This is a genomic window from Desulfitobacterium hafniense DCB-2, from assembly GCF_000021925.1.
Classification (GTDB): domain Bacteria; phylum Bacillota; class Desulfitobacteriia; order Desulfitobacteriales; family Desulfitobacteriaceae; genus Desulfitobacterium; species Desulfitobacterium hafniense.
The window spans coordinates 272,501-387,843 of record NC_011830.1 but is presented as its reverse complement, the minus strand read 5'-3'; the positions used below and the strand labels follow the sequence as shown (position 1 = coordinate 387,843).

At 47.3% G+C, this 115,343-nt stretch carries 113 protein-coding genes (2 of these 113 running past the window's edge); 28 read left to right on the top strand and 85 right to left on the bottom strand.

The features are described 5' to 3' along the window. The 3 genes from DHAF_RS01830 to DHAF_RS01820 form a co-directional block, all read left to right on the top strand. Positions 1-1,602 carry the 3' portion of an anaerobic ribonucleoside triphosphate reductase gene (locus tag DHAF_RS01830; protein WP_015942712.1) on the top strand. It extends 768 nt beyond the left edge of the window, so the window shows 1,602 of its 2,370 coding nt (coding positions 769-2,370); the start codon falls outside the window, past its left edge; it ends in the stop codon at positions 1,600-1,602. Beyond that, on the top strand, positions 1,602-2,114 hold the full coding sequence (gene nrdG, locus DHAF_RS01825; RefSeq protein WP_005810328.1) for an anaerobic ribonucleoside-triphosphate reductase activating protein: 513 nt from the start codon (positions 1,602-1,604) through the stop codon (positions 2,112-2,114). Before DHAF_RS01830 ends, nrdG begins: the two co-directional genes overlap by 1 nt. A 101-nt stretch (positions 2,115-2,215) precedes the next feature. Then, entirely contained in the window at positions 2,216-2,413 is a 198-nt protein-coding gene (locus DHAF_RS01820) for a YjfB family protein (RefSeq protein ID WP_015942711.1), read from the top strand. 129 nt (positions 2,414-2,542) lie between these two features. On the opposite strand, the gene DHAF_RS01815 is transcribed toward DHAF_RS01820, so the two are convergent. From DHAF_RS01815 to DHAF_RS01735, 17 genes are all read right to left on the bottom strand, one after another. After that, positions 2,543-2,941: a nucleotidyltransferase substrate binding protein gene (locus tag DHAF_RS01815; RefSeq protein ID WP_005810333.1), complete on the bottom strand. Its 399-nt coding sequence runs from the start codon at positions 2,939-2,941 to the stop codon at positions 2,543-2,545. Next, on the bottom strand, positions 2,922-3,230 hold the full coding sequence (locus tag DHAF_RS01810; RefSeq protein ID WP_005810336.1) for a nucleotidyltransferase domain-containing protein: 309 nt from the start codon (positions 3,228-3,230) through the stop codon (positions 2,922-2,924). Before DHAF_RS01810 ends, DHAF_RS01815 begins: the two co-directional genes overlap by 20 nt. 272 nt (positions 3,231-3,502) lie before the next feature. Then, positions 3,503-4,027, bottom strand: a complete 525-nt coding sequence (locus DHAF_RS01805; RefSeq protein WP_005810340.1) for an FmdE family protein — start codon at positions 4,025-4,027, stop codon at positions 3,503-3,505. Positions 4,028-4,084: 57 nt separating this feature from the next. Continuing rightward, positions 4,085-4,864 (bottom strand): ABC transporter ATP-binding protein, encoded by a 780-nt coding sequence (locus DHAF_RS01800; protein ID WP_015942710.1) that lies wholly within the window; start codon positions 4,862-4,864, stop codon positions 4,085-4,087. A gap of 2 nt (positions 4,865-4,866) precedes the next feature. Beyond that, positions 4,867-5,943, bottom strand: coding sequence for a FecCD family ABC transporter permease (locus DHAF_RS01795; protein WP_018307197.1), 1,077 nt, complete (start codon positions 5,941-5,943; stop codon positions 4,867-4,869). Continuing rightward, positions 5,933-7,063, bottom strand: coding sequence for an iron ABC transporter substrate-binding protein (locus DHAF_RS01790; RefSeq protein ID WP_242659922.1), 1,131 nt, complete (start codon positions 7,061-7,063; stop codon positions 5,933-5,935). The genes DHAF_RS01795 and DHAF_RS01790 overlap by 11 nt, the downstream gene beginning before the upstream one ends. An 891-nt stretch (positions 7,064-7,954) precedes the next feature. Further along, entirely contained in the window at positions 7,955-8,713 is a 759-nt protein-coding gene (locus tag DHAF_RS01785) for a class I SAM-dependent methyltransferase (protein WP_015942707.1), read from the bottom strand. Between the two features lie 28 nt (positions 8,714-8,741). After that, the gene (locus tag DHAF_RS01780) at positions 8,742-10,520 is read right to left on the bottom strand and encodes an ABC transporter ATP-binding protein (protein ID WP_015942706.1); all 1,779 of its coding nucleotides are present in this window, start codon (positions 10,518-10,520) and stop codon (positions 8,742-8,744) included. Next, positions 10,513-12,255: an ABC transporter ATP-binding protein gene (locus DHAF_RS01775; protein WP_015942705.1), complete on the bottom strand. Its 1,743-nt coding sequence runs from the start codon at positions 12,253-12,255 to the stop codon at positions 10,513-10,515. The genes DHAF_RS01780 and DHAF_RS01775 overlap by 8 nt, the downstream gene beginning before the upstream one ends. Further along, a complete protein-coding gene (locus tag DHAF_RS01770) occupies positions 12,252-13,205 on the bottom strand; it encodes an ABC transporter ATP-binding protein (RefSeq protein ID WP_015942704.1) in 954 nt (317 codons plus the stop codon). Before DHAF_RS01770 ends, DHAF_RS01775 begins: the two co-directional genes overlap by 4 nt. After that, positions 13,195-14,136 (bottom strand): ABC transporter ATP-binding protein, encoded by a 942-nt coding sequence (locus DHAF_RS01765; RefSeq protein ID WP_015942703.1) that lies wholly within the window; start codon positions 14,134-14,136, stop codon positions 13,195-13,197. Before DHAF_RS01765 ends, DHAF_RS01770 begins: the two co-directional genes overlap by 11 nt. Positions 14,137-14,171: 35 nt before the next feature. Continuing rightward, complete coding sequence (locus DHAF_RS01760; protein ID WP_015942702.1) at positions 14,172-15,737, bottom strand: ABC transporter substrate-binding protein; 1,566 nt, start codon at positions 15,735-15,737, stop codon at positions 14,172-14,174. A 23-nt stretch (positions 15,738-15,760) separates the two neighbouring features. Further along, complete coding sequence (locus DHAF_RS01755; RefSeq protein ID WP_015942701.1) at positions 15,761-16,603, bottom strand: ABC transporter permease; 843 nt, start codon at positions 16,601-16,603, stop codon at positions 15,761-15,763. Continuing rightward, positions 16,603-17,562: an ABC transporter permease gene (locus DHAF_RS01750; RefSeq protein ID WP_015942700.1), complete on the bottom strand. Its 960-nt coding sequence runs from the start codon at positions 17,560-17,562 to the stop codon at positions 16,603-16,605. The genes DHAF_RS01755 and DHAF_RS01750 overlap by 1 nt, the downstream gene beginning before the upstream one ends. Before the next feature lie 65 nt (positions 17,563-17,627). Then, entirely contained in the window at positions 17,628-18,401 is a 774-nt protein-coding gene (locus DHAF_RS01745) for a class I SAM-dependent methyltransferase (RefSeq protein WP_015942699.1), read from the bottom strand. A 200-nt stretch (positions 18,402-18,601) separates the two neighbouring features. Further along, positions 18,602-18,895 (bottom strand): metal-sensing transcriptional repressor, encoded by a 294-nt coding sequence (locus tag DHAF_RS01740; protein ID WP_015942698.1) that lies wholly within the window; start codon positions 18,893-18,895, stop codon positions 18,602-18,604. A 190-nt stretch (positions 18,896-19,085) separates the two neighbouring features. Continuing rightward, positions 19,086-19,466 (bottom strand): CGGC domain-containing protein, encoded by a 381-nt coding sequence (locus DHAF_RS01735; protein ID WP_015942697.1) that lies wholly within the window; start codon positions 19,464-19,466, stop codon positions 19,086-19,088. Between the two features lie 358 nt (positions 19,467-19,824). Between DHAF_RS01735 and DHAF_RS01730 the strand changes: the two genes are divergently transcribed. From DHAF_RS01730 to DHAF_RS01715, 4 genes are read left to right on the top strand one after another with little or no spacing between them, the layout of a single operon-like run. Further along, on the top strand, positions 19,825-21,453 hold the full coding sequence (locus DHAF_RS01730) for an ABC transporter substrate-binding protein (protein WP_015942696.1): 1,629 nt from the start codon (positions 19,825-19,827) through the stop codon (positions 21,451-21,453). A gap of 48 nt (positions 21,454-21,501) precedes the next feature. Then, positions 21,502-22,485: an ABC transporter permease gene (locus tag DHAF_RS01725; RefSeq protein ID WP_015942695.1), complete on the top strand. Its 984-nt coding sequence runs from the start codon at positions 21,502-21,504 to the stop codon at positions 22,483-22,485. After that, positions 22,478-23,341, top strand: coding sequence for an ABC transporter permease (locus DHAF_RS01720; RefSeq protein ID WP_015942694.1), 864 nt, complete (start codon positions 22,478-22,480; stop codon positions 23,339-23,341). The genes DHAF_RS01725 and DHAF_RS01720 overlap by 8 nt, the downstream gene beginning before the upstream one ends. A gap of 20 nt (positions 23,342-23,361) precedes the next feature. Next, positions 23,362-23,976, top strand: coding sequence for an ABC transporter ATP-binding protein (locus DHAF_RS01715; RefSeq protein WP_015942693.1), 615 nt, complete (start codon positions 23,362-23,364; stop codon positions 23,974-23,976). Positions 23,977-24,168: 192 nt separating this feature from the next. Here DHAF_RS01715 and DHAF_RS01710 read toward each other — a convergent pair whose 3' ends face one another. Then, positions 24,169-25,008, bottom strand: coding sequence for a DUF3102 domain-containing protein (locus DHAF_RS01710; protein ID WP_015942692.1), 840 nt, complete (start codon positions 25,006-25,008; stop codon positions 24,169-24,171). A 218-nt stretch (positions 25,009-25,226) separates the two neighbouring features. On the opposite strand from DHAF_RS01710, the gene DHAF_RS01705 reads away from it, so the two are divergent. Further along, positions 25,227-25,460 (top strand): DUF1659 domain-containing protein, encoded by a 234-nt coding sequence (locus DHAF_RS01705; protein WP_005810364.1) that lies wholly within the window; start codon positions 25,227-25,229, stop codon positions 25,458-25,460. Between the two features lie 441 nt (positions 25,461-25,901). Here DHAF_RS01705 and DHAF_RS01700 read toward each other — a convergent pair whose 3' ends face one another. From DHAF_RS01700 to DHAF_RS01620, 17 genes are all read right to left on the bottom strand, one after another. Continuing rightward, complete coding sequence (locus DHAF_RS01700; protein WP_015942690.1) at positions 25,902-26,513, bottom strand: MarR family winged helix-turn-helix transcriptional regulator; 612 nt, start codon at positions 26,511-26,513, stop codon at positions 25,902-25,904. A gap of 128 nt (positions 26,514-26,641) precedes the next feature. Continuing rightward, positions 26,642-26,926 (bottom strand): type II toxin-antitoxin system RelE/ParE family toxin, encoded by a 285-nt coding sequence (locus DHAF_RS01695; RefSeq protein WP_005810370.1) that lies wholly within the window; start codon positions 26,924-26,926, stop codon positions 26,642-26,644. Continuing rightward, positions 26,916-27,227 (bottom strand): AbrB/MazE/SpoVT family DNA-binding domain-containing protein, encoded by a 312-nt coding sequence (locus DHAF_RS01690; RefSeq protein WP_015942689.1) that lies wholly within the window; start codon positions 27,225-27,227, stop codon positions 26,916-26,918. The genes DHAF_RS01695 and DHAF_RS01690 overlap by 11 nt, the downstream gene beginning before the upstream one ends. Positions 27,228-27,385: 158 nt before the next feature. After that, entirely contained in the window at positions 27,386-27,937 is a 552-nt protein-coding gene (locus tag DHAF_RS01685) for a cyclodeaminase/cyclohydrolase family protein (protein WP_274532760.1), read from the bottom strand. A gap of 214 nt (positions 27,938-28,151) precedes the next feature. After that, a complete protein-coding gene (locus tag DHAF_RS01680) occupies positions 28,152-29,561 on the bottom strand; it encodes an aminomethyltransferase family protein (protein ID WP_015942688.1) in 1,410 nt (469 codons plus the stop codon). Between the two features lie 142 nt (positions 29,562-29,703). After that, entirely contained in the window at positions 29,704-31,260 is a 1,557-nt protein-coding gene (locus tag DHAF_RS01675; protein ID WP_015942687.1) for a PucR family transcriptional regulator, read from the bottom strand. Positions 31,261-31,289: 29 nt separating this feature from the next. Further along, positions 31,290-31,814, bottom strand: coding sequence for a GNAT family N-acetyltransferase (locus tag DHAF_RS01670; protein WP_015942686.1), 525 nt, complete (start codon positions 31,812-31,814; stop codon positions 31,290-31,292). A 184-nt stretch (positions 31,815-31,998) separates the two neighbouring features. Beyond that, on the bottom strand, positions 31,999-32,439 hold the full coding sequence (locus DHAF_RS01665) for a MarR family winged helix-turn-helix transcriptional regulator (protein ID WP_015942685.1): 441 nt from the start codon (positions 32,437-32,439) through the stop codon (positions 31,999-32,001). Between the two features lie 350 nt (positions 32,440-32,789). After that, positions 32,790-33,428 carry a flavodoxin family protein gene (locus tag DHAF_RS01660; protein WP_015942684.1) on the bottom strand — a complete coding sequence of 213 codons (639 nt, stop codon included), beginning with the start codon at positions 33,426-33,428 and terminating at the stop codon, positions 32,790-32,792. Between the two features lie 30 nt (positions 33,429-33,458). Further along, complete coding sequence (locus DHAF_RS01655; protein WP_015942683.1) at positions 33,459-34,991, bottom strand: class I adenylate-forming enzyme family protein; 1,533 nt, start codon at positions 34,989-34,991, stop codon at positions 33,459-33,461. A gap of 25 nt (positions 34,992-35,016) precedes the next feature. After that, positions 35,017-35,313 (bottom strand): 4Fe-4S dicluster domain-containing protein, encoded by a 297-nt coding sequence (locus DHAF_RS01650; RefSeq protein ID WP_015942682.1) that lies wholly within the window; start codon positions 35,311-35,313, stop codon positions 35,017-35,019. Then, a complete protein-coding gene (locus DHAF_RS01645; RefSeq protein WP_015942681.1) occupies positions 35,310-36,602 on the bottom strand; it encodes an FAD-dependent oxidoreductase in 1,293 nt (430 codons plus the stop codon). The genes DHAF_RS01650 and DHAF_RS01645 overlap by 4 nt, the downstream gene beginning before the upstream one ends. 76 nt (positions 36,603-36,678) lie before the next feature. Continuing rightward, positions 36,679-37,572, bottom strand: a complete 894-nt coding sequence (locus DHAF_RS01640) for an FAD-binding protein (protein ID WP_015942680.1) — start codon at positions 37,570-37,572, stop codon at positions 36,679-36,681. Positions 37,573-37,590: 18 nt separating this feature from the next. Beyond that, on the bottom strand, positions 37,591-38,361 hold the full coding sequence (locus DHAF_RS01635; RefSeq protein WP_015942679.1) for an electron transfer flavoprotein: 771 nt from the start codon (positions 38,359-38,361) through the stop codon (positions 37,591-37,593). A 42-nt stretch (positions 38,362-38,403) separates the two neighbouring features. Then, on the bottom strand, positions 38,404-39,555 hold the full coding sequence (locus tag DHAF_RS01630; RefSeq protein WP_015942678.1) for an acyl-CoA dehydrogenase: 1,152 nt from the start codon (positions 39,553-39,555) through the stop codon (positions 38,404-38,406). A 95-nt stretch (positions 39,556-39,650) separates the two neighbouring features. Beyond that, positions 39,651-40,718: a CaiB/BaiF CoA transferase family protein gene (locus DHAF_RS01625; protein WP_015942677.1), complete on the bottom strand. Its 1,068-nt coding sequence runs from the start codon at positions 40,716-40,718 to the stop codon at positions 39,651-39,653. Positions 40,719-40,741: 23 nt separating this feature from the next. Beyond that, on the bottom strand, positions 40,742-42,022 hold the full coding sequence (locus tag DHAF_RS01620) for an MFS transporter (protein ID WP_015942676.1): 1,281 nt from the start codon (positions 42,020-42,022) through the stop codon (positions 40,742-40,744). 692 nt (positions 42,023-42,714) lie between these two features. Between DHAF_RS01620 and DHAF_RS01615 the strand changes: the two genes are divergently transcribed. Further along, positions 42,715-43,935, top strand: coding sequence for a CoA transferase (locus tag DHAF_RS01615; protein ID WP_015942675.1), 1,221 nt, complete (start codon positions 42,715-42,717; stop codon positions 43,933-43,935). 94 nt (positions 43,936-44,029) lie between these two features. Here DHAF_RS01615 and DHAF_RS01610 read toward each other — a convergent pair whose 3' ends face one another. Then, positions 44,030-46,003, bottom strand: a complete 1,974-nt coding sequence (locus DHAF_RS01610; RefSeq protein WP_015942674.1) for a sigma-54 interaction domain-containing protein — start codon at positions 46,001-46,003, stop codon at positions 44,030-44,032. A gap of 414 nt (positions 46,004-46,417) precedes the next feature. On the opposite strand from DHAF_RS01610, the gene DHAF_RS01605 reads away from it, so the two are divergent. The 4 genes from DHAF_RS01605 (at position 46,418) to DHAF_RS01590 (ending at position 50,901) form a co-directional block, all read left to right on the top strand. Then, the gene (locus tag DHAF_RS01605) at positions 46,418-47,686 is read left to right on the top strand and encodes an MFS transporter (RefSeq protein ID WP_015942673.1); all 1,269 of its coding nucleotides are present in this window, start codon (positions 46,418-46,420) and stop codon (positions 47,684-47,686) included. A 380-nt stretch (positions 47,687-48,066) separates the two neighbouring features. Beyond that, entirely contained in the window at positions 48,067-49,137 is a 1,071-nt protein-coding gene (locus DHAF_RS01600; RefSeq protein WP_015942672.1) for a nitrilase-related carbon-nitrogen hydrolase, read from the top strand. Positions 49,138-49,295: 158 nt separating this feature from the next. Further along, positions 49,296-49,982, top strand: coding sequence for a Crp/Fnr family transcriptional regulator (locus tag DHAF_RS01595; protein ID WP_015942671.1), 687 nt, complete (start codon positions 49,296-49,298; stop codon positions 49,980-49,982). 166 nt (positions 49,983-50,148) lie between these two features. After that, positions 50,149-50,901: a maleate cis-trans isomerase family protein gene (locus DHAF_RS01590; RefSeq protein ID WP_015942670.1), complete on the top strand. Its 753-nt coding sequence runs from the start codon at positions 50,149-50,151 to the stop codon at positions 50,899-50,901. Positions 50,902-51,015: 114 nt separating this feature from the next. On the opposite strand, the gene DHAF_RS01585 is transcribed toward DHAF_RS01590, so the two are convergent. The 8 genes from DHAF_RS01585 to DHAF_RS01550 form a co-directional block, all read right to left on the bottom strand. Next, the gene (locus tag DHAF_RS01585; RefSeq protein WP_015942669.1) at positions 51,016-51,813 is read right to left on the bottom strand and encodes a fumarylacetoacetate hydrolase family protein; all 798 of its coding nucleotides are present in this window, start codon (positions 51,811-51,813) and stop codon (positions 51,016-51,018) included. A 238-nt stretch (positions 51,814-52,051) separates the two neighbouring features. Continuing rightward, a complete protein-coding gene (locus DHAF_RS01580; RefSeq protein ID WP_015942668.1) occupies positions 52,052-52,798 on the bottom strand; it encodes an aspartate/glutamate racemase family protein in 747 nt (248 codons plus the stop codon). Between the two features lie 59 nt (positions 52,799-52,857). Further along, positions 52,858-54,186 carry an MFS transporter gene (locus tag DHAF_RS01575; RefSeq protein WP_015942667.1) on the bottom strand — a complete coding sequence of 443 codons (1,329 nt, stop codon included), beginning with the start codon at positions 54,184-54,186 and terminating at the stop codon, positions 52,858-52,860. 334 nt (positions 54,187-54,520) lie between these two features. Then, a complete protein-coding gene (locus DHAF_RS01570; RefSeq protein WP_015942666.1) occupies positions 54,521-54,742 on the bottom strand; it encodes a hypothetical protein in 222 nt (73 codons plus the stop codon). Positions 54,743-54,802: 60 nt separating this feature from the next. Beyond that, the gene (locus DHAF_RS01565; protein ID WP_005810396.1) at positions 54,803-55,465 is read right to left on the bottom strand and encodes a GntR family transcriptional regulator; all 663 of its coding nucleotides are present in this window, start codon (positions 55,463-55,465) and stop codon (positions 54,803-54,805) included. Between the two features lie 166 nt (positions 55,466-55,631). After that, entirely contained in the window at positions 55,632-56,903 is a 1,272-nt protein-coding gene (locus DHAF_RS01560) for a serpin family protein (protein ID WP_015942665.1), read from the bottom strand. 74 nt (positions 56,904-56,977) lie between these two features. Further along, positions 56,978-57,862, bottom strand: a complete 885-nt coding sequence (locus tag DHAF_RS01555; protein ID WP_242659921.1) for an MFS transporter — start codon at positions 57,860-57,862, stop codon at positions 56,978-56,980. A gap of 31 nt (positions 57,863-57,893) precedes the next feature. Next, positions 57,894-58,817 carry a ketopantoate reductase family protein gene (locus DHAF_RS01550; RefSeq protein ID WP_015942664.1) on the bottom strand — a complete coding sequence of 308 codons (924 nt, stop codon included), beginning with the start codon at positions 58,815-58,817 and terminating at the stop codon, positions 57,894-57,896. 209 nt (positions 58,818-59,026) lie between these two features. Here DHAF_RS01550 and DHAF_RS01545 point away from each other — a divergent pair, with 209 nt between their 5' ends. Then, entirely contained in the window at positions 59,027-59,488 is a 462-nt protein-coding gene (locus DHAF_RS01545) for a hypothetical protein (protein WP_015942663.1), read from the top strand. Positions 59,489-59,515: 27 nt separating this feature from the next. Here DHAF_RS01545 and DHAF_RS24860 read toward each other — a convergent pair whose 3' ends face one another. Next, positions 59,516-59,674: a FeoB-associated Cys-rich membrane protein gene (locus DHAF_RS24860; RefSeq protein ID WP_080518253.1), complete on the bottom strand. Its 159-nt coding sequence runs from the start codon at positions 59,672-59,674 to the stop codon at positions 59,516-59,518. A gap of 4 nt (positions 59,675-59,678) precedes the next feature. Next, the gene (gene feoB, locus DHAF_RS01540; RefSeq protein WP_015942662.1) at positions 59,679-62,033 is read right to left on the bottom strand and encodes a ferrous iron transport protein B; all 2,355 of its coding nucleotides are present in this window, start codon (positions 62,031-62,033) and stop codon (positions 59,679-59,681) included. Between the two features lie 685 nt (positions 62,034-62,718). Between feoB and DHAF_RS01535 the strand changes: the two genes are divergently transcribed. From DHAF_RS01535 to DHAF_RS01520, 4 genes are read left to right on the top strand one after another with little or no spacing between them, the layout of a single operon-like run. After that, positions 62,719-63,354 (top strand): TorD/DmsD family molecular chaperone, encoded by a 636-nt coding sequence (locus DHAF_RS01535; RefSeq protein ID WP_011459038.1) that lies wholly within the window; start codon positions 62,719-62,721, stop codon positions 63,352-63,354. 2 nt (positions 63,355-63,356) lie between these two features. Further along, on the top strand, positions 63,357-65,702 hold the full coding sequence (locus tag DHAF_RS01530) for a dimethyl sulfoxide reductase subunit A (protein ID WP_005810415.1): 2,346 nt from the start codon (positions 63,357-63,359) through the stop codon (positions 65,700-65,702). A 27-nt stretch (positions 65,703-65,729) separates the two neighbouring features. Beyond that, entirely contained in the window at positions 65,730-66,299 is a 570-nt protein-coding gene (locus DHAF_RS01525) for a DMSO/selenate family reductase complex B subunit (RefSeq protein WP_005810417.1), read from the top strand. Between the two features lie 25 nt (positions 66,300-66,324). Continuing rightward, entirely contained in the window at positions 66,325-67,122 is a 798-nt protein-coding gene (locus tag DHAF_RS01520; protein ID WP_011459035.1) for a dimethyl sulfoxide reductase anchor subunit family protein, read from the top strand. 121 nt (positions 67,123-67,243) lie between these two features. Here the strand turns inward: DHAF_RS01520 and DHAF_RS01515 are convergent, their stop codons facing one another. From DHAF_RS01515 to DHAF_RS01485, 8 genes are all read right to left on the bottom strand, one after another. Then, entirely contained in the window at positions 67,244-67,933 is a 690-nt protein-coding gene (locus DHAF_RS01515) for a response regulator transcription factor (protein ID WP_005810422.1), read from the bottom strand. Continuing rightward, positions 67,930-69,600 (bottom strand): ATP-binding protein, encoded by a 1,671-nt coding sequence (locus DHAF_RS01510; RefSeq protein WP_026184226.1) that lies wholly within the window; start codon positions 69,598-69,600, stop codon positions 67,930-67,932. Before DHAF_RS01510 ends, DHAF_RS01515 begins: the two co-directional genes overlap by 4 nt. A 149-nt stretch (positions 69,601-69,749) precedes the next feature. Then, positions 69,750-70,022 carry a CD3324 family protein gene (locus DHAF_RS01505; RefSeq protein ID WP_015942661.1) on the bottom strand — a complete coding sequence of 91 codons (273 nt, stop codon included), beginning with the start codon at positions 70,020-70,022 and terminating at the stop codon, positions 69,750-69,752. 237 nt (positions 70,023-70,259) lie between these two features. After that, positions 70,260-71,261, bottom strand: coding sequence for an acetylxylan esterase (locus DHAF_RS01500; RefSeq protein WP_005810426.1), 1,002 nt, complete (start codon positions 71,259-71,261; stop codon positions 70,260-70,262). 129 nt (positions 71,262-71,390) lie between these two features. Next, on the bottom strand, positions 71,391-73,022 hold the full coding sequence (locus DHAF_RS01495; RefSeq protein ID WP_011459032.1) for a methyl-accepting chemotaxis protein: 1,632 nt from the start codon (positions 73,020-73,022) through the stop codon (positions 71,391-71,393). Positions 73,023-73,241: 219 nt separating this feature from the next. After that, positions 73,242-74,333, bottom strand: a complete 1,092-nt coding sequence (locus DHAF_RS01490; RefSeq protein ID WP_015942659.1) for a serine hydrolase domain-containing protein — start codon at positions 74,331-74,333, stop codon at positions 73,242-73,244. 180 nt (positions 74,334-74,513) lie between these two features. Then, the gene (locus tag DHAF_RS24855; protein ID WP_011459031.1) at positions 74,514-74,813 is read right to left on the bottom strand and encodes a zinc-ribbon domain containing protein; all 300 of its coding nucleotides are present in this window, start codon (positions 74,811-74,813) and stop codon (positions 74,514-74,516) included. 164 nt (positions 74,814-74,977) lie between these two features. Further along, positions 74,978-75,277: a hypothetical protein gene (locus tag DHAF_RS01485; RefSeq protein WP_005810433.1), complete on the bottom strand. Its 300-nt coding sequence runs from the start codon at positions 75,275-75,277 to the stop codon at positions 74,978-74,980. 128 nt (positions 75,278-75,405) lie between these two features. On the opposite strand from DHAF_RS01485, the gene DHAF_RS01480 reads away from it, so the two are divergent. Together DHAF_RS01480 and DHAF_RS01475 are read left to right on the top strand one after the other, a co-directional pair. Then, complete coding sequence (locus DHAF_RS01480; RefSeq protein ID WP_015942657.1) at positions 75,406-76,314, top strand: putative RNA methyltransferase; 909 nt, start codon at positions 75,406-75,408, stop codon at positions 76,312-76,314. Beyond that, positions 76,311-76,553 carry a DUF2164 domain-containing protein gene (locus DHAF_RS01475; RefSeq protein ID WP_005810437.1) on the top strand — a complete coding sequence of 81 codons (243 nt, stop codon included), beginning with the start codon at positions 76,311-76,313 and terminating at the stop codon, positions 76,551-76,553. The genes DHAF_RS01480 and DHAF_RS01475 overlap by 4 nt, the downstream gene beginning before the upstream one ends. Positions 76,554-76,562: 9 nt before the next feature. Here DHAF_RS01475 and DHAF_RS01470 read toward each other — a convergent pair whose 3' ends face one another. The 4 genes from DHAF_RS01470 to DHAF_RS01455 are packed head-to-tail and all read right to left on the bottom strand — an operon-like array spanning position 76,563 to position 79,393. Then, positions 76,563-77,318 carry a hypothetical protein gene (locus DHAF_RS01470; RefSeq protein ID WP_015942656.1) on the bottom strand — a complete coding sequence of 252 codons (756 nt, stop codon included), beginning with the start codon at positions 77,316-77,318 and terminating at the stop codon, positions 76,563-76,565. Continuing rightward, positions 77,315-78,079, bottom strand: coding sequence for a hypothetical protein (locus DHAF_RS01465; protein WP_015942655.1), 765 nt, complete (start codon positions 78,077-78,079; stop codon positions 77,315-77,317). Before DHAF_RS01465 ends, DHAF_RS01470 begins: the two co-directional genes overlap by 4 nt. Next, entirely contained in the window at positions 78,057-78,971 is a 915-nt protein-coding gene (locus tag DHAF_RS01460; protein WP_015942654.1) for an ATP-binding cassette domain-containing protein, read from the bottom strand. The genes DHAF_RS01465 and DHAF_RS01460 overlap by 23 nt, the downstream gene beginning before the upstream one ends. Further along, entirely contained in the window at positions 78,968-79,393 is a 426-nt protein-coding gene (locus tag DHAF_RS01455; protein ID WP_015942653.1) for a GntR family transcriptional regulator, read from the bottom strand. Before DHAF_RS01455 ends, DHAF_RS01460 begins: the two co-directional genes overlap by 4 nt. Positions 79,394-79,594: 201 nt before the next feature. Between DHAF_RS01455 and DHAF_RS01450 the strand changes: the two genes are divergently transcribed. Beyond that, on the top strand, positions 79,595-80,500 hold the full coding sequence (locus DHAF_RS01450; RefSeq protein WP_015942652.1) for a hypothetical protein: 906 nt from the start codon (positions 79,595-79,597) through the stop codon (positions 80,498-80,500). 113 nt (positions 80,501-80,613) lie between these two features. On the opposite strand, the gene DHAF_RS01445 is transcribed toward DHAF_RS01450, so the two are convergent. Further along, the gene (locus tag DHAF_RS01445; RefSeq protein WP_049769590.1) at positions 80,614-81,519 is read right to left on the bottom strand and encodes an MraY family glycosyltransferase; all 906 of its coding nucleotides are present in this window, start codon (positions 81,517-81,519) and stop codon (positions 80,614-80,616) included. Between the two features lie 330 nt (positions 81,520-81,849). On the opposite strand from DHAF_RS01445, the gene DHAF_RS01440 reads away from it, so the two are divergent. The 3 genes from DHAF_RS01440 to DHAF_RS01430 all read left to right on the top strand — a co-directional run bounded on the left by DHAF_RS01440 (position 81,850) and on the right by DHAF_RS01430 (position 84,589). Next, positions 81,850-83,127 carry an alkyl/aryl-sulfatase gene (locus DHAF_RS01440; RefSeq protein WP_015942650.1) on the top strand — a complete coding sequence of 426 codons (1,278 nt, stop codon included), beginning with the start codon at positions 81,850-81,852 and terminating at the stop codon, positions 83,125-83,127. 118 nt (positions 83,128-83,245) lie between these two features. Then, complete coding sequence (locus tag DHAF_RS01435) at positions 83,246-84,127, top strand: DMT family transporter (RefSeq protein ID WP_015942649.1); 882 nt, start codon at positions 83,246-83,248, stop codon at positions 84,125-84,127. A 105-nt stretch (positions 84,128-84,232) separates the two neighbouring features. Beyond that, positions 84,233-84,589 (top strand): YopX family protein, encoded by a 357-nt coding sequence (locus DHAF_RS01430; protein WP_015942648.1) that lies wholly within the window; start codon positions 84,233-84,235, stop codon positions 84,587-84,589. Between the two features lie 82 nt (positions 84,590-84,671). On the opposite strand, the gene DHAF_RS01425 is transcribed toward DHAF_RS01430, so the two are convergent. From DHAF_RS01425 to nrdR, 3 genes are all read right to left on the bottom strand, one after another. Continuing rightward, positions 84,672-86,168 (bottom strand): L-lactate permease, encoded by a 1,497-nt coding sequence (locus tag DHAF_RS01425; protein ID WP_015942647.1) that lies wholly within the window; start codon positions 86,166-86,168, stop codon positions 84,672-84,674. 234 nt (positions 86,169-86,402) lie between these two features. Next, positions 86,403-89,864: a TSCPD domain-containing protein gene (locus DHAF_RS01420; protein ID WP_011459011.1), complete on the bottom strand. Its 3,462-nt coding sequence runs from the start codon at positions 89,862-89,864 to the stop codon at positions 86,403-86,405. Between the two features lie 144 nt (positions 89,865-90,008). Then, on the bottom strand, positions 90,009-90,473 hold the full coding sequence (gene nrdR / locus DHAF_RS01415) for a transcriptional regulator NrdR (protein WP_011459010.1): 465 nt from the start codon (positions 90,471-90,473) through the stop codon (positions 90,009-90,011). Between the two features lie 239 nt (positions 90,474-90,712). On the opposite strand from nrdR, the gene DHAF_RS25990 reads away from it, so the two are divergent. Beyond that, on the top strand, positions 90,713-90,856 hold the full coding sequence (locus DHAF_RS25990; protein WP_015942646.1) for a hypothetical protein: 144 nt from the start codon (positions 90,713-90,715) through the stop codon (positions 90,854-90,856). Between the two features lie 93 nt (positions 90,857-90,949). Here the strand turns inward: DHAF_RS25990 and DHAF_RS01410 are convergent, their stop codons facing one another. The 17 genes from DHAF_RS01410 to DHAF_RS01330 all read right to left on the bottom strand — a co-directional run bounded on the left by DHAF_RS01410 (position 90,950) and on the right by DHAF_RS01330 (position 107,889). After that, positions 90,950-91,819: a nitrilase family protein gene (locus DHAF_RS01410; protein ID WP_005810480.1), complete on the bottom strand. Its 870-nt coding sequence runs from the start codon at positions 91,817-91,819 to the stop codon at positions 90,950-90,952. 47 nt (positions 91,820-91,866) lie between these two features. Next, positions 91,867-92,871, bottom strand: a complete 1,005-nt coding sequence (locus tag DHAF_RS01405; RefSeq protein ID WP_005810482.1) for a LysR family transcriptional regulator — start codon at positions 92,869-92,871, stop codon at positions 91,867-91,869. A 162-nt stretch (positions 92,872-93,033) separates the two neighbouring features. Further along, a complete protein-coding gene (locus DHAF_RS01400; RefSeq protein WP_015942644.1) occupies positions 93,034-94,503 on the bottom strand; it encodes a cobyrinic acid a,c-diamide synthase CobB in 1,470 nt (489 codons plus the stop codon). Between the two features lie 139 nt (positions 94,504-94,642). Next, positions 94,643-94,960 carry a TusE/DsrC/DsvC family sulfur relay protein gene (locus tag DHAF_RS01395; RefSeq protein ID WP_005810486.1) on the bottom strand — a complete coding sequence of 106 codons (318 nt, stop codon included), beginning with the start codon at positions 94,958-94,960 and terminating at the stop codon, positions 94,643-94,645. A 46-nt stretch (positions 94,961-95,006) separates the two neighbouring features. Next, the gene (dsrP, locus tag DHAF_RS01390) at positions 95,007-96,158 is read right to left on the bottom strand and encodes a sulfate reduction electron transfer complex DsrMKJOP subunit DsrP (protein WP_005810488.1); all 1,152 of its coding nucleotides are present in this window, start codon (positions 96,156-96,158) and stop codon (positions 95,007-95,009) included. Next, complete coding sequence (gene dsrO / locus DHAF_RS01385; RefSeq protein WP_005810491.1) at positions 96,151-96,945, bottom strand: sulfate reduction electron transfer complex DsrMKJOP subunit DsrO; 795 nt, start codon at positions 96,943-96,945, stop codon at positions 96,151-96,153. The genes dsrP and dsrO overlap by 8 nt, the downstream gene beginning before the upstream one ends. Further along, positions 96,942-97,385, bottom strand: coding sequence for a sulfate reduction electron transfer complex DsrMKJOP subunit DsrJ (dsrJ, locus tag DHAF_RS01380; protein ID WP_005810493.1), 444 nt, complete (start codon positions 97,383-97,385; stop codon positions 96,942-96,944). Before dsrJ ends, dsrO begins: the two co-directional genes overlap by 4 nt. Beyond that, on the bottom strand, positions 97,378-99,006 hold the full coding sequence (gene dsrK / locus DHAF_RS01375; RefSeq protein ID WP_005810495.1) for a sulfate reduction electron transfer complex DsrMKJOP subunit DsrK: 1,629 nt from the start codon (positions 99,004-99,006) through the stop codon (positions 97,378-97,380). The genes dsrJ and dsrK overlap by 8 nt, the downstream gene beginning before the upstream one ends. 9 nt (positions 99,007-99,015) lie before the next feature. Next, positions 99,016-100,017 (bottom strand): sulfate reduction electron transfer complex DsrMKJOP subunit DsrM, encoded by a 1,002-nt coding sequence (gene dsrM, locus DHAF_RS01370; RefSeq protein ID WP_005810497.1) that lies wholly within the window; start codon positions 100,015-100,017, stop codon positions 99,016-99,018. Then, entirely contained in the window at positions 100,014-100,604 is a 591-nt protein-coding gene (locus DHAF_RS01365; RefSeq protein ID WP_015942643.1) for an RsbRD N-terminal domain-containing protein, read from the bottom strand. The genes dsrM and DHAF_RS01365 overlap by 4 nt, the downstream gene beginning before the upstream one ends. Before the next feature lie 101 nt (positions 100,605-100,705). Further along, complete coding sequence (locus DHAF_RS01360) at positions 100,706-100,927, bottom strand: hypothetical protein (RefSeq protein ID WP_015942642.1); 222 nt, start codon at positions 100,925-100,927, stop codon at positions 100,706-100,708. A gap of 43 nt (positions 100,928-100,970) precedes the next feature. Next, positions 100,971-102,029, bottom strand: coding sequence for a dissimilatory-type sulfite reductase subunit beta (gene dsrB, locus DHAF_RS01355; RefSeq protein WP_005810503.1), 1,059 nt, complete (start codon positions 102,027-102,029; stop codon positions 100,971-100,973). Between the two features lie 13 nt (positions 102,030-102,042). Beyond that, entirely contained in the window at positions 102,043-103,236 is a 1,194-nt protein-coding gene (dsrA, locus tag DHAF_RS01350; protein WP_005810505.1) for a dissimilatory-type sulfite reductase subunit alpha, read from the bottom strand. A gap of 39 nt (positions 103,237-103,275) precedes the next feature. Then, positions 103,276-103,464, bottom strand: a complete 189-nt coding sequence (locus DHAF_RS01345) for a 4Fe-4S binding protein (RefSeq protein WP_005810507.1) — start codon at positions 103,462-103,464, stop codon at positions 103,276-103,278. Positions 103,465-103,601: 137 nt separating this feature from the next. Beyond that, positions 103,602-105,296 carry an FAD-dependent oxidoreductase gene (locus DHAF_RS01340; RefSeq protein ID WP_005810509.1) on the bottom strand — a complete coding sequence of 565 codons (1,695 nt, stop codon included), beginning with the start codon at positions 105,294-105,296 and terminating at the stop codon, positions 103,602-103,604. 46 nt (positions 105,297-105,342) lie between these two features. After that, positions 105,343-106,956 carry a (Fe-S)-binding protein gene (locus tag DHAF_RS01335; RefSeq protein WP_005810511.1) on the bottom strand — a complete coding sequence of 538 codons (1,614 nt, stop codon included), beginning with the start codon at positions 106,954-106,956 and terminating at the stop codon, positions 105,343-105,345. Between the two features lie 33 nt (positions 106,957-106,989). After that, on the bottom strand, positions 106,990-107,889 hold the full coding sequence (locus DHAF_RS01330; RefSeq protein ID WP_011459003.1) for a respiratory nitrate reductase subunit gamma: 900 nt from the start codon (positions 107,887-107,889) through the stop codon (positions 106,990-106,992). A gap of 818 nt (positions 107,890-108,707) precedes the next feature. On the opposite strand from DHAF_RS01330, the gene DHAF_RS01325 reads away from it, so the two are divergent. Next, complete coding sequence (locus DHAF_RS01325) at positions 108,708-110,177, top strand: putative sulfate exporter family transporter (protein WP_011459002.1); 1,470 nt, start codon at positions 108,708-108,710, stop codon at positions 110,175-110,177. Between the two features lie 27 nt (positions 110,178-110,204). Continuing rightward, positions 110,205-110,360 (top strand): hypothetical protein, encoded by a 156-nt coding sequence (locus tag DHAF_RS25985; protein WP_005810521.1) that lies wholly within the window; start codon positions 110,205-110,207, stop codon positions 110,358-110,360. Between the two features lie 116 nt (positions 110,361-110,476). On the opposite strand, the gene DHAF_RS01320 is transcribed toward DHAF_RS25985, so the two are convergent. The 3 genes from DHAF_RS01320 to DHAF_RS01310 all read right to left on the bottom strand — a co-directional run bounded on the left by DHAF_RS01320 (position 110,477) and on the right by DHAF_RS01310 (position 112,574). Then, positions 110,477-110,926, bottom strand: coding sequence for a hypothetical protein (locus DHAF_RS01320; protein WP_005810523.1), 450 nt, complete (start codon positions 110,924-110,926; stop codon positions 110,477-110,479). A gap of 171 nt (positions 110,927-111,097) precedes the next feature. After that, positions 111,098-111,760 carry an HD-GYP domain-containing protein gene (locus DHAF_RS01315; protein ID WP_005810525.1) on the bottom strand — a complete coding sequence of 221 codons (663 nt, stop codon included), beginning with the start codon at positions 111,758-111,760 and terminating at the stop codon, positions 111,098-111,100. Between the two features lie 208 nt (positions 111,761-111,968). Beyond that, a complete protein-coding gene (locus DHAF_RS01310; protein ID WP_005810527.1) occupies positions 111,969-112,574 on the bottom strand; it encodes a hypothetical protein in 606 nt (201 codons plus the stop codon). 138 nt (positions 112,575-112,712) lie between these two features. Between DHAF_RS01310 and DHAF_RS01305 the strand changes: the two genes are divergently transcribed. Then, positions 112,713-113,165, top strand: a complete 453-nt coding sequence (locus tag DHAF_RS01305; RefSeq protein WP_005810530.1) for a helix-turn-helix transcriptional regulator — start codon at positions 112,713-112,715, stop codon at positions 113,163-113,165. A 100-nt stretch (positions 113,166-113,265) separates the two neighbouring features. On the opposite strand, the gene DHAF_RS01300 is transcribed toward DHAF_RS01305, so the two are convergent. The 3 genes from DHAF_RS01300 to yaaA all read right to left on the bottom strand — a co-directional run. Next, positions 113,266-113,589, bottom strand: coding sequence for a thioredoxin family protein (locus DHAF_RS01300; RefSeq protein ID WP_005810532.1), 324 nt, complete (start codon positions 113,587-113,589; stop codon positions 113,266-113,268). Between the two features lie 130 nt (positions 113,590-113,719). Continuing rightward, positions 113,720-114,619: a GNAT family N-acetyltransferase gene (locus tag DHAF_RS01295; RefSeq protein ID WP_005810534.1), complete on the bottom strand. Its 900-nt coding sequence runs from the start codon at positions 114,617-114,619 to the stop codon at positions 113,720-113,722. A 34-nt stretch (positions 114,620-114,653) separates the two neighbouring features. Next, on the bottom strand, positions 114,654-115,343 hold the 3' portion of the coding sequence (gene yaaA / locus DHAF_RS01290) for a peroxide stress protein YaaA (protein ID WP_011458998.1). It continues 66 nt past the right edge of the window; the window shows 690 of its 756 coding nt (coding positions 67-756); the start codon falls outside the window, past its right edge — the gene reads right to left on this strand; the stop codon is at positions 114,654-114,656.

Sequence of the window (115,343 nt, the reverse complement as noted above, 5' to 3'; positions counted from 1 at the left end):
CTTTTAATCCATCAGGATGTGGATCAGGAAGAGCTGGAAGCCCATCTCAAGGATGTATTCTCAGCCCTTGCCAACCAAGGGCATACACCTACCCTTTCCTCTGACCCGGATTATTTTGAGCAGGAAGCCGCACTGCTTCAAACCCTGCCTAATCTTAAGCTGGACATGCCTACCATCCGCAAAGCTCAGGAGTTTGCCGTCAAAAAAGCTCTTGCCGAGACGGATAAAAAAACCTATCAGGCTATGGAAGCTTTGGTCCATAACCTCAATACCATGCACAGCCGTGCCGGAGCCCAAATTCCCTTCAGCTCCCTCAATTACGGCACGGACACCACCCCGGAAGGCCGTATGGTGGTCAAAAACCTGCTCCTGGCCACCGAAGCAGGTCTGGGCAACGGCGAAACCCCCATCTTCCCTATCCATATCTTCAAAGTGAAAGAAGGGGTTAATTATAATCCCAGTGATCCTAACTACGATTTATTCCAGCTGGCTTGCCGGGTCAGTGCCAAAAGACTTTTCCCCAACTTCTCCTTTATTGATGCTCCCTTTAACCTGCAATACTATGTCCCCGGCAGGCCTGAGACGGAAATTGCCTACATGGGCTGCCGCACCAGGGTGATCGGCAATATTTACGACCCTTCCCGGGAAACCATCTTTGGACGGGGAAATCTCAGCTTCACCACCATTAACCTCCCCCGTCTTGCCATCAAAAGCCACCAAAGCCGCACCGAATTCTTCGCCATGCTGGATGAGAAAATCGACCTGGTTATCAATCAGCTCCTGGAACGTTTTGAAATTCAAGCCCGTAAAAAAGTCAAGAACTTCCCCTTCCTGATGGGACAGGGAATCTGGCTGGATTCCGACCAACTGGGCTGGGATGATGAAATTCGCGAAGTGCTGAAGCACGGCACCCTTTCCATGGGCTTTATCGGACTGGCTGAATGCCTTATGGTCTTAACCGGGCAGCATCACGGGGAATCGGAAGAGGCACGGGAGCTGGGACTGGAGATTGTTCAGCAACTGCGCCGGCGCATGGATGAAGCAGGACGGGAATACGGGCTGAATTTCTCTCTCTTGGCCACTCCTGCCGAGGGCCTCTCCGGCCGCTTCATCAAAATGGACCGGGAGCTTTTCGGCAGCATCCCCGGTATCACAGACAAAGAATACTACACCAACAGCTTCCATATCCCCGTCAGCTTCCCGATCAGCGCCTTTCACAAAATCACGATTGAAGCCCCCTACCATGAGCTGACCAACGCCGGCCATATCACTTATGTGGAGGTTGATGGCGATCCCACTCAAAACTTGGAGGCTTTTGAGAAAATTGTCCGTTGCATGAAAGAATCCGGCATCGGCTTCGGTGCTGTCAATCATCCTGTGGATCGGGATCCCGTCTGCGGATATACAGGAATCATCGGCAACGAATGCCCCCGCTGCGGCCGCGAAGAAAGCACTGCTCCCTTTGAGCGCATCCGCCGTATCACCGGCTATCTGGTGGGAACCTTGGATCGCTTTAACGACGCCAAAAAAGCCGAAGTCCGGGATCGGATTAAACACCTGAATTGCCTTGACTCCTCCATCGGTGAGAAAGGGACGCTTTAATGATGGACTCCTGCATCCGGATCGCAGGAATCATCGGGGAGTCCATTGTGGATGGCCCGGGCATACGCCTGGTGGTGTTCGCCCAGGGCTGTCCCCACCACTGTCCCGGCTGCCATAATCCTGAGACTCATGCTTACGAAGGAGGAAAAAGTGTTGCCATCGCGGAAATTCTTCAGCGTTTAGCCATGAACCCTCTTCTAGACGGCATCACCTTAAGCGGCGGGGAACCCTTTGCCCAGGCGGCCGGCTTTGCCTTGCTGGCACAGTCCGCCCGGCAGAGAGGCTTCCATGTCATGACTTACTCAGGATATACCTATGAAGAACTCACTGCCTCAAGTGAACAGAACCCCGCCTGGGCTCTCTTGCTGGAACAGACGGACCTCCTGGTGGACGGGCCTTTCCAATTGGCTGAAAGGAACCTTCTCTTACCCTTTAGGGGTTCGGAGAACCAGCGGGTTATCGATGTGCAGGAAAGTTTGAGACAGGGTAAGGTTGTTCTGGCCTCGGTTTAAATTCACAAAGAAACGCAAAGAAAAAGACCCTTGTGCTCATTGAAAAAGGTTTGGCTAAACCGCCAGGCTGTGCTATAGTAGATCCAGAGGAGGGATTGCCCATGGATATAGCCGCTTTATCCGTCGTTTCCAATCAGGTTCAGCTCAAACAGCAGGCGTCGCTATCGGTCATGAAGATGGTTATGAATGCTTCTCAGGAGCAGACGAATTCTCTCTTGGCTATGACAGCGGGGATGTCCGGTGAGATGGAGTCATCTGTTAATCCTCATCTTGGCAGTAAACTTGACGTATTAGTATAGGGATATCCTTATACCCCCACTTATCTATAAGCTAAAAAGACCCCTTGCCGGTGAACTCATTTTCCCTGGCAAGGGGCCTTTTCGTACTTACGAATGCTTATTCTATTTCATAGTATCACCGTGGACGAACTACTCACTTAACCGTTCTCGAATTCGTTCTACTAATTCACCAAAAGCAGGGACATATTTTCCCTTTATATCTTGACAAATCCTTACTGCAGTCATTTCGTTGTAAATATGAACAGTAGCATTCCTATCGTCCAGCATGGAAAGCCATAACTCCTCATTCCCAATGACTTCAGTGGCGAAGGCCTCTCGTAAGATTCTCTTTGGAGAATTTAGACCGATTAACCCTTCGTCCTCAAAGACGGCCTGCAAAGTTTTCCATGCTAACTCGAAAGTAAACTCAAAACGCTGTATTAATCCATCTCTCATTAAATCATCATTTCCGTCATACCGGTTACTTCCCTCTTTGAGTCGCGCATATGCTTTCTCAAAATTATCTAACTTAGTGTAGGGTTCGCTCATAGAGGGTAACACCTTCTTTCTTGATATTTTCCAGCAAACGTGAATCCATATGTTTATCGTGGAATAAGATATCTAATTTCAAAAGGGTTCTTAGGTCATCGAACTCACTAAGAAGGCTTCCTCGTTTATCGAATTCAGGCAGTGGAAAAATGACCAAATCAATATCACTAAGCCCTTTATTATCTCCTCTGGCACGGGAGCCGAAGAGAATAATTCTTTCAACTGCATATTTTTGCCCAATGTTTTGGATACTCTCCACTAGTCTTTTGTCTAAGTTCACGTTAACCATCCCCTACACATAATCCCCTAAAGGAGGGTCTCCCCCCTCCCCAATCCTTCAGGATTCGATACGTTCAAAACGCTCATACTAGTGTACACTTTTCCAGACAAACCCATTATACCATTTTCGCAAGTAAATTCTTAGCATAAAAATTCAAAGAAAAACCACCTTTTGTTTGGACAAATTGTTGGGCACAAGAAGCCCCGCAGCCAATACAACTACGGGGTTATCTAAAAAACAATTTACAATTTTCAAATGAACTCTGTCCCAAGGCTTGACTATCAATATCCTCTTGAATAATCCTCAAAGCAATCGAGACACACCTTTTTCCCCTCCTGGAGCCTCATTTTATGCTCAGGCGCGCCTTCTCCGCAGACTTCACAGATCACCGTCTTAAAGAGGCGGGCCTGCTTAGGCAAGGTAAAACCAGGCTTTTTAAACTCAAAGACATCATCCATAGGAGCAGTCAGGATATAGTTTTGACGTTCCTGACGATCCATTTCACTTGAAGAGGGCTTAAGAACGATGCGCATACTTTCTCCGGTGTTTCTGCTGAAGAAGCTGAAGGCCATTTTCCCGGTGCCGCGATAGATCAGATTACCTTTACCAAAGCTGCACCCCGTAATCACCTGCACGGCGTCTGCTCCGCAGGCATCATTTTCCGTTACACACACGACTTCCTCATCCTGAGAAAACTTAAGGCCCATTTTTTCCTGAACTGCTTCACATGCTCTGAAACCAATCGCTAACCCCGGACATTCATGACCATGAAAGGCCACCGCCTTTTCCCACAACTGCTTATCCATAATCACCTATTCCTTTCCTTAATTGATGCTTTATGATGATGCATTATGCTCTTTACATTATGCTTTATTCGCTTTAACACCTTGTTCAGGGAAGGGCACGACTATTTTGGCCCCATGGGCATATTCTATAGCCACCGGTATGCCGTACACTTCGCCGATAACCTTGGCATTCATAATTTCTTCGTCGCCATAGGCATAAATTCCTCCGTCTTTAATAAAGAGAAACCGGTCGCAATAGCGCAGGGCAAGATTCAGATCATGAATGACCATGAGGACACAGATGTTTTCCTCCTTGGCAATTTTCCCTACCAAGCCAAGCATATCATGCTGATTTTTCAAATCCAGATTGCTCGTCGGTTCATCCAGCAACAGCACTTTAGGCTGTTGGGTCAAAGCCCGGGCCAGCATGACTTTTTGCAGTTCCCCGCCGGAAAGCTCATCGATATAAGCCAACGACATCTGGCTTAATTCCAACTTTTCGATCATGCCATGAACGATCTCATAATCTGCTTCCGTAGGACTGAACCTGATATAGGGTTTGCGTCCCAGCATCACCGCATCATAAACCGTAAACCGTGCGGTTTCACTATGCTGGGCTACATAAGCCATCTCTTTCGCCACATTGGTGCGGGACATGCTGCACAAATCCCGTTCATCCAGAAGAACCTGGCCAGAGCGTGGGGACAGTATTCTATTGAGGCATTTGATCAAGGTGCTTTTTCCTGCGCCGTTATTGCCCAGAATGGCCACACAATGTCCGTAGGGAGCCTCGAAATGCATATCCTCCAGGACAAGGCGGGAGCCATATTGAAAGCTTAGCTCCTGAACTTTCAGCATATTTATTTTTTCGCCCCCTTGTAAATGAGATAGATGAACAGCGGTGCACCGAGAAATGAGGTTATGGCACCAATAGGCAGCACGATGGGGGCTATGATGGTTCGGGAACAAAGATCACTTAGCAGCAGGATGCAAGCCCCGGCCAGCATGGAAGCCGGCAGTAAAAACCGGTAATCGCTGCCCACAAACTTTCTGACCATATGGGGTGCCACCAACCCCACAAAATCAATAATGCCCACGAAAGATACCGCACTGGCCGCCAGCAGGGCAGCCAGCACCATACTGACTATAATCAGCTGATCCACATGGATCCCCAAACTCCGTGCCGTCTGCGATCCACTTTGTATCCCATTGTAACTCCAGCTGTTAAACATAAAATAGACAAAAGTCGGACCAAGAATGATAAGGATCAGCCCAATTTCATGCCAGCTGGTGCGTCCAAGATCGCCAAAAGTCCAATAGACTGCCGAAGCCAACGCCACATCGTCGGCAAAGTATTGAACCAAGGCAACCCCCCCGCGAAACAGAGAAGAAAGAGCGACGCCGGCTAAGACCATGGCGGCAGGGGTAACAGTTTTGATCCGGGACAAGACTAAAATAACGAATACGGAAATCATCCCCCCCATAAAAGCGCATGCTGTGACCAGATAGGGGTTGGTAATACTGATGGCTCCGCTTCCCGCAGCATTATGCTGAGAACCCGCGCTAAAATAAACGATAGCAATGGCAGCCCCGAAAGCAGCCCCATGAGAGATGCCTAAGGTTGATGACGAGGCCAGGGGATTGCGCAGCACACTTTGCATGACACAGCCTGCCAGAGCCAAGGCTCCCCCCACCACGATGGCGGTAAGGATGCGGGGCAGGCGTACATTCCAAACAATGGCCTGGGCCTGAGCCGTGCCTGTACCCATGAATGTCCTGAAGACCTCTCCCAGAGTCAGACCGGCAGAGCCGGCTGTAATCGAAAACAAAGCCACACCAAGCAGCAGGGCAATCAGTACCAGGATGACAAACCTTTTTCTGGCCATATACTTTCCGTAAGCTTCCCGGTAGTGAAGCTTACTCCCCTTATTGACCAAGTGTAATCTTTCCAAAGGATAATCCAGCCTCCTTCATATCGGCATAGATCCCCTTTCCTAAGAACTTTTTATAGATCTCATCCACTTTAGCCTCCATATCAATGTCGGCAAACTTCTCGGGGAACAGTACCTTACCCGCATAGTAGGCATCGGCAATTGCCGTTTCAATATTGGTCGTATAATTATTAAAGCTGATGATCGAGTAAACATTTTCTTCTGTCACCGCGCGCAGAGAATTGAAATAATCGGGCTTCTTTGCATATTCTTCATTGACCAGACTTATATTGCCGGGGTCAAGGAAGATAACATCAGGATCCCAGACCTGAATCTGTTCCCAATCCACTTCAAAGCCTTCTTTCTTTCCTACCTCATCCATGACACCACTGACATTAATCGCTTTAAGGGGGCCCAAGCCACCGTAGGTTCCGGCAAATCCCCGGCCCCCCTGATTGGATATAGCCCCGGCATACACCGTCGGTTTGTCTGCCTCCGGAATATCCTTAGTACGGTTATTGAGGTCGGCCTCATATTGGCCCAGATAAGCAATCACCTCAGCACAGCGTTCTTCTTTCCCCAATATTTCACCTATTAATTTCAGGGATTCAACGGTATTTTCTTCAAATAAATTGCCCTGAATAGCGGTAGATACTACAGGAATACCTGTCTTGGCGGCAAGCTGGTCAAGAGCGTCACTGGTATAACTACAGAAAATGACATCCGGCTGCAGGGCGATTATCTGCTCTTCATAGGCGGTATAGCCTCGGCCGCCGCCCTTGCCGATACTGGGGAGGTCTTTGAACTGATCATGATAAACATAGTTATAAGGCCGCCCTATCACTCCGCTCTTGTCGGTATCTTCAATGCCAATCACGAGATCCGTGGCCTGGGCATAAGCGATCAGCCGCAGAGCACCGGCACCGGTACAGATGATGGAGTTTATCTTTGTCGGCACCTCCACTTCTCTTCCCATCATATCGGCAATCACCTGTGTACTTTTCTCTGCACTATTCTCTTTACCGCCGTCTTCCTGACCGGGATTCTGAGATACCTGACTTGCGCATCCTGTCAGAATAAGAAGCGGAATCATCAAAAATAGCAACCATTTTTTCAAAACATTCATCTCCTCTTTTTACTTTTTTAAATATTCTTATATATGTTTTAGACAGCATTATGCTGAACTTTATTGTTTAAGAAAAAACTCATTTATTAATCTCTGACCCAAAAAGATCAATAATGAGCAAGGAAGAGAAGGTATATTGAACCCTGCCAAGGGAATCCAATATCAATATCAGTCAAACTGAAATCACCAAAAGAATCGGATTTCTCACTAAATATTACAAAAAGACCATGAAGTATCCTCCCTATATTAGGGAAAAAGACCTCCATGGTCTTCGTTACACTATGAAGATTTACCTACACTGAAATAATCTCGCTGAGAACTTTCAAAAAGCTATCTATAAATTAACAATTCTTCTCTTATCCTACAAGCCCCCCAGGGGTATTATTTTTCCAATATCCTTAATATTCTTATCGATAGCTTCATAGATAGAGCCGTCCCCGCCAGTGCTTTAATATAGCCCTTAAGCTTTTCTTCTTCCGGCAGGGTGATATCCCGATAGGTTTTAATTCTATTGATTGTATTACCAAGCTTCCCATCTATACACTCAAGCCTATTTTTTTAAAACAAGCCAGTTTAGAAAAGAAACCCATTTTATTGATCCCAGACCCAAATGGGACCAAAAAATGAGCAAGAAGAGAAGGTATATTGAATCCTGCCAAGGAAATCCAATATCAGGATTTGAGAACCTAACAACCTGATGAAAATCCAATGCAATGCCAAAAGACCATGGAGTGTCCGCCCTCTAGTTAGGGTAAACAGACCTCCATGGTCTTCGTTATACTATGATAGGGTGACAATTCCCATCCATCGTCAACTCCTGAATCTAAGCCTAGCTTAACAATTCTTTCCTTATCCTGCAAGCCCCTTGGGGGGATATTTTTTATAATTTTCTCAGCCTGTCTTCACCGCACAGAGCATGAATGTCGGAATTGCCTTATATAATTGCTCATAATATTCATCATACAATCCTTTGGGAAGGCTGAACTTCACAGCAATCTCTTCACAGCCCATATTGGCGAGGGTCATAAAATCCCACTGCGGCCGCCAGCAGCCGGAAAGGGGCAGCTCCCTGAAGATATTGTCCAGCTCCCCGCCATGATCACTTTCTTTGAGCTCAAAACCATGTTCAACCACAGCGGCCTGCCCTTCCTCAAAGTTACGTCTCGCTGTGTCGTCACGCAGATGCAGGAACCAGTTGGCGTCGAAGTTAATCAGCTTCCCGTGGGGCTTAAGAACACGGAGCCATTCACCATAAGCACGTTGCGGGTTCTCTAATACCCAAGTCATATTTCTGCTGATCACAATATCAAATACAGAATCCTGGAACGCCAGGTTCTGCGCGTCCATCTGCATCAGCTTGGTCAGCTCCGGTCTGCCCAGCTTCTCTATATTTTTACGAGCCTCTGCCAGCATTTTACCGTTAAAATCTACGGCAGTGACGTGGTGGCCCAGGCAGCTCAGAAAAATCTCAAAGAAACCGGCGCCACACCCTACATCCAAAATCTCCAGTTTTCGATCAGTCTGAACAAAGGGTTTCAGGATGCTTTTCCAGAGCGCGTTCTTCTCACTTGTTAATTCATCGACACTGATTTCTGTAAAGGCTTCCGCTTGGGTGCTCCAGTAATCATTGATGATAGCCAATTTGCTCACACCGCTTTTCTGATTAATTGAATTTTGATCACGACTTCAACAATCCGCTCTTATCAACCTGATTGGCAACCAGATCTTTGTAAAAGCCTTCCTGAGCGATCAATTCGCTGTGATGCCCAACCTGCACGACGCGGCCTTTGTCGAGCACCACCAGCTTGTCCGCAGCCATAATCGTGGACAGGCGATGGGCAACGACAACCGTGGTTCTGTCGCCTAATTTATCATGCAGCGCCTGCTGAATAAATTTCTCGTTCTCACTGTCCAGACTGGAAACGGCCTCGTCCAAGACAAGGATCGGCGGGTTTTTCAGTACGGCACGGGCAATAGCGATACGCTGCCGCTGTCCCCCGGAAAGACAAAAACCCCGTTCCCCGGCAATCGTATCGTACCCATTGGGCAGCTCCATAATGAAATCATGAGCATAGGCCGCTTTGGCCGCTTCTTCAATTTCCCCATCCGTCGCCTCCGGCCTGCCCAGCCTGATATTCTCCCTGATGGAAACATTAAAAAGAAAAACATCCTGCAGAACCGCCGCGGTTAAGTCACGCAGGTTATCCAGAGACATGTGGCGGATATCGACGCCGCCTATGCGTATGGAACCGCCTTCAGCATCCCAATAACGCAGCAGGAGGTTGATACATGTGCTTTTGCCGGCACCGGAGGGGCCGACCAGGGCAACAGTCTGGCCTGGCTCTATGGCAAAGCTCACATTGTCCAGGACCTTGTCCAGGTCATCATCATAGCGAAATGAAACATGCTCGAAGACGACCCTATGCTGAAGCGAGGAGCAATCCATATCCTTCCCATCGTCTTTTACGACAGGAGCGGTATCAAAAACCGTCTGAATGCGGTTGGCTGCGGCAAAAACATTGCCAAGATTTCTGGCGACGCCGCATACTTCAATGATCGGGCTGAACAGCAATGCGGAGAGCATGACGACCATGGGATAGACCTCAAAAGCCAAAACATTTTGAGATACGAATACGGCGGTCACAGCCATGACGACAACAGTAAAGACCCCCACAAAAATCTGCATCAGGGCACTCTCCGTCCCCGCCCGTTTACCGTATGTCAATTGCGCATCGTAGAGACTCTGCATGCTCTCCTTATTTCTCCCTTTGTAGCGCTCCAGATAATTCAGAGTCAGCAGCTCGCGCAATCCCTGAATGCCTTCGATGGTGACCGCATTGGCTTCGGCTGCTTTTTCACGGACTTGCCTGCCCTGCTCATCGGCCTTTTTCTGCAGCAGAAAGGGTGTCCATATGGTTAATATGGAAAATATCATCATGAGCAGAGAAAGCAGGATATGAATCTTGGCCAGCAGGACAAGCAGCACGATCGTAATTGCCACCGCGACCAGGAAGCTTCCGAAGGTATGGGCCAGAAACCACTCCAGAATTTCGACGTCACTCATCAGCGTGGCCCCGATCTGACCGGAACGCTTCTTTAAAACGAAGGCCGGCGAGATGGTTTCCATCTTGTCATACAGCTTGATCCTGAAATCTCTCAAGACCCGGTAAGCTACATCATGACCGAACCACATCTCTCCGTAATACATAACAGCCCTCAAAACAATACAAACACAAAGCCAGCTGAAGAGCACGCGGAATTCAGGCAAAAGTCTGCCTTCCATGGCCAAGGCCGCCATGTAGGCCACGATGCCGGCGGAGCCGATTGTCCCGATGTGCTTTAAAAAGGTGGTGACGATGGTGGCTATCATCTCCAAGGAATAGGGCTTCATGGAGGCGATAAGGCGGAGGGTATTTTTAATGCGCGTCGTTTCATGCTTGCTTTCCCCGTTAGGCATTGTTCTCATCCCCTCTCTGGGCACGAACGAGATCGGCATATATGCCGCCCTTCAGCAATAGCTCTTCGTGGGTGCCTGCCTCTGCCAGCTCACCATGATCCAAAACAACTATCTTGTCCGCATTCTGCACTGTGGAAAGCCGATGGGCAATGATGATGGTGGTGCGCCCCTTGGTGAGCGAATCCAGCGTATTCTGAATTAGGGCTTCATTCCTGGCATCCACACTTGAGGTCGCCTCATCCAGGATCAGCAGCGGCGCATCCTTCAGGATGGCACGGGCAATCGCCAGTCGTTGCCTCTCCCCTCCGGAAAGATTGACACCCCGCTCGCCAACGACAGTAGCATAGCCTTGGGGAAGCTCCATGATAAATTCATGGGCACCGGCCGCTTTGGCCGCGGCTATGACTTTGTCATCAGCAGCATCGGTGTGGGACATACGGATATTCTCAAACACGGTTCCGTAAAAAAGATAGGTATCCTGAAACACCACGGCGATCTTGCTTTGCAGATAACTGATGCCGTAATCCTTTATATTTATGCCGTTCATCAAGATGCTGCCCTGGGTCGGCTCATAAAAGCGGAAGAGCAGATTGACCATGGTTGATTTGCCTGATCCGGATTTGCCGACAACGGCAATGGTTTGACCGCCTTTGATCTCCAGATTGATTCCTGCAAGGGCCGGCTTCGCCTCTTCGTTATAAGCAAAGGTCACATCCTGAAACTGAACTGCCGGCAGGGGACCATCCAGCGAAACAGTATCGGCATGCTCTTTTTCCGTGATTTTCAGCTCTTCATCCACGATTTCAAAAAGCTCCTCCGCCACGGACAAGCCCAGAAAGCTGTTGTGCCAGTGGCCGTTAAGCTCCGACATCGGGCGGGCGCATTCCGCGGCAAGAAACAGGAAAGTGGATATCGCCATCACGGGAAAGATCCCTGACTCTGCCCGATAGGCGGCGATGGCCACGGTTATTGCCGACGCGACCGAAGTCAGCAGCATCATGAGGCCTGAATCGATCAGAGAGAAGGTTGTATTGCGAATGGCCTGCACATAAAAGCCCTGGGCGTTTTCAGCCAGTTCACGGCCCTTGGCCCGGCTGGCTTTAAAGGCCATCAATGTGGACATCCCCTGGACAGCATCTATATATTGGGCGTTGAGGGTCGCATAGGAGCGCCAGTAGGTCACAATGCTGCGGCTGACCAGCGGTACGGTTAAATAGGGGACAATAACGCAGAGCAGCATGGACACAATGATGATCAGGCCTGTCACCACATCGAGGGACGTCAGATAAATACCGATGGCAAGACCGGATATGGATATGGTTATTATCTGGGGAATATAGTTTACGAGGAACGGCTCCAGGGATTCGATCCCATCCAGCACCAGGGACTGAACCTTCCCGCTCCGCTTATCGCTCAGATACCCCGGACCGAGATGGAGTATCTTGTCGAAGACCAAAAGCCTTATCTTGTTCTTGACCTTAGCGGCCACTACCTTGCTGTAGCTCTCCATCATACGGCTCAAAAATCCGCGCAGAAGCACCGCTGCCAGCGCGATTAGGACCGGGGCGACAATAGCCTGCAAATCACTGCGCGCAAAAACAATGGACACGGCTTTGGCCATGGCCAGTGCCTGTCCGATATAGGTGGCGCTGATTGCCAAGCCAATCAGAACCTTCAAAGCAACCTCACCCTTAATTGCCGCGACGTATCGCAAGAGGCGTCCATATGCTCTCATCTGTTTATCCTCTCGTTATTTATATAGGGAAAAAAGCAAGCCGCCTGATGTCCGGGCCCGCACTCCGTGAGCTGAGGTCTTTTTTCGGCGCAAACCTGCCTTCTCCTGCCGCAACTCGCCAAGAAGCAGCATCCACTCTCTTCAGCATTCAACTCTGCCGATGGTATGGCCGGCAGTTCTTTATTGGTACCGGAAGTATCCAGCATAAAAGCTTCCGCACAGGATATGAGCAGCTCTGTATAGGGATGAAGGGGATAGTTCATGATGCATTCTGTTGTACCGCACTCTACTAATTTTCCCCGGTACATCACAAGGACCCTGCTGCACAGACACGAGACAAGAGCCAGATCGTGGGAAATAAATAAATAGGTTGACTTTTTTTCCTGCTTTAACCTGACCAGCAAACGCAGAATCTGTGCCTGAACCGTAACGTCAAGGGCGCTTGTTGCCTCATCGAAAATCAGCAGATGAGGCTCGGTTAAAAGGGCCCGGGCAATGGCCACACGCTGACACTCTCCCCCGCTGAGCTGCCGTACCCGCCGGTGCATATATTCTTCCGGGATTTCTACCATGCGCAAGGTTTCCCTTATGATCGATTTCCCTTCTGCCTTAGATGTTTTACGGGTATGGGACAGCGCCTCGTATAGGCAGGCAAAAACCGTCATATGCTTAGCGAAGGTATCTGAGGGATCCTGAAACACCATATTGACTCTGTGTTTCCGCCCGCGGCCTTTCTCAATGCGAATGGGTTTGCCATTCAGGAGTGCTTTTCCTGAACTGGGCGCTTCCAGGCCCGACAGCAGGCGAGCCAGAGTACTCTTGCCGCAGCCGCTCTCCCCCACCAGGCCGATGGATTCTCCTTCTTGAATTGAGAAACTCACATTATCAACAGCGGTGAGCTCTTCGTAGCGCTTGGTCAGATTTTCAATGGTCAGGATGTTACTGTGCATATTTTTCTCCTGCCAATCGGCACATAACCCTATGGTCTGAGCCAATCTCCCGGGTTTGGGGAAGGGTTTCCCTGCACAGCCCGCAGCCTAGGGGACATCGGTTATAAAATGAGCAGCCTTGAGTTTTCTCTTCATGGTAAATCGTCGGGCCCATTGGCAGCCTGCCCTTTTTGTTTAAAACCGAATTGATCAGCATGTGGGTATAAGGGTGGGCGGGACTGGAGAGAACCTGAGCTTTGGAGCCCGATTCGATCAGCCGCCCGTCAAGCATGACGCCGATTTTGTCTGCCATACGGGCGACAACGCCTATATTATGAGTTACAAGAAGCATAGCGGCGCTGCAATTTTCCTGCAGTTTTTTCAGTGTACCCACAACTTCTACCTGTACCGTAACATCCAAAGCAGATGTGGGCTCATCCGCCAGAATCAGAGTGGGGTTCATCGCCATGGCCATGGCCAGTGCTACTCTTTGAATTGTGCCGCCGCTCAGCATGCCGGGATAGGATTTGAGGATTCGTTCCGGCTCTTTTAAAGCCAGTGTCTTCATACACTCCTGGGCCAGGCGGTCGGATTCCCTTCGGCTTATTTTTGCCCTGACCGAAAGGGCCTCATGAAATTGTTTCCCCACCTTCATGATCGGATCCATTGCGCTGCCGGCTTGCTGGTGGACGGTCGCAATGGCTGCTCCGCGCAGTTTTCGCAGCTCCGGCTGTGGCAGTGAGATGAGCTCTTTCCCTTCAAATACGACCTCGCCTTCAATATATCTGCCGCCCTCTCCCAGCAATCCGGTAATTGCTTTGAGTAAGGTTGTTTTTCCGCTGCCGCTTTCGCCAACCAGGCAATAGGTCTCATGACTTTTCATAGCAAGGGTGACGTCTTTGAGAGCCAAATGATTGCCATAGGCTACGGAAAGCCTGTTTATTTCGAGCAAGAGCTCACCTCCTCCGCAACCTGGTTTTCGAATACTTAGGCGTTAATATCCGTATTTTCGTTCAGCAAATAGTATTCGGTGGCTTGGGTGGAATAGCCGGTGACTTTTTTATTGGCTGCAATCTGATATTTGAGGTGCCCAATCGTCAAGAACCCGCAGTCCTCCACGATCTTTTTCTGAATTTCTTGGGCAAGCTCTTGCCTTTTGCCGTCAGCAAATTCTTCATCGAGCTGAGCGATTAGTGCGTCAACCTCCGGATTTGCATACTTGCCGTAGTTATAGTCAGCGCCGCTTTTAAGCATAATGTCCGCAAAATACTGGGGATCCGCCACAGGCGCCATGATATAGCTGTTGAGCGCCAGATCAAAACCGCCGTTTTTGAGAAAATTGGTATGGGGCTCATAATCGTTGATCCGGATGTCGATGCCGATGCCGATTTCCTTTAGGGACGCCTGAATCGCCTCGCAAAATGTCGGCAGCAGGCTGCCATGAGAACCATAGGAGTAGAGCTTGAAGCTCATGGGTACCCCATTCTTATCTAAGATGCCATCGCCGTCGCTGTCTGTATATCCGGAATCGGCAAGAAGCTTCTTGGCCCCTTCCTTATCGTAGTCGACGCCTTTAATCTTTCCATAGGAAAAGCTGACGGGGAAAATTGCCGTCGCCGCTTCTGAGTTGCCTTTGTTGATAACGTCAGCAAAGGTCTCCCGGTCAATGGCCATGGTAATGGCCTTGCGCACATTAAGATCGGACAGAAATTGATTTTCAAAATCAAAATACATAACTTGCGAACGGGAGCCCGAGGATTTCGTCACATCAAACCGATCGTTGCCCATAAACTGCATAATATTCTCAGTAGGAAGCTGAAAGGCAAGATCGACTTCTCCATTATCTAGGGCCATCGCCTGAGCGTTGCCATCCGTGATGTATTTTATGGTGATGGAGCCGAGCTTGGGCGTACCGTTCCAATAGTCTTGATTGGCGGTTAGTTCCATCTGGCCTTCCGCCATCGACTGTATCACAAAAGGCCCGGTGCCAACCGGTATACCCGTTTCATCGCTAAGGGTATCACTATCCAGGATGGTGCAGACAACGTCCGCCATGTTGTTAGGAAGGGCGGCATTGATCCCATTTGTTTTGACCGTGAGCTTTTGTCCATCCACTGCTATGGAGGCGATATTCAGCATGGTCACCGCCCGCGGGTTCATGGCAATCGTGCGCTCCAGGCAAGCCTTAACAGACTCGCCCGTCATTTTTTTCCCATTAGAAAAGTTTACGTCATCACGCAGGATAAACTCCCAGGTGAGCTCGTCAAGGCGCTGGTAGGTTTGGACAAGCCAAGGCTCCAGCTCCAAATGATCATTAATTTTAAAAAGGCGCTCGCCGACACCGATACGGGTGGTGTCCCAGCTTGTTTTACCAGGGTCAAGTGATTTGATTTCCGAGTGATAGGCAACATTCAAGTGCTTTGCCCCGGCCTCAGTCCGGCTTGTCCCCGGGGATTCGGAGCCAGGGCTGACCGCTGCGGGCGTGTTGGAGCAGCCGGCCAGGATCACAGCCGCCATGACCAGCAGTATGAAGCCTTTTAATCGTCTTTTCATAACTTTCCTCCCCTATTTTGTTTTTACATTACAGACAGCTCTTGCTGTCTTACTGCCATATAGTCCTGAACACTGTCACCAAGCCGGTTTAAAATGATGACGGTGATCAGTATTGCAATTCCTGGAAATAACGTCTGCCACGGTGCTGTCATGAGTACTTTTCGGCCTTCACTGATCATAAATCCCCATTCAGGTATGGGTGGCGTTGCGGAGAGTCCCAGGAAAGAAAGGGCTGAAATCTCCAGCATGGTTCCCGCCAGAGCGTTCATGGCTGTTACAAACAATAATGAACTGATATTGGGAATAACATGATGAATCATAATGTAGGCTGAGCCGCATCCGCACAGTCTCGCCGCGTTAACATAGCCCGCGTTCCTGATCTTCAGCACCATGCTTCTCGCTATTCTCGCATAGGATATCCAGCCGATTACACCGAGGGCAATCACCGCATTGCCAAAACCGGCTCCGAGGACGCCGACGATGGCAATCGCCAGAACCTGACCGGGAAACGACTGAAAGATCAGTAAAAGCCGTTTCAGGATATTATCTACGATCCCGCCATAATATCCGGCAGCCACTCCTATCAAAGTACCCAATACACCGGTAATGGCCACGATCAGCAATGTTGCCGACAATGAACTCCGCGCACCGGTCAACACCCTTGAGAACAGACATCTCCCCAAATTATCCGTTCCAAACCAATAGTCGTAACTTGGCGGCTGATCAATGGCCATGACATTGGTCTTATAGGGATCATAGGGAGCTATGCTCTCACCAAACAAGGCAACCAAGAGCAGGCCCAGGGTAAGTACTATATACACGGCAAGCCTGATTTTTGTTCTTTGGCATTTCATCCCATCGTGCATTAGGTCGTTCTCCCCTTAGCCTTTTTAACACGCGGGTCAAAAAAACTGTATGATAGTTCTGTCAACCCATAAAGAAGGCAGAAGATCAGAGAAGTTGTCACAACAAAACCTTGAATAATTGTATAGTCTCTTTCGTTAATTGCGTTAAGGGCCAAACGCCCCAATCCCGGCCAGGAAAAAATTGTTTCCACGACTGCTGTTCCGCCAATCAATTCTCCAAAGCTGAGGGCAATAAGGGTCATGATGGGGAGCATCGTATTTTTCAGAACATGGCGAAAGAGAATTCTTAATTCACCGACACCCTTTGACCTGAGTCCATTGACGTAGGGCTCCCTCAGTTCTGCGGAAAAAGTAGCCCGTATCTGCCGCACCATTCTCGCGCAAATACCGGTAGCAAGGGTTACCACAGGCAGGATGATGCCGGCCGCTCCTGCCGTGCTGCTCATCACAGAGATTAGTTTCAGTTTGTAGGCAAAAACATAGAGCAGTCCCAGTCCGACTAAAAAGGAGGGCATAGCCAACCGTATGAAGGCAAGGGTGCAGGTGAGTTTGTCAAAGGCCCTGTCTTTTTTTACAGCTGCCAATACACCAACAGGCAACGCCACAGCAATACCGGCAGCCAGACTGACGGCCGCTAACAGCAGGCTGTTTTTGAGCGCGTTCATGATCCGCGGCGTCACGTTTTTCCCATCGACCATGGAAACGCCGAGATCCCCCTGAACAAAGCCCGACAGCCAGGAGCCATACTGCTCAAGAAACGGCCGGTCCAAACCCATTTCGGCTCTTTTCGCAATAATATCCTGCTCGGTTGGCATGGCCCCCCCTGCGCGCAGTATGGTCACCGCCGGATCACCGGGCGCAAGATGCATAAGGGAAAAAGATAAGAAGGTCACACCAAACAGCAATATCGCTACGTCGAATAGTGTCTGCAATAGTTTCTTAATACCGTGTTTCCACATTTGTCTCTCGCTTCCGCCAGTCACTGCCCGTCTTTGTCCGCAGGTGACAGTGCCCTAACCTGGATTCATAATTTGGAGGGGATTGAGGCCTTATCCGCTGTGACCATAAAAAGGGGGACAGAGCGGTAAAGGAGCTGTTTTTCCTCACTATACACCTCTTCATTAAGTCTGGGTGTAACTTTTATCTTTTCATATCCAAATACCGGCAGTTGCTCAGTATCCCAATCCGGACGCAGGATATTATTAAAGTACAGGAGCTTTTTGAACTCTTCCTCTGTTTTCTCATCCCCGCGATATGAATTGGGCGGAGTGCCATATTTCTCCCTGTACTCCGCCTCGTCTGCTTTTCTGGCGGCATTCCAATCCTCATTAAGTGTATAGTGCCAATTCCCATCCAAATACAGCAGGCGCCCGCCCGGCTTCAAGACACGCAGCCATTCTTTAAAGGCTTTTTCAGGCTCATAGAGTATCCAAGTGACATTGCGCCCCACGATATAGTCGAAGGTATTGTCAGGAAAATCCAGTGAATGGCTGTCCATTACACTGAACTCTGCGTCAATCCCCGCCTTTTGGGCGTTTGCAACTGCGGTTTCAATCATTTTTTCAGAGCAATCAATGCCATGAACATCCCAGCCCATGCTTCCCATCAGCAAGGCAAAAAAACCAGGACCAGTGCCAACATCCAGCACTTTGCCGGCCGGGCAGGGCGCATTGCCGATGAGGAGGTCGCTCCATTTTTTGGACAGCTCACCGGAGAATTCATTTTGAATAATCGCATTGTAGCCATCGGCGCAAAAGCTCCAACGCTTGCCGATTGCTTTTGCTTCAGAAATTCCCATATGTATCACCTTTCGTTTGCATAATATTAAAAAATGACAAAAGACCATGAAGTGTCCATCCCTGGTTAGGGCAAACAGACCTCCATGGTCTTCGTTATACTATGATGAAATGGCCCCATCCATGGCCAACCTCCAAAGGTATTCATAGTTTAGCAATTCTTTTTTTATCTCACAAGCCCCATGGGGGGATATTTTTTGGCTCATTTTATAAACCGGTCAATGGCCTTATTCAGATTTTCCATAGCCTCCTCATTACCAAGCTCCCAGGCATCAACAATGCAATGCTCAATATGATCCTTAAGAATAACCTTACCGGTATTATTGAGTGCGGCTATAACTGCCGATAATTGAATCAGCACTTCGCTGCAGTCCTTCTCCTCTTCTACCATCCGTTTCACTGATTCCAGATGGCCAATGGCCCGGGATAACCGATTGAGTACGGCTTTGGTGTGATGGTGAGTGTGGCTGTGGCCCTTCTCTCTCATGATAATCATCCGACTCCTTCATTTAACAAATTAAGACATCTAACAAATTAAGACATCCGCGAAAAAATAAAAAACCACAGAGTTAACCCCTTTTGGGCTAAACCTCCATGGTTTAATTAAATCTTATTCACTTCTTGTGAGGTATGTTATTCGCTCTAATTTTGCTTTTTCCTCCTTTAGGGGCTTTTACTTCGGTTTATCAGTTGTTTGTTGATACAAGCTCGACTTGGGCATGGGTGAAATGGGGTGTAGTGCCTAATATAACTTCTAGTTCAGGGTAATTACGCTCAATCAGTAACCGGTAGTTCTCATGAAAAGCGCAGAAAGTGCTTATGCAATTCGTGAAATGAATAGCCTCCACTTGAAAATCCGCTAAGTTTTCTATTTGGGCGATAATCCGATAAGGGGCGATTTGAGACGGACACCCCGGACAATTGACCACTCCTACCAGCTCAACCTGTATATCCCTGGCATATCTACCAAATGCACCAACTCTGTTTTTCACATCATACAGGCATTGGGCGCTGGAACAGCCAAGCTTTTGAGTCACTTTCGAGCAGCAAAAAAGCGCGATTTTCATTGCTGCATGCACCTCCTCACCGTTTCTCAATAGGCCTTTGCCCATTAAACAGGTCTCAGTCCACAATAAAAAAGCCATAGAGTGCCCGTAAATCAGGCAGACCTCCATGGCCTTGCTCATGCATTTTTAGTTTCATCGTCTTATAAATGAATACTAGAGATCAACCCTTAGAATCTGATTTTTTCTAAGATTTAGCGAAAATCTTCAGATTTCCCTTACAGCTGATATCTATTCGACGCTTGAGAATAATCTCCTTCTCTGTCTGTCGTTATATCCCCCCTGGGAGCTTGTCTGAATTTTTCGACATTGTTATACTCATTCCAATTACATTTAGGATGATTTTACGAAGGAGGATTTTATGAAAAAGAAACTTGCTCTGGTATTATCTGTACTTCTCATGATTACGATCACAGCTTGCTCCAGCGGTGCCGGTAAGACGGTGGAAGACACACCTTTCCAAAATGGCTCTGCCCAGCCCCCAGCCGATGAGATAGTCGCTTATGTGGGCGGCACTATTTTTGACAGCAGCCTGGACCCTGTTAAGGGGGCCATGAGCTATGGGTATTCCTTTACCAACTGTGCCCTGCTGAGGGTAAATCCGGATTCTAACTACGAAGGCGACATGGCCACAGAATGGTCGATTAGTGATGACGCTTTGGTCTATACCTATACACTCAGAGAAAACGTCAAATTCAGCGATGGTTCAGATTTTACCGCCGACGATGTGGTTTTTACCTACAATACGGTCAAAGAGAATCAGGCACACAACGAGAATGTCGATCTTACCAAGCTGGCCTCGGTCAAGGCGCTCAATAATTATACGGTGCAGTTTACCCTGTCGGAACCCTATTCACCTTTCCTTGATGCCACCGCCTGCTTGGGGATTGTGCCCAGTGACAGCTATGACAGCAAAACATTCGACCAATATCCCATCGGAACCGGAGCCTGGATCGTCACCCAATATGATTCCAACCAACAGATTATTGTCAGGGCCAACGAGAATTATTACGAGGGTGCTCCCGCAATCAAAAAGGTAACCTTTGTCTCTATGAACAGTGAAGCAGCTTTTTCCAACGCCAAATCAGGTCAGCTGGATATTGTGATGATCGGACCCAATTACACCGCTGAAAAAGTAGCTCACATGACGACCGAAAGATTTGAAACAATGGATATCAGGATGATCAATCTCCCGGTTCTCAAGGAACAAACCATGAAAAATCCCGATGGGAAGGAGATCAAGGTAGGGAATAACGTGACATCAGACATCAGTGTCCGCAAAGCCCTGGCGATCGGCATCGACCGTCAGACGATTATTAACCACGCTTTTAACGGCATCGGCAAGCCTGCGGTCAGCTTCACTGCCAATCTGCAATGGGCCAATACCGATACCTATCAAGATAACAGGAAAGAGGAAGCGGCCGCCCTGCTCCAAGATGCCGGTTGGGTGGATACGGACGGCGACGGCATCCGGGAGAAAAACGGCATAAAATGCGAATTTGACGTTTATGCCCCCGGCTCCGACAATGAGCGCTTTCTGCTGGCCAACGCAGTTGCCGAGGATGCCTTACAGCTGGGCGTGAAGATAAACGTCAAAACCGCCAGCTGGGATGAGGTCGCTCATCTTCAAAGCAATTCAGGTATTGTCTGGGGCTGGGGCCAGTACAGCCCGACCGTATTGAATTCGCTGTTCAATTCCCAACTGTTCCTCAAAGGCGCTTATGATAACGTTTCTGGCTACTCCAACCCGCAGGTGGACGCAGACATTCAAAAGGCATTCACTTCCACCTCTCACGACAGCGCCATTGCCGCCTGGAAAGCAGTTCAGGCGACAGCCAATCAGGATTATCCCTATTTGTATATTGTGAATATCGAGCACTGCTATCTGGTCAACGATTCCTTGAATCTGTCTCTGGATACCCAGATTGCTCATCCCCATGGGCACGGCTCGCCGATTATCTGCAACATGAAGGATTGGAACTATAAATAATGACATCGAGAGGTCTTTCCGGTTACCGCACTTTTGGGGGAGATAAAAATGATCAGAACTAAACAAACTGTTTCCATTTTAGTCCGGATGGTTCTGCTGCTGGTGGCGGTCTGTGTGATTGCGTTCCTTTTGATTACAAGCTCACCCATAGATCCTTTGGTTTCCTATATCGGAACAAATTCTACCCTGTCGGAGGAAGCCAAGCAGGAGATTTCCGATTACTGGGGGCTTAATGACCCTTTGCCGGAAAGATTCTCGGCTTGGGCCACCAATGTGCTGCATGGGGACTTTGGCGATTCCATTACTTACAAAAAACCGGTGCGTGATGTGATTTGGGAGCGTTTCTCCTATTCCGCCGTCCTGATGCTGATCGCGTGGACAGCCTCCGGCGTGTTAGGCTTCCTGATCGGCATCGCGGCCGGTATGCGCAAGGGGAGTCTTTTTGACAAAATGGTCAAGACCTTTTGCCTATGCCTGCAATCGGCTCCGACCTTCTGGCTCGGCCTGCTCATACTCAGCCTTTTTGCCGTTACTTTGGGATGGTTCCCCATAGGCATGGCCGCTCCGATGGGCAAACTTGCCTCAGACGTGACGCTGGGAGACCGGGCCTACCATCTGGTGCTGCCGGCACTTACTCTTACCATTGTCAGTATAAGCAAGATCACACTTTATACAAGGCAAAAGCTGATTGAAACCATGGGCAGCGACTATATTCTGTTTGCGAAAGCAAGGGGTGAAAGCGACCGGCAGCTCGTCATTCGCCATGTGCTCAGGAATATCGCTTTGCCTGCCGTTACCATACAGTTTGCCTCCTTCAGCGAACTGTTCGGAGGCATGGCTCTGGCGGAAACCGTGTTTGCCTATCCGGGCATCGGTACGGCCACTACCGCCGCCGCCCTCAACGGCGATGTCCCGCTGCTGCTGGGTATCGCCATCTTCTGTGCATTGTTTGTTTTTTCGGGGAACCTGATCGCCAATATCCTGTATGGAGTGCTGGACCCAAGGGTGAAGGAGGGCGGCGACTATGTATGAGAACAAGCTTACACCTGCCGGAAAACTTGGACTGCCCAAGATCAACATAAGAACCAAAATGCTTATTTTGATTATTTTTTCCGCCATTTATTTATTCGGTATTCTTATTTGGGGTTTTTTCATGGACGAGTCCCTGTATGCGGTCAATTATACTCACAAGTTCATCCCTCCCGGCCTGGAGCATCTTTTCGGCACGGATTTTATGGGCAGGGATATGTTTTACCGCAGCATTAAAGGGCTGTCGACAAGCCTTGTCATCGGAGTGCTCGCCTCTGCTGTCAGCTCCGTTCTGGCCCTGCTGCTGGGGATAGCTGCAGCAACCATAGGCGGAAAATTCGACCGGTTTGTCAATTGGTGTGTCGATTGCTGCATGGGCCTGCCCCATCTGGTCCTGCTGGTTCTGATCTCTTTCATGTTGGGCCGCGGGGTGAAAGGCGTGGCGGTAGCCGTTGCTCTGACCCACTGGCCGGAGCTTACCAGGATCGTACGTGCCGAAGTTCTGCAGATTCGTTCCTCCCAGTATGTGCAGTTATCCTATAAGGCTGGAAAGTCAAGATTCTGGGTTGCCAAGGAACATATGGTACCTCATGTGCTCCCTACCTATTTGATCGGGCTGGTTCTGCTGTTTCCCCATGCTATCATGCATGAGGCCGCACTCACCTTTCTGGGCTTCGGCCTGCCGGCGGAATCCCCCGCGATCGGGGCGATTCTATCGGAAGCGATGGTCCATATCGCGACGGGTAAATGGTGGCTTGCCCTGTTCCCCGGCCTGTTGCTCTTGATCGCGGTCATCCTGTTTGACGTCATCGGCGAAAATCTTAAAAAGCTGCTGAATCCTAACAGCGGTAATGAGTGAAGAGGCGGTGAGGTGTATTCATGCAGCTTGAAGCAAAAGATATCTGTTTTCGTTATACGAGCAAAACGGCCCCCATACTCAGCCAGGTAAATTTTACATTGAAAGAGGGTGAAAAACTGGCCTTGGTCGGCCCTTCGGGCTGCGGTAAAAGCACCCTTGCCAAAATCCTGGCCGGATATATCAAGCCGTCCAACGGTACGGTGCTGCTGGGCGGCAAGCCCCTCCCTGATCAAGGCTATTCCCCTGTCCAAATGATCTATCAGCATCCTGAACTGGCGGTCAACCCCAGATGGAAGATGTCCAAAATCATTCATGAATGCTGGACCCCCAACGATGAACTTCTCAAGGACATGGGAATTGAGAAGGAATGGATGTCCCGCTGGCCAACAGAGCTGTCGGGAGGCGAGCTTCAGAGATTTTGCGTCCTACGGGCCCTTGGACCGGAGACAAGGTTTTTAATTTGTGATGAAATAACCACCATGCTGGACGTTATTACCCAGGCACAGTTGTGGCAGATCATTTTGGATATTGCCAATAAGAACAGGTTAGGCCTGATAGTCGTAACACATAATAACTATCTGGCGCACAAGGTCTGCGATAGAATCGTTAAGCTGACGGATATCAATCATGTCTGATCCGCAATTGGGCGGAAACGAAATGCAGGATGTTTTAAGCCACAGAGAGAAAAAAGCACATCATTGACCAAGCATTAGAGCATATTCGTGAATTAGAGGCACGGGAAATTTCTGATGCCGGGAACCACGAGATGATCTGGAACTATAGACGCATATGCTCACAGGCGCTGTTTTCACACAGCGCCTATTTTACTAATTTGGCGCACCAGGCTCCGTCCTTTTAATCTTCAAATTAGTCTTAATCGCCGGAGGATATTGTTTCAGCGTCTCCGCCATGTTCGTCGTTATCTTTAACGCCTCTTTCCTGTTGGCTTCTTTCTTCACCGGGTCCACTCTGTTTAAAGCGACGAGGGTTTTCAGCAGCTCCCCGTAAGCGCTGAGCATAGTGTCGCGATGCGTGGCGTATTGGGCGTTATATTTCATGCTCTCGGGATTAGCGTCCTCTTGTTGTAGCTCAGTTTGAGCAGTTGGCACAGTTTTCGGCTTGATGATCTTCCTTTCCACCGGGATCAGTTCCAGGGGCTTATCCATTGCCTTATCCGCTGCCTCTTCTGTCTTTTCTTGATTTTGCACCCCTTGATTCTCCGGTTCCCGGCGTTCTTCTTCCTCAGCCGTCCGCTCCCTTACCTTGACCGTCTGCTGAAGCTCCCGCTTGCTCATCTTTCCCACATCATTGTCCGCTATAAATTGGTCCCGATCCTCTACCGAGATCCCAAAGAGGGCAATCCCTTGGGTGTAGTTCAAATGGTGCACCGGTGCACCATTTGAGCCCTCTTCCCCATCGGTTGAGGAGAGTATCGGCCCGTATTCCCGGAAAATTTTCATCAGCCTGCTGGCCGTGCTCCGGGAGTAACTCACGGATTCAGTCAGCCATTTGAGCCACTCCCCGTGGGGTACCAGCTCTTTGGCCTCTGTCAGACGCCGCCCGATCTCTATGGCATTGCTGAGCAGCATTTTTCCACTTTGTTCCTTGATAACGTTAATTTCAGACGCTATTTGCCCAGGCGTCCTGTTGGAATTTTCCATCCTCATATCGGCCTGCCCATCCTTTTTTCAGAATACCTTTTCAGATACCGCTATAGGATATGCCAAACCCCAGACAAGTGTGAGGATTGGAGCCGTCAATAAAGATAATTAAGGCTCCTTGGACAAAAGTGCGTTCCAATAGTAACCATAGTACAGGCAGCTTCATACACTATACAACCATGCCGAACCTATCGGCCTCTGGCTTAGAGGGGAGGGAAAAAAATATGGCTATTGTCGATAAGCCTTTGACTTCAACCTTAGTGTTGAAATATCAAGATGGGTTGACACCTGCCGGTGATCCTCAAATTAAGCAAAAAAGCTTAAACTATGTGAGACCCGGTGTTGATCATGCGGTCCTCCATGAGATTGCTGTGGCATTATTCAGTCTCACAGAGCATCCGCTCATTGCTGTGATCCTGCGGGATAGCACGGAGTTAGTGGAAGAACCGGAGGACTAATACCCTCCCAATCCTGACTGGGGGCTGTGTCTGAATTTCCACCCAGCCCCCTCTAAGCACTTAAAACCGCAGATTTTTAACTATGGCCATACCTTGCTCATAGCCAGCCCCTAAAAGTGAAATGAACAAAAAAATCCCTCCCAACATAGATAAACACCCGTTTATCCAGTAGTGAGGGATTTGAAAATAAGCTTAAAAAGCTAATTGAAGCTCTGAACATTTCACATTCCTTCGAAAACCAAACCCAAATCAACGACCAGCTCCGGAAAAACGGTGACCCGAACCTTAGATTCCTCTGTGTAAACTTCGGGGCTGCCAAAACGTCCGTTTTCCTGCAAGGTAAATGATGAGAAGATCCGGCTGGACTACAAAGGTTGTCTCTTCATCCTTTTGGTTGCCTTCCGGAAGCCTTAAGTCAAAAGGTACCGCAAACACTTGACCCTACTCTTCTCTCTCGCCGTCATCATCGCGTCTGCCACCTCGTCTGTGGGGAAATACGCCCCCATAAAAGCCGTGGAAATCACCCCTGTGTCCGCCAAAGTTGCGGCCATGGTGATGATGGCACTGCCTGAGTCTCTCCATCATCTGCTTGCGCAAATCCCCGTCGCCATCGGTGAACTGTTCCTCAAGCCGTTCCGTGATGCGCTTGAGATAGTCGCTGAGATTGGCCAATTCCTCATTATTTAAAACATCAAACAATTTTTCCAATTCCGGCGGCATATCGCCCATCTCGCCGGCTACGGCGGCGCCTTTTTCAGTCAGCTTGATGTTGACACTGCGCCGGTCTTCTTCCGATGTTTCGCGGGTGATGAACTCATTTTTCTCCAGCTTATTTAAAAGTTCCGCCAGCCCCTGCTTGCTCATATCCAGCAAGTAGGTCAATTCTTTTTGACTGATTTCAGGCTTTAGCTTCAAGAGGGCAAGAACCCTTCCCTGTCCTCTTTGCGGATTACCCCAAGGCCCGAAATTCATAAAGCTCTGTGCCTGATAGCGATGCAGCAACCCTTGCAAACGCATGAACCGTCCTAAGATCTCTTTTTTTGTTTCACCCATGTGATGCACCCCCGTTTTTAATTTTATTTCGAGTTACTATAGTCAAGTACCTGACTATAGTTTAGCAACAATCACCTCATACGTCAAGTACTTGACTAAATATTTTTTCGCCAAATAAAAAAAGCCCCTCAATAAGGCTCTCTGTAAATATGGTCATGATCGCCTATGTCTCTTAATAGGCACACGGTATTACCTTCAGCATCTACTTCAAAAGTAAAGCTAAACGTAAAACGATACTCCATATTTAAGCTGGCGGACCAAATCCCATTCGTACCTTTTAGCATATGAGTACGAAATGAAGGGTGCCGCCAGTTCTCTTTAAATTGATGAATTTTATCTTCGAATAAAAGCTGTATATCCTTAGGCAACTTAGAATAGGAGCGTTTAAAACGTGAAGTAAACTTAATCTTCATTATTTAGAGCCTCCAGCAAGTCTTTAACATTATCGAACGCGGGAGAGACTCTACCGGCTTTAATATCTTCCTCCGCTTCACGCTCACCAGCTTGCCACCGCTCTGTCCAGAACCATTCTTGCTCCTTAGGAATTAAAGTTTTCGGCTCTAAGATAATCTTGCCGTTATCAACGATTATTTCAAATAGTTCACCTTCATCGGCCAGGTGCAAGGCAAGACGAACCTCCTTGGGAATAGTAAGAATAGCTTTCTTCTTCATTTGAACAACACCATAAGAATGTCTTTTTGCCAAAGTTCGCATAAGCTCTCCTCTTTTCCGAAAATCAGAATTTCCTGTTATAAATTATATGCAATTAAGAATGGAATTACAAGTTATCCTTCTCACGGTACAAGAAAAAGCGCCTCCTCCATCGTAAGCGCTTTAAGTCATCGTTTCATTCCTCTCTACCCTTTGCCCTCTTATCCAAATTGCTCCAAAACCTCTTCGATTTTTTCGGTGAACTCCTTATCCCTGATATACATAAGGTTTGATTTTATATGATAGAGCAGAGACTTCAAGGCCGCCTCCGCCAACATATAGGCTTGGGCAGAATCCGTAATATAGCTGTCGCCAATATGGTGGTGCTGCATTTTGATCAACTGCATCATTGCCCAGATGTCTTCCGCCAGCTTAATAGGTACGATTACAGCTTTCTTATAGCTTTCCTGGATTTTTTCATCCCTTATTTTACGATTCTCGGCACTATCCGCTGCCAGCTTATAAGCACTTAACACTTCTGAAAATACTTTGGCATCCTCATCAATAGCATCGGTAAATTTCACCCTGTAACTATGGAATACTTCTGCCATCCCTTTCAGTTCTTTAGCCAGTGCCCCATCCTCCATTTTATCAGCCGTCAATCTGGAGGCCATTTCCGCCAGCGCCGCAGCGGATGCGGCATTTAACGCGGCAACGCTTCCCCCTGCAGGTGTAGACGGCAGCGACGCAACTTTTTCCAAAAAAACATGTATGGTTTCGTCAAAAAGAATACTCTCACCCCATCTCTAGTTTAAATTCACCACTTCATAGCTCTATGGTATTTTTTCCAACTCTGGTTTCCCTACACCTGGATTGCTCACGAAAATTTTTCCAGTCCTTAAGCTGAACCAAACGAGGCGGTACGACTGTCTGATGACGCAAAAACCCGGTCCCATTCGGAACCGGGTTCAAATAATTTGCCGTAATCTATTTATGACGAGGGATTTCCTCCACATCCTTATTCTCGTTTCTGACGAAATCTCCATTATAGGGGAATCTGGCGACCTTGACGCGGATATTCATCTGCCGGGTCCCTGGAGTACCCCAAATCAGAGTCAGTTCTGTACCCCCTTTGGCATAGGCCGGATCAATGAAACCCAGAGAAATCATGCTGTTGTAGTGATAAGAAACGATTCGGCCGGAGCTGATGCCGATATCTTTACCGTTGTAGAGAACACGGTCGGCACGATAAGCCATCTCGCCTCTGAAAGTATTGCTTGTGAACACCCCTTCCGATTCAGCCCCTATGCTTTCGCAGGCTTCTTCGCCGGGCTTGAACTGGGTTGCAAATACCGCGCCTACGTCATCACCATTCCATTCCAGGGTTACAGCAGTACGGGGAGGGTTCTTGGCAATCTCCTCCAGGGCTTTACGGCCTCTGAACTCATGGTTGAATTTGACCAGGAACCCCCAGCCCACATCATAAGGAGTCACAAAACGGGCTTGCAGTTCCTCACCCACGCTTCCTACCAACTTGCGATTGAGATTATACATAGAATATTGAGGATTGGCCAGCATATACTTGGCCATATCCTCCCCTGATTCAAACCAGGGAAGAGGATAATGAAGATGGATATTGGGGAACCCGGCTTCCGTATGATTAAACAGGTTATAGGCATGCATTCCTAACTTCCGGGCGCCAAACTTCTGACCGCTGTTCCAGACTTTACGGTATACTTCGTCGAACTCAGCCATGGGGCCATGGATTTCATAGGCAAGGTTTCCCGACATGCCGAGACGGATAATTTCCACTTCTTTTCCGTCCATGCTCGCCTTGCGGTGGGTGGCAAACTTGATATCATGGAGATCCGCTGCAAAAGCATCCTCCAGAATTTCCAAAGATCTTTCACCGGCAATCTGGATGAAGTATTCAGTGCCGCTCAGATCTTCACCGGCCACATTCATCCCACTGGTTTTCAGAAAATAATCAATCGGGGGATTCAGCCAATAGGTACGGTATCTGTCTTCACCAATCCGAATCACAACCCCATCCGTTAAAACCTGGCCTTGATCATTGCAGATGACCGCATGCCTTAATCCTTTAGTGGTCAAATTGGTAAAGTCATTCACACAGATCGAGTTTAAGAACTTAACCGCATCCGGTCCAACCACGTCGTAAATCGGACTGATCATCAGTGTTGTGCCAATCCAGGCACTCTTTCTGTAACCATCGATTTCATATTCGACGCCTCCAAATTCGTAAGGTACAAGAAGGCCGGGCGCCATCTGGAACAGCAAGGTCGCTGTTTCCAGGGCCGGGCTGAACTGATGATAAATGGCGGGGCTCTCATTGCCGGTAACCACTTGAAATTGTGCTCTTTGGTTGTCTGAACTCATGTTAAGTACCCCCTTTTTCACACTTCATTGTTTTTTAGCGTTTTCTGCTTATCTCTAACTATAGATAGCAACAAGGCTCCAAACAATGTGCCGGCGGTACTAAAACAAGGATTGCAATTTGTCCTCCCGGTACAATCCCCCATCAGTCAGGAGCTTTCTCTTCCAATCCATTCAGATATTCCAGGATCAGACAGGATAAGATCCCCTGCAGGCGGATCAGCGGCGAATTTAAATCCAGGCCGCTGATCTGCTCAATTTTGCCTAGACGGTAAACCAGCGTATTGCGATGGATATGCAGCTCCTGAGAAGCCGCAAGCAGGCTTTTTTCCTGCAGCAGGTAAACCTTCAGGGTTTGCAGCAAGCTGCTGTTATTCTGCTGATCATGCTCGGCGATCCGCAGCACCGAATCGTGGCATAAGGAGCGTAGATTAAAAATACGGCTGCCTTCACTGAAGAGATGTTCCAGCATCATATCCTCATAGAAGTAAAGAGCTTCCTTAGGATATTTCCAACTGCCGATTTCCAGGGCTGCATTGGCAAGCTTGTATTCCTCACCCAGCATGTCAAAATCATGAAAGGTTTTGCTGACGCCGCAAGCGGCGTTTTCATTTTTAAGATGTTTTTTCAGTTCAGCAAAACGACGTTTGTCTGCTTCCGTATCCCTGGCGCAGCGGATAACCAGGATCAGCACCTCATTCAGATCCAGAGAGACATAGTGGGGGAAAATGCTTTCATAGATTTTTCTGTTATGACCGGCGGTGCCGTCCGCCAGTTCCGCGGCAGTCAAGGGGATTTTCAGAAGCCGGTAATCCTCTTGGTCGGTCCAGCCGATGTGGGCAAAATTAGTTTTCAGGATAGCCCCATCAATTTTTTGGCCATGGAGCAGATTGCTGATATTGCTGCGAATCGCAAACAGGTAACGGGAGGATGCCTTGTGCTGTTTCCTGACCTCTGCGGTCAGCAGCTTTGCCACATGGTCGACAAGACCTGCCTGCAGGGGACTCAGGGGTGTGTACGCCTCGCTGACGGTAAAGGTGGCAATCCTCACTTCCTGATCAAAATAGTTGGCGCAGATGATCTTGGAATAGTTTTCGCCTACATTGACAAATTCCGCTTTTCGGGAGGTATTGAGGAGGTTGGTCAGCTTTTTTCGCTTCATAAGCAAGAGCAGTTCTGAACTTGATCGTCCCGATTCTATAGTCTCTTGCCAGGCCCGATCTGTCTCCGGGTGGGCAAAATTATCGCAGGTTGCGACTAAACATAGCGCGGCATCGGTGATAAAGGTCGGATTAGCAAAGAATTTTGCACAGATATTCAGCAAAACATTCAAGGGCTCTTTGCATAAAACGGCCTCCAGCAATTCAGATTCCAAACGGTTGTAATGCTGGAAAATATCCTGAAGCCTTTCAAAGACCTCATTCAATTCAACTTCGGAGTCCAGAATCAGGGCCTTCACCCCATGCTTCTCCAGCCACCGGTCTGTGGTTTCATCCCTGCCGATACATACAACATAGGAAGGAGGCCTTATCAGCGCTTGCAACTTATCCCACGCACCAATGTACACAGACTCAGACAGAAATGTTTCCTGCCTGTCTATAAATCGTACATCCCCGATCCCTAACCCGTGAACCTCTGAATCATAAAGCCTTGGGGCATAATCAGCTAAATGATAAGCAAATACCGCTAAATTAAGCTTCATAGTTCACCGCCCTTCTTCATCACAACAGCTCAGTTGCTTTGCTGTTGAGCCTTAACGCAATAAACCAAGTGGGGCATATCCACGCCCCGGTAGTGCTTAACCATCTCATCGATGCAGGTCATGCCATTCCGTTTGGCCACATTTTGGGAAGGAGTATTGCTGTCACGGATGATTGAATAAACTTCCTGGGCCTTAAGTTCGTTAAAAGCGTATTTTTTACAGGCGATAGCCGCCTCAGTGGCATAGCCGTAGTGCCAGCTCTCCTTCTGGAACAGATAACCCACTTCCAGAACTTGACCACCCTTATACCCCTGCATCGTCAAGCCGCACTGGCCGACCATTTCTCCGCTTTCCTTCAAAACAACTGCCCAGAGACCAAACCCGTCTTTACGGCAACGCTCGATCTGCCTGTCCAACCATACTTGAGCCTCAATCAGGCTGAAGGCTCCCTCATAAGCATACATCACTTCATCATCCTGAAGAATCTTGCAAAGCGCCGGGAAATCCTCCTGGGTCATTTCCCTTAAAATCAATCTTGCCGTTTCTAAAATCATAGGGCGTTTAACCTTTTCTTTTTTTAATTTAAATTTAGTTGTTCTTTAATGCAAATCGACAAACGTTAACTATACGTCATCCTAATTATACTCCCAATATACATGGAAGTTAGTAGAAGTTAGTAAAGGAAGTCATTGATTTTCTAAAAATCCTGCCCTGACAGTATTCGATAAAACGTTAGGTTCAGGAAAGATTTTCGATGACTTTATCAAGCACGCGGATACAAGTTTCTATTTCTTGAAGGGCAATGCCCTCGGTAACTTCTCTGTTTGTTTTTTTACCCATGGACATGAGCGTCTCTCTCATATCTCTGCCGTTTTCCGTTAGGAAGATCAAGTTGGTACGACGGTCGCTGGGGTGTCGGGTGCGGAACACCAGATTAAACTTTTCCATCGTGTTAACAATTCGGGAAACACTGGGCTCATCTTTCCCAGTGGACTCGGCTAAGCTGGTCTGAGTCTGCCCATCTTCTTGGTAAAGATAAAGAAGGATCTTCCATTGTTCCGCATTGATCTTAATATCACTCTCGCGAAAGTTTCTTACCAACTTATGAGTAATCAGGCGGGCAGACTTATTAAGCTTATGTCCAAGAGAACCACTGGTATATTCATAAAAAGACGTCATACGTCTCAACCTCACTTTCTACCATCATAGAGGCAATTACCAATTTATTGAGTATACTCAATCGTGGCGGCGACAATCATAGAATTGGGCCTCGAAGATTTCTTAATTGCACCAATGGCCCGATGCTTCTGTTTCCTTTGTTTTCTTTGATGCAGAGAGCAGTCAGTGGCCCATCTGCCTTGTTCCTGATCAACAAGCTAGGCAAAAAGAACGCAGGTTTGATCGCTTGCTAAAAAGGTTTTTTATCCTGGCATGCAAGCTAAAAGAGCTTCTATAAGAATACCCGTCAGGGCCTTGTGAACCATGACGGGTATTCTTACTCTATATCCAAGCAATAAGCATGTCTTAGACTACGTCATTTTAGATGCGCCACTCAGCTGTTGGATCAATGCCACCATATTTCTTCCCAGCTGTCTGGATGTTGCCTGGACTAATTCATCATCTGCCCCACTGCGCCGCCAGACCGCCTTATCTTCCTTGAATCCCGACATCATAGCTCCCACCACACCAATGGTAAAAATCCCGGTATTAGGATTGCGGGCATCCACGATATGCAGCCCATGAGCCTGCAAAAAACCTTCCATGATCTTTAACGTGGCTTCTTGCCCGCCATGAAGTAGACCGGCGTTTGTCACTGCGGCTCCTGCCTTTCCGGCCAGTAAATTTCTCGTTATATGCAAATAGCGGCTGCGGTCCATAAAGTTTTTCATTAAAGCAGTAACATTGCTCCAATAAACCGGTGAGCCAAGCAAAATGCCATCTGCTTCTAATAGCTTATGCTCCACCATAGCCATATCATCACCGGCAACGGAACAGCGGGATTGCTTGAGGCAGACGTTGCAGGCGATGCAGAGCTTTATATCCAAATCAGCTAACTCCAGCAGTTCTGTAGAGCAGCCCAGTCTCTCCGTTTCCTCCAGCACTAACTTAAGCAGTGCTGCCGTGTTTTTTCCCTTACGGTGGCTGCCGTTTATCCCCAATATTTTCATTCCTGACCTCCTTACCTCTCCTCAGGGAGGCTATAGGGAAACTGCCATCTTCCCCAATTCTCTCTTGTCGATCTTTCCGTTGCTGAGTTTAGGCAGCTGCTCTACTAGAAGGACCCGATCCGGCACCTTGTACTTGGCTATCTTCCCTTTGGCATATTCGCGCAAAAGGGCGGCTGTCTGTTGGGAGTGGCTTTTTAATTGGATAAAAGCAACCGTTTGTTCTCCCAAATCCTGATGGGGGAGGCCTATGACACATGCTTCCATGACCTCAGGATGGTTATAATAGACTTCTTCTATCTCCCGGGGATAGATATTATATCCTCCGCGGATGATAACCTCCTTCTTTCTGCCCACGATTGTGATATAGCCGCGTTCATCTATCCTGGCCAGGTCTCCGGTGTGCAGCCAGCCCTCCGCATCCAATACTTTCCGGGTTTGAGCAGGCAGCTGATAATATCCCTTCATTGCGCCATATCCTTTGCAGCAAAGTTCCCCCACTTCTCCCGGTTCTGCCGTCCTCCCGCTCTCGTGAACGGCCCTCACCTGTATCCCCTCATAAGGCTTCCCCACCGTCTTCAATCTATCTTCTATAGTATCACTTAAGGTTGTCATTGAAACCCCTACAAATTCGGTAAGTCCATAGGCAACCATAAGGTTAAACTTAAATATGTCCGTGATTTTCTTCAGCACCTCTTCGCTGCAGATTGCACCTGCTGCAACGCCTGTTCTCAAGGACTGGAGGTTGACTTCATGTCCTTTATAGTCTTCCAGCTCCCGAATAAACATGGTGGGCACGCCATGGTGGACGGTGATCTGTTCCTGTTCAATGAGCTTCAGGGCTTCCTTGGCCCTAAACCTTTCCATGATCACGATTTTGGCGCCAACATACAAGGGCACCACCATTCCTGTCACAATGCCAAACAAGTGTGTGCAGGGGAGGGGTACCAGGAATACATCCCTATGGGAACTCTCTAAACGTATGCCGATGCTTATGGCCGTTTGCATGATACTCCTGTCGGTTAGTTCCACACCTTTGGGAGCACCTGTTGTCCCGGAAGTAAAGATAATGGTGCACATAACCTCGTCTTGCCTTTTTCCCGGGAGCTTTTGCTCTCGGTTTTTTTCCCCTAAGGCCAATAATTCCGAATACCCCATTGCTTTTTTATCTTCAAAACGCACCGCAATTATTTTACAGCATCCAGCCTCTGCTTCCAGCCACCTCAGTTGATCATGGCCGGAAACAAATGCCAGTTTAGGCTGAATCATTTGACAGCGTTGACTGATTTCCTTTGCTGTTAAAGAAACTCCGCAGGGAACCAGGACCGCCTCCATTTTGGCCAATGCAAAAAATAGAACAATAAATTCATGCCAGTTAGGCAGAATGGCCAGTACCTTATCCCCTGCCTGAATGTTTAAACAAGCTAGAGCCTTTGCCAGCTGTCCGGCCTCTCTTTTCAGCTCCCCATAGCTCATGCGCCTCAGTCCATCATAGACTGCCTCTTTGTCCGGTGTTTTCCCGCCCCAGTAATCCAACAGACCCTCGAAGGTTTGCCTCATATCCATTGTCCTTATCTCCTTCGCCAAGGGATTACCCGAATCTGAATTCTATCCCCAGCGTTCCCTGGGGAAGCTCCCATTTTTCTATAATGGTCTTGCCGCACAACACCCGACAAGTTCCGCATTCTAAGCATCCCGCATAGTCAAATTGGGGATTTCCTTTTTCGTCGATCTTATATAACCCTGCCGGGCAGGCGATCACCAGTTTCTGATATTCCTTCATGTCCAGGTTGTCTTCTTTTAAAACGATATGGGCATTTTCTTCATCCACATGAAATTTATTGATGCCCAGTTTGTGATCGACGTTGACGTTATTCTTGATGATCATAGGGAACGCACTCCTTTCCAGCAGTCCTTGGCAATGTTCAGCAGTCCGATTTCCCTGATATTTTTCATCATCATTTTCATAAGGGGTTGGGGTGGATTGTCGGTCACCACAAATAGGTCTTTCATGATATCTGCCGCCAGCCTGGGATAGCCATCAAAAATCCTGGGGGTTTCCTCAAGGAAATGAGGAAAATTCCTGTATTGTTTCAGATCCTTCATGACGAAGCTTTCATCCAAGAAAAGCTGATAGCACTGAAGAGAACTCTCACTGAAATCCTGGGCTTCTTTGGCTTTCAGCACTGCTTTGGCCGCACATTCCGCAGAACCCACCGCAAAGTCCATCCCCCGCACAGCGTAGCCTAAGTTAATACAGAATCCGGCCGCATCTCCCACAACAAGGACACCATGGCCAATGATCTTGGGCACCATGGTCAGTCCCCCTTCGGGAACCAGGTGGCCGGAATACTCCACCATCTTGCCGCCTTTGATTAACGGTTCGATGGAGGGATGGGCTTTAAAATCCTCCAGCATTTGCGGAAGGGTTTTGTTGGCTTTGATCAACTCGCTTAAAGTACTGACCACCCCTAGTGAAATGCTTTCTTTGTTAGTATAAATGAATCCCCCGCCAACTTTCCCTGCCGAAGGGGTCCCGGCAAACAGCCAAGAGGTTCCCTCCCCTTTTTTGCAGTTGAAGCGGTCTTCAATGGTCTGTGCCGGTAATTCAATGATTTCTTTGGCCCCTACGGCAACCTGGTTAGGCTGCAGCTCATCTCGGAAACCTAATTTCTGAGCCAGCAGAGAGTTTACCCCATCGGCTAAAATCGTCACATTGGCTTCCAGTTCATCCTCACCGGCAATGATTCCGCAGACCTTTCCTTCTCTAAGGATCAAATCATCGACACGGATACCGGGGATGATCTGAACCCCCGCCTCTTCCGCTTTAGTGGCCAGCCACTGGTCAAAAACGCCTCTTAAGACGGAATAGGAATCACGGCCTTGTTCTCCCAGTTTGGTGGAACTGAAATCAAGGGTGACATTGCTTTCTTCTGTCATCAGGCTGATTTTTTCACGGGTAATTTTACGTTCTACCGGCGCTTCCTGGGCAAAGTTGGGCATGATCTTTTCCAGGCTATGGCTGTAAATGCGTCCGCCGGTTACATTCTTGCTGCCGGAGTAATTCCCCCGCTCGACCAGCATGACTTCCAGACCTTCCTTGGCCAGCAGATATGCGGTCACAGTACCGGCTATCCCGCCACCGACCACAATGGCATCAAATCGATCATCAGACATTTCTATAACTCCTCCTCTGGTGTAGGAACGAAGGGGAAATATCTTATATTTCCCCCTCGTCCCAGGCAGCTTTTCTTTACTTTAACTGCTCGATCAAAGCTGGGACGACCTTGTATAAATCTCCGACAATCCCATAGTCAGCCTGGGCAAAAATTGCTGCATTCTTATCCTTATTGATGGCTATCACGACCTTGGATCTGTTCATACCTACCGTATGCTGGACCTGCCCGGAGATACCGACGGCTACATAGACCTCAGGGGCAAGCATTAAGCCGGATACACCGATATAGGTTTCCTTAGGCAACCACTTTTCCGCTTCGGCAATGGGACGGGAGCACCCTACTTCGGAATGGATAACGGCTGCCAGCTCCCTGATCATGCCCAGATCCTCTTCTTTGGCAATTCCTCGTCCTACTCCGATGACCCGTTTCGCACTGGCCAGATCCACGCTGGATTTTTCCTTTTTCGCCCTGCTCACCACTTGGATTCTATGGCTCGGTTGAACAAAGGGGAAGACTTCCTGCTCTCCTTTTCCGCCTTCATCGGCTCCTGACAACACTCCGGGTCCCACCATGACAATGGCCAGACTGGTAGCGGCTTTTTCTTTGCGTATGGCTGCCCCCCCATATACCAGATGCTTGCCTACGCCGTCTTCCGTAAGGTCGATCAAATCCGTCATGACACTGGTGCCTGCCATGGCGGCAAGTCTGCCCGCCATGAGCTTGCATCTTTTGGTAGGCTCAACCAGCAGCAATTGGGGCTGTTCTTGATGCAAAAGGGCGGCAACCGTCTCCGTATAGTCCTCGAACATAGCCCCTTCTTGTGCTGGAATGGACCAGATTTTGTCTGCGACTGCACTATCCTTATCGTTACCGATGACGATGACTTCCACCTGTTCCCCATAGGGACGGGCACCTGCAGTCAGTTCCAAGCGGGCCTTGCGGCTCTCTGCCAATACAAATACTTTCATTTCTTTTTCCACCTGCCCCTACTTCAATATTTCCCGTATTTTAGCAACGAACTCTTTAATACTTTCATCGGAATCCCCTTGGACAATATCCTGCTTGCGATCGGTTTGTTCCGGTGCCTTGGTCTCGATGACTTCAATGGTCCCCTTGACAGCCCCGACACCTGCATCCCCTGCTTTCCAGATGGTGGCCTGCTTTTTGCCGGCGGCCAGAATCTGCTTCATGCTGGGAATCCTCGGCAGGTTGATATCTGAGGTTACAGACACGACTGCCGGTAAGGCAATTTCCAGGTTTTCAACTTCGTTTTCCAACGTGCGTTCGACGATGGCTTTATCACCTTCTAAGGTAAGCTTGCTGACGCTATTGATGGTGGGCAGGTTGAGAAGCTGTCCCAGTTGGGGACCCACTTGCTGGGCGTAGAGATCGGCGGAGCCTTCACCACAAAGGATCAGACCATAGTCCCCAATTTTTGCGATCAGCCCTTTTAAGGCATTGGCGGTCTGATAGGTATCCAGATTGTCCAATTGATCATCGGCGATCATGAAGATGCTTTCCGGCCCCCGGGACAGAACATTCTTCTTTAATTTGGAATCATCGATCTTGGCTGCACCTACACTGACGCCGATCAGGCTGGCACCATGGGCTTCTGCCAGCTGGATACCGGCTTCAATACAATTCAAGTCGTAAGCGCTGATCGCCAGGGGAGCCTTTTCAAAAGATATCTCCCGGTTGGGTTTTATGGTGATATCCTGTTCTTCAGGCACCACTTTAAAGCATGCAATAATGTTCATATTTACACCTCAATGTCTATTCTCGTTATGGCCTTCGGGAGATTATTTCGCGTATTTCTTGACGATTTCTCTGCCGGCAATGTGAACCATAATTTCATTGGTACCGCCTGCGAATTCCCAGCCTCTGGCATCCTGCCAAGCTCTGGAAACCCGGGTTTCCGTGGTATAGCCCAGTCCCCCGAAGATTTGCATTGCTTCATAGCATACTTCCGTTGCCGTCATGCAAATATAACGCTTGGCTAAAGCGGAGTCCAGCTTAATTGAAATACCGTTGTCGGCTTTCCAGGCCGCTTCATAGAGCATATTGCGCATGTTTTTTATTTTGATTTCCATGTCCGTCAATTTTTGTTGAATCAGCTGGAAGCTGCCGATGGTTTTGCCAAACTGCATTCTTTGCCCGGCATAGGCGGCGGCATCATCCATAGCGGCTTGGGCTAAACCTAAAGAGAAGGAGGAAATCAACAGCCGTTCTACTTCAAGGTTTTTCATCAGCTGCATAAACCCTTCCCCTTTTTTGCCCACTAAGCAGCTTTCATCGCAAACTACATTATCCAGATACATTTCAGCGAAGACAGTGGTTGTCTGGCCAATTTTATGCAGGGGTGCGAATTTAATGCCAGGGGTATCGCTGGGGACAAGATACATGGAGATCGCCTTATTGGTTAAGTCGGAATTGTCTTCTTTGGCAAATACCAGGGCGTAAGGTGCCACTCCTCCATGGGTAATCCAGGTTTTGCTGCCATTGAGAATCACTTTTCCATCTTTATGAACGGCGGTAGTCGTCATTCTCATATTGTCCGATCCTGCCTGAGGTTCAGAAATAGCCAGCAGGAAAGCCGGGCTGCCGGTTTCTTTGGTAATATCCATGGTCAGTTTGATTTGCTCCGGAGTCCCGAACTCGACCACGTCATACATATTCAAGATATTAGACAAGAGGGGAATCGTCGCGCAGGTTTGATGAACCACTTCTTCTGACACCAGCATGAGGGTGGTGACATCGGCCGGTGTGCCCCCATGTTCTTCGGGAATGCCCAGAAAACCAAAGCCTGCTTCGATGAAGGCTTTATTGAATTTCTCGGATACGGCATGGTTTTCATACCAGGTTTTCACATCGGCTTCCGTAACTTCTCTGGCGATCAATTCACACAGGCTCTCCAGCAAGAGCTCTTGTTCTTCACTCATTCTAAAATCCATTTCACTCTCTCCTTTTGTTTCACATGACTATCATTCAGCAAAATTAACCTTAAGGTTACTCTCACTATAAATGGCTCCTTGATGATCGGATTATCTTAGCTGTGTTCTCCCAATTTGGGGTAAGGTGCGGCAAAGTCCAAGAAAGATTTCCCTTGCCTGTAGTGGGTAGCCACATAGTCCATCCCCCATTTATGCTCAATAAAGTTTCTTTCTTTGACGAATTGCTGTTCCTTAAGTTCACTGACTGCCAGGACAGGAGCCAGGCAGCAGTCCACTTGCCGAGAGAACTCCGCCCATTCTTTGAAGGTTTTGCTCTTAAAGACCTTTACCATTTCCTGATAATAGGGATTACCGGCTTCGGGTGCGGTTCCTTGCCAAGGGAGCAGCTCCATTCTGTCCACTCCCTGGCAGAAGTTCTTCCAGAATTTCTCTTCCAGGGCACCCAGAGTCATATAGCGTCCGTCTTTGGTCTCATAGATAGAGTAGGCAATACCGTGATCATTGATCCCGTGTTCTTCTCCGGTAACGGAGTAGTGAGATACATGAATGCCTAATAAGGCCATCATTGATTCTGTGATCGAAACATCCAGATACACGCCCTTGCCTGTTCTTTCCCGCTGCACCAGACCAGCCAGTATTTCTTCACTGGACACTACGCCGCCAAGCAGGTCGGCTAAAGCCAGCTTGGGCTTGATCGGTCTGCCCTCTTCATCTGTCAGCTGGGCCAGCACACCGCTGTAAGCCATATAGTTTAAGTCATGGCCTCCCAGTGATGAAATAGAGGTATTCTGACCAAAGCCTGATAAAGATAAATAGACGAGAGAAGGATTGATCCTGAGCATAGTTTCATAATCGATTCCCAGTCTTTTCGCCACGCCGGGGCGGAAGCTTTCAATCACAACATCCGCATCAGCTATTAATTCGGCAACCTTTTGGTAGTCTTCTTTCTGTTTCAGGTCAAGAACAACGCTCTTCTTCCCACGGCTTTGGGAGCGGAAAACACATCCCTCTTCTCCATTAATGGTGTCGAACATGGTTCTGGCCGGGTCTCCCGCCCTATCCTCGATCTTGATAACCTCTGCTCCCCGTTCCGCTAAGCGCAAAGTTGCAACCGGTCCGGGAAAGTAACGAGTGAAATCGATGATTTTTATTCCTGACAGCAAGATTAATCCTCCTCTCTTAATGATTACTGATTAGCCTTTGCCGCTTGCTCTGCAGTCAAATGAGGAAGCTTCTTGCCTCCGTTCATGACATAGTTGCCGGCGGCTAAGGAGACGGCCATGAGCACAGCGGAAGTGATAAAGACATAAGCATAGCTGTTGGTGGCATCGACGATGAACCCCCATGCTGAAGAACCGATAGTGGAGCTGAAGGACAGGGCCATGGATATATTACTGATGATTTTTCCGTAATCTCTGCTGCCAAACGCTTCCTTAATCACCATGGGGATCACGACGCTATTGACGGCGTTGGCCCAGGCATAGAGGAAAGCCCCTCCCATAATAAACAAAGGGTTGACAGGTCCCAGGAAGTAAAGAATCAGGATCCCGGCGATCGAGCCCACCTGACCGATAAATAATGCTCCCCGTACATTTTTATCGGCAACGGCACCAAGAATGAATTTGCCGATCATATTACCAAACATGCTGGCAGAAGCGGCCGTAGCACCTACGGTCAGAGCAAGCCCCAGAGAAGTGGAATATACGGGAATATAGAAATTTATATTGGTAACAAAAGCATTGCAGAAAGCGAACAAAAGAGCTACATAAAAGACTACGGTTTTAATAACAAACGCCCTGGATACCCCCGTCAGGCCAGCTGTTGTGGCAGCAACGGTTTCCCCTGTATCCCCGTAGGGCTTCAAACCCATATCGCTTGGGTAGTTGCGGATTAAGAAGGCGCAGGGCAGACCGATGACCAGGGTGGTGATGGCATAAATCAAATAGCCTTGCTGCCAGCCGGAATTGGTAATAGTCTGTCCGGCAATCGGGTTGAAGATGATAGCGCCTACACCGGTAAAAGCAGAAGCGATGCCAATAAAGGTACCGGCGCTCTTTTTAAACCAACGGGGAATCATGGTCGGCGCCAAAAGATAAAGAACGAAGGCCTGGCAGAAACCCATCATCCCACCGGCAATGTAGAAGGTGTAGACTGAGGTTGCCTGGGACATGAGGAGGAAGGCTGCCGCATTAATCACCACAATAGCCATCAGAATTTTACGGGCACTGTATTTGGAATACCAAGAACCGGCAAAGGTAAGGGTTATGGTACAAACGGCCAATAAGATAGACATATAAAGAGCGAAGGTTCCTTTGCCCACACCCAGGGCACTACTAACCGGACCATAAAATACACCTGCTGCATTAAAGGTCAAAGCTGCGACTGTTCCCAAAATTCCGCAACAAGCTATGGCGATCACGAAGGCATAGTGGAATCCACCGGATTTATTGGGGGTGGCTGTACTCATTGTTATTCTCCCTTCAAAATTAAAATCGAACGTCTTTTGGGGTTAACGATCTTTTTCACTTATTGGTATTGTGATCACCTCTCTTATCTTGCTTCTGAAATGCTTCTGAAATATTTGCCTGGTGCCCCTTTACTATGGATGCTTTTCCCACCTCTCCTTTCCTTTGCTTTGCTCTCTTACCACACCCCTTAACAAATGCAACTTTTATGCCAAGTATTAAAACCGCCCCTAATTGGCCCTTACCTATATGGTTGTGAGGGAAGTGTCAAGAATTGTATCGTTCTGTGTCATGTATAATAGATCACAAACAAACGCCACCCCCCGGCCCGGTTGTCTTCTGACCTGCTCCCCCTTACTTCTGCCTGAAAGCAAGGATGATGCTTCCCTCCCTCGCTGCCTCTGGCAGCTGATGAGGAGCAAGCTCTTCAGGGCGTTTAAGCCGCTTATTGTAGCTATTCTCCGTTGTGAAACAAAATCGTACAGTTTTAGGCAGGCCAGAAAAGGGATTGATCTGGAATGACTGGATAAACACGGCAAAAAGCCAAAGTCCTTAACCGCTGGGACTTTGGCATGGTAATTGCTTATATATAGAGCAGATCGGTCTGTGTTCTGCATAGCCAAACGCTGTGAGAACCCTGTGCAAGCGTTCAGTTCAGACCATGATCAATAATTATTTTAATGGAGGTTATGTCATGAAAAGTTCAGAAATTCCAAAGTTTGGACCCTTATCCGGAGTCAAGGTCATCAGCTGCGGATTGTCTGTTGCCGGCCCTTTTGCCGCTGCTATGATGGCCGACTTTGGTGCAGATGTAATTTTTGTCGAAAGTCCTATCGTAAAAGACCAATTCAGAACCACCGATTCACTGTCCTATCTGAACAAGGATCGCCGTAATCACAGAGCCATCGTCCTGGATGTGGTCAAACCTGAAGGAAAAGAGATCTTCTTAAGCTTACTCAAAGACGCCGATATTTTTATTGAAAACTCCAAGGCCGGTACCTGGGATAAAAGAGGTTTGGGTGACGAAGAGCTTTGGAAAGTTAATCCAAAGCTTGTCATTACTCATATCTCCGGATACGGTCAAACCGGTGAACCCGAATATCTCAGCAGAGGGTCCTATGATTCCATCGGCCAAGCTTTCAGCGGTTTTATGAATATGAACGGCGAACCCGATGGGCTTCCCGCTCCGGCGCCGGCCTATATGGGGGATTATGTTGCCGGCCTGACTGGTTCTTGGGCAACTCTGGCTGCCTATATTAACGCCCAAAAGACCGGCGTAGGTGAAAGCATTGACTGCGCACAATTTGAAGCCTTGCTGATGATCCAAGCCGGGTTCCCCAGCGACTGGATCAACTACAAGATTGAACGGAAACGTTCCGGTGCTTCCAGTCCTACTTTTGCCGGATGTCAACCCTATAAATGCCAAGACGGCTATGTCTATACCTTCTTCCTCAGTACCCTTACTCTGCAAAAAGGATTGCCCCTCCTGGGCCTTGAATTCGGCTCACCGGATTTCCCATCGGATAAATACGCTGTCTTCAAAGGAACCCCCGGGGCTGAGCTGCTGCACCAGCGACTTGAAGAGTTTTGTGCCGTGAGGACCGTTATGGAAGCTGAAAAAGAGCTTAACGCCCATGGCATCGTCTCCAGTGCCATCATAACTTACCAAACGATGTATGATCATCCTCATTATAAAGCCCGGGGCGTATTCCAGGAATACGATGCCTTTGAAGGGGGCAAATTCATTGCCCCGGCCATCGCTCCCCGCTTGAAAAACAATCCTGGCAAAGTGTGGCGGGCAGCGCCCAGTTACGGAAAAGACAATGAAGATGTTCTTGAAGAGCTTGGCTATAGCTCAGAGCAGATCAAGGATTTCTATGCCAAGAATATTCTCAAGCAAGATCCCACTTGTTAATCGATCCTTTCCTGACGTTAAAAGCATCCCAGACCCTGCGGGGCTCCTGGGATGCTTTATTTCAATCACGCCGATTACCTGAGCTTTGCCAGGCTTAGAGCAGGTTATAGCTCTTCAGTTTTCTATATAAGGTACTTCTGGATATTCCTATCTCTTCTGCCACTGCTGATTTGTTGCCATTGAATTTTATCATCAAAGCCAGCATCTTCTTCTTTTCCTCAAACTCATAGACGCTTTCATGGCCCAAGGAGCCTTCCCGATCATCAAACATCTTTTCTTCTTTCTCAAAAAAGTACCTGGGTAAATGCTCAAGCTCCAGAGTTTTGCCCATAGCGTTGTTGATGCCGCACTCAATAGTATTTCTTAATTCCCGTAAATTCCCTTCCCAGGAATGATTAATTAAAAAAGCCATGGTCTCAGGAGCCACTTCTCTGACCTTTTTATCTAAGAATCTATTAAAGTAATCCAGATAATAATCAACAATAATCGGAATGTCCGTAATGCGTTCTCGCAGAGGCGGCAGATGAATATGGAGTACATTGATTCTATAATATAAATCCAAGCGGAAGGAACCATCCTTCACCATCTTATGGAGATTTCTGTTGGTGGCGCAGATTAGCCTGACATCCACAGGTGTTGCAATATTGCTGCCGATCCGGTTGACCCTCCGTTCTTCCAGTACCCTCAGTAAAATTGTCTGGATATGGAGGGGCATTTCCCCAATCTCATCCAAAAATATGGTCCCTGTATTGGCATACTCAAACTTACCCATGGAACCGCCTTTTCTGGCTCCTGTAAAAGCACCTTCCACATAGCCAAACAGCTCACTGGCAATTAACTCTGTAGGGATAGCCGCACAATTAATAGAAACGAAGGGACCCTCCCGTCTGGGGCTGGCCTTGTGGATGGCCTGGGCAAATAACTCTTTACCGGTTCCGCTTTCTCCGGAAAGAATGACATTACTGCTGCTGCAGGCCGCATTCATAGCCCTTTGTTTTGCTTCTTGCAACGCCCCAGACTCTCCGATGATCTGATCAAAGGTATAGTAAGCCTGGTTGGAGATTTTACTCATTCTTTGGCGAAAGGTTTTATTGTCCATTAAGATAATGATCAAGCCGGTAATTTTTTTATCGCTTTCGATAGGCTTTACATCCATTTGCACAAACTGCATATGGGGGGGCAGCTTGGATAATTGAATTTCCTCCGAAGTGATAGTTTTACCCGTTTCCAGACAGGAGAGGATTCTTTGCATCTCGGGCAATACCTCGGTCAATTCTTTATCCTTCAATTCAGCTTTCTCCACATTGACCCATTTGGAGAACTTCTGATTGGCATCCACAATCTTGCCAAAGGAGTCAATGAAAATAACCGCTTCATTTCTTGCCTCAGATAACTGATTAAACAATTCACTTTTCAAATCCGATTCCAGGCTGTTCCTATAGCACCTGATGGTGCTTTCCCGGGCCTTGTTAAAGAGCCGGAAATATGAAAGCAGCCCATCGGTAAATGCTTCCTTGGGTACGATGATAAAGGCATAGGAGTGACCGTAAAAATCTTCCTGATAATAGGTATAAGTGGCATAGGGAGTAAGCAAATCCAAATAATGTTCATGCCCAATGACCCAGGATTCTTCATGGGGTTTATCCACCAATGAAAAAGCAGTGGTTCCTATATACTCTTCTGAGAGACAGGTGCCAATGCCAATATTATGCTGGTTCAACTGCCTGAGGAAATCCTGGTTTCCCCTTTGGGAAAAAACAATAGCGTTTCTTTGGTACACCCAAAACAAGGCCCCCTGACACTCCTGGAGCAACTGATAAAGCAATTTAGTGATATCAGGCAGAATATCGTCTCTCAAAAAAGACATAATCGGATTGGGAAGCTTTTCACCTTCGGAAATAGTCGGCAGGGTTTTGATCACCGTTGTCTTGGCATCAAGCCGGCGCTCTCTGCATTTCTCCCATGAAGCGAGCACTTCCTCCCTTACCCCTGTGGAGGGGCATTTCCCTTCTGCTAAAAAGGTAACCCTGTTTGTCATGACTTCTGTTTCATCATAATTCTTTAACATCAATATTCACATCCTCTCTTTGCTCTCTGTGTCATTTGTGTTGCAAGTGATTAATATCGTTCGCACACTATGGCACATTTTGATACAGATACTGTGAATCCATAAAACCAAAGCCGGACAAGTCTTGATAAAAATAGCACAATATAAATTGGCATGGATGTTGCATCCTATATCGAGAGGTAACAGATAATTGATTACAAGCAAGATTACTTTTGAAGGAGGTTCATGCCCAGTTAATTCTATTAATCCATCCGCAAGGGAGGTGTAAAAAAACAGCCTGGTTAGTTTGGCTTGTTATATGTGACCATATTAACTAATTTATAACCATTATGCAAATGATTTATTATTATTTTAATATCCAACAAAAATCTTATAAAATTTTACAAAAATCTTGAATTTTTAGAGGTGTTCACTATGAATGCAGCATCTAATCGTCTCCATCACGCCTTCCTAATCGTTGTTGCCTGCTGTGCCATGAGCCTGACCTGCTCCATCACTTGGAATACAGCCGGAATATTTTTCGTACCCATTCTGCAAGAGCTTGGGGTCCCCAGAGGTTCTCTGGCTCTATACTTAACGATTGTTTCTTTTTCGGCCATGCTTTTTCTTCCTGCAGCCGGTCAGTTACTGGTTAAGTTTAACGCACGGAAGCTTTTATCTGTTTTTGTTTTAATCAATGCTGTTGCTGTGGGAGCCATGTCTACCTATACCAGTGTTTTTCATTTCTATATCGGGGCAGTTTTTCTTGGCGTCTCACAGGCGTTTTTTCTATATATTGCCACACCGACCATGATCACCCGGTGGTTTAAAGCCCGGACTGGCTTTTTCACCGGCTTATGCATGGCTTTCACCGGGATTGGGGCCATTATCTTTAATCCTATTGGCGGCTATATCATTGCCACTCTGGGCTGGCGCTCCGCTTACTTAGCCTTTGGCCTCTTTATTGGGGTGGTTGTTTTTCCGCTGGTAGCCCTGCTCATCCGTAATGACCCCCGGGACATGGGATTATTGCCTTATGGTGAAAAAAGCTCTGCTGAAGCTTCAGGGAATGGCCCGGAAGGAAAGTACGCCCCAGTGATCACCGGTGTGCCGGTCTCGGTGGCGGTTAAATCTTCCGCTTTTTATGTTCTCCTGCTTTTCTTGGCTTCTGTGGCTCTCTTCACAGACATCAATGTCTATTATCCCTCTATCGTTACCTCACTGGGCCAAGGTGCAGTAGTTGCTTCTACGGTGGGTTCTGCCAGCATGTTCGGTGCCTTGGTAGGAAAGGTGGTCTTAGGGTGGATCAATGATAAGAGTGTCGTTGGCGGGATTCTATTCTCCGGAATCTCCGGAGTGGCCGGCGTGGCGATGATTACATTTATCGGCACCCATAACGCCACTTTTTTCCTGATCGGGGCTTTCCTCTATGGCTTTGGCTTCGCTCAGGCCACAGTTCAATCACCGGTCCTAACCCGGAAAATCTTCGGTGATCGCTATTTTACTCAAGTCTACTCTATCGTAATGATGTTCTATGCCGCAGCTTCGGCTATCGGTCAGTCTCTATACGGATACATCGCGGATTTTAATGGCGGCTCTTACATCATCCCCTTGCTCATGGTCATGGGACTGGCTGCCGCATTCACTATTTTTGGCATCACAGCCTATTCTTTACGAAAGAGCATCGCCTTTGACAACCAATAGATGAGCATTTAGGTCTTCGTGGCATCACAGGATACATAAAGGCATCGTCACTATACAACTCCAAGTATCCTTCTGTTGCCATAAGTTTGCTGTCGAAGGTGATGCGGATATAGTTGGCCGGAACAATAAAAGCATACCATCGGTACTGTACGATGTTTTGGGCCGGTACATCTGCTCACTCATAAAACGGTACAGCTGTTGGGCAAGAGGGAGTTGCATCTTGCCCAAGGATGTATAGTCCCCTGTCGTCAACCCCGATACTTGATCTCTCATGCAATGGACGAAAAAAGAAAATTTAGACAACTGTTACTATTGTAACATACATAGATAAAACCCTTGTGCTAATCTAAATCCAAGAAGTGTACAAGGAGGTAATATCAATGATTGAGCAATATATGGCCTTAGCCATCCAGCCTACCATGCGCGGTGCAGAAAAAAGGGAGGATATCAAACGGAATATTGCCCATATCTCGGATGTCATCGATGCCGCAGTATGGTTAAGCGGAATTGAAATGCCGGTAAGGCTCATTACTATTCCCGAGGGTGCTCTGCAAGGATTTACCGATGAATTATTCGATTGGGATCACCAATACTATGTCGATCATATGGCTATTGATATTCCTGGTGAAGAGACTGAACTCCTTGGCAAAAAGGCCAAGGAATACAATGCCTACCTGATAGCTCAAGCCAAAGTAAAGCACCCTGAGTTTCCCGGCCGCTTCTTTAATTCAGCTTTTTTGATTGATCCGAAAGGCGAAGTCATTCTGCAAAGTTACAAAATGCAGGTTTTCTGTCAGGAGCATTCCACCGTTCCTCATGATGTATGGGATAAATGGATAGAGCTTTATGGCTATAAATTAGATTCTTTCTACTCCGTAGCCGACACGGAAATCGGCAGAATCGGCCTCCTGGTCTGCCAGGAAGGAGATTACCACGAACCGGCCCGGGGACTTGCCATGAATGGTGCGGAAATCATCTATCGATCCAGCGCTCCTGAACCGGCTGTAGCCAATGGCTGGTGGGAACTTCAAAACAGAGCCCGGGCTTTGGATAATACCTGCTATGTGGTAGCACCTAATGTCGCCACCTATTATCCCTCCCAAGCAGCCGAGCTGTCTGTTGACACCTTTGGCGGCCAATCCATGATCGTCAATCACCATGGGGAGGTAATTTCCAACCATAAGTATGGTTCAGGCAGCTCCTATGCCGGAGCGATTATCGATGTTGAATCCCTGAGAGAATACCGCGAACGCTCCCTCTTCGGCAACTGGATGAAAGACCTGCGTACAGAGCAATTCAAACTCATCTACGAAGAGCCCCTCTTTGCCAAGAATCTTTGCCTGGATCGCGCGCCCCTCAAACACAAAGACACCCACGAAATTTACCGTCAGCATGTCAGACAATTAATCGAACGCGGCATTTGGGTTGAATCTGCCCGGTCTAAAAAGTAATCGACGCCGTCACATTATAAAACCAGAAGCCTAAAGGAGGATAGCTTCGGGGCAAATCCCGGAACTCTCCTCCCTTTATATTTTTTCAGAAAATCAACCTTCTGCTTCCTATTATTATTGTACAATATCATTGTAACGCAATGATTGGGGGTACGATCATGAGCTGCATCATTCCAAATATCTATTCTCAGCCAACGGATACAAACCTATGGAATATTCTCTTAAGCAGCGGGATACCAAGGCATTATCAAAAAGGAGAATTTGTCTTCGAGAAGGATCAACCCAGCAACGGACTTATTTGCCTAAAGAAAGGCAAAGTTAAAGTCTCCAGCTTTTTCTCCGAGGGAAGTGAAAAAATCTTCGGCATCCTTGTCGCCCCCGCACTGTTCGGGGAAACAGAAACCCTGGACCAAGGCCCGCGCATGGTTTCCGCAACCGCTCTGACCCATGTTGAAATCGTTGCCATTTCCGGGAATAAGACGAAGGAGCTTATCTATACCTATCCGGACATTGCTTTATCGATTATTCAATCCATCGGAGTTAAATTAAGATGGACAACCTTGCAGGCTGAAGATTTATCCACGCAAAAAATCGAGTACCGGCTGGCAAGATTATTGCTGGATTTCAAACACTATGGTATCTTCACCAGTAAAAACAACGATAACTGCCTGATGATTACCCATGAAGAGCTGGCCCACTTTATTGGCACAGCTCGTTCCAAGGTAACGACTTATCTTAACGAATTTGCCCATAAAGGCCTTATCCGGCTTAGACGAGGAGAAATAAGAATTCTGGATACTGCAGGGCTCAACAAGTATAAATATACCCATAAGAGCCAGGCATAACCTAAAAGCTTAAAGAAAATATTCAGAAACGTCAAAAACAAAAAAGGATTTCGAAAAGAAACGGCGAAAACATTATATCAAATATTGTCGACAAGCGACTGTCGTACGTCGGTCCATCTATATGTCGGCACTGCAACCCGCTAGTTATAAATGGAGGGATACTCACATGCAAAAAACTATGTTTGATCCTGCGGAACAAAAGAAGATTGGGATGCTGACCCCATCTTCCAACACAGCCCTGGAGCCTATCTGCTCAAAAATGGTTTCCGGTTTGGAGAATCTTGTCACGATGCACTATTCACGTTTAGAGGTGACAAAGATTTCTTTGGAAAAAGACGCCTTATCTCAGTTTGATCTCGATCCTTTTCTGCGTGCCTCAGAATTTCTCGCTCATGCCGATGTGGACGCCATTGCCTGGAACGGAACCTCAGGTGGTTGGACGGGCTTCGATTTCGACAGGATGGTATGTGAGAAAATTACCGAAGCAACGGGGATCCCGGCAACCACCTCCATGCTGGCTATGCTGGAAGCCTTCGAGGAAAACAAGGTCAAGACTCTCCACATGGTTACACCCTATATCCCGGCCATCGATGAGCTCATCGCTAAACAGTTTGAGGAAAAATGCGGTTACCAAGTTATTAATTCCCGCGGCTTGAATCAAACCGTCAACCGTTCCTTCAGTTTAGTCACGCCGGAACAAATTGATGGAATGTGTAAAGAAGTCAGCGTTGATCCCGCTGATGGGATCAGCATCATTTGCACGAATTTAAGATCCACCTGGCAGATTGAACAACTGGAAAGAGATTATGGCATTACCGTCTACGATAGTACCGCAGTCACTATCTGGAAAACCTTAAAAATGGTCGGCGTCGATCCCGGTGTCGTTAAAGGCTGGGGTAGATTATTCACGGGGAAATAACCGGCTGTTCCAATGAAAAAGGCGAATTCTTCAGGAATTCGCCTTTTTCATGCACCTAGCGACGAACACCCTTGACTTAAGCTCATGGCTGGTCGCTACATATTGCCATACATGCTATTTATGGCGTGGCGCAAGACTCCAGCTCTCTGAGCTTACTTTACAAGTGTTCACTAATTTGCCGATTTCTGATATTTCAATTTCAACTTTATCATTAACATCCAGGGACGAACCATAGCCGCCAGGTGTACCTGTCAAAATAATATCTCCCGGCAGCAACGTTGTAATGTGAGAAATAAAGCTTACCAGGTACTCTATGCCGAAAATTAAATCGGCAGTAGTACCTTTTTGCTTCTCCTGACCGTTTACCGAAGAAGTAATCATTAAATTATCGGCATTAATTCCACTGACGATCCAGGGCCCCAAAGGGAGAAAGGTATCGAAGGACTTTGAGCGGGTCCATAGGATGTCGGCCTTCTGCAGATCCTTTGCCGTTACATCATTAGCGATTGTATACCCCCAGATATAGTCATGAGCCTCCTCTTCAGGCACCAGGTGCGCCCTTTTTCCTATGACAACGGCCAACTCCGCTTCAAAAGCCAACTCCTCCGCCATTGCCCATTTGATAATATCATCTCCAGGATTTGCAACGCTTGTCGATGGCTTGATAAATAAAAGAGGTTCCTTAGGCCATTGTGCCCCTGGTTCGAGGACTGTGTCTTTATAATTAAGCCCAACACAGACTGCTTTCGTAGGGTGGCAAGGGGCCAATAGCTTAAGGGCGGAAAGCTCATGCTCTATTCCGGATTCTTTAAAATCAGCAGGCTCCTCACCGCTCAGCTCCGCAACTCTATCTCCTTTGACTAATCCAAAGCAAATCTTATTACCATTATTAAAACGAACGTACCGTTCCATCGGATACCCCCTGCACGCGGAAGAGGAGTGTGGACAAGGGCTGCCCTGAACACCACCTATTCCAGTCAATTTTACGACTTGTTTTGCATCGAACAGTTTACCCCAGCACTTAGCGCTTCGGGCCAGTTCCCATGATCTCGGCTTTTTTCATATCGCTGCCGGCCCACTAGCCTATACGGTGCTTCCCCAGACACGGCAAAGGATTCCAGCAAAAGTATGCCAGAATCCTTTACTGACATCAGCGTGTGCGATCCAATAGTGCGGCCAGAGCTGCCGGCAATCCCTTATTGGGTTTCAGGGGAGGTCGAGCGAAGCTTCCTTGCATTGCACAGCCGGGATTCAGCGCAATCAGCGATTCGCAATGACGCACTGCGCTGGACACTCCGTCCACTACCGGCACCGGCAACTGACCTTCAAGGCTGCGGGCAAGACCTGCCAGAGGCGCTCCCGCCAGTATGATCACGTCAGCACCATCTTTCTCAACCGCCTCCATCGCCAGCTCTTTTAAGCGTTTGGCATGATCTTCCTGTACCGTGCCGATACTACGCAATGTATCATTCAAAGACCGTATACTGGCAAGACGAGTAGTCAGGTGACTTCGTTCCACAGTTTCCAGATACCATGCCTTAATCCGCGAAGAAATAGCAATGATGGAAAAGCGCTGACCTAAAAGGCAGGCCGATGCCAAAGCCGCTTCCGTCATCCCCACCACGGGAACGTTGAGCATTTCTTTAATGCCCAAGAGTCCGGGATCGCCAAAGGCATCAATAATTACCCCATCATATTCCCCCTGGCGTTCAGCTGCAACGCAGGCCGCAGCATACCCACCGATAAGAGCCTCCATACGAGTTTCAATATACTCTACGCCAAAAGGTGCTGTTGCGAACAGCAATTCAGTTCCCGGAGAAGCTACACGCCTTGACTCCTGGGCTATAAGATTGGTAACGATTTCAGAAATATTAGGATTTATAACCAAAATCCGCATTATCTTTCACTCTCCTTTCTTCTTCAAGACATACCACCTTGGTCCGCCATGGACTCCACTCAAACAACACCGATTTTCTTTTCATAGTTGATGAGCGCACCGGCGACAGCAAGGAGGACACCTGCCGCAACGAAGATCAGCAGACCGGCATGGAATGATCCTGTAAATTTGACAATTAAACCGATGTAAATCGGAGTGATAACCCCGGCAATATTACCGGCAAAGTTCATGCATCCACCGAGTACACCGACATGGTGGCGTTGGGCGATGGCAGCCGGAACACTCCAGAAGATACCTGCCCAGCGCAAAAAGAACAATGCGGTGGATAACAAAGCAATCGCCATCGTCAGGGAACTGGCCCTTGTGAGCAGGAAGATGGAAGCTGAAGTTGCCAGACCGGCTATGCCGATGCAAGTTTTCATAACCGTGTTATATTTACCGCCGACTTGACGCCATTTGTCAACGAGTTGCCCGCCAACAAGCTCGCCCACAAAGCCGCAGCCAAAAATCAGCAGTGTCGAGAAACCGATAGCCTTAATATCAATGCCCTGAGTCTGAGCGAGGAAACTTGGTCCCCAGGTTAACAGGCCATAGAATACGGTGTTGAAGGAGAACCAGCCTAAGCACATTCCCCAGAAACTTTTGTTGGACAGGTATGTGGATGTTTTAAGCTCTGTCTTGGTTTCTTTCTGAGCTTCTTCCTGCTCCTGAGCCAGATGAGTTTGGATATATTCACGCTCAGCCTGATTAACTCCCTTGTGAGTGGCTGGATTTCCTTTAAGGATATAATAGCAGATAACCCCGAGAATAATAGTCATCAGACCGGCGCCGATGAGGGCTCCGCGCCAGCCGCCAAACCAAGCCATAAAGGCAATAATAATCGGTCCGCCGACAGCTGTACCCAATGGAGCACCACTATCGATGATGGTCGCGCCTCTGGCTCTTTCTTTGCTTGGCAGCCAAATACCTTGCAATTTTGCTCCGGCAGGCATGATTGGAGCTTCCGTAACTCCGAGGAGAACCCGGAAGAACATCAGCGAGCCGGCGCTGTTTACAAAACCGGTCAAGGTTTGGGCAATTCCCCAGCCCACCGCCGAGCCAAGGACCACCTTTGAGGGGTTAACCCTATCAAGAAGGAAGCCGGAAGGAATTTGCATTAGGGCATAACCCCAGAAGAAGGAACTGAGAATAACTCCGACAATTGCGGGATCCAAGTTTAAGTCCTTTTGAATCGCAGGCATAGCAATAGATAAAACCGCACGGTCAACATAATTAATTGTGACAAGTACTAACATAGCAATGAAAACGTACCAACGCACATTTGTCCGCTTAACGTTACCCACTAGAGTGTTTTGGGGTTCATGATCTTGCTTTGATGCATTCGACATGTTCCTAACCTCGCTTCTTTCCGTTTAATTTGCAGGGGGTTAATTGCTAGTGCTCTTTGGTTTCTAAAAAGCCTTTTGAATCAAGCTTGACCCAAGGATATGAGTATGTTCAGTTCTACTCCTTTCCTAATTCTGTATACGGTAGTTGATAGACTGTCGACAGTATATATTCTTGGTCCTTGCTAATAATCCTTCATCTATTTTAGCAAATTCAGAAAAAATATTTCATTGACACTATTTGGATTAATCCATTCATTCTGAGCGCAGGGGATTAATGTTTAAAACCGAGTGAAGCTGCTGCTTCCTCGGTTTTAAGCTGAGCCAATAGGGAATTTTACACTTTGCTGTTCTGGCTTCGTAAGGTTTGACGAGCTATAAATTTCCCATCTCCTGGCTTGCCAACGTATTTTCCTTCCTCGACAATCACTTCTCCCCGCAGCAGAACCTTAGCGACCCGGCCTTTCATCCTTAATCCTTCATATGGAGTATAGTCAGAAGCCTGCTGCTGCTCCTCTGAAGCGGTTATGATCGTACCATTTTTAATAAGAGTTTTCATTCCTAACCCCCCCATTTTTTACTTTGAAATTCCTGGCAGCTACTTTAGGGAGAATCCATTTTATTTCTTTAATACTTTTTCATAAGCCAAGCTATAGAACTCAAAATCGTTCATAATATGAATTCTCAGCAATCTCTCCGCTTCGTCCCCATTTCTTTGGGTGAGGGCTTCTAACACCCCTTCATGCTCATCCAGGTAACCCTCTTCTCTCTGGTAACATTCAAACTCTGTTTTCCGCGAAAGAATAATGAGTGAGCGAATTTTTTCAATGATTCCAATCAGGCGGCTGTTGCCGCTGCTCTGAATAATAATATCGTGGAATTGGGTGTTTGACTCGACCACTTTCTCGTAGGCCTTTTGATTATGATAGACCCGAGCTTGTATCACAAGGTTGCGCAGGGCAGCCAAATCTTCATTGGTCAGCTTATCTGCGGAGATTTTCGCAGCGAACGGCTCTAAGGCCATCCTGCATTGATAGATTTCTTCCATATCCGAAAACTCCATCGGGTTAACAATCAGTCCAGTTGACGTTACCACAACCAATTCATCCTGCTCGAGCATGCGCAAAGCCTCTCGCACAGGGCTGCGGCTAACCCCCAACTCCTGAGAAATCTTATTCTCATAAAGTCTTTCGCCACGGCTGATCTCACCATTCAATATTTTGCCTTTAAGAATCTCATATATTTGAAGATGAAATGGCAGGCTTTTAGTTATTGCACTCATAATATCCCCCTCAAGTTCTATGTCGACAGTCTTCTGAATAAGTATATTCGTTATTATTTCCCTAATTCCTGCCTATTCATCCCCTTTTTGTTATGCAAAAATCCCTCTAAACGCAGATAAGACCAGCTTATCTACGTTTTAGAGGGATTTGCAACTAAACTCAAAATCAACGAATAGTTGGATCTTCCATGATTCCTACAAACAACGGGCTATTTGTCTGCCAATCGATGATGGCATAGACAAAAGGCCGATCAAATACGACTTGGGTAAGATCGATGGGCATACTGGTCGTGTTGACCTCCACTCCTGTTACTGCAGCGGCTTCTGTTCCCTTTTCATCCACTTTAATATAGGTTTTATGCTTTACTCCCCCGATAAAAAGGTCCTTGTTATGGGCCTTATTCATTAATGAGAAATCAGCACGGAAAGGATCAAAAGCTACGTCCATTCCCAAGGCATTGAGTTCATCCCGCAGTTCGTTTTCATAGCTGCTGGCAAATTTGGGCAGAGAAAGATCAACGTTCTTGATCTTTTTCGTGCTGATTAATTTCAGCATATCCGCCGCAGTGGTCGTGTTGATAAAATCCCGGGGAGATTTCCCTTCTTCAGGCAAGATCCCTACGAAAGCAAAGCGCTCATCGGCGTAAGGGAGAATGACCCCCGTAGCCCCTTGATTTTGAATATAATCCATATTTCCGCTTCGTCTCATAAATGGAGTTTCTACACCGCCCGCCGGAGCGGCGAAGGTTCCTGTATAGGTACTTCCCGCCTTAAACGGCTCCTGCCAATCCCCTTTAAAGTAGATGGCATTGATAAGATACATCATTAAATCATCATCCATCGTCTCGATGATCTTATCGATGGTTCCCTCTGTTTTCTCTTCCACCCATTGATTGATGATCTTAGGGGCCGAGGGATCGGCAAAATCAAGACTTCTTATGCCTGCTTGATAATAATCCCCATTGGTCTGCAGAAAAGCCGGATCGGCCTCAAAACCATTGCGAATCCAGATCGAATTAGCAATACGCACATCAGTCTTATTTTTCTTATCCATCAAGGAATTGCTCCATGCGGACAAACCTGCATTAAGATCCTCCAGCTTTATGTTTTGGGCAGACAGAGCTTTGAGCATGGCTTCTCTGGTCTCTCCGTCGGCACCATTTAAAGCCATCCCTAAGGCCAGATAGACAGAGGGTGCTGAGATCATGACATTCCCCTTATCGGCACCGCTTTCCTTAAACAAATTCCAAGTAAAATCCAGCAGCGCTTGATTTAACTCTCCATCCATTTCCTGGGGAAGCTGGACAGGATTTTTATTAATCCCCTTCATCAAATCCCCGACAGCCACATTGGAGTTTCCTGAACAGCCGGTCAGAGTCATTCCCAGCAGCACCGCCACTAAGGCCCAAGTTACCATTAATCGATATTTTTTCTTCATAGCCTTCCCTCCTATCAAAGATTAAGACGTTTATCCAAGCTAAAAGCTGACACGAAAAAATTAATCTCCGAAAACTATAAGCCCATGGTGTGCCGCGCCTTCCAATAAATCACAAAAGCGATTCCAATAGGAAGCAATGCCCACAGATAAATGGCCTGATAGCCGACCAGTTCAGCGACAGCGCCCCAAAGCATAGCCCCCACGCCAATACCCAGGTCGAATCCCAAAAAGAAGGTAGCATTAGCCGCCCCTCGTCGCGAAGGAGGGACGTTGCGCACTGCCATGGCCTGCAAAGCGGGTTGAAGGGCACCAAAGCCTAAACCATAAATAAAACCGGCAACTACAAATCCTGCCAGGGTATGGGCAAAAAATAGCAGCAGCATCGCACCGGAAACGCCTATCATTCCAGGCAGAATGGCAAAGGAATACCCTTTTCGATCAGAAAGCTTACCAAACACAGGCCGGGATATCATCAGTGCAATAGCGTATACTGTAAAAAACAACCCGATGTTTTCAACTTGACGCTGGGCTGCATAAAGAGCAATAAACGAAACAACCCCTCCATAGGACATGGTAATAAAGGCTATCGTGACTCCCGGCCGCAGAGCTGTCTTTTCGAATATACTCTGTTTATTGGCAAGGTCAGGATTGGCCCTTCCCTCCGGTTCCTGGTACCGGATAAGTAAAGCAAACACCAAAGCAATCACCACTGAAGCAGTCGCAATGGTGAACACCGTATTATAGCCGTAACGGCTCGCCAGGCCCAGGCTAAGGGCCGGCCCCACTGCCATGGCCAGCGTACCTGTCAGGCCAAAGTAGCCCATCCCCTCGCCCATACGGGCTTTGGGTATAATATCTGTGGCGATAGTACTGCTGGCTGTACTGGAAGCACCCCAGCCAAAGCCGTGGATGAAGCGCAAAAGGAGTAAATTCTTAAGCCTTTTCCTCCATTCCACCACGTCCGAGCCTGCTTCTGAAAAGCAGCTCTCCTTACCCGATGCTCCCCATCTCATAGGGTTTAATCAGCCCATACAAGGTTTCAATGGTGGGCAGTTCCATATTCTTTCTGCCGGCCAGACGAATTGCGGCCCCCTGAAGGCTTTCCACTTCCAGAAGCAAGCCTTTGCGCATGTCTTGATGCATGGAGGATGTGGAGCCTTTCGCGTATTTCGGCAGCCCTTCCACATTTTGCTCCACAAAATCTTCACTTAAGGCAGCTCCGTAGGCATCGGCCAGGCTTTTCATCTCTTCCAGAGAACGGCGGTAGACTTTTACCGTAGCCTCATGAGCACAGATTTGATCCGTGGTCAGATCACCGGCGGAGGTAACCCCGGAGAATACGGTGATAAAGGCATACTTACTCCAGATTTCGTTTAAGATATTCTCCGTATATTTCACCTTGAAGTTGGCCTTCGCCATAGCTTGTTCCAGCCTCAGGCAAAACTCCTTGCCGGAGGGTTCCAATTCGCCAAAGATGATCTGGTGAACTTTGCTGGTATGATGAATGGTTCCTTCTGAGTCGAGAGTGGAGATGATTTTACAGACACCACCCAGAACATTCTCTTGGCCAAGCTCTTTTGCCAGTATTTCAAAATGCTCTACCCCATTGAGAAAAGGCAGTATTTTAGCACCCCGATTCACTAAGACCTTGAGCTGGGGAAGACTTGCCGCCAGTTGGTAGTTTTTCAATCCCAGCAGCACTAGGTCGCAGGCAGGAATATCTTCCGCATTAATGGCTATCTGAGGAGCCTCAAGGGTTAAATCCTCTACCACACTCTTGATCACCAGGCCCTTTTCCCTCAGCTGAGCCGCCCGTTTCTCACGGACCAAGAACGTGACATTAAGCCCGCTTGCCGCCAATCTTGCGCCAAAGTATCCTCCGGTAGCTCCCGCACCTACTATGGTTATGTTCATGGTCTCTAGTCCTTTCTTTTCACTATTTTGACAAATCAATTTCTCTATATTCTATTTTACTCAAATCTTCAGATATTGAAAGATTAACCTGCTCCTGTCCATAATAATGTCCTATTGAGGAAATAAAGGTATTTCAAATTGCTAAGCAGAATTTACTAGTTTAGTCGTAAAAAGCAAATACTCTTGCACTACTCTAAGGAGGTTTTTTCGTGAACAAAAAGAAAAGGTTGCTATGGGTTGCCCTGCTGTTCATCCTCTTGGCCTTTACCGGATGCATGGGCTCAGATGATCAATATGCCCCCGATAAAGCTGCCATAGAAACCTTAGTCAACGACTACTTTACAGCTGCTTTTAACATTGATTACACTACCTGGACCGGTGAGAACGAGCTCCCTTTTTTAACCCCTGACCAGGCCCAGATTATGCAAGGACGCTTTGCCGATTTTAAACAGTCCTTCGTCGATAATCGACTCACTCAAGAAGTGGATTCTGTGGAGATTATACGTGTGAATATTGAGACCGAAACCAGCGGCAATGTTTACTGTATCATTAAAGTATCCGGTCACGATAATGGCTCCGCTTATCGGGAAACCATCGAGTACTCCATACCGGTCAAAAAAATCGAAGGGCAATGGCTCATTGACGATTTTAAAATTCAATCCATTGAGTAATTCTTAAAACCCCCACCGGGGTTCCTTTTATTTTTCAGCTTGCTCCGGAGGATTGGGATGCTTGCAGGAACTGCAGTCTCCACTGCAGCCCCCGCAAGGGTTATCCTTGTTCCTCCAGATAGAACGTACAGCCATCAAAAAGCCCGCTATAATGAGCACCAGAAGCAAAACGCTCCACCCGTTCATTGCTCTACACCCACCCCATCATGATGCCAAGGAGATGGACGCAAAGGGCCACCACCCAGGCGATAACACATTGCATAACCGCTACACCCACAGCCCATTTTCCGCCAAGCTCACGCCTTACGGAGGCAATGGCTGCCACACAGGGAGTATATAACAAGGTAAATACCAGAAACACGATGGCCGAAAAGGGAGTGAACATGCTGCCCAGGGAAGCAGTGGAACCACCCAATAGCACGGTCAACGTGGAAACCACGCTTTCCTTGGCCATAAATCCCGTGATCAGGGCCGTCGAAATCCGCCAATCTCCAAAACCAAGAGGTACGAAAATCGGAGCGATAATACCCGAAACCAAAGCCAAGAGGCTGTCTTGAGAATCGGAGACCACATTTAAGCGAGGGTCAAAATACTGCAGGAACCAAATAATGATCGTTGCTACAAAGATCACAGTAAATGCTCTGGTAATAAAGTCCTTGGCTTTATCCCACAGAAGCTGCCAGACATTCTTGAAACCGGGCATGCGATAATTGGGCAATTCCATCACAAAAGGGACCGGTTCTCCTTTGAACATAGTTCCCTTTAAAAGCAAAGCAAATACTATCCCCGTCACAATTCCGGCAAAGTACAGCCCGATCATCACCAAAGCTCCGTATCTGGGGAAGAATGCCGCCGTAAAGAGAGCGTAAATCGGCAGTTTGGCGGAACAGCTCATAAACGGGGTCAACAAAATAGTCATCTTCCGGTCCCGTTCGGAAGGAAGGGTCCTGCTGGCCATAACCCCCGGAACAGAACAGCCAAAGCCGATCAGCATCGGCACAATGCTGCGGCCGGAAAGGCCGATTTTTCTTAAAAGCTTGTCCATGACAAAAGCCACTCTGGCCATATAACCGCTATCTTCAAGGATGGATAAGAAAAAGAATAAAGTCACGATAATCGGCAAAAAACTCAGCACACTGCCCACACCGGCAAAGATACCGTCGATAATCAAAGAGTGGACAACCGGGTTAATCCCGTAGGCGGTCAGTCCCATATCCACCAACTCCGACAGCCAGGTGATTCCCAGGTCGAGGCCATCCGCCAACCAGGTGCCGATCACGCCGAAGGTCAGCCAGAAAACCAGGCTCATAATGCCCACAAAGGCTGGAATGGCTGTATATTTCCCCGTCAGGACATTATCAATGGCCACACTTCTGGCGTATTCCTTGCTCTCCTTAGGTTTAACCACCGTTGCGTCGCATACTTCTTTAATAAATTTGAACCGCATATCGGCAATGGCTGCCCCATGATCCAAGCCTCTTTCATCTTCCATCTGCTGAATAATATGATCGAGGAGCTCCAGCTCGTTTTGATTCAGATTCAGCGCTTTGAGAATTTCCTCATCCCCTTCGGCAACCTTGCTGGCGGCGAAGCGCAGAGGAATCTGAGCCCGTTTGGCATGATCCTCAATCAGATGGATGATGGCATGAAGACAGCGGTGAACAGCGCCGTTATCATGGTCCGGATCGCAAAAATCCATTCTTCCGGGCCGTTCCTGATTTTTGGCCACATGAATAGCGTGATCCACCAGCTCCTGGATTCCTTCGTTTTTGGAAGCAGCGATGGGAACAACAGGTATTCCCAGCCTGTTCTCCATTTCGTTAATGTGAATAGAACCGCCGTTTTCCCGCACTTCATCCATCATGTTCAAAGCCAACACCATAGGAATATTCAATTCCATCAACTGTATGGTCAGATAGAGGTTTCTTTCGATGTTCGTAGCATCTACAATATTAATAATCCCCTTAGGCTTATCCTGAAGCAAAAACTGGCGGGTTACCAGCTCTTCATTGCTGTAAGGAGACATGGAGTAGATCCCCGGCAAATCGGTGACCAGAGTATTGGCATGTCCCTTGATGACGCCGTCTTTTCTATCCACCGTCACTCCCGGAAAGTTCCCCACCCGTTGATTGGAACCGGTCAGTTGGTTAAAGAGGGTTGTTTTACCGCAGTTCTGATTGCCTGCCAAGGCAAAGGTAAGGAGTTGGCTGTCCGGCAGCGGGTCTCCGTCCGCTTTCGTGTGAAATATCCCGGTCTCCCCAAGCCCCGGGTGCTTGACGAACTCCCTCTTCTTGGATTTCTCCGCTAATTGTTCCACATCATCAACAGGCAGGATTTCAATTTTTTCTGCATCGGCCAGGCGCAGTGTCAATTCATAGCCATGGATGCGCACTTCCATAGGGTCTCCTAAGGGTGCCAGCTTAACCATAGTTACGATGGCACCGGGAATGACGCCCATATCAAGAAAATGCTGACGCAGAGCGCCTTTTCCGCCTACGGAAATGATGGAGGCGCTCCGGCCTATTTCTAGTTCATTAAGCTTCATATAATTCTCCTTTAGTGCATGATGTGTTTAGCATAAGCGCCATTTGATAGGCCATTATTTTCTCCGCCCAAAAGTTAGTATAGTCCAACCTACACTATAATCAATAGGGATTTTAAAATTTTATCCGAAAATGTCTTATGCTTTTCCGGAGCTTATTAACTTTTTATCATAGATGCCTTTCTTTCATCTTTCGTCCTGATAGCTAAAAATCAAATCCCAAATTCAGGATTTGGTTCCCCATGCACAGATTGAACGTTTTGACCTTTCGCGTGGCATTGGTTTTAAGAACTAGAGGTGTTGATCAAAGATAAACATCAGTTAAGTCCCGGGAGCAATCCCAGGGCTTAACTTTCTCTTGCTCAGAAATTGAAACTACTACTCAATTGATCCTTGTATCAGCATTACTCGACTAAAGGACAAAGGGAACCAAGTCATATGATAATCTATCCTGGATGAATCCACAGGATGCGACAGAGAGAGGAATCATGAACAACGATACTGTTTATTAACAAAGTTATCCCCTTTATCCACAGGTTTGTGGATATTTCTGTGGATAAGTTCCGGATTGTATAAAGAAAATCACAGATTAATATTTCATTAATATTTTCGTAATATCTTGTTACAAGACATTAATAATTAACTGTTAGAGTATAGACGTTGGCTGGCGACGAAAGGAGGGAAAGACATGGGTGTACATGAAGGGCGCTTATATGTTTATCAACTACTCAAGCACTTATTTGAACAACCTTTAAACCGTGAAGGCCTAATAGAATTACAAGAGCAGCCTGGACTGAAGGAACTGGCTCAGATAAGTTCCGGAGCACAGAGCATTAACGATTTCTTAGTTACGAACAAAGACGAGTATCCTGAAACACTTTGCCAAGCGCTTCAAGCTGAGTATCAGAGGCTTTTTGTCGGCCCCGGACAGGTACTTGTACCCATCTGGGAGTCCGTCTATTTTGACCCGGAGCATTTGATGTTCGGGGAACGCACCTTGGCAGTGAGAGAATTCTACCGTAAGTATCATCTCGAGTCGATTCACAAGAACCGGCAACCCGAAGATCACCTGGCAGTGGAATTGGAGTTTATGACTTATCTGATTGGCCAATATCTGGCAAGTGAGGATGACGTCCAGCAAACAAAGCTGCTCAGGGATCAAAAAGAGTTTATTCAGAAACATCTTGCCACCTGGAAGGATGAGTTCCTCCAATTTCTGGAGAAGTCAACCGGCTGCCTGCTGTATCGAGGCGGCGGACAATTGCTAAAGGAATTTTTGGATATGGAATGTGAGACGTTTGAACATCTAGAGGAGGTAAGCTAGTGATGAACTTATCAAGAAGAAGTTTCTTAAAGTGGTCTGCCACCCTGGGGGCCATGGGAACAGGACTTATGTCATTAACCGCCTGTAGTCAGAACGCTTCCTTAACCGGCAGCGAAGCAGCTTCTGCAGGAGAACAAATCATCCCCACCGCCAGCACCCAGGACTGCGGGGGGCGTTGCCTGATCAAAGCTCATGTGAAAGACGGCGTAATCACGAGGATCAGTACCCGGGGCGCTTATGAAGAGGATGAACCCGGTGCGAATATGAAAGCCTGCCTGAGGGGACGGAGCTATCGCAAACATCTCTATCACCCTGATCGCTTGAAGTACCCCATGAAACGGGTGGGCAAACGGGGAGAAGGAAAATTCGAACAGATCTCCTGGGAAGAAGCCATTGATACCATTGCCAAAGAAACCCGGCGCATCTTTGATCAATATGGACCTGAATCAAGATACTGCAACGTAGGCACTGGGGATACCGGCGGCGTAATTTACCGTATGGGCCTTGGCGGCCGTTTCCTAAGCGCCACCGGCGGTCATCTCCCGTTGTACAATTCGGTTAGTATGGGGAATACGGGCACTGCTACTCCTTATGTCTATGGGGTCGCCGCTACCGCCAGCAGTCTGGACAGCTTAAAAGACACCAAGCTGGTTATTCTTTGGGGACACAATACCACCGAGACTATTTTCGGCGCCTCCAATTATTATTTCCGTCAAATGAAGAACCGCGGCTGTAAATTTATCTGCGTCGATCCCCGCAACTCCAATACGGCTGTGGCTTTTGCCGACGAATGGATTCCCTTGCTGCCTACCACGGATAATGCCCTGATGGATGCCATGGCTTATGTGATCGTCAGCGAGAATCTGCACGATCAAGCTTTTCTGGATCAATACGTCCAGGGCTTTGATGAGGAGCATATGCCCGAAGGAGTACCCGCCCATGAATCCTTAGTATCCTATCTCTTCGGTAAAAAGGATGGGGTGGAGAAAACCCCGGAATGGGCAGAGGCTATCTGCAAAGTTCCTGCCGAAACCATTCGCCGTATTGCCCGGGAATACGCCACCACGAAACCGGCGGCCCTTATCCAGGGCTGGGGCCCCCAACGGCATTCCTGCGGAGAGAGAACAGCCCTCGGCGCTACCATGCTGGCTTCCATTACCGGCAATGTAGGCGTTCTTGGGGGCTGGGCCGGCGGCTATATCGGTCTGAGCCGCAAAGGTTGCGTTGGACTTCCTGACGTACCGAATCCTTATCCCGGAGCTATTCCAACCTTATCCTGGGTCGATGCCATTGAATGCCCCGAAAAAGTCACCCCGGCAGAAGGATTGCTGGGTGTAGACAAACTGAACAGCCCGATCAAAATGCTCTTGAACTTGGCCGGAGATTTCATAGCCAATCAAAATCCTGATATCAACCGCACGATCAGAGTTTTAGAAGATGAGAGCCTCGTGGAATTCATCGTGGTCAGCGACCTGTTCATGACTCCCAGTGCCCGCTATGCGGACATTCTCCTGCCCGGCAACACCTTCTTTGAGCGTTATAATATCGGCGCAACCTGGAATAATGGGGATTACTTCATCCTCTCCCAAAAGATTGTGGATAATTATTATGAAAGCCGTTCCGAATATGATTGGTTGGCTGAAGTAGCGGATAAGCTGGGAGCAAAGGATGTCTTCACCGGCGGCAAGACTGAGGAAGAATGGGTGCGCTGGATTGTCGACGAGACCCGGGCCAAGTATCCGGAGACCCTTTCCTGGGAGGAGCTGGAGAAAGTAGGCATCAGCAAATTCCATTATGACGGTCCCCGGGTAGCTTTCCAGGATCAGATCGAAGATCCGGTCAACAATCCTTTCCCCACCCCATCCGGCAAAATAGAGCTCTTCTCCAAGACCCTTTACGATATGCATAACCCCGAAATTCCTGCTATACCTGTTTACGTACCGGCCTGGGAAGGACCGGAAGATGAGTTAACCGAAAAATATCCCCTGCAGCTGATTGGCTGGAAAACGAAAGCAAGAGACAACTCCACCTTCTATAATAATCCCTGGCTACAGCAAGCCATGGTCCAGGAAGTATGGATCAACCCCATGGATGCCAAACCCAGAAACATTGTTACCGGCGACCGGGTCAAAGTATTTAACGATCGTGGCACGACCATGCTCCAAGCCCGGGTTACATCAAGGGTTATTCCCGGAGTTATCGCCGCCCCCACAGGATCCTGGTTTACTCCCGATGGCAAAGGCGGTTGCACTAACGGCAACCTTAACGTCCTGACTACCTTAAGAAAAACTGCTCTTTCTCATGGCAATACTCAACATACCAGCCTGGTGGAAATAAGCAAATTATAAAGACCAAGAATTTAAGGAGGGATATTGATGAGTGTACAGTATGGTTTTTATATTAACCAAAGCAGATGCAGCGGCTGTCATGCCTGTCAGACCAGTTGCAATGATAAAAATGATCTGGAACCAGGCCGTCTTTTCCGGCGCATCAAGGAAACCGACGGCGGGGAATTTACCCCTTTTAATCAAGGATACGCTCACAATGCCTATGCTTTTTTTACATCCATCTCCTGCAATCATTGTGAGCATCCGAAATGCACGGAAGCTTGCCCCAGCGGTGCAATGCACAAGGATCCGGAAACCGGTATTGTCTCTGTGAATCAAAACCGCTGTATCGGCTGCCGCTATTGCACATGGGCTTGCCCCTATGGCGCACCCCAATACAACAAAGAAGCCGGCCGGATGTCCAAATGTGACTTCTGCGCAGATTTGCTCAGTCAAGGTGAGACTCCCGTATGTGTGGCCGCCTGTCCCTATGAAGCTCTTGATTACGGCCCCATTGAAGAATTGCGGGCGAAGTACGGCACACTGGCCGATTCTCCGGATTTACCCTCATCAGATGAGACCCACCCTAATATAGTCCTCAAACCTCATAAGAGATAATACATCGATCATAGGAGGGATTACTATGCATTCATGGCCTTTATATCTGTTCACCTTGGCTATTCAATCCGCTGTGGGCGGCTGCATCATGCTTATGCTTTATAATATCCTGCTTAAAAAAGTGCTCGCCAAAGATACCTTGCAAAAAGCCAACCTAAAAAGCTTAACTGCCTTGACTGTTCTTTCCGTTCTCGGCCTTGGTTTCTCATTTTTCGATATTGGCTATCCTCTCAATGCCGTCAACGCCATAACCAATCTTGGCGCTTCTTGGTTAAGCCGTGAAATCCTGTTTACCGTCTTGTTTATTGCCCTGGTCTCTGTCGCATTAGCAGCTAACTGGAAAACACAGCACCTTTCCCAAGCCCTGCTGGCCGCTGCCGGCATCGCCGGACTGGCTGTAATCTTTGCTATGGGCTCCCTCTATAGCCATACGATTTTTGAGCCCTGGAACAGCTTCAATACCCTAATCGGTTTCTATGGTTCCACCATCATCTTAGGGGCTGTGCTGATTAACCTCATCTTTTTCCCAGTATTTAAAAACACCCGCGGCTCCTTTGAGGCGATCAAGCTGCCCACCTTGCTGGCTGTTTTAGCCGCCTTCATTATTCAGTTCGCTTTCATAGCAGCTTTAGGGTCAAGCCTCGCCATTCTCAATCCCGCCATGTCCTTAGTCCGTTGGTTCTGTTCAGCCCTGGCAGCTCTCTTGCTGGTCTACTTATATTTTAAAGACCCTAAAAAATCCGAGCTGCTTTACATCTCTTTCGGGCTCCTGTTGGTTGGTGAACTGATCGGCAGATACTTATTCTATCTTCCCTTAAGCTAATCTCACCCTTTAGCTTGCGCTCATGGGCGGCGCACCAAAAGAAGGAACTGTCCGGCCTCTCAGCCAGGACAGTTCCTTTTGTTATCAACTATAGGCAATACCGGCTGGAATTAACCCAGCCTCACTTGGATTTGAATTTATACCCAACTCCCCATACAGTCAATATGTATTGGGGCTTTGCCGGATCAGCTTCGATCTTCTCGCGAATGCGGCGAATAAATACCGTAACCGTATTAGTATCTCCCTCAAAATCCAGACCCCAGATTCTATCCAGCAACTGCTCCCGGGTAAAGACCTGCCCCCGGTTTTTGGCCAAAAAAGCCAGGACCTCAAATTCCTTGGCGGTCAGCTCCACCTTTTCACCACCGGAGTAAACCTCATATTCATTTAAGCGCAGCTCTAGATCACCGATTTTTAAGACTTCATCACTGTTATTTGGTTCATCTTCCAGGCGATGGGGTCTGCGCAGCAAGGCCTTAATCCGAAAATCCAGTTCCATGGAACTGAAGGGCTTAACAAGATAGTCGTCTCCCCCCATTTTAAAGCCAATCCCTTTATCGACAATATCCCCTTTGGCCGATAGAAAAATAATGGGTACATCGCTGAAGGAACGGATTTTCTCACACACGGCAAACCCATCCAGTCCCGGCAGCATAACGTCCAGAATCAGCAGATCAGGGGCTTCTCCGGCAAAAACTTCAAGGGCCTCCAGGCCATTATCCACATAACAAAACTGATAGCCATTTTCCCGTACGATATATTCAACAGCCTTTTGAATGCTTCTCTCATCATCGACCAGCATGATCTTCATTCTGCATCTCCCCTTTGTGGTCTTTCAATGGGCAGCAGCACTATGAAAGTGCTGCCCTTATTCAAATCGCTTTCTACGGAAATAACCCCGCCATGGAGCTCGGTAAGTTCTTTAGCCAAGGCTAATCCCAATCCGCTGCCGTTATATTGCCTTGAGGAGGATGAATCCACCTGAATAAACTTTTCAAAGATATGAGCTTGATTTTCTTTGGAGATCCCTATCCCGTCATCCTGAACCGTGATCTTAACATAGTGCGGATCCTCTGCCAAAGAGGCCTGAATATTCACTTTGCCGCCCAAAGGCGTAAATTTAATGGCATTCCCCGCTAAATTCTCGATGATCCTGCGCACCTTCTCATAATCTCCTTGAATGAGGGGTACGCCCCGTTCGACTCTGGCTGTCAGGTGAATATCATTGCGCTGGGCTAAAGGCCGAATCACGCATTCCACATTATTAATGACATCCACTAAATCCACCGTCTCTATGGACAGAGAATTCCTGCCGGTTTCCAGGCGTGCCAGATCCAGGATGTTATTGATCATGTGGAGCAATACTTCGCTGTTCTCTTTGATTTCACAAAGGATTTGTTCTTCCGAGGAATCTTCAAACCGTTTCTTTTTCAGGAGGATCTCCGCAAAGATGATGATAGCCGTCAAGGGCGTTCTTAACTCATGGCTGACCATCGCCAAGAAATCGGCTTTATACTGACTGTCTTCTTTTAAGAGGGTGTTGACCTTTTCCAGCTGTATTTGCTTGATTTGCAGCTGTTCATTAGCTTTCCCCAGCTCAGAGGTCCGCAGCTCCACTTTATGTTCTAAATCAGAATACAGCTCTTTCAATTGTTTGGCCATGTTGTTAAAATGGTCTGCTAAGCCTTCGATTTCCTCCGCCGCCCTGAAGTTTTGCAGATCAACGTTCAAATCTCCTTCGCCAACCTGCTTTACCGCAGTTTCCAGATGCTCTATAGGCTTGGTTACCCGTTTGGTCACAAAATAGTAAATGGCTAAAACACAACCGATGATCAGTAAAGTAAAGGTCATGCATTGCCAAAACATGTTAAAAACAAGGGCCTGATCCTGAATGGTTGTGGGCATGGTAATGCTGATCGCACCGGCTAAGTCACCGATCTTCATGCCCTCTTTAGCATAACCGGAAATATCCATTTCTCCCGCCGGTTCACCATGGCATTCCAGACAGGTTTCATCAATGCGCATGGGGGTGACATAGCAGAAATAGCGCTGTCCCTCTTCCTTGACCAATTCCCAATAGGAATCTATTGCGGTATCATTCGCAAACTTTTCTAATACCCTTTTTTCAAAAGGATCAGGTTCATTCAAAGGATTACGGGGATTTGTATTCACATACCGGATCTTATAGCCGTTTTTTTCAGCAAAAATGACGCCGATACTCATTCCTGCCGTAGAGCAGTTGAGTCCTTTAAAATCAAAGTCGCCTTTGGCACTGGTATTGATCCTGTGTTGATTGATGGATAAAAATTCCCAAGTAGAATCCAATTGTTGGGTCAGGGCCAGACCCTTTTCCTTCAGTTCGTTAACCGCTTGCTTTTGTTGAATTTGAAATACCAGCACTATGTTGATGCTCATCAAAATAAACACAATGATCACCGTAGGAATAATGAGCTGATATTTTAGTTTTTTGACTTTCAATAAAACACCCCTGTCTATCTTAACATTAAAGCTTGCGCTATAAAACACTAATAAGAAAAAACTCTCATTGAAAAACACCGATACCACCTGTAAAAGGCAGCATCGGTGTTTTTTTCACGCCAGCTGTATCAGCAGCAAAGCCATCAAGTTCAGTCCATGTTTTGGGTGCTGACAATTTTTCTGACACTGTCCGGCGAAAGATAATATTGGGCCGCAATATCCTCAATCCGGCTTCCCACCCGGTACAGTCTCATAATACTTTGATTTCTTTCCCGTAAAGCAGCTTTGGTTCCGTTCATTTCCCCCCAACCGGTCTTATGGGATGTTTTGCGGGGAATGTAAAGAGTTTGCCCTTGTATATATTTTTGAATTTCGTCAATAAGCTTCTCCGGCAATATATTTTTAGCATTCTGATACTCCATAAATCTCCTCCTGAAAATAGGTTCAAAAAATGCGGCATAGGACATGGCCTGTCCTCAGCAGTGCTCAGGAAACAACGACCATGCCTCTACACCCGAATATTTATTTAGAGGTTTGCCACCTCATAAATATCCTTGATCAATTTAACCATCCCCTTTCAGCAGAGATTGTAGATCCGGACTACAAGTTTATTTTAGAGGCTGCCCGATTTAAAAGCAATGGAAAGAATAATTATAATCCTAAAGAAGTTCCTTGGCGAAAAACTCTATCTGCCGGTCCACAAATCCATCCGGCGATTCATGCTCATATTCCGGATAGATCAGCAGTTTCTTTTCTCCACAGATCCCCTTATACAGCCAATAGACGGTGGCAGGCGGGCAGACCGTATCCTTTAGGCCCATAGATACCAGGCAGGCAGTTTTTTTCCCCAGCCAGGGAGCAAAGTGAACCCCATCAAAATAGTCCAGAGTGGTAAAGATCCCTTCCTCTCGTTGGTGTTCCGGGTCATGAAGTTGAAAATACCAAGCAAGCTCCTCCAGGGGTCCACCCTTTTGCAGCTGGTAGCTGCTGCGGAAATCGGCCAGAAAGGGCATTGCTGCACTCACTGCCTTCACCCCGCCCTTTAGGTTGACTTCCTGCCCCAGAGCGTTGATCACCCCTCCTGCTATGACCGCTAATCCTCCCCCCTGGCTTTTGCCCATACAGCCGATGCGCTTTTCATCCACCTCCGGCTGATTAGCCAGAGCTTCCACGGCCCGGACTCCATCCAGATAAACCTGGCGGAGGTAATGAGTATGAGGGGATTCCAGGCCCAAAGTCAACCATCCGGAAAAAGCTCCCGAGGGATAGACTCTGGTATCCGGTGTTTCCCCGCACTGGCCCCGGACATCCAGGGCCAGGACAGCATATCCTTGCAAGGCCCACAAGAGGAGTTCTGAGAGCTGACCCCGGTTGCCGGAATACCCATGAAAGCGCACCAGGCCGGGCAAGGCCTCCTGGGGGTCAATGGCTCTGGGGCGCATATAATAACCCTTAAGTTTTGTTCGATCTCCGGATAGCACGGTGGCTGAGAAGACTTCCACCTTGGACAAGGGATAAGCGATTGCTTCAAGCTCCAGGCGAGCCTTGGTTTGGGCATCCCTTCTCAGGCTCTCCAGCCAGAATTCCTTAAAGTCTTCAGGCGGCACTCCTCGATAAGGGATGGTTTCTAATTGCTGTATGGCATCTTGAATTATCGTCATTGGCCTTCACCTCTACCAACTTAGTCTTAACCCACTCTAGTATTTCTATATTTCTTTAAAAAAGCCTCCAGAAGACAATGAAGGAGTGACCCACTTTTAGATGGCTCACTCCTTCATTATCTTCCCTTTTTATCTTTGGGTAAATTGCTGCATGCTGGATTCAAGCTCTTCAGCCAGAGCCGCCAGTTCCTGACTGGCCCCGGCGATCTGATCCATGGCTGCCGTCTGCTCCTGCACCGATGCGGATACTTCCTGGGTGCTTGCTGCACTTTCCTCAGAAATAGCGGAAAGGCTCTGAATCATGTTCATAATGGACTGATTCTTATCGGCTATCCCATCTGTGGAGTTGCTGATAATCTCCGTATATCCCTGGATTCTGTCGATAGCCTCGGCAATGCCGGCGAATTTGGTCTCGGTGGCCGAGACGCTTTCCGACTGAATCTTGACCACTGAATCCATTTCGCCCATCTTGACCACCGCTTCCCGGGTCTTAAGGGTCAATACTTTAGTGATGTTTTCGATCTCTGTAGTAAAGCGATTGGATTCTTCCGCCAACTTGCGAATCTCCTCAGCCACCACCGCGAAGCCCCGCCCCTGTTCACCTGCTCTGGCCGCTTCAATAGCGGCATTAAGGGCCAAGAGATTGGTTTGGGCGGCGATCTCCTTGATCTTCAAGCTGGCTTCCACAATATTTTTAGCGCTTTCATTGGTTTCCAGAATGGTCTCCTGAACCTCTTGGGCGCTCTTCCCATTTTGATCAGTAATTTTAATCAGATCCGCCAGAATCATGGTTCCTTCATCTTTAAGTTGTTCCACTCGATCCGTTGCCTGGCGCAGATCCTCCACCTTCTTTTGATCCTCTGCCACTAAATGTCCCAGGACATCCATTTGAGCGACACCGTTTTGAATCTCATTGGCTTGGTCGCTGGCCCCGAGGGCAATTCCTTCGATGGTTTTGGCAATTTCCATGGCTGCGGTGGAAGATTCCTGGCTGATATTCCCTAAGAAGGCTGCTGAATCAGCCAGTTTCTCCGAGGAAAGGGCCAGCCCTGCCACCAGGTCGCGAATATTATGAATCACCCCCTGGAAGGCTCGGGAGAGACCTCCCACTTCATCCTTACGGTTCATGAAGTGTTCGGGGATATTCTCGGATACATTGAGATGTTCAACGATCCCGATCAGCTTTTGGATAGGCTGAGAAATCCGGTTGGAGCTCATAAACCAGATAGCGATTAAAAGGATAAGATTAAACACCATAAGTACAGATTGAATCACCTTTAAGGCTTTAACTTTGGCGGCGGAGAATCCTTCAGCAGCTGCCACCGCTGCATTGGTGGTGGCAAAATAAGACTCGCTTTCCTGAACAAGAGCGGTCATATCCCCACTGCGCTGGGCTGATTCGATGGTACCCTTTAAGGACTGCCATTCACTTTTCACCTTGTTCATCTCTTGGATGAAAACCTCGTCGCTAGCCTTGGGCAGGCCTAAGCTCTCGTCACCTTGAATTAACCCTTCGATAATGCCATCCAATTTTTGAATAAGCTCATCGTTAGGCTGCTTTGCCATCTCCAGCTTGATGAGTCTCTGGGTTGCCCCCCTAACTACTCCCGCCGTATTAATGACAGCGCCATCCTGCTGCATTTTTTCTAATTGGTAAAAGACAACCACTGTGCTGGTAACAGAAAAAAGCAATAAAAGTACTACGATGGCTCTTAGTGTGGATCGTATCGTCACCCGACATCCCCAGCCTTTCAACTCCAAAATCCCTGCTATGTAGAAAGTATTATCTCATATCATATCAAACAATTTTTGATTTTCCTATCATTATTTTATAATTATTATAGTTGCTATCTACTAAAAGTCTTCTCAGGAATTAGCCTTCCTCCAATAAGAATATTTACAAAAATCATCCTTGTTCAGCACACATCTTTCCCCTTGATACATCAAAAAAATGTGTCCCAACTTGGGACACACGCTCCATTAGTCTGACGCTGCAACTATGTCGTTAACAAACTGCCAATACATATCGCTGCTGCCGGTATGATTGCTTGTAAAAGCTATGATCAGCTCTAATTCCGGTATTACAAAAATGTACTGCCCTCCATGCCCCTGAGCAAAAAAGGTGTCATATTGTTCTTCTCCAAATGTACGTACCCACCATTGGTATCCGTAATCAGCAGTTCCTGATGACCGTTTGAATTGAAGTCTTGTGGATTCCTCAACCCACTCTCTGGAAATAATTTGCTGTTCTCCCCAAAGCCCTCCGTGATAATACAGCAAACCAAACTTCACCATATCATAAACCGTCATGGAGAAACCATTGCCACCGTCTGAAATACCCTGTGAATCCATATTGCATTGAACGCTATCCATACCAATTAAATCGAACAAGAATTCCTTTCCAAATTCATAGGCAGTTTTTCCCGTTGCTTTTTGAAGTATAGCCGCCAGCAAATGAGTATTTCCGGTAGAATAGCTGAATACGGTACCCGGTGTTGACGTGAGCGGACGATTCAGCACAAAATCCACCCAGTTCTCCGAATTCCGCCATTCACGCCAGTATTCGGTATCGCTGCTATCAAAACCTGAAGTATTGGTAAGCAAATGCCCCAGGGTAATGTGTTTCAAGCGGTTGTCATCAGACTCAAGAATTTGCGGGAAGTACTCTGCTATTGGAACGTCCACACTCTCAATATATCCTTTGTCTATGGCAATGCCGATCAGCGCACTCGTCACGCTTTTCGAGCAGGAATGCAGCAAAAACAAACTTGCCTTATCATAACCATCCTTGTAATACTCATCAACTATGTGTCCATCTTTGAAAATAACGGAGACTAGAATCTGAGTAGTGTCATATGTGGCATGAAGTGACTCCAACGTATCACCGTTTAGGCCGTGATCCTCGGGAGCGCCATATTGCCATTCCCAAACCAAGACATCCCGCTGCTCTGGGTTTTGTTGCTCCCTTTCTTCCATGACCGTTCCTTGCTCCGGCTCAGCAATCCTTCCACAGCCGGTCAGGTAAACAGATCCAATCAGCATTGCCATCAATAGCAGTATTTTTGATTTCATTTTATGCTCACTCCATATTTCAGACAGTCAGCGTTCATTTAAGGATTCCCATATCCTCATCTCAATCACAAAATCAACGCAGGTAGAAAAGCCGCAGGACTTCAAAATCCTGCGGCAAATCTTCAAAACTGAAATTATCCTCATTGACCCAAGGCTTTACCCCAAGTCTTTGCTTAAATCTTAGTAACGGCTGCGTGGTGTGAAGCAATCGCGGCAATAAACCGGTTTGTCACCACTGGGTTGGAAAGGAACCATGGTATCTACGCCGCAGGAAGCACAGACTGCTGGATACATTTGGCGTTCTTGACGTTGGTAGCCACCATTGCCGCCACGGGATTGTTGCTTTCTTGCCGCACGGCAGGAAGGGCAACGGCCAGGCTCATTGGTGAAACCTTTTTCTGCGTAGAATTCTTGCTCGGACACGGAGAATACAAACTCAGCGCCACAATCTTTACAAGTGATTACTTTTTCTTGATACATAATAAAAAAACCTCCGATAGTTTAATTGCCGCTACTTAAAAGGAATTTTCATCACTTCCCAGCGCTTTAGGCAACACAAGAAGGTTCTTACAAAATCCAATATTAATTTAACGGACACATTCACTATACCAGCAATTAGCTGATAAGTCAAATAGATCTCGCTTTTATTTATCTTTCTTCTTTTTCCGGGACAGGGACAACCCTCCAAAACCGCTGATCACGGCAATATAAAAGCCAAAATCATACCACCAACCGGTGTTAAACACTTCATAGACCCTGACCGTCTCACTGAATATCCCCATAATCAGGGAAAGGGGCGCAATCCAGCCATGCCAGACACCGGACAAAAAACCGGCCGGCTTATCAAAATCATAGGAACCATCCCCTGGAATGCATCCTGTCAGGATAAACAGCATCAGGACCAGGGCTAACCCAGAAAACACCATGCTCTTTCTCATTTTCATTCTCCTCCCCCCCTAGAGCCCAATTATCGTGAACGTCGGCCCGCTAACTTTTCAAGCTCCCCAATTCTTGCTATGATAAAAGACAGTACTGTGGACTGTCACCACATTGAAGCGAAAGGATGCCGAAGATGCCCAAAAGTGTTCTCCTTAACGACGGCCTGGCGGACAAATATGCCGGCCTATTGAAATGCCCTATCTGCCATAACTCCATGGCGCTCATTAATAAGAAGAGTTTAATCTGCCGGGATAAGCATTGTTTTGATTTGGCCAAACAAGGCTATGTCAACTTATTATCCCATGGAATTAAGACCAAATACAATAAGCAATTGTTCGAAGCACGGAAACTTCTTGCCCAAAGCGGCTTTTTTGAGCCTCTGAACCAGCTGCTTTGTACCTTGATCGGCAACCTTATGAACAACTCAGAAGGGAAGGCTCAAGGCCCTTTCCTAAACATTGTGGATGCCGGCTGCGGCGAAGGATCTCATCTGGCCACCATCCAACAAAAACTCTTGCAGAGCAAGGGAATACAGCCCTTAGGAGTGGGGATGGACCTTGCCAAAGAAGGGATTCAAATGGCGGCCCGGGATTACGGGAGCATCTTTTGGTGTGTAGCGGATCTGGCTCAATGCCCTTTTGGCGATCAGCAGTTCAATGTGCTTTTGAATATTTTATCCCCTGCCAATTACTCCGAGTTCGCGAGAATCCTCACCGATGATGGGCTGATCATCAAGGTCGTTCCAGAAAAGGACTATCTCAAAGAATTACGGGAAATTCTTTACGAAGAAACGGCAAAACAGGATTACTCCAATGCCAAAACCAGAGAACTTTTTGAAAACCATCTGCAACTCTGTAAGCTGGTGCCCCTTCGCTACTCTGTGACTTTGGACCAACCGCTGATCGGGAACCTGGTCCAGATGACCCCGCTCACCTGGGGGGCTGAAGAGACTCGGATCGCAAAAGTTCTTAAGCTGGAGTCACTTGAGATTACTATCGACTTGACCATTATGGTGGGACAAAAAAGGGAGGAACGATCATGAAAAAGGATGCAACTCGCATTAAACTAAGCAAAGAGCAAAAAGAAGAGATGGCTTCCGCCATCCAAAGATACTTTCTGCAGGAACGGGATGAAGAAATAGGAGCTTTGGCTTCCAGCCTCATGCTGGATTTTATCATTAAAGAATTGGCCCCGGAATTCTACAATCAAGGAGTCTCCGATTCCTACCAATTTATGAATGAGCGGACCGAAGACTTGTTCTCTTTGCAAATTTATCGCTGAAGGTCCTGCTCACTGATTGGACACCCAGGTAAATTCTCCGCTGTCCCCATCCACGACCTCCATATCCGGGGGAATACGGACTAATATCCCTTTCTCTCCGAAAGTCATGCTGCCGCCCCCAATATAGTTACTCTGTTTCTCCTCTTTGAATTGCCATACAGGGAAACTGTCACTATACATTTTAAACTCGAAGCTCTGCTTAACAGGATCTCCAATCTTCAGGACACCTGCTTCCCATGTTATTTGGGGAGGAGCGACCAATTTCGTGAAGTCGATAGGTTTAAAAGTATCGGTTCTGGCATAATGAGGCGCCACATAAGTGCTGACCTCGATAAGCCCGTCGGCATTCTTTTTACGTTCCAAAAAGATTCGCCCATACCCTGTGCTCCCTGCAGTTTGGATTCTCAACTGAGGGGTGTCCGCCGCGTAGGTCTGCCGGCTGTTCTCCACAAGCCCTGCTTGCCTTTCTAAAGGCTCATTCTCAAAAATATGGTATCGACCGCCATCCTCCGACCAATCGGCAGGAGCTTCGGCCAACATCCCCTGAGCCTGAGCATTACGGGATTGAAAGAATTCCCCTTGATCGAGAAAGAGGGCCAGAGGAATGGAAACTACAAGCAAAGCGAGATAAGCACCGGCAATCAGGAGATTGGTCTTCCAGCGATAAACGCGGCGCAGCCTGGGCCGCACAAATTTAGCCAGAAGGTAAATGAAGCCTATGATCAAAAACAAGAAGATAATGTTGGTGAATAAGAGTTTGGTCATCGTTTTGCCTCCATCCCCTTAGTAATCAGCATACTGGACCCGAAAAAAAGAACCGCTGTGCAGAATACTTTCAGGACAAAGACCCCCAGCGAAGTTTCCGCCGCATAAAATTCCAGGACCTTCCCCAAATTGAAATCAAAAATCCTCACGGTTCCAAAGCCGAAAGCAAAAAAACAGATCCACAGGATAATTCCCAACCCTTTACTGTGCAGACTGAAGCTCTGAATCAAATACACGGTGGCCGCCACAAGAATAAAGTAAAGCGTGGCAACGAATATCCCCAGCAGCAGATCCTGAGGTATGATCTGCAGCCCCCCAAAGAGAAACTCCCCTTCCTTCAGAGTTGTTGAGAGGATCAGCCGGTGGATGATCACCGCCAGGGTGCTGGTTACTCCCGCATAAACAGCATAGGTAACCAGCAGCAGGATATTCGAGGCGTGACTGACCAGCCGATTATTGACCACTGAAAACTCCATACTTCGATAAGGCTGAGAACCCAGCAAGGAGGCCACTACCATCAGCCACAAAAGCGAGAAGATCAATAAAATATCTCCTGTATACGTTCGCACCGCAATACTTATGAGATCGCTGTTCGAAGACATGCCGCTGCTTGAACCCAGGGATAAGAGTATGGCAAGCAGCTGCACAATTATCAAAGAATAGATGAGTCCTGAATGCCCTTTCAGTTTGTATCCATATTGCTTGAGAATCACTTGGGATAAGGTACTGGGTTCCGTTTTAACCTCGTTTATAGACATCATCTATTCCTCCCTTCCTTGGTGCAGTGAGAGTGTTGCATAGATCATCCAAACTTACCGGAAGGATTTCAACACCGCTGGAGCGGATATTTTCAAAATCCTCCGGAAGTTCCTCGGCCTTGATCATCAAATAGAGGCTTCCTTTAGCAAACTCCTCCCGATGGAGGATGGCTTCCTCACTCAGCCTGTTCAGCAGATTCTCCTGCAGGGCTTGAGCGCTCCCCCGAAAACCCAGGGCATACTGCTTCAGATCCAGAATCGGCTTATGCATCAGCAGGCCCCCTTGATTAAGGAGGAGAATATCTTCCAGAATATCCTCCAGCTCCCCAAGCAAATGGCTGGAGAGAATAATGGTTCTTGGCTGTTCCAGGTAATCCTTGAGCAAGACCCTATAGAAATCCTTACGCACTGCTGAATCCATACCTGTGGTAGGCTCATCCAGAAGAGTGAGGGGACACCGGGCGGCAATACCCAGTATGGCATTAAAGGTACTTTTGCTCCCTTTGGATAAATTGCCGTGCCGCTGCTGAGGGTTAAGCAGAAAATACTCCAACAAGCCCTGGGCTATTTGACCATTCCAATTAGGATAAAAGACAGCCACTTCCCTCAGGATATCCTGCAAAGTAAAAGAATCGGGAAAAGCCATGGTATCATCCACGAGAAAAACTTTCCCGGCGACATCCAGATTATCAAAGGGGTTTTGGGCAAACACCCTCAGCTTGCCTTGGGTAGGCTTAAGATGACCGGCTATTATCTTTAATAACGTGGTCTTTCCCGTGCCATTTCTGCCAATCAAGCCGGTGATGGTGTTCTCTTCGATGGCAAAGGATACATTCTCCAGAGCCTGAACTTTGCCATATCTTTTATAAAGCTCATATCCCACGACGACACTCATTGTTTTTCCTCCTCTTCCCCGCCTGCTTCACGGTCTCTATCATCTGCCTCCTGATAAGCAAGCTCAATCATCTCTAAAAGTTCTGTCTTTCCCACTCCCAGGCGCACCGCCTCATCCACCAGGTCCCTGATCATCTGCCCGAGGATTTGGTTTTTGCGTTTCTGCAGGATATAAGATTTAGCATGGGGGGATACAAACATTCCCAGTCCCCGTTTTTTATAGACAATCTCTTCATCGGCGAGGAGATTAAGGCCTTTCGCTGCCGTAGCCGGATTAATCGTAAAGATCTCCGCCAATTGATACTGAGAATAGATGCGTTCATCTTCGGTAAGGTTGCCTTTTAAGATCTCTGCCTCAAGCCACTCAGCGATTTGAATATAGATAGGCTTAATACTATCTGAATTTAAAATAATCGCCCTCACCTCCAGAACTCATGTACCATAGTACATCAGTCATGTAATGTACTATGGCTATAGTATATGAGATATAGCTTATTTTGTAAATACCGGGATTAAGATTGCTATCCATAAAAAGCAAGAACTTGCCAAGCAAGGGAAAAGGATTTACTCCTAAACATGTCGAAATAATTATAATAACTGTCAGCTGATGGGAAGGTGATACCCTTGAAAAAAATGCTCCTGGCCACATTAATTGGCATATCGATAATCTTGACAGGCTGCAATGGAAGTAAAGATGTGGATTCTCCGATTGGAGCAACATCACCCACTCATTCTTCTACTCTGAGTCAAGAAGAAGCCCTCCGGGTCCTCTATCAGGAACTCTTAGCCAAAACGGAACACACTGTAGCCTTTTTGAAAGAAGCCAGAGTCGGCAATCATACAATTTACGCTTTTCAGCACATGGTCAATGGCAGAGCTCCGACCATTGCTTTCGTTCATAGCAAGACCGGCAAAGTTTATTATGATAGTGTCGAATTGCTTTTGGATATTTTTATTAATAGTGAGGATAAAGAGCCCTACAAAGCGGCCAACTATATTAATAAAGACATTTATTATCTGGAGATGAAATCAGTAAACGATCCGGAACCAACAACCTGGAGCACCTATGTCTTCAACGAAGATGCTTATACCAGTGCCGAAGCGGCTAAAAAGGCCGTTGTTAAGGTATACGCGGAGAATCACCCCACCTTAAGCCTCCTGGGCAAGCCTCTGGCTGAAGTCGAGAAAATCACCAAAGTTGAATCCCTGAAAGCGCCTGTAGAGACTAAAGGCGGGGAACCCGCCGAGGTCACTCAGATTAGTCTTGACAATATTCTAATTCTCTTTGATGAAGATTCCATTTCCTCAGAGATCTTCCTTGAGGGTCAGCAGGAAATCTTAGGCGTAAAAATCGGTGAACCCTTTAACGAAATCAGCGATAAGCTGGGCATGCCCGATAGCTTCGGCCAAGATCCGGAGTTCGAAAATATCTATACCATGCGTTACCTTTTTGATGGTTTTCAAATCGAGTTCTATGGCGAGAACAAGGACGCCAATACTGTAAGCGCTCTGATTAAAAAACGGATTTAACTTAACTGCGGGCTCTCCGGCCCGCAGTTTTTGATTGAATTAATTTATTATGAATGAAAAAAGCAGCTGCCTGATGAACTTTGCCGTTCATTGCGCAGCTGCCCTGATTTTGCTCAAATATTTAAGAGTAAAATGATAATCGATAGCAAACTAAAGCATACACTCATTAAACTGATGAAAGCTACCGTCTGTTTGGGGTTAAGGCCCGAAGAAATCAAGCGGTGGTGGATTTGGGTTGCATCTGCCTTGTAAATGGATTCCCCACGGGAAAATCGCTTCAACACCACAATAAGATTATCAAAAATCGGTACGCCAAGAGCCAGCACAGGAATACTCAAAGATACCAGGGTAGCTTGTTTAAAAGCACCGCTTAAGGCAACGATGGCCAGAATGAACCCCAGAAAATTAGCTCCCGAGTCACCCATAAAGATCCTGGCCGGGTGCCGATTATATCTTAAAAATCCCAGGGAAGCCCCCACCAGCAATGCCGAAAGCAAAGCCGAATCACTTTGTCCTTTCGCCAAAGCGGCCACATAGAGTGTCGCACCGGCAATAGCGGACAGAATCCCGGCAAGACCGTCAATGCCATCGGACCAATTAATAACCGTAGTAACTCCTACGATCCACATGATACTTAAAATAAGCTGAATGATATAAGGCAAGACAATGTATTGCTGTGTAAAGGGATTCGTAAAGCCATAGAAGACAATCCCTGCAGAAAACACCATCCATGCCGCAAGGATATGGACCATGAGTCTGGGCAATGCCGGAAACTCCTTGCCAAGAGTTTTATACCAGTCATCAATCAGCCCAATCCCTAAAACGAGAACAGAAGCGATAATGATAGCCAGCGACTGGTAATTTATCGGTCTTACGAAAACTAAGTAGCCGATCATAAAGCCTAAGAAAATTCCAACACCGCCGAGTAAAGGAATGGGATGTTTATGTTTTTTTCTTTCCGTCGGTTTATCAACAAAGTTCCATTTCACGGCGAGCTTTTCCAATAGAGGTATACTCATAAAAACAATAAAGAACACGAAAAAAAGGGGATAATAAACTCCATCAAAAGTACTGCCCTCCCTTATGTCACCCTTAAAGCAATACACTATTTACTCTAGATCGTTGCTACTATAAATCTTTATTACTATTAAGATCTTTATTATAGCATTTTATCCTCTAAAAGCGAACCAAGCCTTAGCTCTCATGTCCTGTAAACTAAAATTTCCCGACCTCCCCTCACAAGGAGAAAGTTTTACTCAGCACTACAAATTCTTCCTTGTAAAAGGTCTGCCCCGCCATTTATGATAAAAGAGGTATTGTGTAAAAATGTATTTATAGGAGGTTCCTGCATGTTGCACACAAACGGAGAGCAGTTGCTTAAGGAATTCGCGGACCATGCCTACCCCCGTCAGGTGGTAGAGGTGATCCCCGGCAGTGTTTATCATGTGATAGGCTATGGGCACAGCAATGCCGGTTTTATTATCGCCGAAAATTCCGTCATTCTCATCGATACTCTGGACAGCGATGAGCGGGCCCAAACCCTTAAATCCCTGATCGCTCAACATACCGACAAACCGGTTAAGACTATCATTTACACCCACGGTCATCCGGATCATCGCGGGGGTTCCGGTGCCTTTATGGACAGCAATCCGGAGATCATTGCCTTTGCTCCTTGCAAGCCTGTTCTGGGGCGAATGAATGCTCTCCATGATGTGCTCAATCAGCGTGGCATTCGCCAGTTCGGCTACCAACTCAGCAATGAGGAAGCCCTTACCCAAGGCCTTGGAATTCGGGAGGGCAAGGCTCAAGGAGAGGGGCAATATGCCATTATGCCGCCGACCACAGTCTATCAAGAAGACACCGTTCTTCGGTCTCTAGACGGCATTGATCTGGAGCTGGCAGCGGCACCCGGTGAAGCCGACGATCAGATTCTGATCTGGCTTCCTGCACATAAAGTCCTCTTCTGCGGTGATAATTACTATGGCTGCTGGCCTAATCTCTACGCTATCCGCGGCAGTCAGTACCGGGATGTCAGCGCCTGGGTGGATACACTGGATAAACTCATCGCCTACCGGGCCCACTATCTGCTGCCCGGCCATACCCGCCCCATCATCGGGGAAACCGCTGTTCAGGAGACCCTGACTAATTTTCGGGATGCTATCGATTATGTTCTTACGGAAACTCTAAAGGGAATGAATCAGGGCATGACCATGGATGAGGTGGCCGAAGCCGTCAAGCTGCCTGAAAAATGGGCTAAGCTACCTTATCTGGGCGAGTTTTACGGCACCGTGTCCTGGTCTGTCCGGGGCATTTATGCTGGTTATGTAGGCTGGTTTGACGGTAACCCCACTCACCTCAATCCGCTGCCGCCTGCCGTTCAAGCCCAAAAAACCGTGGCTCTGATGGGCGGAGCAGAAACGGTTCTATCCGCCATCGGCCAGGCCTTGGCTGACCAGGATTATCAGTGGAGTATCGTCCTTGCCGATCTGCTGCTTGTTATGGACCGCTCCCATAAACAAGCCAAAGAGTACAAAGCCCGGGGACTGGTGGGACTCGGTCATAGGGAAACCAGTGCCAATGGCCGCCATTATTACCTTGCCTATGCCAAAGAGTTACTGGCCGAATAGAAGGATCAAGATTTTCTTCTCTAGCATTTAGAAATATGATATACTTCTTCCGTTGTCATGCAGCATAGGTCAACATCATGATCTACTCATAAGCGATACAACGGAAATGGAGACACCCATGAACAGGTCGTATCTCAAATACATAACCTCCCTGATTTTGTTCGGCTTCAACGGAATTGTAGCCAGTCATATTTCTTTAAGCAGCTATGAAATTGTATTTACAAGAACACTCATCGGCAGTCTGTTTCTGGTTATTGTCTTCGGTTTTTCCAAACAAAAGATGCGGTTTTTAAGCAATAAATCCCACTTTCTCTATCTGAGCCTATCCGGCGTGGCCATGGGTGCCAGCTGGATGTTTCTTTATGAAGCATATACCCAAATCGGTGTGAGCATTGCCACCCTTGCCTATTACTGCGGTCCTGTGATTGTTATGATCCTTTCTCCCCTTCTTTTCAAGGAAAGAATGACAAATGCCAAACTTATAGGTTTTCTCGCCGTACTGACAGGCATGCTTTGTGTCTCCGGTCAGGCGATGTCTGAGGAGAAGACCCTTTTCGGATTAATGTGCGGGCTCTTATCCGCCGTGATGTACGCCGTTATGGTGGTCTTCAATAAAAAAGCAGTCAGCATAACCGGACTTGAAAACTCGATGTGGCAACTGATGGCAAGCTTCGCCACTGTCTTCCTCTTCCTTGGCCTGAAGCAGGATTTTTCCATTAGCATTGCCTCGGGGGATTGGCTGCCCATTCTGATCTTAGGCATCGTCAACACCGGTATCGGCTGTTATTTCTATTTTTCCTCTATCGGTCATTTGCCGGTTCAGACAGTAGCCATCTGCGGCTATCTGGAACCCCTTTCCGCTTTGCTGCTTTCAACTGTTCTCCTGGGGGAGAGATTAAGCTTAGTGCAAGCCCTTGGCGCGCTGCTGATATTAGGAGGCGCTGCTTTTGGGGAACTGTACCGTCGGAAGCTCCCGGCCAACTCTTCACTGACCACATGAACCTGGTATGAATGCAGAAATAATTTCCAGGCCTTTTAACTCTAAAAATCTGCTTCCTTATCCGTATTAATGGTTGTATCCATGAAAGGTTAAGGAGGCATCGCTTTGAAACGACTGAAATTTCGCGTGTGGAATAAAGTATCCAAGAAAATGCATAATCCTCAAGCCATCAGTTTTGATATCCAAAACTGCAATCCCTTCGCCGTAAGCATCCCAGCGAAATCCTGGGATCCCGCTGAGAAATATGAGTTGCTGCAATGGACCGGTTTAAGGGATGAGGGTGGCACAGATGTCTATGAAGCGGATTTAGTTCTCATCGACTATGAAATTTACAAAGTTCATTGGCATGAATCTGAAGCAGCCTTTAAGCTTATATCTCTGAAAGGTTCCCTGGAGAAGGAAGCCGGCCTCCTTCCTACGGGCAAAATTATCGGCAATACATATGAAACGGAGAATCTTTAGACTGTTATCTCTTCATGGAATGGTCCTAGTGGAAGGGCATACCCAACAAGTGCTATGCACAAGATGGGTATGCCCTTTTCCTTTACAATAACCTCAAGATAAATACAGCCGCTAACACCAATACCAATGAACCCATGGCCATCGGAAATATTTTCTGCAGCAGTCGATTTTCTTCAGAGCGAATATTACATACAGAAGCTCCCAATAAGACGCGGGAAGGTGAAGCCATTGTCATATGTGAGGAGCTCGTGTTCTGCATACTTGCGAATAATTCAGGAGGCACTCCAATTTGTTTTGCTACTTCGACCTGAAGATTAATCAGCATCGCATTAGAGGCTACATTGCTTCCGGTAAGAAAACCGCCGAACCCACCAATAAGCGGCGAACACAATACAAAAGCTGAACCGAAAGCAGCGGCTGCCGCCTGGGCAAGGGTGGTTGTCATTCCTGCCGCCGCCATAATCTCCGATGTCCCTATAAAGGCAATAGTGGATAAGGTTACCGGAAGCCATTGTTTTAGAGACAGCTGAACCGCTCTTTTAATGACATGCTTTTGAATTTTGAAGAGAAGGATGGTCAACAAGCAAGTAAGGAAGATCGAAAAGCCAGGAGAATATAGCACGGGCAGGCTGAATGAATAAGCCGGTAAGCTGAATACCGCGTGAGAGCCGGCAAATGCTTTGATCGGCGGGACTAATCGGGATATAAACAGGACTCCCGTCAAAATCAAATAGGGGCTCATTGTTTTTAAGATGTCCGCTTTCGATTGATTTCTGGCCGCTAATGAGAAAGCGGCCTCCTCGGGAGTGCTTTTCGCAGTGAAATAAATGAATGCAAATTCCACGCCCAGGGCGACTAAAGATGCGAACACTCCCGCCAGTTCGATACTGACGTAAGCATTGAAAAGCCAAACCGAAAAAGCCAGTGAACCTGCCACCAGCATAAGCTCCGCCCATTTCGCTCTGACTCCCTGCCATCCTCCGGCTAGGTAAACAGCGGTCACAGCAAAGTAAAAAAAGGTAGGAATACTTAAAACCGCTACATCCGTTCCCAGCCTCTGAAAAGGAATTCCCGCCAGATTTGCCCCGATATACGTTCCTGTTGCCAATGCTCCCCAGGGCACAGCGCTTAAACCCAGCAAGGATAGCAGCACTGCTTTAAAGCGGCTGAAGCCCAGCTCAACCAAAATAGGGGCGACGACAATAATAGCGATCCCATAGCCACTGACCGATTCAACTAAAGGTGAAAAGGCCACGACCAAAAGAATAACTTGCCTGACCGGATCCTGTGTTGAGCCGGAAATGAGGGACGCGATCCTCTTGATAAGGCCCGTCTCGTTCATAATATGGTACAAGAAGATGCCAAAGAGCAGCACATAAGCAACTATAGCTGAAGTTAACACAGCTTTCACGGTGGCATGTAGGATCTCCTGTCTCTCTATCTGAAAGCGCGGAATAACCAGGCCAATTAAAAGCGTGAGCAGATAGGCGCTGATTCCTGCCCGGACCGCCGATTGCCGCAGGATAAACAGCAGAACCAAAATGATTAAAAAAGGCATGGCAGCCAGGATGATTTCCAACAGTTCGAACTCCTCTTTTTCTTAAGATAAAGGTTTAAACATTCGTGTTAAAGTTCAGTGCAACTGACAGTATTGCTATGCTACAAAATTATATACAAAAAATGCTGCTATTAAAAGATTCAATTTTCCCCTTGTCCGCTTTTGCCGGCAATTCATGAACCTGAATAACCTACAAAAAAGGAGCCATAGGAAATTCAGATTTCCCATGGCTCCTTTTCTATAACTAAGCAATCATTACCCGCATTTAGAGTATCCGCAGTGGGTGCAGACGACACAGCCGCTTTCGTGATTGATGCTCATACCGCATTCAGGGCAGGCATTGCCTTCAGCTACTGTGGCTCGGGTCTTTTGGGGGTTGGTGATGGAAGCGCTCTTGCTTTGTACCGGTTTTTCTTCCACTGCCGGCTGAGAAGTAACCTTTACGGAATTAACCTTGCCTTTACCCAGTTCTACATATTCCTTAATCACACGGGCGATAGCATCGGGGCAGGAGGTGACATTAACCCCTTCCCGGCGAATGCAGGCGGGGCAGCGAATACCTTTGACCTGCTCAATGATGGCATCCACAGAAATTCCGGAACGAAGGGCGATAGAGATCAAGCGGGCTGTAGCCTCGGATTGGGAGGAGCAGCCTCCGGCCCGCCCGGTGTTGGTGAAGATCTCGCAGATTCCCTTCTCATCAGCCATAACACTGACATAGAGATTACCGCAGCCAATGCGGATCTTCTCGGTAACTCCTGTGGTGGTCGTGGGACGGGGACGGGGCAATACGGTATTCACTTCCGGAATGAAAGGCACCTTAGGAATGGATACTTGTGTCTTGGCTTCCTCAGCCTTTTCTTCAGCCTTCTTGGTGATTCCTGTGGAGAGAACTTGTTCTTCCCGGCTGCCGTCCCGATAAACGGTTAGACCTTTGCAGTTGAGTTCATGGGCCAGCTCATAAGCTTTAGCGATATCTTCATGGGTAGCTTCATTAGCAAAGTTAATGGTCTTGGAAACGGCATTATCTGTGTATTTTTGAAAGGCAGCCTGAATGCGGATATGCCATTCGGGCTCGATCTCCTGAGCAGTGACAAAGACCTCCTGCACCCAGTTTGGCACTTCCGGGAAGCCCAGGACAGTCCCTTTCTCCGCAATCTTGCGCATAAGCTCCGGGGAGTTAAAACCATAGTCTTCAGCAAGGCTTTGGAAGATGGGGTTGACTTCGATTAAGGGTGTCCCATCCATGACCGTCTTGGTATAAGCCACCGCAAAGAGGGGCTCCACTCCGCTGGAAGCACCGCAGATCATGGAGATGGTTCCTGTAGGCGCGATGGTAGTTAAGGTGGCATTGCGCAGAGGACGGACGCCATCATAGATGGAGCCTTGATAGTTGGGGAAAGTGCCTCTCTCTTCAGCCAGACGCTGGGACTCCAGGCGGGCCTCAGTCTGAATGAAGTTCATGACCTTTTCGGCATACTCCACGGCATCCTCTGAAGCATAGGAGGTCTGAAGAAGAATCAGCATATCCGCAAAGCCCATAACGCCCAGACCGATCTTGCGATTGCCTTTCACCATCTCTTCGATGGACGGAAGGGGGTAGGTGTTGGCTTCAATGACATTATCCAGGAAACGGGTAGCCAGACGGGTAATCTGCCCTAAGCGCTCCCAGTCCACTACGACTTTGCCGTTTTTCTCAGTAACCATGAGTTTAAGGTTAATCGAACCCAGGTTGCAGGCTTCGTTGGGAAGCAGGGGTTGCTCGCCGCAATTATGAACATAGATGCCATTGGCATCAAAAGCGTTGATCCCCGGAACCTGGGCGTCAAAGACCTCCTCTGCATCGCCAGGGACACAGGCCACGATGTTGTCAACAAAACGTTCTCTGTTTAAGGAACGTTGATAGACATTGAGCTTCTCGGCAAGAAGCTGGGCCTTCTTCGAGTTGCTGAACCCAACCTTTTCGGCAAAGATTTCTATGTTGTCCTGGGAGATAACCAATTCATGCCCCGCCTGTACTGGGTACTCTTTAGAGCCTCCTTGACCATCGGGCATAAGCTTTTGCCCGGCTGGTTTACGCTCCTCATAAAGTGTGGAAATGATACCCAGGCGTTGAAGCATCCGTTGTACGACCTTAAGCCCTGCCAGATCGGTTTGCCAGAGCCGGACCGATACGCCTTTTTCCTGAGTTCCTGTTACCGTGCCATCTGTATCGTAGAGCCCTCGCAACAGTCCCTGATAAAAATCCTGCCCTGTCTTTTCTAATTCCTGAGTGATTGCTTTACTGCCGGGAAGAATCCCATACTGCTGGGCAAGATCCCTTAAGGCCGCAAACCTCATCCGATGTTCATGTCTCTCGCTGATTTCCTTTTGGAAGCCTTGGAAGTCTTGGCGATGAGTTAAACTAAAGGCCGCCTTTTCCGCAGCTTCCATCATGGACTTTGCCTCTTCTCCCTCACCCCAGACAGAGATAACCGCTCCCTCTTCCTTAAGGGTTCCATCTCCGAGAAGAAGACCAAGCAGATATCCCTCTTCCTTTGTTCCTTTCCCTTGCCATTGAATACTACGGTTATTGGAAAGGACGATGGTGTCCCCAGGCTTGAGTTCCCCAGCCGGCTTCCATTCCTGGGTTACTTTATAACGGGTCATATCTGAAGCAACACGGACCAGATGATCCGCTGTCACCTTTAATTCATATCCTTGTTGGGTCTTTAGGGTCAGAACCTGTTTGACCCCTGTTGCGAAAAATCCTTCCTTTGATGTCTCATGATATTCGCCGTTAAGGGCTAATTTAACCTGACTGCCCAGGAGATCCCTAACCTGAGCAGCTCCTTCCTCTGTAAGAACCCAAGTATCTCCGGTTACGCAGGGATTGGTAGCTTCGATCTCACCTAACTGAGGGGTAGGGTTGTCCCGGTTCAGACGATCCAGGAAAATGATTCCCGGCTCACCATTTCTCCAGGCATGATCTACGATCAATTGGAAGACTTCAGGTGCATAAAGCTGTCCATCGGCTTCCTTGGTATGAGGGTCGATCAGGTTATAATGGCGTTTTTCCTGGACTGCTTTCATAAACTCTTCCGTAATCCCTACGGAAATATTGAAATTGGTAATCTCTTTATTGTCTTCCTTGCAGGTGATGAATTCCCGAATATCCGGATGATCCACCCGCAGGATTCCCATATTGGCTCCACGGCGGGTCCCGCCCTGCTTCACGGCTTCAGTGGCTGCGTTGAAGACCTTCATAAAAGACACAGGGCCGGAGGCCACTCCGCCGGTGGAACGGACCGTGCTGTTTTTGGGGCGGAGGCGGGAGAAGCTAAAGCCTGTTCCACCGCCGGATTTATGAATAATCGCTGCGCTTTTTATGGCATCGAAAATTTCCTCCATACTATCTTCCACAGGCAAAACAAAGCAGGCGCTGAGTTGACCCAGATCACGTCCTGCATTCATTAAGGTTGGGGAATTAGGCATAAACTCCAGTTTAGCCATCATCTCATAGAAGGATTTGGCCAGTTCTTTGACTTCTTTTTTGGTTTTGCCAAAGGTCTCCTCCACTTGGGCTATGATGCTGGCGACCCGATAAAGCATATCTTCCGGGCTTTCCGCAACTTCGCCATTCTCTTGCTTGAGATAGCGTTTTTCCAGAATGACCCGGGCATTGGGTGTTAAATTGGCTTTCAGCCAGGCTTTCGGTGCTGATTCTTGGAAACTCAAAATTAATCCCCAACTTTCTCTAAAACTTTACCTTTTATGTATTTTCTCTTCTATTTTGGAGGATATTCTCGCAATTTAGAATAGGTCCCCAGCCCTATTTTCCTCAGTCCTAGGGGGCATAGAAGAGCTCAACTTCCTGTTCAATTATCTGCTGCTCTTTTTTTCCACTAATTCATGCAGTTCTTCTAAAAAACGCTGAACATCCTTAAACTCCCGATAAACGGAAGCAAATCGTATATAAGCCACTTCATCCAGATGGACCAAAGCATTCATGACCGCTTCACCAATGGCCTTACTCTGCACCTCACGCTCGCTGCCGTTGCGCAGACCTTTTTCGATCTCATAAACCAGGGTTTCGATCTGCTCTATAGAAACGGGCCGCTTTTCACAGGCTCGTAAAATACCGGCTTTCAGCTTCCCCCGGGAAAATTCCTCCCTGCGCCCATCCTTTTTGACCACAATCAAGGGTGTATCTTCAAATTTTTCGAAAGTGGTGAACCGCCGGGCACACCGTTCACATTCCCGCCGCCGACGTACAGCGGTCCCTTCCTCCACTTGCCGCGATTCCAGGACTTTCGTCTCATCATTCCCACAAAATGGACAATGCAATTCAATCCCCCCATATATAGTGTTCAATCTATCTTATCAACACCATATGTAGTATGTCAAAACTCTGAATTCTCCTTTTTTACTTATTGCCCCCTTTTTATGTCACTCGTCCCTCTTCACTCTCTTGCGTATGGACTTGTCCATAATAATTTATTCCATGCCAACATGGATTTCCAGACCCAGGGCAAACTATCAAGGATACTTGGTATCCTTCGCAGAATGAAAGGAGATATGGCCTTATGGTGGAAAAAAAGTTTCCGGATAAACCGGCTAACCCGGATACGAAACCTGCTCAGAACCATAAACCGGATAAGGCGCCCAGCATGGATTCCCGGGATGGGCACGGTTTGTCCAAGGACCAGGCATTGCAAGGCAAGGGTTAAACGTCCCTTTCCGGTCCAAAAAACGAAGGAGCTGCGGAAAGGTGAACTTAAGGTTCTCTCTCCGCAGCTCCTTGATTATATCAGCCAGCTTTTTCAGTCATGAGACATCTGAGGCATCTTTTCTATTTCAAGCTCTAACAGCTCTTTGTAAAGCTCTTTCCGGCGGTCCGCCAAGAAAAAAGTATCCCGCATAGACTGCCGTTTCGGACTTCTTAAGGTATTAATCGGCTTGGCTGGAAGGTCAACGACAAATAATTGCTCCTGAGTGTCTTGATTTTCAGCTAATACTTCTCCTTTAGGGCCAAAAACCAAAATCCCGCCGCTGAACTCTTTATCTCTGTTGTTGGTGCCCACAAGATTGCAGGCGCAAAGATAGACTGAATTGTCATAAGCCCGGGCTCCCAGATACCTCTTCCAGATCTCTTTCCGATCCCCGGAAACTACAGGGGAAGCATGGGGGGCAAATTGAATTTCTGCTCCTTTTAAAGAACAGATGGCTGAGAGTTCCGGAAAATGCCAATCCCAGCATATACCTATGGAAAACTTAACTCCACCGGCTGCAAAGATAGGGAAAGAGTCCCCCGCCGTAAAATAATGCTGCTCAATGCGGCCAAGATGGACTTTACGATAAACCTCCGGCTCACGATCCGGAAACACAATCAATTGCGAAATATAGGGCTTCTTCCCTTCCGGAGACTTTTCAACCATCCCCACAAGCAAGATGAGGCCAAGATCACGGGCACACTCCCTGAGACGGGCTACGGCCATGCTATCCAATGGGTCCGCAATTTCCGAGGCATCTTTAGGAGAGTAACCATGGAGTGCACACTCAGGGTAACATAAGAGGCTGACCCCTTGGGAGGAAGCAACTTCCGCGGTCCGGATAATCTCCTGCAGGTTTCTCTCAGTATCTCCTACTTTAGCTTCGAATTGAGCAAGTCCAATCCGAATATCCTGTAACATGTTCCAATTCCTTTCCAACGATGTTTATCTCCCAGCGGCTCCCCCCTCTATGCTTCCAGACAGTCGCCGCAGGGATAAAGCTCCTTATCATCTTCACAGTTGCCATTGATGATAGCCTCAAGGAGATCCCGATCATGCAGCATGCTGATGAGAAAGCGCTCATCCTTAGTTTGGGTAGTATGAGCAAGTGTTAACATATTCAAGGGCCGATACACAGGTGAGTCCTGGACCTTCAAAACCTTAAATAAGCCATTTTCACATTCCCGGCTCACTGTCAGGGATGAAATGATGGTAATGCCGATACCGGCAGCCACAACTTTCTTGATAGCCTGAGTGCTGCCCAGTTCCATGGTCACGTTGATCTGAGAGAGGTCAAGGCCCATTTCCTTGAGGGCCAGTTCGGTAACTTTGCGTGTACCTGAGCCTTCTTCCCTCATGATGAGCCGCTCCTTGGCCAGTTCGGCCAAAGTAATACTGTGGCGGGCGGCCCAGGGGTGGAAGGAGGGAACAACCACTACCAGCTCATCCTGCCAAAACTTTTCAACGACAATTTCTTTATTACGAGGTGCCGGCCCCTCAATAAGTCCGATATGAATGCGTTTTTCGATCACTTCCTGGGATATAGTCTCCGTATTGGCGATTTTCACCTTAAAGTCCACATCGGGGCGAATCTTATACAAATACGCTAAAATATTCGGCAGAATATATTCACCAATGGTCAAGGTAGCCCCGATATAAATGAGTGCTCTTTGATCCTCAGTTAATACACTGATTTGTTGTTGGGCAACGGTGAGAATATTTAGTATATTATTCACATGATCATAAAAAACTTCTCCTGCTTTGGTTAGGGTAACACCTTTATTGGTTCTATTAAAGAAACGGGCGCCATAGAGGTTCTCCATATTCTGAATCTGCAGGCTGATGCTGGGTTGGCTCATATGCAGGCGCTTCGCAGCCAGGGTAATGTTCTTCGTATCCGCGACTTCTTTAAAGACGACAAACTGCTGTTCAAACAAAAGTCTCCGCTCCTTTCCCACAAAAGACCTTGTCATTTAGAATTTTTATGACAAGTTCATTATAACACAATTACCTTGTCATAACCGACTTTTTTCACATATCACACGATTTACCAAAAAGGGCCATCTCTTCCGTAACAAAGAGATGGCTCTTCATTTCTAGACTATTAGAACATCTTATCGGCAATAAAAGAGGAATCAGCTGCTTTTAAATAGTTCGAAAACCATCTTCGATCGTCGTTCTTTGTACTGGGTGGCAAGCTTCACCATACATTCCGCCCAATCAGGAGAACCCAGGGCATGAATATGATTATAAGCAGCCATTACACCCTTATAGCATATCCCCTCATACTTGCCGTCGATACCGTGCCCCCGCTCCACTTCAAAACCAAACTCAATCTTCGTTCGATCCAGGTTAAGCACACTGGAATTATGGAACTCATGTCCACGAATCTTGGGTTGACGGAACCAGGGATTGTTTTCCAGAACTTTCATCACGGTATAGCCATGCCCTTGGGGTTTCTTCTCCATCCTGGTATCCAAAGGCAGCAATCCTACCATGTCGTAGGAACCATCACCGGTTATAATGGATCTCCCTAAAAACATAAGTCCGCCGCACTCAGCATAGATCGGTAAGCCGTCCTCTCCCGCTAAGCGTATCTCCTGGCGGAGAGTCCTGTTGTTGGCCAATTGCTCAGCAAACACTTCGGGAAAGCCTCCCCCAATATACAGAGCGTCAAGATCCTTAGGTAAATGCTGGTGAGCGAGGGCACTGATGGTCACTAATTCTGCTCCTTTAGACTCAAGGACAGCCAAGTTTTCCGGATAATAAAAGGAAAAGGCCGCATCGCGGATCACTCCGATACGCGGTGCAGGAGGTTTTGTCTTAAGAGGATATCCCTGAGATACAGAAAACTTAGTCGGAGTTGAGTAAGAAAGAGGCGCAGCAGTCTGTGCCAGCTCCATAATTTTAGCTATGTCTACATTTTCGCTAACCACATCGGCAAGATTATCCAGAAAAGTATCGGTTTCAGACCATTCACCGTTGGTGACCAGCCCCAGATGACGATCCGGAATCAAAATTCTTGAATCCTTAGGGATCGCCCCAACCACCGGAATCCGACAGTATTGTTCGATAGTTTCTCTGGCCAATTTCTCATGTCGGGCACGGGCTATTTTATTCAACACCACGCCTACAATATTAATATTGGGATCAAAGTGTTGGCATCCCATGACAATAGCCCCTAAGCTGCGGGTAATTCGGGTTGCATCGAGAACAAGCAAGACTGGAGATGATGTTATTTTAGCTATCTCAGCCGTTGAAGCACTGCCATTGATATCTAAGCCGTCAAAAAGTCCCATAGCACCCTCAATGAGACTGAATTGACAGTCTTGAGAGTGCTGTGCAAGGGAGCGACAAATATCTTCCTGACTCATCATAAAGGAATCAAGGTTACGGGATACTCTGCCGGCGGCCGCAGTATGCCAGCTGGTATCGATGTAGTCCGGACCTTTTTTATAAGGCTGAACCGGAAGGCCTTGTCGGCTCAGAGCACGCAGCAGACCAAGGGTAAAGGTTGTTTTGCCGCTTCGCCCTTGAGGGGCTCCGATAACCAAACGAGGGGTGCTGAGAGTACTCATTTGCTGATTTTCATGATTGGTGGTCATTGCTCTCATCCTTTCCTTATTACCGGAGCCTAAGGTGTCCAGGGCAAAGTCGACCCTAGATTGAACGCGACTGGGCTTAGCCGCCCTGTGGCACCCGCCTCCTATAGAGGCAGGTGGCCTGGGGCGGGTTGGTTCAGTATTATACGCAGCCGGTAGGTTTGGGAAGTCCGGCAATTTTACAGGCGCCTTTTCCAGGGCCGGTTGGGAACAGATTGTAGATGGTTTTTTGATCGTAGCCGGTATCTTTGAGCAGCTTACGAACCATAGGAGCTACCCCATATTGATCATAATAGTCGCGGAGGTAATTAATCACCCTCCAGTGCTCTTCGGTAAGTTCTTCTACATCTTCGTTAGGAGCCAAAGCTTTGGCTACGTCCTCATTCCATTCAGCAGCATCTTCTAAGAAGCCGTCTTCATCGAGTTCGTAGGACACTCCATTTACTACTAATTCAGCCATTTTAAAATTCCTCCTTGTTCTTTATTTGAGTTTTTTTGAGAAAACATTATATCTCTTCTCTGACACCAATGACGACTTTGTAAAGGATCGTGATCAGCAAGGCACCAATGGCGTATACCATAAGAGTAACCGCCAGTTCTGTGGCCGTCGGGGTGTATTCCACCACATGTTCTAATGGGGTAGGAACAAATCCGCCTAAGACCAAGCCTAACCCTTTATCGATCCAAGCCGCTATGAAGACAGAGAGCAGAGCGAAGGGTAAGATTTTTTCGTTGCGCCGGAATTTGGGGACAACCAGTAAGAAGATCCCCACAAAGGCCAGAACAACGGCAACCCACATAAAGGGCACCAATTGACCATGCCCGTGCAGGCCTGCGAAAAGGTATTGCAGGGGATGCATGTGTCCGGGAATATTGCTGTAAAATGCGGTGAAAAACTCCAGGATGTAGAAAAATACATTGGCAATCATCGCATAGGTGACAATTTTAGCTAAGGATTGTATGGCTTCCTTTCCTGGGTCAAAGGTGCTCACCTTGCGGACAATCATGCAGAGAAGAATCAGCAAAGCAGGTCCTGCCGCAAAAGCTGAGGCTAAGAAGCGGGCCGCCATGATGGCTGTAAGCCAAAGATGTCTTCCCGGCATCCCGGAATAAAGGAAAGCTGTTACGGTATGAATACTGACCGCCCAGGGAATGGAGAGATAAATCAGAGGCTTAACCCAAGCCGGAGGGGGAAATCCTTTGCGTTCCGAGCCTAATGCGGTCCAGCCAATCACCAGGTTGAGGAGCAGATAGCCGCATAATACACACATATCCCAGAACATTACGGAATGGGGTGTGGGATGCAGCAGGACGTTCAGAATTCTGTCAGGGCGTCCTACGTCCACGAAAATGAACAGGATACACATGATGACGGAAGGAACCGCCAGGAATTCTCCGAGGATGACGATTTTGCCAAACTTCTTGTAGTTATGCAGGTAATAGGGAATGGCCACCATCACTGCCGAAGCCGCGACTCCTACCAAAAAGGTAAATTGGGAAATGTAGAGGCCCCAGCTGACATCCCTGCTCATGCCGGTGACTCCCAAGCCCTCGTTATACTGCCTCAGGTAAGCCAGAAATCCACCCAAGATAACTACAAGTAAGAAACCGACCCATAGCCAATATCTTTTACTGCCGGATAAGGATTTCTCAAGCACGCTCCTCACCCCCGATCAGATAATAGACACTGGGCTGTGAGCCCAATTCAGGCTTACGCCGAATGGAGTAATGGGTGCTTAATACTTTTCTCACTGCGGAATTGGGATCCTCCAGGTCGCCATAGACAATCGCTCCTTTGGACTTCTCCACACAGACAGGCGCCAGCCCTTGATCCAGACGATCCATACAGAAGGTACATTTTTCTACGACCCCTTTGGAGCGGTGAGGATATTCCGGATTGATCTTGGCAAGATGAGGTTTGGGATCCCAGTAGTTGAAACTGCGTGCTCCATAGGGACAGGCGGCCATGCAGAACCGGCAGCCGATACAGCGGTGCATATCCATTCCTACAACCCCATCTTCTCTTCTGAAGGTAGCCTGGGTAGGACAGACCCGGACACAAGGCGGATGGTCACAGTGATTGCATAGGGTCAGGAAAGGCATGGTCTTGGTTTTCTCATCCAGGTAATGGTTTTCATCCCCAGGGAAAACATGTTCATAGGTATCTGTCCAGATCCACTTGATTTCATCTTTTTCATTCCCCATATCAGGGACGTTATGAAGCTCGTGACAGCCTTTAATAATTTCATCGATATCCGCCTGGCTGAGCTTGCTCATATCGATGACCATGGCCCAGCGCTGAGCTGCTAATTTGTTTTCGCTGGTAAAGTCCGCTGCTTTAAGGGGTTCCAAAAGTTCAAAGGCATCGAGGGTAACTGCTCCCCCCAGCCCTAAGGCAGCAATGACTCCAGCTTTTTTCAAAAACTCTCTTCGATTGATGCTCATTTCTCTGCCTCCCTTGGCCCGGCATGGCAAGCCCAGCAATCAGGCTCTACTGCTGCATAATTATGGCAGGAGTAGCAGAACTGGTTATCTCCCTGATTGGCTGTTTCGGCTGTGTAGTAAACTGTTTCGGGCGTATCGTTATGACAGTTTAAGCAGGTATTTTGGAGACTCATTTCAAATTGTTCTCCCTGGCTGTTGGTGTAGGTTGTTTTGCCTTCGCGAACGACAGCATCCCGCCATTCCAACAAGAGGTGCATATGGTTTTCTCTCATATATTCGGTGCCTTCAATGCACTGAGTAGCCCCTAGTTCCCGTATCACCGGGGTATCCGTATTGATCTCCGGCTTGGCATCCGCCTTGCCCATATTATAAAGGAAGGGCATGATGGCGATAACCACAAAGATCAAAAGGCCACCGATTGTTTTTCCTCCCTTACTCATCTGCTGTTACCCCCTTTTCGGGTAAATCCTCGCCGCGCAGGTCTGTGGTTCTTTCCTTCTCACCCGTCATGACCAGGGCATTGGCCACCAATTCATGGACGCCGATCACGCCCACTCCGGGGGCCCAGTAGTCCATGAGGGCTGGTAAAGCAGCTCTGTCCACGGCACAGATATTGGCTAGCATATTGACTCCGTGTTTGTCTTGAACATATTTTACGGCATTAGCTCTTGGGAAACCGCCCCGCATACGTTCTTCCATATTCTCGGAAGCATTGAGTCCCGAACCGCTGCCACAGCAGAAGGTCTTTTCACGGATGGTGCTTTCCGGCATTTCGTAGAAGTTGTTGCAGACATTGTTGATAATGTAGCGGGGTTCCTCCAGGAGTCCCATACCGCGGGAAGTATTGCAGGAGTCATGATAGGTAACTTTAAGATGGTCGTTACGGCTGGGGTCCAGTTTCAATTTGCCATGCTTGATCAAGTCTGCTGTGAATTCTGTGATATGAATCATTTTGGTGGAAGCTGCGTTATCAAAGCGGGTTCCTGTGATAGGAGATACCGGAACTTCCAGAAAATCAGCCGGCTCATTCCAAGTACCCATATACTGATTGACAACCCGCCACATATGGCCGCACTCACCGCCGATGATATACTTGACCCCAAGTCGTTTGGCTTCAGCATAGATCTTGGAGTTTAAGCGTTTGGCCATTTCGTTGGAGGTAAAGAAACCAAAGTTTCCTCCTTCAGAGGCATAGGTGCTCCAGGTATAGTCCAGACCCAATTCATGGAAGAGCATCAGATAGCCCATACAGGTGTAGATGCCTGGATCCCCCATTAGGTCTCCCGAAGGGGTAACAAAGAGAATCTCTGCGCCCTTGCGGTTGAAGGTCGGCTCGACGCGGACTCCTGTGATGTCTTCGATGTCATCGCACATCATCTCAATGTTTCCGGTGATAGCATGGGGCTCCAAACCCAAGTGATTACCCTTCATATAACAGTTGGCCACAGGGCCGGCAATCCAGTCAATGTTCAGCCCCAGCAGGTTCAGCAATTCCCGGCCAATGATGGTGATCTCCGCCTGGTCAATGCCGTAGGGACAGAAGACGGAACATCGCCGGCATTCTGTACATTGGTAGAAATAGTACCACCATTCTTTAATGACCTCTGGGGTAAGGTCTCTGGCACCGGCCAGACGCCCCAGAAATTTTCCGGAGGGGGTAAAATATCTTCTATAGACGGAACGCAGGAGCTCTGCTCTGAGAACCGGCATGTTTTTGGGATCCCCGGAGCCAATATAGAAATGACATTTATCAGCACAAGCTCCACAACGGACACAGATGTCCATCATGATTTTAAAGGAACGGTATTTGGTAAGCCGTTCACCGATTCCTTCGATAACTGTAGATTTCCAGTTCTCCGGCAGCTGCCAGTCTTCATCGACAGGAGACCAATCCCGGGCATTGGGAAATCCTACAGTTTCCAGGTTTTTGCCCTTGGCGCCCCAGCAGAAGGTACCCGGTTCAAAAGGGGTAGTGACAGGGGTATCCATCCATTCCGTGGAGCCGGGCTTATAATCTATCTTCGACAGTTCTTCCGACTTAGGGAGTTTATATTTTGCCATTTTTTAATTTCACTCCTTCTCCACCGGGATACCCGCCTTAATCATTTTGGTTCTGAAATCGTCTTCATACTCTTCATAAGTATGGACTTCAACGGGATAGTTCCAAGGGTTGATATGTCTTACCATACGGTTGTTGCTCTTCATATTCCGGGTTGGGTTCATAAAGATTCCACCCATATGCATCAGCTTGCTTAAGGGGAAATAGGCAAACAAGCAGCTGACAAAGAACAGGTGAATATAAAAGATGGTGCCGATTCCATCAGGGATATGAGGGGTGAAAGTGAGTAAACCAACGGCAAATTCCTTGATGCTGGCGATATCTACTCTGAATATATAGCGCATGAGTATTCCTGTGGCAGCGATTCCCATGAGAAGGAAGAGGGGGAAGTAATCCGCGGCCAAACTGATGTATCTCACTTGAGGGGCCACGACTCTCCGCAGGAAGAGAAAGGTCAATGCGGCGACAATAAGCATGTCGGTAATATAGAGAGCAGGTAAACCAATCTGGAAGAAACTGTCCAGACTATCCAAGGAACTGATAACCGCCGGAACCGGCTCCAAAAACAATCTTAAATGACGAATGAGAATGATCAATAAGGACCAGTGAAACATCAGGCCAAAGAGCCAGAGCCATTTGTTGGAGCCATGGGCCAATTGGGGACCATTTTCTCCATTCCTCAGCTCGGTCTTGGAATTCCGGAATAAGGACCGGAAAAGTAAAACTTCCATAGCCATTCTGATGATGACTCCGAGGTTGGAGGTGGGGTTCTCAATCTTATTCTGCTTAATCCAGTCAAAGGATTTGCCTTGCCCGACCGTGGTTGGGATTCTAAAAGGCACAGGGGTGCGGGCCCAACCCATGATCCGGTAGATGAATCCCCCCAGGAATAAGATGAGGGCCAGGTAGGGAAGAACAATGCCAAATAGGCCCTGTAAGTTGGCCAGCCCAACTCCTACTAGAGGAATAAGCATCAATATTAATACAGCGATTAAAGAAAATAAGGCTTTCACGTTACAACCTCTTTTCTCTTGGTATTGACCCGAAAGGGTTCTGGTTCGGAATGTGGTTCCTCAGGTTCCATATCGGAACGGAGTGTTAGTAAATTCGCTTGCTGCAATAGCCGGTAGGTCTGATTTCTTATTTCCATCGTCTTGAGAGCCGCTAGCTTATCGCGACATTCTGAATATATATCAAAAGAAGCAAGTGCTAACTGGTCAATTTGAGTTTCAAAGTCCAGAAGAGCTTTGGCTATACGCTCTTCTTCAGCCACCTTGCCCAGTTCTTCTCGAATTATCCTTTTTAAGAGGAACACAAAACTCACAGCCTGGGAAGCAGTAAAGCTCTGGACCGCTCTCACCTTAATCATATCCTTTAAAAATAAATGCACTTCATTCTCTTTACTTTCTTGGATTAAGGCTGTAAAGGTTTGCTCAATACCCTGGCTGATGGTGTTTCCGATCGGATTTGCAAACTCATCACGTTTTTCTTTTAGGAATTTTGCTGTCTCTTTCGGGTAGGTATTGATGATTTCACGACACCATTTTTCAATAATGAGGTCTTGTTTTTCCGTGAGGAGACTTCTTAAGGTCTTATCCATATAAGCCAACTCCTTGGTGTTTTATTAGAAAAGGAGTTTTCTCGTTGCAGGAGGAGAACCTCCTGCAACGAGTTTCATTGAGCAGTGTTGTTTCGGAAGGCTTAGGTTGGTTCTTTGACTTTACCTTTGAGGGCGATGAAGGTGGTGGTGATATAGAGATATTCCACCTTGTCCTCCATAGCAAGTTCCTTGACTGCTAAATCCACATCGCCTTTTTTCTCTCCGATTTGAGCAGCAATCTCCTTGCTTTTTGCCTTCTCAACGGTGTCCAGAAAAGCTAAGACCTTTTCCTTAATAACGGGGTCGGCAGCTCCTTTTTGCATATCCATTTCCCCCCTAAATATATTGAAAATTTAATGGGAACGCTTAATATTTGAACGCGGCCGATGTACGGAAAGTTTCTCTGGAGAAGATGAAGTCGTCGATGAGTTTGTCGCTGAATTCGATACCGGTTAAGCTAAAGAATCTTTCCCAGCCAATTCTCTCGATCCACTCACCCATTTTTTCGCCTTTGTTAGCATTGGCAGCCCACGTTTCGACAATGTTGCGAATTGCGTCGGTCACTTCCGGCCAGCGAGGCGGGTTGTTAGGCAGGAAGGGAATGACCATCCGGGAGAACATGGGGTTGGTCCGGGCATTCGCTACCTTACCACCAACTAAAATAGCGATTCCATCGTTTTGGGGGTCGATAATTTCCATACCGGGTGCCATGGTGTAGCAGTTACCGCAATACATACATTTGGCATCGTTCACTACGACACTCTTTTCCTTGGGATTGGGGCGGATAGCGCCTGTCGGGCAGCTGGCCACCAAGCTGGGAATTTCAGTTCCTTTGCGGATCTTGTCATGGTCGATGCGGGGTGGTGTTCTGTGAACACCAACGATTGCTATGTCACTGCAGTGAGCTGCGCCGCACATGTTCAGGCAGCAAGCTAAGCTGATTTTCATTTGAGCAGGCAATTTCATGGAGACAAAGTACTCATAGAGATCATCCATAACTGCTTTAACCACACCGGAGGCATCGGTAGCAGGTGTGTGGCAGTGAACCCAACCTTGGGTATGAACGATATTGCTGACGGATGCGCCTGTACCGCCCACCGGGAGACCTTTGGCACCAAGAGCCGCGATCAACGGTTCTACTTTAGCAGCATCAGATACTAAGAACTCTACATTGTGACGGGCTGTGAAACGAAGGTAGCCATCACAATACTCATCTGCAAGATTACAAATTTCGCGAATAAAATCCAAGGACACAAGGCGGGGAGAACCAACGCGAATGCTGTATAATTCTGCACCGGATTCAGAAACGTGTTTCAGAACGCCTGCTTTCGGATTTTCATGGTAACGCCATTTTCCGTAATTTTCTTTAATGATGGGCGGCAGCTGTTCTTTATAATTTAGTGGCCCCTGATCTAGAATTGCCATTATTAACCACCTCTTACTTCTTTATTTCATCTTCTGGCCAGAAGACATAGGGGTTAGCACGCGGACGGTAAACCATTTGCGGTACCGCAGGCAGACCGACTGAAGTGAGGAAATTGGTCATACCTAAACGGTAGATGGTTTCCCCGATTCTCTCACGAGTTTTACCGTTTTCGTCCCACCATTCCCAGATGCGTTCGATCATATCTTTGAACTCTTGGAAATCATCTTCGACTTCCATCTTCATGAAGGGCACGATAACCCAACCCATGAAAGCGGATTGAACGATGGTAGATTTGCCACCGAGCAGAATTGTTGCTCCTCTTTCTTTTCCGGGAGCGATGGCTTTGGGCATTCTATTGATGCAATGCATGCAGCGGGTGCACTCTTCAGCAATAACACTCAATTCCTGGGTCTCAGCATCGAATTTCAGGCATTTTGTCGGGCAACGGTCACATACTACAGCCTGAATATTCAGGCCTTCAGCCACATAAGCTTTGACTGCTTCCTGATCGATGGTGAGAGTATCTCTCCAAGTTCCGATGACGGCGCAGTCGGAACGGGCAATCGCTGCGGTGCAGTCGTTAGCACAACCGGAGAATTTAATTTTAAATTTATACGGCCACATAGGGCGGTGTAATTCATCTTGGTACTGGTTGGTGATGTTATAGCAAGCTTCCAGGGTATCGTAGCAAGCATGTTCACACCGTCCTGGTCCAACGCAGCAGCTGGGAGATCTTAAGTCGGAGCCGGAACCACCTAAATCAAAACCACCCTCACTCAATTCATCAAAAATGGGCTGAAGTTGGTCGGTGGTTGTCCCCAGCAAAATAGCATCTCCGGTTGCTCCGTGGAAGTTCATAAGTCCGCTTCCCCGTTTTTCCCAGATATCGCAGATGGTGCGCAGGGATTTGGTATTGTAGAACCAACCGCTTGGAGAATTAATACGTACTGTGTGGAAAGCAGCCAGATTAGGATAATCTTCAGGCAAATCAGTATAACGACCAATTACCCCGCCGCCATAACCTTTAACTCCAACGATACCGCCGTGTTTCCAGTGCCCTCTCTTTTCCTCATAGGATCTTTCCAAGAGATGAAGGAGTTCCTTCGAGGCTTCGTTTTTCACGGCAGCCTTTTTGATTTCCGTCACAAAGCTGGGCCATTGTCCTTTTTCTAACTCATCCAGTTGTGGCGTTCTCTTTTCAGCCATGACCTTACCTCCAATTCAAGAATTTCTTTTTGTATATTTCTACATCTCCATAATGGATGCAGCACCCGTTGGGCAAACAGATACGCAACTTTCACAACCCATACATTCGGTTTCATCGCCGACGACTTCGGTGATTTCCCCGTTGAATTTCAACAGATGTGCCGGGCAAGAATCTGCACAGGCATCGCAACCGGAACATGAATCGGGATCAATGGTTATGATGAACATCTTCCTTCACCACCTATCTATCTAATCCTTGTGTGAACTTACACTTTCCAAGTCCATTTAACTACGATTCAAGCTTTGTGTAAAATAGAGAATTCCAATCGTGCAATACAAAATACTCATTGTGTATTATTTAGCAATTACATGTTCAGGGCAGGCTGCAAGGCTCCCCAGGTGGACATCCCTCCTTCCAGAAAACTAACATCCTGGAATCCCACTCCTTTAAGGAAACAGGCTGCATCGTATCCGCGAATACCCAATTCACAGAACGTGACCACTGGGCTGCCCTGAGGTATTTCAGTATATCGTTTCCTTAGTTCCCCTAAAGGTATCACTATGATCTGGGAACCTTCCACAGGGTTGGCCCTGGTCTCATCTCCTTCGCGCACATCCACAAAGATGATGGATTTATCTTTTTTCAAGCGTTCAAGCAGCTCAAAGGGATTCACGGTATCCACGATCCCAAGTTGCTTGTTCTCCAAGGTATTGGCCGCATGAATCAAAACATCAATGGCCGTAGCGAAAGGCGGGGCATAGCTCAAATCCAAATTGCTGATATCCTTAACCGTGCCATTGAATCTTAAGATGGTTATAAGGACATCCAATCGTTTAATAGCCTCTCCCGTACCGCAGACCTGAGCGCCCAGCAGCCGTCCGCTGGTTCTTTCGGCAATGAGCTTGATGGTCACCGCCCCATGAACGGGATAGTAATGAACTGCGTCAAGGCCGGTGCTCAGGCTTGTTATCACATCATAGCCCAGCTCCCTGGCCTCTGGCTCTCCCAGTCCTGTCCTTCCTACATTGAGTTCGAAGGCTTGAAAGACTGAAGTAGCGCAAATGGCTGGGAACTCTGAAGCCCTTCCGGCAATATTGTCAGCGATAACCCGTCCCTGCTTGTTGGCGGTCGATGCCAAGGGAACAAAGACTTGGCGGCCGGACAGCATATTGACTTGTTCAGCACAGTCGCCGCCGGCATAGATGTAAGTGTCGTCGGTCTGCATGTATTGGTTGACTTGAATAGCACCCGTTATGCCAAGGGTCAAACCGGCTTGTCGGGCCAGAGTAACCTCCGGTCGCACTCCTACAGCCACAATGACCAACCCGGTTGTGATAGATTCGTTCTCTAAGATAACTCCATTGACCTTCCCGTCCTCATCTCCGGTCAACTCTTTGACGGGACAATTCAGTCTTAGATCGATCCCTCGGCTGCGCATCTTGTGTTCAACGAGAAGGGCCATATCCGGATCAAGCAGTTTGGGGACGACACTGCCTTGACTTTCGAACAGAGTGACTTTTAGGCGCGGTCCGGCAATGGCATCAGCCACTTCAATGCCGATTAGACCGGCACCGATGATGGTGGCATGTTGGATCTTCTTTTCTTTGATCAAGGCTTTAATGTTCACCGCGTCATCCAAGCTGTGTAAGGTATAGACATTCTGGTACTGGATTCCGGGGATGGGCGGGACTACTTCCTTAGCCCCTGTGGCCAGAACTAAATGGTCATAGTCCAGATCTCTTTCCTCGCCTGTGGCAAGGTTCCGGACCCTAACCTTTTTCTGCTGACGATCGATGGCCAGGGCCTCGGTCTGGGTTAATACATTGATGCCCTTGGTGTCCTCAAAATACTGGGTGTCGCGAATCAGCCCCGCGGAGGTCTTCATAAGGTCTTCTATTTTGGGGACCAGGTTGCCCAAAAACAAGGGCAACCCGCAAGATCCATAGGAGACGATCTTCCCCTTTTCGACCACGGTTATTTCGGCGTCTATAGAAAGGCGTCGTAAGCGTGCTGCTACCTTAGGGCCTGTGGCAACCCCGCCAATAATCACAACTTTCACTTTACCACCTCATCTTCTTGCCCCGCCGCAAGCAGCAGGATCTGGCCTACTCTTCTTCTAAGAACTCAAAGAAGGGTCTCTTGAGATCAGCCATAGCGTTGACGACCAGCTCAATCAAACCGCCATATTGAACATTGAACTTATCGGTTGCTTCGTAGTACTCCAGGATATCCCGCATGGTTCCTTTACAGTTGGAGCAAGGAGCACAGATATATTTAACGATCTGGGGATCTTCGATAGTATCCTGGAAAGCGTTAAGAATCTGGGCGAATTTCTTGCGGGCACTGATCTTTTTCAGGAAGTCTCCGAAGTTCTGACTATGCATGATGGCAAAACCGCTCCCGCCGCCGCAACAGTAGTTATCTACCCCATGGGGGGTCATCTCGCGGAATTGGGGGGCGAGCTGATGTAAGACTTCCCGTTGGGGCATGACAATTCCCATTTGCCTTACCACGTTACAAGGGTCATGAAGGGTCACCGGGAAATTGTTCCGGCTGGGATCGAATTTGATGGCTCCTGATTTGACGATATCCCGCAGTAAGGGGAAGAAGCTTTCCACAGGCACCTTATCCGATCCGGGGGCCATTCTATCCGCCGACACGGCCGCCGCTTTATGAGCATGTCCGCATTCCCCTTGGACAACTCTCCGCACTCCCAGATCTTTGGCTACTTTCATTTGAGCCAGAGCAATTTTCTTCGCTTGGGCATCATCATACCAAATTCCGTAGTTGACACTGTCATAGCCCATCATTTCACTGCTGATGGTCCAGTCGATCCCTGCTGCTTCAAAAAGAATGGCAAAAGCGATGGGGTTTTCCGGCCAGGCCCGGTATTCTCCTGCATTGTGCATTAAGAGAATATCGGCACCTTTTTTATCAATGGGGAATTTGATTTTCAAGCCAAACTTCTCATCCATTTCCTCTTCCAGGAATTCCACGATATCCAGGAAAGCCGGCTTGGTAAGTCCGGTGGAGGAACCTGTCTTCAGCTGATTCTCCGTTCCTTTTTTGTGAATGGGGCTGGGGGCAATCCCCATTTCCATGCTGAAGATCTTGCGGATTTCTTTGGCCATGATGCCGTTGTCCAAACCCAGAGGGCAGGTCTGGGCACAACGACGGCAAAGATTGCATCGATAGGCGGATTCGCCAAGACGGGCGATGCTTTCCCAGGTTGCCTCGAGGTCGGCGCCTACTAAACCGCCAAGCAATTTGCCGCTGGTAGTGAAGTACTTTTTATAGATTTTGCGCAGAGCCTCTACCCGGAAAATAGGCCGATAAAGTTCATTATTGCCGGACCCTTCATAGATATGGCAGGCATTGGAGCAGGTATCGCATTTAGCACAGTACTCAAAGGAAAGCATTAAGGGCTGTCTCATACCGTTGTTGGCGTCGGTGAAAAGCTTCTCCAATCCGCTCAAGAACTTACGGACAAACTCCTCTTCTTCTTCTTTGGATTTGGGACGGGTTAGTGTATCAATAGCAACAAAGCCATCCAAGGAGGTACAGTACTTTTCACGCCATGCCGGTTTGACTTCCATGAAATCGGGCTCCATGCCGGGTTTATCGTAAGGGCGCGGCAAAGGCATAAGTTCTTCCACTTTGACCAACTGCTCGTCAGGCCTATTTAAATCACTGGGCTTTAGGTCTTTATGATTTATCATTATGTCAAACTCCTCTCCTCGATTTCATTACCCCTACTTAGGGGACTTCTCCGTGGGTGCAGGTGCACCGGCAATATGGGGGGCTGACCATTTATTCTGAGGGCGATATTGAGCAGCCTGTCTGATTTTTTCCTCAACCTTACTGCCCGCGACATTCGGATCATTATCCCAGATAACCATGTGAAAACTGAAGAATTTACCTACATAATGACTCATCTTGCTTATTGGGATGTATATCAGCATAATTCCGGCCAGAATAATATGAACCGTCAATAAGGGCTCCCCGTTCAAGGGTTGGAAAGACAGGACATTAGCCATAGCATCCCGGGCATTGCTCATGGTAATATCTGAACTCCACACCAAAACGCCGGTTAAAGTCACGACGAATAAGAGCAATAAATTGAAATATTCCTGTGGCGTAGTGTATTTTTTGAGGATGGGGTCTGCGACCCGGCGCACCAACAAGCTGACGGCACCGAAAGACGCTAAAAAGAAACCTACCCAGCCAACCAATGGGGTCGCATAGTAAAGGAGTATACCCCAAAGACCGCCGTCGGCGGCGACGGTTCCACCCGCTAATTGGGTTGCGGCGGCTGCTACAAGGATTACAGTCCAAGCGATAATAAAATAAATGCCCAGGTGAAGTGAATAGGATAGCCACCAAAGAGATTTTTGGTTCTGGAAAAGCTTTTTAATGAACAGAATCTCCTTCAACATGTCAACAATCTCGGATGCTGTCGATGTTTCATGAGGCTTAGCCCACCATTCAGCTTGCTCATAATAGGATCCTCCATGCTCATGCCCCTTTTCTTTGGGAACAGGATAGAGATCCAAGCGCCCATGCATTGGCATTTTAGTGTACTCATACGCTTTATACGCAGAGAGTGCTAAAAATAAAAACATGGCTAGAATCGCATAAAAGACTAGAAACAATGTCTTCTACCTCCTTGATTTAGTAATGATTGTTAATACTATCACTTTTAGTCTAGGTCAGTTTAAAGTCTTTGTAAAATTTGCTTTTGCAATTGTGAACATTAGGATTACCGATACCTAGTAGGAAATTAATTTCATACTCTTTCCCGGTACCGCTCTTCTTGATACGGTATCCCTTTTATCCATCCTGAGCCCGGATATTGGTTTAGGTATAACCATCACCGGAAAGCTCAGCCCGGCCTGCCCGGCAGCCTCAAAGCCTGCTTCAATAGACAGAGTGAATTAGTCTCAATAAACTTTGTGAAATTTCCTCCATAAATTATCCCTATATCGTTCATTTTAAATTCATATTTCACATATTTAGTTATAGGACCTATAATAAAAACAAATAGAACATCTTTTCACTTTCACGGCATTAATGTGAATGTGGTATCTTTCCCTATGATTTTTTTCCCTTATTAGTTATATTATAACAGCAGACACACGGCTTGTGAGTATTCCAAATATTCAGTTTAATAATCTTTGTATACTTGTTATCTTTCATCCAGCGTGGATGAATAAAATAACTTAAACCTAGAGGGGGTGATTTATGACAATTTTCGATTACTTTCACATTCACAAACTTTTGTAAAGGAGGAGGAACTAAAACTTAAGTAGATTCGCTAATACGATATTACTAAGCATCGTTTCGAACCCTAATTATACCATATTACTTTCTAAATCTACCCACATAAGTGAATAATAATACGAATGTCGTCTTAATAACACATTTCTAAATGCAAATGAAATATGCTCACAATCTCAGGGAGGTGGCGAACTTGTCCACGAATACTTACGCAAGAAAAAAAGCTCTTCAAAATGAAGACTGGTGGGCGGCCTGGCTAGGGCTATTTATCTTCGCATTAGGTTTAGGACCTTACTTTGGGGCAGACCTGTTAGGCTGGGTAACCAAAGCAAGTGTATGGATCGAACCTGCAAAAGCTTTTGCTCCTGTATCCAAGGCTACGGGCCTGAATGGTTTCACATCCTTATTAGTGACTTTCTTATTCGTTTTAGCTATCACCACTGTTGCCGCTAAATTTGTCGGCTCTAATCTAAAAAAATACGCCATTGGTTTTTCAATTATTTTCTGGGTAACCATGGGTTGCCTCATGTTAGGCAACATTGCTTATATCGGAGCTACACCTGATAAGACTGCTAGTTATGGCATTGGCTGGTCTCTTGGTCTAGGCGAAATGGGTTATATCATCGCCATGGTAGTCGGTCTTATTATTGGGAACTTCTTTATCAAACAAGCCGACTTTTTAAAAGAAGCTGCAAAACCTGAATTATTTATTAAAATCGGTATCGTCGTTCTTGGTGCCTCCATTGCTATTAAAACTCTCGATGCCTTTGGCCTGGCTACAACAATCATCATCCGGGGACTTTGTGCTGTTGTTGAAGCTTACTTGATCTACTGGCCGGTAGTTTACCTTATCGCTCGTAAATTCTTCAAATTCACACCAGAATGGGCAGCACCTTTGGCATCCGGTATCTCCATCTGCGGTGTTTCTGCTGCTATCGCTACTGGTAGTGCTATCCGTGCCCGTCCCGTTATTCCTGTAATTCTCTCCGCTGTTATCATCGTTTTCGTTGCCCTCGAACTCTTGTTATTGCCTTGGTTAGCACAAGCTTTCTTGTTCAAGGATCCCATGGTTGCCGGTGCTTGGATGGGTCTGGCTGTTAAATCCGACGGTGGCGCTATCGCCAGTGGTGCTATCACCGACTCCTTGATCAGGGGCCGTGCCTTAAGGGAACTGGGCATCAACTGGGAAGAAGGCTGGATCTTGATGGTCGCTACCACCACGAAAGTCTTCATCGACATCTTTATCGGTGTATGGGCCTTCATTCTGGCTATTATCTGGTCCGTATTCCCCATCGATAAAAATGCCAGTGCAAATCCTGGTGAAAGAAATAAAGTCAGTGCCGTAGATATCTGGGATCGTTTCCCCAAATTCATCATCGGTTTCGTACTGACTTTCCTCATCCTGTTCTTAGTCGGTGTGAATAATCCTGATGGCGTCAAGGCATTAAGCACAGGCGTTAATGAAGGCAATGCTTTCAGAACTATCTTCTTTGGCTTATGTTTCTTCTCCATCGGCTTAGTCACTAACGTTCGTAAGCTCTGGGCAGAAGGAATGGGACGTATCGTTGCCATTTATGGTATTGCTCTCTTCGGCTTCATTCTCTGGTTCGGACTGTTCATCTCCTGGCTCTTCTACCATGGAATTACGCCTCCGACTGTTTAATCACTTATAATGTAAGGGGGAATTAAAATGGCAATTAAAACTGAGCAGCAAGCGCCTGCTGCTAAAAAAGCTTACGAAGATGAATGGTATGATCTTCTACCTATCGAAAAGAAACTTATTGGCGGTTCGTTAGGATTAGGGCTTACACTTCTGGTTATCTTCGTGATCATCTTCAAATTCTAGCCTTCAGCTAAAGCCTGAAAAGTAATAAGGGAGTATCGCCCCACTGCTTGAGCAAAGTAGTTTGGCGGTACTCCCTTTACCTATTCATCCCCAAGAGCTATCGAAATAAAACTTTTTCAGTGCGAAACAGCTTGCTTAAGTTCTTGTAAAGTGAAGCTGGTTCCATCAGCCAGGTTGAACCTTTCACTCCCGAAACATAGAATGAGTTGGTCCAGCAGCTCTTCTCTTCTCGCTGAAAGTAAATCATCTATATAATGATCATCTTCGATATGCCTTATTGCCAGGATCGCAAGCCCTACTTTGGGAATATCCCTTGCTAAGGTTTTCTCCAAATTGCCCCCATCTACCCTGCCGAACATGATCACATCATTATCCATTGAAGATTTTCTAACCATGACGTAATATTTGTCCGAATCACCCACCACGTGAAATTTTTCATCCTCAACAGTTATCGCTATATCTCTAAGAGTATATAAGGTGTCCACGTCGATGAATTCCCAGGCTGATTTTTGAACCGCTTGCCGGTGATGGCGTATGACCTCTTTAATTGCATAATTAATATCCATTCTTTACTCCTTCCAAAATTTTACTTTGATATTGATCCCCCAATCACAATCCAGGATAACCTTACCATGGATTGATGGACGACCATCCCTATCTCTAATTATAAGGATTTTCCTTAAATTTGACAGATCTAAATAAGGATATCCCGTTAATTTTTGAGGATACTCCTGGGGTTAAGTCGCGCTCTGGATTCCTTGGCCAAGGCTGTGCTCTTTTTCTCTTTCTTTGCAATACTCCATTTGCCATTTGCTCCATAATGAATCCGTAATGGCTTCCACCACTTCGGGATCGAATTGCGAGCCTTTGTTGGCTATTATCTCCGCTTTGCACTCTGCCCAGGTAAAGGCTTTACGGTAAGCCCGATCAGAGGTCATAGCATCGATACTGTCACACACGCCAATAATTCTTGCTCCCAAAGGGATTTCTTCCCCTTTTAGACCATGTGGGTAACCCTTGCCATCCCATCGTTCATGATGGCTAAGGACAATTTGTCCGATATCTTTAAGCTTTCTTGATTTACTTAAAATAGTGTAGCCGATTTCCGGATGGCCTTGAATTTGTGCCCATTCCGCTGGGGATAGTCTTCCGGGTTTATTAAGAATATGGTCGGGGATGCCGATCTTGCCGATATCATGGAGGTGGGCAGCAATATGGATGCGATCCCGCTCCACAATAGATAATTTGAGGCTTTTGCAAATATCAAAAGCCATATCCCCTACTCGATTGGAATGACCGCTTGTATAATTGTCCTTTGCTTCCAGTGACGCTGTTAAGCAATCAATGACATCATGCAATATATTATAGTCACTGAACCGTTTCATCAGTCTATATAGCATAGTTTGATCTCCTTATATTCTACTAAACCCTTTTTTCCTCTAGGGAAAGACTTCCTTTATAGCTCCATCATTGATCATTATACAGCATATCCCCTCTACCGAGAACAACTTTCAATTAAGTTGCCAATTTGATGATATGTATAAGCACAAAAGGAAGGCTTTCTTAACCTTCCTTTACTTCAATTATACAATAGTCGTTAGAACTGGTCTATTTTATCTTCCTTATTTTCTCCCTTAGTTGATCTTCAGTTAAAGCATAATCCGCGGTGGACCCATACAGTTCATAAACATGACCGTCTTTTTCTTGAGTCAGAATAACTGTATCGGCCTGAACACCCTTTTCTCTCAATAAGTTCAGAGCCGTCTTCGTTACGGATATAAGATCAGCTTCTTCAGTTAAGTAGAGGTTTATTTGGTCATAATGCCCGTCATTTTGATAGTGGTCCTTACCTCCTCCTGTTACACTTATAATATGGTTTTTGATGCCGCTCTCATTAAAGACTTCCTTGATATATGCGTTGTATTGATTATGGCTCTTGGTTTGGAGATAGCTTTCATTGATGTTTTCTGTACGGAAGCTCTTACGGATAGGAAAAGACACATCATCATTTAAGCAACTGGCTGTTGTAAAATAACTTCCATAGATAGGATCAATTTTAATGAATCCGACCTGAAACGTTTGCTCCGGGTATTTTTCACTGAGATAGTCCTTAAATTCTCCCCGTATTTGCATCAAATAGGCGAACCCAGCTATAAGCAGCCCTAACCCAACTGCCGCAGGAATAATAATTTTTCTCTTTTTACCCATATCCATGACTAAATCTTCCCTCCCCTTTCCTGTTCGTGCTATAATAGTAAAAGAAATATATTTCCCTTACAGTGTAATTATACACTATAAGGGAAAATTCAATCAATACTTATTTCGTTTGTAGAGAATCCGGGAGGAACCAGTATGGACAAAGAAAAAGCGATCAAACTTGTTTCGAGCAAGATAAAGCTGATTCGGGTTGAAAACGGCTATTCTCAAGATAGAATGGCCGATATCATCGGCATATCTAAGAAAACCCTTGTCCAGATTGAAAAGGGCAGAGATTATGCCAGCTGGGGGGTTGTCGTTGCCACTTGTGCCATGTTTAGAGAAAGTGAGATTATGCAATCTATTTTTGGAGACGATCCTTTAGAAGTATTAAGAACAATCGCCCACGAGCGCATTGATAGCCCAAAGGAGAAAACTATGGGGGGCAAAATCTGGTGGGCGGATGTTCATAAGGAAGGTCTTTTCCGGTTGCAGCAAAACCTTATTAGTAAGCACTATCGGATATTGGATGACGATGGCTATCGTTGGTTCAGTTCCTTTGACAAGGAAGAAGCATTAACACGTTTATTTGAGTTAAGCAGTTCCTAAGCGCTCCTAGGCGCGCTCCTGCTATTGGTCCACTCGTTGCGACCAGCTGCCTCACGATCAAAAACACCTTGGAACTTCCAAGGTGTTTTTTAAAATCATTTTATGCTTGAATTTCCGCTATTTTTTCTTCCAGGACTTCTTCCTCAACATTGCCTGAAAGTTTCCCTTGGTATTCCCCGTCTTTAAAAAATAAAATCTGGGGAACCCCTTTTAAAGAAAATCTTTGAAATAAAGTCATATTTTCTTCGACATCTACATAGTAGAATCCGAACTTTCCGCTGTATTTTGGCGCCAGGTCTTCCACCATAGGACCTACCTCTTTACAGACATGGCAGCTCTTTCTTGAAAAGAGAACCAGGCAGGCTTCACCATTATCATAGATAATCTCTTCGAAGCTATTGGAATCAAGTTGTTTTAAGGCCATCGGTATCTTTACTCCCCTCACTATCAAGATCACTTGTTTCTATTAACTATAATACATTGTTATTATAATTACAAGCCAATCAAGCATAACATAGCCCTTCGTAAGGCGAATATTAAGGAAGAGTGCGCATTCACTTTTTTAATTCATAATAATCCATGGTTGACGTAACCTCAAAACCACAGGAACGATAGAGATCAAGCGCTTTTTCATTTTTGACATTAACTTGAAGCATAATCTCTTGGAAATTGTTGCTTTTTAACTCTTTAATGCCTAAGGTCAGAATGTCTCTGCCATAACCCTTTCTGCGATACTCCGGAAGTACTCCTAAACCGTAAATACCCCCAACATTAGAGCTGATATCCAAATGGACTTTTCCTATTACACAATTATTGACTTCAGCCATATAGATGATCATGCCCGCTCTCGCTTCTTCCTCAGGTATAAGCATATTCTCATCCTGGCTCTCTTGCTCAAAATAGATAAAGTTTTGTCTGGCAATTTCCCGGGTATCGTTGCCGGTCGCTTTTCTTAGTACTACCTTACAGGAATTTAATTCTTGCTTGGTATCACTCTGCAAAAACATCTCGTACTCTGTGTGTTCATATTTCACTCCGGAAACCCTTTTAATAAATGCCTGTCCCGTAAGTGAATCACGATCACTCAATAAAAGCATCCTGGACGCTCTCCTCTTACTCCATTCATTCTTGGCAAAGGAGAACAAGGTTTTAAATATCCCTTTCTTTCGATAATCAGGGTGGACCATACCATTAACTTCAATTTCCTCTCCACCAAAATCACAAATACCCATATAACCAATGAGAAGCTCTCCCTCATAACACATAAACTCATTAATTGTCTTCAGGCTCCCTGGTTTGCCCTCGGCTCGACTCAACTTATAGTCAAGTTCCAATTTCAGATTTGTTCGGTCATGCTCCAAACACAGTCTCTGCAGGTTATTAATATGCGTATAGCTCTTGGCATCTAAGCTTTCTCTTAAGTTTATGGAAGGGTCGGCTAAGCTATTAATCATAATTTCTCCTCGCCCTCATGAATTTGTTCTTTTTTTATTTTTCTGCCATGGCCTTCACAAATACAAAGGTGTTATTATCCGACAATTGCTCCCTGTACCTAAATCCAAGCCTATTAAATTCTTTGATTTGCTCCAGATCTTTAATGGCTTTTTCAGCCATAAAACGGACCATTTCACCCCGGGCCATTTTTACATAAACTCCTTTTTCGATTACTCTGCCGTCTCTCAGCTCACCGAACACGCACTTAACATAGTTGATGCCGGCAGTCAGGTATTTCTCAATCGTTTTGCTGTACTCAGCCGAAGCAAGATTGAGAATCGTGGTATCCTCTTGGGTCAATTCCCGATAAATATCGTCCTGCCAATAATCGTACAAATTTCGGCAGAAGTCGGTTTTCAACTTCGCCTGCATTTCCAGCCGGTAGGGTACAACTCCGTCGAAAGGTTTCAATATACCATAAAATCCGGATAAAATCCGCAGATGCTTTTCTATATAATCGAAATAATCATCCTCAAATACCTGGGGTGCCATATACTTGTACTGAATGCCATCGTAAGCTAAAATTGCCGGGCTTGTGTATCCTGATAAGTCCATTGTTTGATAGCGCTCATAGTTCAAACCGGCGATCTCATCGTTACAGCAGAGCAGTTTTCTGAGTTCCTCATAGGGCAGGCTTTGCAGGTGTCTTTGCAGCTTTTTGGCCTTTTCAAGATATACAGGTAT

What these genes read in the sequence shown, in the direction of transcription:
- DHAF_RS01445 (WP_049769590.1), bottom strand. Translation starts at nt 81,519, where the DNA reads ATGAGTATACCTCTATTGGAAAAGCTCGCCGTGAAATGGAACTTTGTT.
- DHAF_RS01530 (WP_005810415.1), top strand. Translation starts at nt 63,357, where the DNA reads ATGAACTTATCAAGAAGAAGTTTCTTAAAGTGGTCTGCCACCCTGGGG.
- DHAF_RS01605 (WP_015942673.1), top strand. Translation starts at nt 46,418, where the DNA reads ATGAATGCAGCATCTAATCGTCTCCATCACGCCTTCCTAATCGTTGTT.
- DHAF_RS01440 (WP_015942650.1), top strand. Translation starts at nt 81,850, where the DNA reads ATGTTGCACACAAACGGAGAGCAGTTGCTTAAGGAATTCGCGGACCAT.
- DHAF_RS01650 (WP_015942682.1), bottom strand. Translation starts at nt 35,313, where the DNA reads ATGATCATCAAGAATAACGTCAACGTCGATCACAAACTGGGCATCAAT.
- DHAF_RS01760 (WP_015942702.1), bottom strand. Translation starts at nt 15,737, where the DNA reads ATGAAAAGACGATTAAAAGGCTTCATACTGCTGGTCATGGCGGCTGTG.
- DHAF_RS01560 (WP_015942665.1), bottom strand. Translation starts at nt 56,903, where the DNA reads ATGAAGAAAAAATATCGATTAATGGTAACTTGGGCCTTAGTGGCGGTG.
- DHAF_RS01700 (WP_015942690.1), bottom strand. Translation starts at nt 26,513, where the DNA reads ATGGGTGAAACAAAAAAAGAGATCTTAGGACGGTTCATGCGTTTGCAA.
- DHAF_RS01585 (WP_015942669.1), bottom strand. Translation starts at nt 51,813, where the DNA reads ATGGAACGGTACGTTCGTTTTAATAATGGTAATAAGATTTGCTTTGGA.
- DHAF_RS01670 (WP_015942686.1), bottom strand. Translation starts at nt 31,814, where the DNA reads ATGATTTTAGAAACGGCAAGATTGATTTTAAGGGAAATGACCCAGGAG.
- DHAF_RS01395 (WP_005810486.1), bottom strand. Translation starts at nt 94,960, where the DNA reads ATGGCTGAATTAGTAGTAAATGGAGTGTCCTACGAACTCGATGAAGAC.
- DHAF_RS01410 (WP_005810480.1), bottom strand. Translation starts at nt 91,819, where the DNA reads ATGTTACAGGATATTCGGATTGGACTTGCTCAATTCGAAGCTAAAGTA.
- DHAF_RS01815 (WP_005810333.1), bottom strand. Translation starts at nt 2,941, where the DNA reads ATGAGCGAACCCTACACTAAGTTAGATAATTTTGAGAAAGCATATGCG.
- DHAF_RS01800 (WP_015942710.1), bottom strand. Translation starts at nt 4,864, where the DNA reads ATGCTGAAAGTTCAGGAGCTAAGCTTTCAATATGGCTCCCGCCTTGTC.
- DHAF_RS01480 (WP_015942657.1), top strand. Translation starts at nt 75,406, where the DNA reads ATGCCCAAAAGTGTTCTCCTTAACGACGGCCTGGCGGACAAATATGCC.
- DHAF_RS01400 (WP_015942644.1), bottom strand. Translation starts at nt 94,503, where the DNA reads ATGACCACCAATCATGAAAATCAGCAAATGAGTACTCTCAGCACCCCT.
- DHAF_RS01520 (WP_011459035.1), top strand. Translation starts at nt 66,325, where the DNA reads ATGCATTCATGGCCTTTATATCTGTTCACCTTGGCTATTCAATCCGCT.
- DHAF_RS01720 (WP_015942694.1), top strand. Translation starts at nt 22,478, where the DNA reads ATGTATGAGAACAAGCTTACACCTGCCGGAAAACTTGGACTGCCCAAG.
- DHAF_RS01630 (WP_015942678.1), bottom strand. Translation starts at nt 39,555, where the DNA reads ATGGATTTTAGAATGAGTGAAGAACAAGAGCTCTTGCTGGAGAGCCTG.
- DHAF_RS01610 (WP_015942674.1), bottom strand. Translation starts at nt 46,003, where the DNA reads ATGTTAAAGAATTATGATGAAACAGAAGTCATGACAAACAGGGTTACC.
- DHAF_RS01805 (WP_005810340.1), bottom strand. Translation starts at nt 4,027, where the DNA reads ATGGATAAGCAGTTGTGGGAAAAGGCGGTGGCCTTTCATGGTCATGAA.
- DHAF_RS24860 (WP_080518253.1), bottom strand. Translation starts at nt 59,674, where the DNA reads ATGAACGGGTGGAGCGTTTTGCTTCTGGTGCTCATTATAGCGGGCTTT.
- DHAF_RS25990 (WP_015942646.1), top strand. Translation starts at nt 90,713, where the DNA reads ATGGTGGAAAAAAAGTTTCCGGATAAACCGGCTAACCCGGATACGAAA.
- DHAF_RS01525 (WP_005810417.1), top strand. Translation starts at nt 65,730, where the DNA reads ATGAGTGTACAGTATGGTTTTTATATTAACCAAAGCAGATGCAGCGGC.
- DHAF_RS01500 (WP_005810426.1), bottom strand. Translation starts at nt 71,261, where the DNA reads ATGACGATAATTCAAGATGCCATACAGCAATTAGAAACCATCCCTTAT.
- DHAF_RS01740 (WP_015942698.1), bottom strand. Translation starts at nt 18,895, where the DNA reads ATGATTATCATGAGAGAGAAGGGCCACAGCCACACTCACCATCACACC.
- DHAF_RS25985 (WP_005810521.1), top strand. Translation starts at nt 110,205, where the DNA reads ATGGCAATTAAAACTGAGCAGCAAGCGCCTGCTGCTAAAAAAGCTTAC.
- DHAF_RS01675 (WP_015942687.1), bottom strand. Translation starts at nt 31,260, where the DNA reads ATGAAGCTTAATTTAGCGGTATTTGCTTATCATTTAGCTGATTATGCC.
- DHAF_RS01515 (WP_005810422.1), bottom strand. Translation starts at nt 67,933, where the DNA reads ATGAAGATCATGCTGGTCGATGATGAGAGAAGCATTCAAAAGGCTGTT.
- DHAF_RS01820 (WP_015942711.1), top strand. Translation starts at nt 2,216, where the DNA reads ATGGATATAGCCGCTTTATCCGTCGTTTCCAATCAGGTTCAGCTCAAA.
- DHAF_RS01705 (WP_005810364.1), top strand. Translation starts at nt 25,227, where the DNA reads ATGGCTATTGTCGATAAGCCTTTGACTTCAACCTTAGTGTTGAAATAT.
- DHAF_RS01310 (WP_005810527.1), bottom strand. Translation starts at nt 112,574, where the DNA reads ATGGATATGGGTAAAAAGAGAAAAATTATTATTCCTGCGGCAGTTGGG.
- DHAF_RS01465 (WP_015942655.1), bottom strand. Translation starts at nt 78,079, where the DNA reads ATGATGTCTATAAACGAGGTTAAAACGGAACCCAGTACCTTATCCCAA.
- DHAF_RS01665 (WP_015942685.1), bottom strand. Translation starts at nt 32,439, where the DNA reads ATGACGTCTTTTTATGAATATACCAGTGGTTCTCTTGGACATAAGCTT.
- DHAF_RS01470 (WP_015942656.1), bottom strand. Translation starts at nt 77,318, where the DNA reads ATGACCAAACTCTTATTCACCAACATTATCTTCTTGTTTTTGATCATA.
- DHAF_RS01360 (WP_015942642.1), bottom strand. Translation starts at nt 100,927, where the DNA reads ATGCAAAAAGGAGCTGCCGACCCCGTTATTAAGGAAAAGGTCTTAGCT.
- DHAF_RS01590 (WP_015942670.1), top strand. Translation starts at nt 50,149, where the DNA reads ATGCAAAAAACTATGTTTGATCCTGCGGAACAAAAGAAGATTGGGATG.
- DHAF_RS01615 (WP_015942675.1), top strand. Translation starts at nt 42,715, where the DNA reads ATGAAAAGTTCAGAAATTCCAAAGTTTGGACCCTTATCCGGAGTCAAG.
- DHAF_RS01645 (WP_015942681.1), bottom strand. Translation starts at nt 36,602, where the DNA reads ATGTCTGATGATCGATTTGATGCCATTGTGGTCGGTGGCGGGATAGCC.
- DHAF_RS01635 (WP_015942679.1), bottom strand. Translation starts at nt 38,361, where the DNA reads ATGAACATTATTGCATGCTTTAAAGTGGTGCCTGAAGAACAGGATATC.
- DHAF_RS01550 (WP_015942664.1), bottom strand. Translation starts at nt 58,817, where the DNA reads ATGAACATAACCATAGTAGGTGCGGGAGCTACCGGAGGATACTTTGGC.
- feoB (WP_015942662.1), bottom strand. Translation starts at nt 62,033, where the DNA reads ATGAAGCTTAATGAACTAGAAATAGGCCGGAGCGCCTCCATCATTTCC.
- DHAF_RS01775 (WP_015942705.1), bottom strand. Translation starts at nt 12,255, where the DNA reads ATGAGAGCATATGGACGCCTCTTGCGATACGTCGCGGCAATTAAGGGT.
- DHAF_RS01435 (WP_015942649.1), top strand. Translation starts at nt 83,246, where the DNA reads ATGAACAGGTCGTATCTCAAATACATAACCTCCCTGATTTTGTTCGGC.
- DHAF_RS01460 (WP_015942654.1), bottom strand. Translation starts at nt 78,971, where the DNA reads ATGAGTGTCGTCGTGGGATATGAGCTTTATAAAAGATATGGCAAAGTT.
- dsrA (WP_005810505.1), bottom strand. Translation starts at nt 103,236, where the DNA reads ATGGCTGAAAAGAGAACGCCACAACTGGATGAGTTAGAAAAAGGACAA.
- dsrO (WP_005810491.1), bottom strand. Translation starts at nt 96,945, where the DNA reads ATGAGCATCAATCGAAGAGAGTTTTTGAAAAAAGCTGGAGTCATTGCT.
- DHAF_RS01780 (WP_015942706.1), bottom strand. Translation starts at nt 10,520, where the DNA reads ATGCCTAACGGGGAAAGCAAGCATGAAACGACGCGCATTAAAAATACC.
- dsrJ (WP_005810493.1), bottom strand. Translation starts at nt 97,385, where the DNA reads ATGAGTAAGGGAGGAAAAACAATCGGTGGCCTTTTGATCTTTGTGGTT.
- DHAF_RS01755 (WP_015942701.1), bottom strand. Translation starts at nt 16,603, where the DNA reads ATGCACGATGGGATGAAATGCCAAAGAACAAAAATCAGGCTTGCCGTG.
- DHAF_RS01770 (WP_015942704.1), bottom strand. Translation starts at nt 13,205, where the DNA reads ATGCACAGTAACATCCTGACCATTGAAAATCTGACCAAGCGCTACGAA.
- DHAF_RS01735 (WP_015942697.1), bottom strand. Translation starts at nt 19,466, where the DNA reads ATGAAAATCGCGCTTTTTTGCTGCTCGAAAGTGACTCAAAAGCTTGGC.
- DHAF_RS01595 (WP_015942671.1), top strand. Translation starts at nt 49,296, where the DNA reads ATGAGCTGCATCATTCCAAATATCTATTCTCAGCCAACGGATACAAAC.
- DHAF_RS24855 (WP_011459031.1), bottom strand. Translation starts at nt 74,813, where the DNA reads ATGTATCAAGAAAAAGTAATCACTTGTAAAGATTGTGGCGCTGAGTTT.
- DHAF_RS01365 (WP_015942643.1), bottom strand. Translation starts at nt 100,604, where the DNA reads ATGGATAAGACCTTAAGAAGTCTCCTCACGGAAAAACAAGACCTCATT.
- DHAF_RS01660 (WP_015942684.1), bottom strand. Translation starts at nt 33,428, where the DNA reads ATGAAAATATTGGGGATAAACGGCAGCCACCGTAAGGGAAAAAACACG.
- DHAF_RS01790 (WP_242659922.1), bottom strand. Translation starts at nt 7,063, where the DNA reads ATGAATGTTTTGAAAAAATGGTTGCTATTTTTGATGATTCCGCTTCTT.
- DHAF_RS01405 (WP_005810482.1), bottom strand. Translation starts at nt 92,871, where the DNA reads ATGACAAGGTCTTTTGTGGGAAAGGAGCGGAGACTTTTGTTTGAACAG.
- DHAF_RS01305 (WP_005810530.1), top strand. Translation starts at nt 112,713, where the DNA reads ATGGACAAAGAAAAAGCGATCAAACTTGTTTCGAGCAAGATAAAGCTG.
- DHAF_RS01570 (WP_015942666.1), bottom strand. Translation starts at nt 54,742, where the DNA reads ATGAAAACTCTTATTAAAAATGGTACGATCATAACCGCTTCAGAGGAG.
- DHAF_RS01745 (WP_015942699.1), bottom strand. Translation starts at nt 18,401, where the DNA reads ATGGGAATTTCTGAAGCAAAAGCAATCGGCAAGCGTTGGAGCTTTTGC.
- nrdG (WP_005810328.1), top strand. Translation starts at nt 1,602, where the DNA reads ATGATGGACTCCTGCATCCGGATCGCAGGAATCATCGGGGAGTCCATT.
- DHAF_RS01575 (WP_015942667.1), bottom strand. Translation starts at nt 54,186, where the DNA reads ATGTCGAATGCATCAAAGCAAGATCATGAACCCCAAAACACTCTAGTG.
- DHAF_RS01695 (WP_005810370.1), bottom strand. Translation starts at nt 26,926, where the DNA reads ATGAAGATTAAGTTTACTTCACGTTTTAAACGCTCCTATTCTAAGTTG.
- DHAF_RS01600 (WP_015942672.1), top strand. Translation starts at nt 48,067, where the DNA reads ATGATTGAGCAATATATGGCCTTAGCCATCCAGCCTACCATGCGCGGT.
- DHAF_RS01730 (WP_015942696.1), top strand. Translation starts at nt 19,825, where the DNA reads ATGAAAAAGAAACTTGCTCTGGTATTATCTGTACTTCTCATGATTACG.
- DHAF_RS01335 (WP_005810511.1), bottom strand. Translation starts at nt 106,956, where the DNA reads ATGATAAATCATAAAGACCTAAAGCCCAGTGATTTAAATAGGCCTGAC.
- DHAF_RS01475 (WP_005810437.1), top strand. Translation starts at nt 76,311, where the DNA reads ATGAAAAAGGATGCAACTCGCATTAAACTAAGCAAAGAGCAAAAAGAA.
- DHAF_RS01490 (WP_015942659.1), bottom strand. Translation starts at nt 74,333, where the DNA reads ATGAAATCAAAAATACTGCTATTGATGGCAATGCTGATTGGATCTGTT.
- DHAF_RS01565 (WP_005810396.1), bottom strand. Translation starts at nt 55,465, where the DNA reads ATGAGTGCAATAACTAAAAGCCTGCCATTTCATCTTCAAATATATGAG.
- DHAF_RS01715 (WP_015942693.1), top strand. Translation starts at nt 23,362, where the DNA reads ATGCAGCTTGAAGCAAAAGATATCTGTTTTCGTTATACGAGCAAAACG.
- DHAF_RS01580 (WP_015942668.1), bottom strand. Translation starts at nt 52,798, where the DNA reads ATGCGGATTTTGGTTATAAATCCTAATATTTCTGAAATCGTTACCAAT.
- DHAF_RS01505 (WP_015942661.1), bottom strand. Translation starts at nt 70,022, where the DNA reads ATGGAGTATCAGAATGCTAAAAATATATTGCCGGAGAAGCTTATTGAC.
- DHAF_RS01690 (WP_015942689.1), bottom strand. Translation starts at nt 27,227, where the DNA reads ATGCGAACTTTGGCAAAAAGACATTCTTATGGTGTTGTTCAAATGAAG.
- DHAF_RS01485 (WP_005810433.1), bottom strand. Translation starts at nt 75,277, where the DNA reads ATGAAAATGAGAAAGAGCATGGTGTTTTCTGGGTTAGCCCTGGTCCTG.
- DHAF_RS01725 (WP_015942695.1), top strand. Translation starts at nt 21,502, where the DNA reads ATGATCAGAACTAAACAAACTGTTTCCATTTTAGTCCGGATGGTTCTG.
- DHAF_RS01345 (WP_005810507.1), bottom strand. Translation starts at nt 103,464, where the DNA reads ATGTTCATCATAACCATTGATCCCGATTCATGTTCCGGTTGCGATGCC.
- DHAF_RS01320 (WP_005810523.1), bottom strand. Translation starts at nt 110,926, where the DNA reads ATGGATATTAATTATGCAATTAAAGAGGTCATACGCCATCACCGGCAA.
- DHAF_RS01810 (WP_005810336.1), bottom strand. Translation starts at nt 3,230, where the DNA reads ATGGTTAACGTGAACTTAGACAAAAGACTAGTGGAGAGTATCCAAAAC.
- DHAF_RS01295 (WP_005810534.1), bottom strand. Translation starts at nt 114,619, where the DNA reads ATGATTAATAGCTTAGCCGACCCTTCCATAAACTTAAGAGAAAGCTTA.
- dsrK (WP_005810495.1), bottom strand. Translation starts at nt 99,006, where the DNA reads ATGGCAAAATATAAACTCCCTAAGTCGGAAGAACTGTCGAAGATAGAT.
- DHAF_RS01710 (WP_015942692.1), bottom strand. Translation starts at nt 25,008, where the DNA reads ATGAGGATGGAAAATTCCAACAGGACGCCTGGGCAAATAGCGTCTGAA.
- DHAF_RS01750 (WP_015942700.1), bottom strand. Translation starts at nt 17,562, where the DNA reads ATGTGGAAACACGGTATTAAGAAACTATTGCAGACACTATTCGACGTA.
- DHAF_RS01640 (WP_015942680.1), bottom strand. Translation starts at nt 37,572, where the DNA reads ATGAAAGTATTTGTATTGGCAGAGAGCCGCAAGGCCCGCTTGGAACTG.
- DHAF_RS01620 (WP_015942676.1), bottom strand. Translation starts at nt 42,022, where the DNA reads ATGAGTACAGCCACCCCCAATAAATCCGGTGGATTCCACTATGCCTTC.
- dsrB (WP_005810503.1), bottom strand. Translation starts at nt 102,029, where the DNA reads ATGGCAATTCTAGATCAGGGGCCACTAAATTATAAAGAACAGCTGCCG.
- DHAF_RS01315 (WP_005810525.1), bottom strand. Translation starts at nt 111,760, where the DNA reads ATGCTATATAGACTGATGAAACGGTTCAGTGACTATAATATATTGCAT.
- DHAF_RS01300 (WP_005810532.1), bottom strand. Translation starts at nt 113,589, where the DNA reads ATGGCCTTAAAACAACTTGATTCCAATAGCTTCGAAGAGATTATCTAT.
- DHAF_RS01655 (WP_015942683.1), bottom strand. Translation starts at nt 34,991, where the DNA reads ATGGATATGAGGCAAACCTTCGAGGGTCTGTTGGATTACTGGGGCGGG.
- DHAF_RS01680 (WP_015942688.1), bottom strand. Translation starts at nt 29,561, where the DNA reads ATGAGTTCAGACAACCAAAGAGCACAATTTCAAGTGGTTACCGGCAAT.
- DHAF_RS01535 (WP_011459038.1), top strand. Translation starts at nt 62,719, where the DNA reads ATGGGTGTACATGAAGGGCGCTTATATGTTTATCAACTACTCAAGCAC.